We start from the raw sequence: 110,204 nt of genomic DNA on the forward strand, positions 1-110,204 counted from the left end.
ATCGGCATCTCGGCACTCCCTTGGGTTGTTGTTCCGCTTACGTACGACGGAGCACGGGGTATGTCACCCCGGCCTATGACCTGGGAACCGCCGCGCCGAAGAAAAGATCGCCGGCGGAGATCGCCCGCAGCGAGCCGTCGGCGGTGAGGATCTCGGCCCGGCACTGCGCGTCGAGGCCGCGCAGGGTGCCGGCGACGTCGTCGGCCGGATCGTCGGTGATGCGGGCAACGATGGGACCGCCGATCCCGGCCAGATGTTCCATGACCGACGACCGGATCGCCGGCAGGCCGCCGGCCAGATAGGCCGCAAGCCGGCGCTCGAAATGCCGTGCCAGATCGTGCACCGCCCGGTCCCGGTCGATATCCGTCGCACCCTTGGCGGCGAGGTCGGCGGCGGCGTAGAGCTGGCCGGTGGGCGGGGAGGAGACCAGGTTCACCCCGATGCCGCAGATCACCCAAGGCCGGCCGTCCCGCTCGCCGCTCTCCAGCAGGATGCCGGCCAGCTTGCCGCCGTCCACCAGCACGTCGTTCGGCCATTTCAGCGCGACCGGTACATCGGCCGGCAGGGCGGCGCGGGCGAGGTCGAGCACGGCCAGTCCGCAGACCATGGACAGCCCCCATACCGGCGGCCAGTCGGGCGTGGGAAAGGCGATGCGGCTCCAGTACAGGTTGCCGGGCGGGCTGGTCCAGCTCCGCCCGCGCCGCGCCCGTCCGCCGGTCTGCTCGCGCGCGGTGACGATGGTACCCTCGGTGAGGCGTCCGTCGGCGATCCGTCGCCGGGCTTCCAGGTTGGTGCTGTCGACGGTGTCGAGATCGATGATCGGGGCGCTCATGGAGGCCGGATCGCACGGACCGGTGGTCCGATCAAGCCGGATCGCCCTCGCTTGAGGCGGCCCGGCCCCGCCTGTATAGTCCGCGCGGAAAATTTCGCGCTGCAGCATAAGCGGTGGAAGAACCCGGGAGAGGGACGGCATGAGCGATGCGAATGGCGGGGATGTCGGCCAAAAGGAAGTTGGCCAGTACTTCCTCGAGGACCTCACGGTCGGCATGACGTCCGACTACGACCGTGTGGTGACCGAGGACATGATCGAGCAGTTCGCCGAGGTCTCCGGCGACCACAACCCGCTGCATCTCGACGAGGAGTATGCCAAGACCACCATGTTCAAGGGCCGCATCGCCCACGGCATGCTGGGGGCGGCGTTCATCTCCAAGGTCTTCGGGACCCAGATGCCGGGCAAGGGCTCGGTCTATATCTCCCAGACCCTGCGGTTCCTGGCGCCGGTGCGGATCGGCGATACGGTGACGACCACCGTGGAGGTCGTGGACATCAACCCCGAGAAGAAGCGGGTCGCTTTCCGCTCGCGCTGCCGGGTCGGGCGCACCGTCGTGATCGACGGCGACGCCACCATCCTGGTGCCGTCGCGCGCGGCGAGCCAGGCGGCCTGACCGGCGGAAAGGCAGTCCTGTGGAAATCCTGCGTTCGCTAGAGGCCGTGGAGCCCCGCCATCGGGGCTCGGTGGCGGCCATCGGCAATTTCGACGGCGTGCATCTTGGGCATCGGGCGGTTATCGGCGAGGCGGCCCGGATCGCCGGCGACCTGCACGCGCCGCTGTCGGTGGTGACCTTCGAGCCGCACCCGCGCCAGTTCTTCCAGGCCAACCTGGACCCGTTCCGGCTGAGTACGTCCAAGGGCCGGGCGACCCGGCTGGAGGATCTCGGCGTCGACACCCTGTTCGAGCTGCCGTTCAACCAGGAATTCGCCCAGCTCAGCGCCGAGGCGTTCATCGACGACGTGCTGCTCGGCCGGCTCGGCCTGCGCCATGTGGTGATCGGCTACGACTTCAATTTCGGCCACCGCCGGCGCGGCACCCCGGACATGCTGGTGGAGCGGGCGTCCCAGAAGGGCTTCGCCGCCACCAAGGTCGCCGCCGTGCACGAGAGCGACGGCGCGGTCTATTCCTCGTCGCGCATCCGCCAGTGCCTGATGGAGGGCGATCCGCGCGGGGCCGCCTCGCTGCTCGGCGCACCCTGGGAGATCACCGCCACCGTCGAGGAGGGCGACAGGCGCGGCCGCACCATCGGCTTCCCCACCGCCAACCTGCGCCTGGGTGACCTGCTCTGCCCGCGGCTCGGCGTCTATGCGGTGCGCGCCATGCTGACCGGCGGCGAGGGATCGGGCACCTGGATGCCCGGCGTGGCCAATCTCGGCCTCCGGCCGACGGTCAACGACCGGGGTGTGCTGCTGGAGGTCCACCTGTTCGACCGGGAAATCGACCTCTACGGCCGCGATCTCCGTGTGAGATTGGTTGACTTTATCCGGCCGGAGCGGAAGTTTGGCGGCCTGGACGAGCTGACGGCGCAGATCGGTGCCGATGCGGCTCAGGCGCGGGAGCTTCTGGGGCATTGATCATCCCTGTGGTCCCGGCTCCCCAACGACACGGACGTTCGAGATGACGACGGACTACAAGAGCACGGTGTTCCTGCCGAAGACGGATTTTCCCATGCGCGCCGGCCTGCCGAAGCGCGAGCCGGAGATTCTCGCCTGGTGGAAGGAGATCGATCTCGACCGGCGCATCCGCGAGGTCCGCAAGGGCGCGGAGCCGTTCATCCTGCATGACGGCCCGCCCTATGCGAACGGCCACCTGCATATGGGCCACGCGCTGAACAAGATCCTGAAGGATCTGGTCAACCGCACCCAGCACATGGCCGGCAAGCGCACCCATTATGTTCCGGGCTGGGACTGCCACGGCCTGCCGATCGAGTGGAAGATCGAGGAGGACTACCGGTCCAAGGGCAAGGACAAGGACGCCGTGCCGGTGGTCGAGTTCCGCCGCCAGTGCCGCGAGTTCGCCGACCAGTGGATCGACACCCAGCGCGAGGAGTTCAAGCGCCTGGGCGTGACCGGCGACTGGGACCACTACTACACCACGATGACCTTCAAGGCCGAGGCGCAGATCGCCCGCGAGATCGGCAAGTTCCTGATGGACGGCAGCCTGTACAAGGGGGCGCGGCCGGTCATGTGGTCGGTGGTGGAGAAGACCGCGCTGGCCGATGCCGAGATCGAGTACCACGACCACACCTCGACCACGATCCATGTGCGCTTCCCGGTGATCAAGCCGGGCAACCCGGCGCTGGACGGCGCGGCGATCGTCATCTGGACGACCACCCCCTGGACCATGCCGGGCAACCGCGCCGTCGCCTATGGCGATGACATCGACTACGTGGTGGTCGAACCGACCGAGGTGGCCGAGAACAGCCTGGCCGTGGTCGGCGAGAAGCTGGTGGTCGCCCGCACCCTGCTGGACGACTTCAAGGCGCAGACCAAGGTTACCGCGCTGAAGGAAGTGGCGAGCCTCAAGGGCGCCGACATCGCCGGTACGGTCTGCGCCCATCCGCTGCGCGGCCAGGGCTACGACTACGACGTGCCGGCGCTGGCGGCCGATTTCGCCACCGACGACGCCGGCACCGGCTTCGTGCACATCGCGCCGGGCCATGGCGCCGACGACTTCGTGCTGGGCAAGGCGAACGATCTGGAGGTGCCGCAGACCGTCGGGGACGACGGCGTGTTCTACGACCATGTGCCGATCTTCGCCGGCATGCACGTGCTCGAGGACAACATGAAGATCGCGGCCATTATCCGCGACCATGGCGGCCTCGTCGCGCGCGGCAAGGTCAAGCACTCCTATCCCCATTCCTGGCGCTCTAAGGCGCCGCTCATCTTCCGCAACACCTCCCAGTGGTTCATCTCCATGGAGACCACCGGGCTGCGGGACAAGGCGCTGAAGGCGATCGACGAGACCCGCTTCGTGCCCGCCGCCGGCCAGAACCGGCTGCGCGGGATGATCGAGACCCGGCCGGACTGGTGCATCAGCCGCCAGCGCGCCTGGGGCGTGCCGATCCCGGTCTTTACGTCCAAGGAGACCGGCGAGCCGCTGCGCGACCAGGCGGTGATCGACCGGGTGGCCGAGGCGTTCGAGAAGGAAGGGGCGGACGCCTGGTTCTCCAGCGACCCGTCGCGCTTTCTGGGCCCCGATCACGACCCGAAGGATTACGAGCAGGTCTCCGACATCGCCGATGTCTGGTTCGACAGCGGCTCGACCCATGCCTTCGTGCTGGAATCCGAGGACGAGGCATGGGCCGATCTGCCCTGGCCGGCCCAGCTCTATCTGGAAGGCTCCGACCAGCATCGCGGCTGGTTCCACTCCTCCCTGCTGGTCGGCTGCGGCACCCGCGGCCGGGCGCCCTACGAGGCGGTGCTGACCCACGGCTTCATCAACGCCGAAGACGGCCGCAAGATGTCGAAGTCCCTGGGCAACGGCGTCGACCCGCTGGAGGTGATCGAGCAGAGCGGCGCCGACATCCTGCGGATCTGGGTGGTCAGCTCCGACTTCACCGAGGATCTGCGTGTCGGGCCGGGCATCCTGAAGCACGCGGTCGACCATTACCGGCGGCTGCGCAACACCCTGCGCTACGTGCTGGGCGCGCTGGACGGCTACTCCGCGTCGGAGGCGCTGCCGGCCGAGCGCATGCCCGAGCTGGAGCGCTGGGTCCTGCACCGGATCTCGGAGATCGACGCGGTGGTGCGCCAATGCACCCACGATTTCGACTACCACACCATGTTCCTGACGCTGCACCAGTTCTGCGCCAGCGACCTGTCGGCCTTCTATTTCGACATCCGCAAGGACTCGCTGTACTGCGACGCGCCGCAGAGCGACCGGCGTCGGGCCGTGCGCACGGTGATGAATACCCTGTTCGAGTGCCTGACCACCTGGCTGGCGCCGATCTGCTGCTTCACCGCCGAGGAAGCCTGGCGGGCGCGCAACACCGGCGAATTCGACTCCGTGCACCTGCAGGCCTATCCGACCATCCCGGCCGAGTGGTGCGACGAGGCGCTGGCGGAGAAATGGGCGAAGATCCGCGCGGTGCGCCGCGTGGTCACCGGCGCGCTGGAGCTGGAGCGGGCGGAGAAGCGTATCGGCTCCTCGCTGCAGGCGGCCCCGACCGTCTATATGTCGGCGGCCGAGAAGGCGGCGTTCGAGGGCCTGGACGCGGCGGAGATCTTCATCACCTCCGGCGCCACCCTGAGCGAAGGCACGGGACCGGACGCGGCCTATCGCCTGTCGGACGTCGCCGGCGTCGCCTGCGATCCGACCCCGGCTGCGGGCGACAAATGCGAGCGCTGCTGGCGCGTCCTGCCCGAGGTGGCGGTCGGCGATCCGATCTGCGATCGCTGCGAGGATGCGGTCTCCGGCCTGGTCGACGCGGCCGAGTGAGCATCGCGGGATGAGGTCTGCGCTCACCCGTGGTCTGGGGCTCGGCGTCCTGGTCGTCATCGCCGACCAGGCCACCAAGCTGTGGGCGCTGTCGGCCCTGTTCGATCCGCCGCGCCGCGTGCCGATCCTGCCGTTTCTCGATTTCGTACCAGTCTGGAACCGTGGCGTCAGCTTCGGCCTGCTGGCCAACGACAGTCCGTGGGGGCCCTGGCTGCTCAGCGGCTTCGCCCTGCTGGTCTGCCTCTTCATGGGCGCCTGGCTGATGCGGGCCACGAGCTGGCCGCTGATCTTCGGCCTCGGCGCCGTGATCGGCGGGGCAGTCGGCAACGTGATCGATCGCGTGCTATATGGCGCCGTCGTCGACTTCATCGACGTGCACTATGGCGGTTGGCACTGGCCGGCCTTCAACATTGCTGATTCTGCGATTACCTTAGGCGTCGGCCTCTTGCTGCTCGATGCCTTCGGCATCGGCACCCGCAAAGGGGAGACCGAGGGAGGACATGAAAACGATGGGTGAGACCGCCGACCGGGCGCGCACCGTGGGGCGCGCTGCCCGCATCGTCCCGGCCGCCGTGCTGGCGGTCATCATGGCCGTCGGCCTGGGCGGCTGCGGCCAGCTGCGCGACGCGCTGGGCCAGACCAAGGATCCGCCGGACGAGTTCCAGGTGGTGGCCCGCGCTCCGCTGGCGCTGCCGCCGAACTACGACCTGCGCCCGCCGCGCCCCGGCACGCCGCGTCCGCAGGAGCGCTCGACCACCGATGCCGCCGCCGAGCGGATTCTCGGCCGGGCGGCGCGCGCCACGACCGCCAACCCGAACGCCGTTCCGGCGGCTCCGGTCGTTGTGAACTCGATCGGCGAGGCGAAGTTCCGCCAGCAGCTCGGCGTCGACCAGGCCGAGCCCGGGATCCGCGAGACCGTGGACAAGGAGACGGCGGACTACGTCTACGAGACCCGCTATCCGATCGATCATCTGCTGTTCTGGAAGGACGACCCGGAGCGGGGCGTGCTGCTGGACGCCAGCAAGGAGCAGCAGCGTCTGCAGGAGAACGCAGCCCTGGGGCGCAAGCCGAACGAGGGCGAGCTGCCGACGATCACGCGGAACCGCGAAGGCCTGCTGCAGCGGATCTTCTGATCCGATCTCGCTTCGACCGGCACGGACCCGGAAAAAAGGCCGTGCCGGTCGCGAAACCGCCATATTCCCCGCGTCGTATCGCCCGGTTTCCGGCATCCCCCACCCGACCAGAGGGTGCGGGATCTCCGGTTTCCGTCAGGGCGGTTTGACGAATGGATCGTGGGCCGCCATGTCTGACGCGTGCCTGCTGTCCGGACGGAGAAATTCGGCAATGCGATTTCCCTTAGCGACCCGTCGTCTTCTCGGCCTCCTGACCCTGCTTGTCGCCCTGGCCGTGCCGGCGCGCGCGGCGGTGTTCGACCCGACCACCTTCACCCTGGCGAACGGGCTTCAGGTGGTGGTGGTCGAGAACGACCGCGCCCCGGTGGTCAGCCACATGGTGTTCTACAAGGTTGGCGCCGCCGACGAGCCCAAGGGCAAGTCGGGCATCGCCCATTTCCTGGAGCACCTGATGTTCAAGGGCACCGATACGGTGGCCCCGGGCGAGTTCTCGGCGATCATCAAACGCATCGGCGGCCAGGAGAACGCCTTCACCTCCTACGACTACACCGGCTACTACCAGAACGTCGCCAAGCAGCATCTCGGCCGGATGATGGAGCTGGAATCCGACCGGATGGCCAATCTGAAGCTGCCGGCCGACCAGATCGCGCCGGAGCTCGAGGTGGTCCGCGAGGAACGCCGGTCGCGCATCGACAACGACCCGTCCTCGCTGCACGGCGAACAGGTCATGGCCGCCACCTATCTGGCCTATCCCTACCGCATCCCGATCATCGGCTGGGAGGACGAGGTCGCCGCCCTGACCCAGGAGGATGCCGAGGCGTTCTACCGGACCTGGTACGCGCCGAACAACGCCGTGCTGGTGGTCGCCGGCGACGTGACCCCGGACGAGGTGCGCCGGCTGGCGGAGCTGACCTACGGCCAGATCCCCGCCCGCGAGGTCCCCGATCGGGTCGCCCTGCGCGGCGGCGAGCCGGCGCAGCTCGCCGCGCGGCGGATCGAGGGCGCCCATCCCCGCGTCGATCAGCCGACCTGGTCGCGCCGCTGGATCGCCCCCGGCCAGGTCTGGGGCGACACCGACCTGGCGCCGGCCCTGGAGGTGGCGGCCGAGATCCTCGGTGGCGGGTCCACCAGCCGGCTGTACCGCGCCCTGGTGGTCGAGCAGGCCAAGGCGGTCTATGCCGGCGCCGGATACGGACCCTCCGGGCTCGGACCGCAGACCTTCGCCGTCTATGCCAGCCCCCGCGCCGACGTGAGCGTGGAAGAGCTCGAAGAAGCGATGGAGGCGGAGATCGCCCGCATGCTGCGCGACGGCGTCACCGCCGAGGAGGTCGAGTCGGCGGTCACGCGCATGAAGCGCAGTGCGGTCTTCGCCCGCGACGATTCCCTCGCCCCCGCCCGGCTGTTCGGGGCGGAGCTCGCCTCCGGCGGCACCATCGCCGATGTGGAGGAGTGGCCCGAGCGGATCGGGGCCGTGACCCCCGACGCCGTCGTGACGGCCCTGCGCGCGGTCATCGTCGACCCGCACTCCGTCACCAGCATTCTGCGCCCCGAGCCCCGGAGCTGAGCGCCATGAAAAGCCTTCTTCGACTTGTCGCCTGCGTCCTCGTCCTAGCTCCCGGCGGCGCCCTGGCCCTGGAGATCCAGCCGGTCACCAGCCCGGGCGGCATCAAGGCCTGGCTGGTGGAGGACCACCGCAACCCGATCCTGTCCCTGAACTTCTCCTTCCGCGGCGGCGAATCCGCCGACCCGAAGGGCAAGGAGGGCCGGGCCCGCCTGGTCTCCGGCCTGCTGGACGAAGGGGCGGGCGATCTGGATTCCCAGGCCTTCCAGAAGGCCCTGGCGGACAACTCGATCACCATCCGTTTCGACAGCCGCTCGGACCGGTTCTCGGGCCGCATGGTTACCCTGACCGAAACCCGCCAGAAGGCGGTCGATCTGCTCCGCCTCGCCCTCACCGAGCCGCGATTCGACCCGGAGCCGGTGGAGCGGATCCGCGCCCAGGTGGTCGCCTCCCTGCGCCGCGACCTGCAGAGCCCGCGCACGATCGCCGGCCGTACCTGGTGGGCCACAAGCTTCCCCGACCATCCCTATGGCCGGTCCGGCGACGGCACCCTGGAGAGCGTGGCGGCGGTGACGGCCGAAGACCTGCGGGCGTTCACCGATGCCGTGCTGGCGCGCGAAGATCTGGTGGTCGGTGCGGTCGGCGACATCAATGCCGAGGAGCTGGGCAAGCTGCTCGACACGGTGTTCGGCGGCCTGCCGGAAGCCTCCAAGGCGCCGGCGATCGAGGACACGGTGCCGGTGCACACCGGCGAGACCATCGTGGTCGACCTGAAGATCCCCCAGTCCGTGGTCGTGTTCGGCCAGGCCGGCATCGAGCACGAGGACCCGGACTGGTACACCGCCAACCTGCTCAACCGGGTGATGGCTGGCGGTTTCGGCTCGCGGCTGATGGAGGAGATCCGGGAGAAGCGCGGCCTGGTCTACGGCGTGTGGGCCTACCTGCTGCCGCTGGACCATTCGCCGATGATCATGGGCGGCCTCGCCTCGCAGAACGCCCGGGTGGCCGAGGCGGTCGCGCTGGTCCGGCAGGAATGGGAACGCATGGCCGAGACGGGGCCGACCCAGGAGGAACTGGACGACGCCCGCACCTATCTGCTCGGCTCCTTCCCGCTCAGCCTGACCGATTCGGACGGCATCGCCTCCATTCTGGTGTCGCTGCAGGAGAATGACCGGCCGATCGACTATCTCGACCGGCTGGAGGAGATCTATGGCGGCATCACTCTGGCCGACGCCCGCCGGGTGGCAGCGAAACTCTATCGCGCGAAGGAATTGACCGTGGTCGTTGCCGGTCAACCCGAGGGGATCGAGCCCGCCGGGTCGGCGTCCGCGCCCGCGTCCGGCGGCTGACGTACCGGAGCACGGATGACGGCAGGGGCGGCGATCGACTACCTTAAGGGGAGAGGAGAGCCGGATGCTACATGACCTGCCGATCGCCAACGACATAGACGCCTGCTTCGCGCATAAGGCCGCCGCCGGGCTGCCGCGCGACACGTTCGAGGCCATGGGCGAGGCCGGCAGGACGGCGCTGGCGTTCATCCGCGCGCGCCTCGACGACGGCAGCCTGCCGGTGCTCACCCTGCCGCGCCGGCGCGACGACATCGTCGCCTGGAAGCCGATCGTCGATCGCTACCGCTCGCTCTATGACGACGTGGTGGTGCTCGGCATCGGCGGATCGTCCCTGGGCGGGGCGACCCTCTGCGCCCTGGTCGACGGCGGCGGGGTGACCGGACCGCGGGTGCACTTCCTCGACAACATCGACCCGATCGGCTTCGATTCGCGGCTGGCGCGGCTGGACATGGGCCGCACCGGCTTTCTGGCGATCTCAAAGTCCGGCGGCACGGCGGAGACCCTGACCCAGCTGCTGATCGTCATCGACCGGCTGACCGAACGGCTGGGTAAGGAGAATCTGGGCACCCACATCACCTGTATCGCCGAGGCGACCGACAACCCGCTGCGCCGCATCGCCTCGGAACACGGGCTGTTCTGCCTGGAGCACGATCCCAAGGTGGGCGGCCGGTTCTCCGCGCTCTCCGTCACCGGCCTGCTGCCGGCGGCCATCGCCGGGGTCGACGTGGAAGGCGTGCGCCGGGGGGCTGCCGCCATGCTGGACGCCGCCCTGTCGGCGGAGAACCCGTTGGACGATCCCGCCATCGCCGGGGCCGCGATTAACGTGGCGCTGGCCCGCGACCACGGGATCAGCCAGACCGTCCTGCTGCCCTATGTGGACCGGCTCGACCGGTTGTCCTTCTGGTTCCGCCAGCTCTGGGCCGAGAGCCTGGGCAAGGAGGGTCACGGCACCACCCCGGTCAACGCGCTCGGCGTCGTCGACCAGCACAGCCAGATGCAGCTCTACCTGGCCGGGCCGCGCGACAAGCTGTTCACCGTGATCTGCAGCGATCCGCGCGGTCGCGGCGGACAGGTGCGCGCCGAAGTGGCCGGCAGCGCCGCGGAGTCCCTGGACTATCTGGTCGGCCGCACCATGGGCGATCTGATGGCGGCGGAGCAGCGGGCGACCATCGACACCCTGATCAGGAACGGCTGTCCGACCCGGGTGATCCGCTTCAACACCCTGAACGAGGAGGTGATGGGCGGGCTGATGATGCAGTTCATTCTGGAGACCATCGCCGCCGCCCAGATGCTCGGCATCGACGCCTTCGACCAGCCGGCGGTCGAGGAGAGCAAGGTGCTCGCCCGGCAGTTCCTGCGCGAGGCGACCTGATGCCCGAAGGGGCCGGCAACGCTGCAGAGACCTCTGCCGCGTCCCCGATGCCGACGCTGCGGCGTCTGCCGGAGACGCTGGTCAACCAGATCGCCGCCGGCGAGGTGGTGGAGCGGCCGGCCAGCGCCCTGAAGGAACTGGTGGAGAACGCGCTGGACGCCGGCGCCCGTCGCATCGACATCGTGCTGCGCGAGGGCGGGCGCAGCCTGATCCAGGTGTCCGACGACGGCTGCGGCATGGAGGCCGACGGCCTGTCCCTGGCGGTGGAGCGCCATGCCACCTCCAAGCTGCCGGACGACGACCTGACGCATATCTCGACCCTCGGCTTCCGGGGCGAGGCGCTGCCGTCGATCGGCGCGGTCAGCCGGCTGTCGATCACCTCGCGGGCTCGCGGCGGCGACACCGCCTGGCGGATCCGCGTGGAAGGCGGTCGCCTCAGCCCGCCGGAACCGGCGGCGCTGACCGCCGGCACGCGGGTGGAGGTGCGCGACCTGTTCTTCGCCACCCCGGCCCGTCTGAAGTTCCTGAAGGCCCCGCGCACCGAGCAGGGCCATGCGGTGGAGATCATCCAGCGCCTCGCCATGGCGCATCCGGAGGTCGCCTTCTCGCTGGGCGACGGCAGCCGCACCCTGCTCGACCTGGCCGCCGCGCCGGATCTCGCCACCGGCGACGACCCGTACCGGGCTCGGCTCGCCCGACTGGGCGCCATCCTGGGCCGCGAGTTCGAGGACAACGCGCTGCCGGTCAATGCCGAGCGCGCCGGCTACCGGCTGACCGGCCATGCCGGCCTGCCGACCCTGCACAAGCGGACCAGCGCCCAGCAGTTCCTGTTCGTGAACGGCCGCCCGGTGCGCGACAAGCTGCTGCTCGGGGCGGTGCGCGGCGCCTATATGGATTTCATCTCCGCCGACCGCCATCCGATGGTGGCGCTGTTCCTGGAGCTGCCGGCCGAGGAGGTGGACGTGAACGTCCATCCGGCCAAGACCGAGGTGCGGTTCCGCGATGCCGGACTGGTGCGCGGCCTGATCGTCGGTGCGCTGAAGCACGCCCTGGCCGAGGCCGGGCACCGGGCCTCGACCACCGTCGGCACCGCCACCCTGGGCGCGTTCCGGCCGCAAGAGGGACCCTATCAGGGCAGCTACCCGCGCCCGCATTCCGGGGCGAGCGCGTCCTGGGCCACCTATCATCCGTCGCATCCCTCCCAGGGTCTCGCCGAGGCCCAGGCCGCCTGGCAGGCACCGGACAGGGGAGGATCGGGCGGCGGCTTCGCCTTCGACAGCGCCCCGGCGGCCCGGGTCGAGACCGGCGCCCCGATGCCGGTGGAGCACGACCCCAACCACCCGCTGGGGGCCGCCAAGGCGCAGGTGCACGCCAACTACATCATCGCCCAGACGGGGGACGGTCTCGTTATCGTCGACCAGCACGCCGCCCATGAGCGGCTGGTCTACGAGCGGATGAAGGAGGCGCTGGCGGCCGGTGGCGTGGCGCGTCAGGCCTTGCTGCTGCCCGAGGTGGTCGAGCTGGAGGAAGCGGCCGTCGACCGGCTGGTCTCCCGCGCGCCGGAGCTTGAGGCGCTGGGCCTGGTGCTGGAGGGGTTCGGGCCGGGCGCGGTGGTGGTGCGCGAGGTGCCGGCTCTGCTCGGCCAGACCGACGCCGCCGGGCTGGTCCGCGACCTGGCCGAGGATCTGGCGGAGGCCGATGCGGCCCTGTCCCTGGAGGACCGGCTGGCCGATGTCTGCGGCACCATGGCCTGCCACGGCTCCGTGCGCTCGGGCCGGCGGCTCAATGCCGACGAGATGAACGCCCTGCTGCGCCAGATGGAGGCGACCCCGCATTCCGGCCAGTGCAACCACGGCCGCCCGACCTATGTGGAGCTGAAGCTCAGCGACATCGAACGGCTGTTCGGGCGGCGGTAATTTGCCGGCGGTAAATTAAAGCCCGTCATCCTGAGTCGTTTCGGGATGACGGCTCAGGGAGGTCGAAGGGTCACCCCTCCATCGAGTCCAGCGCCTTCTTGAAGCGTCCCGCGTGGCTGGTTTCCGCCTTGGCGAGGGTCTCGAACCAGTCGGCGATCTCCTCGAAGCCTTCGGCGCGTGCCATGCGGGCCATCTCCGGATACATCTCGGTGGCGTCGTGGGTCTCGCCGAGGATCGCCGCCTTCAGGTTCGCGCCGGTATCGCCGATCGGCGCGCCGGTCATCGGGTCGCCGACCTCCTCAAGGAACTCCAGATGACCGTGGGCATGGCCGGTCTCGCCCTCGGCGGTGGAGCGGAACACGGCGGCGATGTCGTTATAGCCCTCGATATCCGCCGTCAGCGCGAAATAGAGATAGCGCCGATTCGCCTGGGCCTCGCTGGCGAAAGCCTTCTTCAGGTTCGCCTCGGTCTTGGACCCCTTGAGGTCGGTCATGGGCATGCTCCGGTCGGAGGCGGGCCGGAAGAGACGTCAGCCGGCGGCTTTCCTGACGCGCACGATCAGGTCGACCCGCTCGATCTCCGCGCCGGGAGGGGCCGAGGGCAGGCTGCCGATGGAGACCTGGTCGGCCGGAATGTCGATCAGACGCCCGGTCTCCGCCTCGAAGAAATGGTGGTGACCCTGGGTGTTCGTGTCGAAATAGGACCGGCCCGCCTCGACCACGACCTCGCGCAACAGGCCGGCATCGGTGAACTGATGCAGGGTGTTGTAGACCGTCGCCAAGGAGACCCGCACGCCGTCGCGCTCCGCCTGGGAGTGCAGCTGCTCCGCCGTCACGTGCCGGTCGGCGCCGTCGAAAAGCAGACGGGCGAGGGAAAGGCGCTGGCGCGTCGGACGCAGTCCGGCTCCGCGCAATGTGTCCACGGCAGCGGCGAACGGTCGTGACGTCATAACGCGCATCCTGTGTGTTCTCGCTCGCGGAACCGACCGATAGGGCTTCCAAAAGCGTTGAAACAAAACGATTATCATGAAGGCTGACAATTGGCAATCCATGCCCTTTGCAAGCTCGGGTGCGATGTGGTTTGCTTGGTCCGATTGAGCCCGACGGGAGGTCGTGGCTCAGAGCGCCGGGAATGCGGGGAGCGTATTCCCGGTGGATTGACGGACCCACGGACGGCGAGGCCGGCATTGGATTTCAAGAAGCGGAGCAGCTTCTCCTACAAGGATCTGCTCGAATGCGCCCACGGGCGCCTGTTCGGTCCCGGTAACGCGCAGCTGCCGCTGCCGCCGATGCTCATGTTCGACCGCATCACCCATATCGCCGAGACCGGCGGTGCCAACGGCAAGGGTGAGGTCGAGGCCGAGTTCGATATCAAGCCGGATCTCTGGTTCTTCGCCTGCCATTTCGAGGGCGACCCGGTCATGCCGGGCTGCCTGGGCATGGACGCGCTGTGGCAGCTGCTGGGCTTCACGCTCGGCTGGCTCGGCGGTCCGGGCTCCGGGCGCGCCCTGTCGGTCGGCGAGGTCAAGTTCAGCGGCCAGATTCTGCCGACCGCGAAAAAGGTCCGCTATCATCTCGACCTGAAACGGGTTATCAGCCGCAAGCTGTTCCTCGGCATCGCCGATGGATGGGTGGACTGTGACGGTGAACGGGTGTTCGAAGCCAAGGACATTCGAGTGGGCCTGTTCGCCAATCCGGCGGCGGCCCTGGCCTGACGGAGAATAAAATGCGACGCGTCGTCGTCACCGGTGTCGGTGTCGTTTCCCCGATTGGCAACGACAAGGCCGAGGTGACCGAATCACTCAAGATCGGCCGCTCGGGCATCACCTTTGCTCCCGAGTACAAGGAGATGGGGTTCCGCAGCCATGTGCACGGCTCGCTGAAGCTCAATCTCGAGGACCGGATCGACCGCAAGCTGCTGCGCTTCATGGGCGACGGGGCGGGGTATAACTATCTCGCCATGGAAGAGGCGATCGCCGACAGCGGTCTTGAGACCTCGGACATCTCCAATCCGCGCACCGGGCTGGTCATGGGCTCCGGCGGTCCGTCGACCCGGAACATGATGCAGGCCTTCGACACCGCGCGGGAGAAAAGCCCGAAGCGGGTCGGCCCGTACATGGTGCCGCGGGTGATGTCGTCGACCAACTCGGCCAACCTGTCGACCATCTACAAGATCAAGGGCCTGAGCTATTCGATCAGCTCGGCCTGTTCGACCAGCTCCCACTGCATCGGCAACGGCACCGAGCTGATCCAGTACGGCAAGCAGGACATCGTCTTCGCCGGCGGCGGCGAAGAGCTGCACTGGACCCTGTCCGTGCTGTTCGACGCCATGGGGGCGCTGTCCTCCAAGTACAACGAGACGCCGGAGAAGGCCTCGCGCCCCTACGACGTCAGCCGCGACGGCTTCGTCATCGCCGGGGGCGGGGGCGTGGTGGTGCTCGAGGAGCTCGAGCACGCCAAGGCGCGCGGCGCCAAGATCTACGGCGAAGTGGTCGGCTACGGCGCCACGTCGGACGGCGCCGACATGGTCGCGCCGTCGGGCGAGGGCGGGCTGCGGGCCATGCAGCTGGCGCTGACCGACGTCCACGATCCGGTCGACTACATCAACACCCACGGCACCTCGACGCCGGTCGGCGACATGGTCGAGCTGAGCTCGATCTCCGAGGTGTTCCGCGGTCAGAACAAGATCCCCTACATCAGTTCGACCAAGTCGATGACCGGTCACAGCCAGGGCGCGACCGGCGTGCACGAGGCGATCTACACGCTGCTGATGATGAACGGCGGCTTCATCGCGCCCTCGATCAACATCGACTCGATGGAACCGGAGGCGGAGTCCATGCCGATCGTGCGGGCGCCGATGCTGGACCAGGAAGTCAACGTCGCGCTGTCGAACAGTTTCGGTTTCGGCGGAACCAACGCCGTCCTCGCCTTCCGACGGGCGGACGTCTGAGCAACCGGGCGGCGCCGTTCGGTTCGCCGCCCACGCAAACTCCGCGATCCCGGCGCACCGCCGGGGCATTTCAGGAACAGGAGCCCGATGTCAGATTCGCCCTCCCCCCAGCCGATCATGGCCGGCAAGCGCGGGCTCATCATCGGCGTGGCCAATGACCGCTCGATCGCCTGGGGGATCGCAGCCGCCCTCGCGGAACACGGCGCGGAGCTCGCCTTCACCTATCAGAACGAGAGCATCGAGCGGCGGGTGAGACCGCTCGCGGAGTCGGTCGGCGCGGATATCGTGCTGCCGTGCGACGTGACCGACCATGAGTCGCTCGATGCCGTCGTGGCCCAGATCAAGGACCGCTGGGGCGGTCTCGACTTCGCCCTGCATGCCGTCGCCTATTCCGACAAGGCGGAGCTGAAGGGCAAGTACTACGACACGTCCCGGACCAACTTCATCAACACGATGGACGTGTCCTGCTACTCGTTCACGGCCCTGGCCCAGCGTCTCGCACCGCTGATGAGCGAGGGCGGCAGCCTACTGACGCTGTCGTATCTCGGGGCCGAGCGCAGCACGCCGAACTATAACGTCATGGGCGTGGCCAAGGCGGCGCTGGAGGCGAGCGTGCGCTATCTGGCGGCCGATCTCGGACCGGACGGGATCCGCGTCAACGCCCTGTCGGCCGGCCCGATGCGTACCCTGGCGGGCTCGGCGATCGCCGATGCGCGCTACACCTTCCGATTCTCCGAGAACGCCGCCCCGCTCGGCCGCAACGCCGCGCTGGAGGAGGTCGGTCGTACCGGCATGTATCTGCTGTCGCGCCTGTCCTCCGGCGTCACCGGCGAGGTCGTGCATGTGGATGGCGGGTTCCACTCGGTCGCCATCCCGCATCCCAGCCGTCGCGAGGGCAACAAGGGCGAAGGCTGAGGGCTTTCGTCCGCCTCCTTCCCGTCTCCCCGGCTCCGGACGCCCCCGTGCCGAAGGGTCTGGATCAAGCGCTCCATCGGTCCCGCCCTGGCTCCCGGCTCGAGGCCGGGAAGACGCTGGGCGAGAGAGGGGAGCGGTGCTTGCAATCACTCACGACATCCCGCACTCCCCGGCCTTGTGCCGGGGCAACGAGTCCGACGTCCGGATGTGTGCCCCGGCGGATCCATCGCTTGTCCGGTCACAGGGACAGAAACGGCGCGTTTGAGTGGGAGGCGTCATGAGCCCTGCTCCGCCGCGGCTTCCTTCTGCCGGGTATGCACGTCCTCGGGCCAGCGCGACTTGATGAAGGCGATGATCGCCCAGATGTCGGCATCGGCCAGGTCGGCTTCGAAGGCCGGCATCTCGTTGCGGTAGCTCGGCGGCGAGAAGGGCTGGCCGCCGAACTTGATGACGTCGAACAGGTCGCGGTCGCTGAGCCGCCAGATCGGCGCCGTGCCCTCCAGGGGCAGCGGTGGGCGCCCGCCATCCGGATAATCTCCGTCCCAGCCCGGCTTCCCGACCAGATCGGCGCCGTGGCAGAAGGCGCAGTGCTGATCGTACAGGCTGTGGCCGAGGCCGACCTGGGCCGCGTTGGCGTGGTCGGCCGAGATCGCCGTCTGATTGGTGTAGCGCTCCCAGAACAGGTCGCCGGCCGTGATCAGGGCGCCGATGACCACCGCGGCGGCCAGGAACCGGCCCTTGGGGCCAAGCCGGTTCACCACGCCGCCGACGAGGCCGCCGCGTCCCGGAGTGGGGGCGTCGTCCTCGTCATCGGCAAACCGGCCCTGACCGCGGGCCGGATCGATCGCCCGTCCGGGCGGCTTGGGGATGCGGCCGCGCAGCCGCTGCTCGAAGCGGGACCGTCGGTCCCGACGGGCGGTTTTCGGATCGCGCATGGGCTGCCTCCGCCTCCTATCGCGTGGCGCGCGTCAGTCGACCTCGCGCACCTTCGGCGTCCCGAAAACATTGTCCAGCCAGTCCGGCCGGGCAAGTCCGGCGCGCACCTTGGCCTCCATCGCCGCCTCGCCGGCGCGCACCTGGTCGAGCCGGTCGGCGACATCGTCGATCCGGTCGTGGGGGACGATGACGACGCCGTCGCGGTCGGCCACCACCAGATCGCCGGAGGACACCGCGACGCCGCCGCACAGGATGTCGAGCCCGACCGTGCCGGGACCGACCCGGGCGGGCGAGTTCGGGGTGACGCCGCCGTGCCACACCGGCAGGCCCATACCCTCGACTCCGTCCTGGTCGCGGATCGCCCCGTCGGTGACGACACCGATGGCGCCGGCATTGCGCAGCATCCCGCACAGCAGATCGCCGGTCAGCGCGGTCTGGCGGTAGCCGTCGGCGGCGCAGACGATCACGTCGCCCTTCTGCAGCACGTCCAGACAGGCGGCGAGCGCCAGGTTGTCTGCCGGATGGGCGAAGGCGGTCAGAACCGGGGCGGCGATGGACACCGCCGGCGGGATCTGCGGCTTGATGTCCGGGGTCATGCCGCCCCGCCCTTCCATGGCGTCCACCACCTGGGCGGTGTAGACGCCGCGGAAGCGGCGGAGCTGGGCCTCGCTCGGTCGAGGGAACTTCCGGCGGACGGTGAGGATGGGAGGATCTTCGAGCATGCGGTCAGGTCTCCGCGCGGGTGAACAGGGCAGCCATCGCCTCGGCACAGGCGGCGGGCTCCTCCTCGGCGAGGAAATGCCCGCAATCCAGGGCGACGGCCTCCACATCGTCGGCCCAGCGGCGCCAGACGTCCAGATGCCGCTCGTCCTTTTCCTTCAGGTAGCGCGACCCCCAGACCAGCAGGGTCGGGCAGGCGATACGCCTGCCGGCTTCCAACGAGGCCTCGTCCAGGGCGAAATCCACCGTCGCCCCGGCCTGATAGTCGGCGAACATGGCGTCGACCACGGCCGGATCGCGGTAGGCGTCGCAATAGGCCTGGACCGCCGCATCGTCGAGCCGGTCGCGGTGGCCGGCCCAGCGGTCGATCAGGTGACGGACATAGCCCGGGCCGTCCGCCCCCACCATCCGGCGCAGGAACGGGTCGTCCTGGGCGAGCAGCAGCCAGTGATAGCCGCCCAGGGCCGAGCGCCAGTCCATGCGACGCCAGTTCTCCAGGGTCGGCAAGATGTCGAGGGCGGCGAAGCTGCGCACCCGCTCCGGCAGGTCCAGGGCCATGCGGTAGGCGATCCGGCCGCCGCGGTCGTGCCCGGCCAGGTGGAAGCTGTCATGGCCGAGCGCGGTCATCAGCCCGGCGCAGAGCTTGGCCAGATTGCGCTTGGAGAAGGTCTCGGGGCTCGGCTCGGGGCCGCGCGAGGCGCCATAGCCGGGCGTGTCCGGGATCACCAGCGTGAAGCGGTCGGCGAGCAGCGGGGTGAGCTGGTGGAAGGCCATATGGGTCTGGGGAAAGCCATGCAGCAGCAGGACCGGCGGTCCCGACCCGCCGATCCGGACGTGAAGCTCCGCCTCGTCGACGGTGATCCGGTCGGTGCTGAAGCCTTCGAACATGCCACTCTCCCTCAATCCCGGTAATAACCATGCTACGTCTGGGCACGGGGTTCCAGTACGGGAATGGACGCGAACAGGGAGGAGCGAATGGCGGAAGACCGGCGCGGCGGCCGGAAAGCGGCCCTGGCGCGGGCGACGGACTATCCCTACGCGGCGCATCCGGAACCGTTCCTGTTCCGCGGGGGCCGGGCCGAGCCGCTGCCGGCCGACCTGCGGACTGATCATCTGATTCCGGTCATCGCCGTGGGCTCCAACCGCGCGCCGCTTCAGCTCGCGCGCAAGTTCGAGCACATGGAGACGGCGATCCCGGTCACCCGGCTGGTGGCCCGGGACCTGGACGTGGTCCACGCCGCCCATATGGCGGGCTATGGCGCGGTGCCGGCGACCCTCGCCCCCGCCCCCGGCACCGAGGCGGAGCTCTGGGTCACCTGGCTCGACGCGGCGGCGATGCGGCGCATGGACGCCACCGAGGCGGTGGGCGTGAACTACGCCCGCGAGGAACAGGCGCTGGAGATCGTGACCGCCGACGGGCCGGCGCCGGCACGGGCCCTGGTCTACAACGCCCTGCGAGGATGCCTGAGCTTCGACGGCGCGATGGTGCCGCTCGCCGCCGTGCCCGCGACCGGCAGGCGGGTTCCGGCCCTCACCCAGCGCGAGGTCCTGGAGCGCCTGCATCGCGAGGCCGGCAGCACGGCGTCCTTCGAGCGCTGGCTGCATGGCCATATCGGCCCCACCGGGCTGCTGCGCCGCAAGCGGCTGACGGCCAAGCTGGCGGCAGGGGCGTTTCGTCCCGGTCGCGCCGGAGGTGATCCGATCAGTTGACGGTCGGCCGGATCTCGTCGTCGCCGTCCCGGTCGAACCGTTCCGCCACCAGCCGGCTTTCGGCCATCAGGCAGGATTGGGCACTGACCGTTTCATTGGAGGCCCGCAGCCGGCACAAAAGCACCTTGAGCAGGGCGACCAGTCCCGGTTCGGCATTGGCCAGGAGGCGGCTGAAGTTCTGTTCGTTGATCACCTGGACGACGGTCATCCCGACCGACCGGGCGGTGGCGCTGCGCGGGCACTTGTCGATCAGCCCCATCTCGCCAATCAGCTCGCCGGCGCCCACAGTGGCCAGAACGACCTCGTGGCGGTCGCCCGCACTGCGCAGGATCTCCACCTCGCCGCTCTCGATCAGGAAGGCGGCCCAGGCCTGATCGCCCTCGTGGAACAGAGTCTGTCTCGGCCGGTAGACCCGGCGATCCAGGATTTTGCCCTTGCGCATCCGCTCTCTCCCCGTCCGGTTGCTCCAACGGAAGATCGTCCGATGGAGGTGGTGACGGCCGGAGCCAGGGATAACGCACGTTCGGCGCCGCTGGTGTCACCGTCCCGTGAGCCGGGCGTGAGCCGCTCAGGCCGACTCGACCCGCCACACGATGGTGCGCCGCAGGTCGCTGTCCTCCAGATCGCGCGGGGTCGGGACCATGTACTCGGCGAGCTTGGTCAGGCCGCTCTCCGGCAGGTAGCTGCGGCCGGGATCGCCCATCAGCACGGTGGCGCCGGCCGCGGCGTGGCGGCGCAGCCAGCCGATGGTGCGGTTCGACATGGGCAGCTCGTAGCAGACGTCCCCGGCCAGCACGAGGTCGAACAGCGGCCCGCCATCGGCGGCCAGGGTCGGCTCGTCCAGCATGTCGCGGCGCACGGTCTCCAGCCCGCCGGCGACCCCGTTGGCCTCGGCGTTCAGGATGATCGCGGCGATGGCGAAGGCGTCGATGTCGTTGGCGACCACATGGGCGGCCGAGACCCACAGGGCGGCGACGCCGACCAGGCCGCTGCCCGAGGCGAAGTCCAGCACCCGCTTGCCGGCCGCCACTTCCGGATGGTCGATGATGTAGCGTGCCAGGGCCTGCCCCCCGGCCCAGGCGAAGGCCCAGTAGGGCGGCGGCAGGTCCTTCTCCGCCAGCTCCTCCTCGGTCAGCTCCCACAGCGGCACCGCCTTGTCGGCCAGGTGCAGCTTCAGCTCGGGCACGAGGCTGGGCGGTTTCAGCAGGGTGTTCGCTCGCACGAACGCGAACGGATCGCCCATCCGGTCTAGCCGAGCACGATGGCAAGGGCGATCAGGAGGCCGGCGTCGCGGTTCGATTTGAAGGTGCGCAGGCAGGCCTGCGGATCGTCCAGGTCGGTGACCCGGATCTGGCGGGCGAAATGCAGTCCGGCCAGGGCCAGTCCGGCATAGGCCAGGGGTCCGAGCTCGGCGGTCCACAGGCTGGCCGCCAGTAGGCCGATTGTCAGCGTGTAGAAGCCCACGAGCGCCGGCTTGGTCTTCGGCCCCAGCGCCAGGGCCGAGGAGCGCACGCCGACGATGGCGTCGTCCTCCTTGTCCTGATGGGCGTAGATCGTGTCGTAGCCCAGGGTCCAGAAGAACCCGGCGGCATAGGCCAGCAGGGATGCCGGGGAGATGGTCCCCGTCACCGCCGCGAAGCCGAGCAGGGCGCCCCAGTTGAAGGTCAGGCCGAGCACCGCCTGGGGCCAGTCGGTGACCCGCTTGGCCGCCGGATACAGGAAGACCAGCACCAGCACCGCCGCCCCGATGGCCCAGGACGGCTGGTTGAGCTGCAGCAGGATCGCCAGGCCGATGGACAGCTGGACGGCGAGGAAGACCAGGGCGGCGCGCGGCGAGATCGCACCGCTGGCGATCGGCCGGTCGGCGGTCCGCGCCACCTGCTGGTCGAGCTTGCGGTCCCACAGGTCGTTGACCGTGCAGCCCGCGCCCCGCATCACCAGGGCGCCGACCGTGAACAGCACGACCAGTCGCAGCATCTCCAGCAGCGGCGCCGTCGCCGCGGGCGCGCCGATCGCCTGCCAGCCCAGCGCCAGGCCCCACAGGCAGGGCAGGTACAGCAGCCAGGTGCCGATCGGCCGGTCGAGCCGGGCCAGCCGGGCATAGGGCCGCCAGGACGCGGGCAGCCACCGGTCCACCCAGTTGCCCTGGGGGATGTCGCTGGCGCCGGTGAGATCCCGGTTCAGATTGCTGCCGCTCATGCGGGCAGTCATACGCGAGTTGGTGGCGCCGCGAAACCGCCCGTGCGCGGGGTATCGCGGGTCGGGCGTCTTGCCTCACGGCACGCCCGCCCCGTACGCACTCCCGAGACCCCTTCGCTCACCTCCTCCGCTCACTCCCCGGACACCATTCACTCCCCGGATTTATTCCGGGGCCCACCCATCCGCCGCCCCGAACCCGAAAGGTGAAGCGCATCCAGGAGTAGGCCCCGGAATAAATCCGGGGAGTGATCAATGTGAGAGGGTCAGGAACGGAGCCGCTGCCGCAGCCCGAGCGTCGAGCTCAGCTCGGTCGCACCGGATACGCGCTCGGAACCTTGTCGACCGCGTCGAGCAGGTCGGGGCGCACGGTTTCCACCCAGTCCTGGATCAGCCGCCGGGCGATGCTGTCGCGGCGCGGCAGGAACTTGCCGAGCGCCTCGAAATCGGCGAGCTGGTCGAGGGTGAAGAACTGGGCGTCGCCCAGCTCGTCGTCGTTGCGCACGATGTCGAACGACTTCGCCTCGGCATGGAAGCCCAGCATCAGCGAGGACGGGAACGGCCAGGGCTGCGAGGAGTGATAGCGCACGTCGCGGACATGGATGCCGCTCTCCTCCCAGACTTCGCGGGCCACCGCCTCCTCCAGGGTCTCGCCCGGCTCCACGAAGCCGGCCAGGGTCGAGTACATCCCCTCCGGCCAGACCTTCTGGCGGCCGAGCAGGCAGCGCTCGCCGTCATGCACCAGCATGATCACCGCCGGATCGGTGCGCGGGAAATGCGGTGCGCGGCAATCGGCGTTGGTGCAGGTGAGTTGGTGCCCGCCTTTTCGATTCTCCGTCGGGGATCCGCAGACGCCGCAGAACCGGTGGCGCTGTTGCCACCACATCAGCCCGCGGGCATAGGCCAGAAGCGAGCCCTCGAACCGGTTCAGCAGCGGGCCGATCTGGCGCAGGTCCTGAAACACGCCGTGGGCGGCCAGGATGTTGAGGATGTCGGTCTCCTCCAGCGGCGACAGGTCGATGGCGACATGGGCCACACCGTCGTACTCGCCGAGGAAGGCGGACATGTTGGCGAAGCGCATCAGTCCCCTGTGCTCGGCCACGGACAGCATGCCGGCGCGCGGCGCGTCGCCGGGGGCGACCAGCGAACGGCTGCGCCAGACCGGAACCAGCACGGTGTCCGGCCGCTCCAGCAGCTCGTCGAGCCAGCCTTCGCGCTCGCGGATATGGGCTGAACGGTCGAGACCACCGAAGCCGTAGACGTTCGGGCGTTTGGTGATCAGGTCGGTGACGGGCACGGAGGGATCGGTGCCGGGAGGATTCAGGCTCATGGTGGCGCGAGTGTACACGGCTGGAGTCAGGAGGCAACGGGCCCTTCCACATGCCGCCCTCTCGCCGGACGGCATGTGGGAAGGGCGGAGGGACCGGGTCAGCCGGCCCGCACGCGGGCGCAGAACTCGGTGATCTCGCGCTGCAGGGTGTCGGCGTTGACGGCGAGGTCCTGGCTGGCGCTGAGCACGTCGGAGGCGGCCTTGCTGCCGTCGCGCGCCTGGTCGGCCATCTCGGTCACGCCGCTGGCGGCCTGAGTGGCGCTTTGGGACATGGCCGCGACCTCGTCGCCGAGTTCGCGGGCGGTCGCCTCCTGTTCGCCGACGGCGTCGGCGATGGTGCGGGCGACCTCGTCGATCCGACCGACGGTCTCGCCGATACCGCGGATCGCCTCGACCGCGCCGCGGGATTCCGCCTGGATCGAGGAGATCTCGCCGGCGATGGTCTCCGTCGCCTTGGCCGTCTGGCCGGCCAGATTCTTCACTTCCGAGGCGACGACCGCAAAGCCCTTGCCGGCGTCGCCGGCGCGCGCGGCCTCGATCGTGGCGTTCAGCGCCAGCAGGTTGGTCTGCTCGGCGATGTCCTGGATCAGGGTCAGGACCTCGCCGATGCGGTCGGTCGCCTGGGCGAGGCCGGCCACGGTGCGGTCGGTGTCGGCGGCACGCTGTACCGCCTCGCCGGTGATCCGGCTCGACAGGCTCACCTGATCGGTGATCCGGGCGATCGACTGGGAGACCCGGTCGAGCGCATCGGCCGCCGCCTGGGCCCGGGCCTGGTTCTCGGTCGCGTCGCGGGCGACGGTGCCGGCGTGATCGCCGACCCGGCCGGTGGTCTCGGTCAGGCTGGTCGCGGTGCGGCTCAGTTCCTCCGAGGCGGCGGCGACGGTGTCGGCGATGCCGCCGACGGTCTGCTTCAGGCTGTCGGACAGGGTCACCAGGGCGGCGGTCTTCTCGGTGGCCGCCTGGCGGTCGCGCTCTCGGGTCTGCTCGGCCAGCCGGGCCTGTTCGGCCTGAGCCAGTTCGACCTCCTTCAAGGCGCGCGTCGAGGCGTCGAAGGCACGCTGGATGCTGTGGGTGACCCAGAGCAGCGCGCCGGCCTCGATGACCACGATGACGGCGTGAAGGATGACCCGGCCCAGCGAGGCGTCGTCCGGGAACACGGCCGCCGGCAGCAGGAAGCTGAGCGTCAGGTGATGCACGGCCACGACCACCGCCGCCACCAGGATCGACACGGTGCACACCATCGGCGCCAGGATCGCCAGGGCCGCGAAGTAGTACATGTGCATGTCGATCTGCCAGGAATTGCCCCAGAACAGGGCGACCATCATCGACACGATCCCCATCATCACCGCGGCGATCAGATATCGCGTGGCCGGCGCATCGGGCTGCAGCCGGGCGAAAGCGACCACGATGGCCGCGGCGACCGCGGTCGCCAGGGTCGGCCAGATCGCGTCCCGGCCCAACAGGAAGGCGGTCGCGCCGACCACCGGCACATGGGCGAGAATGAACATCGAAAGCGCGAAGGTGGCGCGGCGGCGAATGCTCAGAATGTCTGACATGGCAGTGTCCCGATTTGGCGGCGGATCAACCGCGGGCGGTTGCGGCGGAAAGCCCGAGGCAACCGGCGGCGGCCGTCGGATCGATGGTCAGGAGAGCCCCGGCCCTGCGCAGGCGCTGGGGAAGTCCGGGCGTGGGGCTGGCAAGCAGCAGGACCGTGGGGGCGATGCCCTCGCGCAGGATGACGGTGTCGCTTCCGGCCAGGCTGACCATGACGTCGCGTGCGCTCCACCACGGCGGGAAGACCGCGGCGACCCGGGCGTCGGTGTCGGCCGATGGCGCGAGCAGGCCGAACACCGCGACGGCGAGCATCGCGATCCCGGCGAGGGCTGCGGGGAGGAGGTTCAGCAAGGTCGGATCCGATCGGGGTGTCGAGGACGGCTGCGTCGGCATGGCGCCTTATCTCTACCCGTTAACTATTTAACGGGCAGTTAAGGTAAAATCGCAGACGTCTTACGATTCCGACTGGGCATCGGATCCGAAAAAGTGCTCGGCAAAGACGACCGGCGGCCCGGACTCTTGGGCCGCCGGAGGTCGACCAGGAAGCCGTGCCGCCGGGGCTGATCGGGCGGCCGTGCCGCCGGGATTGATCAGGCGGCCGTGCCGCCGGGATTGATCAGGCGGCTGTGCCGCCGGGGCTGATCAGGCGGCTGTGCCGCCGACGGCGATGGTCATCTTCAGGGTCGGCTGACCGACGCCCACGGGCACGCCCTGGCCGTCCTTGCCGCACGTGCCGATCCCGTCGTCCAACTTCATGTCGTTACCGATCATGGTGATCTTGCCCATGGCGTCGGGGCCGTTGCCGATCAGGGTGGCGCCCTTGACCGCCGGGCCGATCTTGCCGTTCTCCACCAGATAGGCCTCGTTCATGGAGAACACGAACTTGCCCGACGTGATGTCGACCGAGCCGCCGGCGAAATTCACGGCGTAGAGCCCGCGCTTCACCGACTTCAGGATCTCCTCCGGATCGGCGTCGCCGGCGGCCATGTAGGTGTTGGTCATGCGCGGCATCGGGTGATGGGCATGGGACTGGCGGCGGCCGTTGCCGGTGGCGGGCACGCCCATCAGCCGGGCGTTCTGGCGGTCCTGCATGTAGCCGACCAGGATGCCGTCCTCGATCAGCACGTTGCGCGCCGACGGGGTGCCCTCGTCGTCCACGGTGATCGAGCCGCGGCGGTCGGGCAGGGTGCCGTCATCGATGACGGTCACGCCCTTGGCGGCGACCCGCTGGCCGATCATGCCGGAATAGGTCGAGGTGAGCTTGCGGTTGAAGTCGCCCTCCAGACCGTGGCCGACCGCCTCGTGCAGCATGACGCCGGGCCAGCCCGGGCCGAGCACCACCTCCATCTCGCCGGCCGGGGCCTCCACCGCGCCGAGATTGACCAGGGCCACGCGCAACGCCTCGTCGGTGGCGTGCTGCCAGGTCTCCGGGTCGACGTAGTTGTCGAAGCTCATCCGGGCGCCGCAGCCGTAATAGCCGGCCTCCATCTTGTCGCCGTCGCCGACCACGACCTGCACGTTGAGCCGGACCAGCGGGCGCACGTCGGCGACGCGCTGGCCGCCGGCGCGCAGGATCTGCACCGCCTGCCAGGAGCCCATCAGTGTGGCCGTGACCTGGCGCACCCGCGGGTCCTTCGCGCGGGCATAGGCGTCGATCTCCTTCAGCACGCCGATCTTCGCCTCGGTGGTGAAGCCCTGCAGCGGGTTCTCGGCGGTGTAGAGCGCCCGGTTGGTGCCCTTCGGCCCCAGGTCCATCTTGCCGTTGTGGCCGCCATGGACCGCGCGCACCGTGTCGGCGGCGCGCTTGATCGCGTCCTCCGACAAATCGGCGGCATGGGCGAAGCCGCGGGCCTCGCCGGCGATGGCGCGCAGACCGAAGCCCTGGGTGGTGTCGAAGCTGGCGGTCTTCAGTCGGCCGTCGTCGAAGGCGAGGCTTTCGCTCTGGCTGTATTCCAGAAACAGTTCGCCGTCGTCGGCGCCGTTCAGCGCACCGTCGACGATGTCCTGGGTGCGGCCCTTGTCCAGGCCGGCGCGGTCGAAGAACAGCTCGTCAGTGAGGGCCAGATTGGACACGGGGCGGCTCCATCGGGATAGAATGGGTCTAATTCGGTCGATCAGCTTCACATAGGCGTCCGTCCCATGGAAGTCGAGGCCGGTGGGCCGAGGAGAAGGGCCGAGGCGCCGGGACCGATCGCGGCCTGCAGTCGGCGGTTACGCGACCGAATGCCGCGTCGCGCGCGCTTGTGGGTCACCGGACCGGCATTTAGCCTTGTTCGGTGTGCTGAAGGGTCGCGTTGCACGGCTGGGCGGATGGTGCCATAAGGGCGTCGCTGCACTCCGGGGGACTGCGGCTCAAGGACCAACGACGACGGGAATGACCGAGTGATGGAGCGGATCCTCAAGCGGGTTGCCGGTGCCACGATGCGCGGCGGAGCCGCACTTCTGGCGGCGGTGGCGATCCTCGCGGTGGCGGCGTTTGACGCGTCGGCCGCCCAGCCTCAGCCCTGGCAATTGGGCATGCAGGAACAAGTGACGCCGGTCGGCTACGACATCGACGAGTTGCACAACATTCTGCTCGTGATCATCACGGTGATCAGCCTCTTCGTGCTGGCGCTGCTGGCCTATGTGTGCGTCCGCTTCAAGCGGAGCAACAATCCGACCCCGTCGAGGACGACGCATAACTCCATGCTGGAGTTCGCGTGGACCGTTATTCCGGCGCTGATCCTGGTCGTGATCGCCTTCTATTCCTTCCCGCTTCTGTACAAGCAGGACAAGGCGGTCGACCCGGACATGACCATCAAGGTCCAGTCGCACCAGTGGTACTGGAACTACACCTATCCGGACGAGGAACTCGCGTTCGACAGCTACCTGATCCCGGATGCCGACATCCAGGACGGTCAGACCCGCCTGCTCGACGTCGATAACCGTCTGGTGGTCCCGGTCGGCAAGAAGGTGCAGGTTCTGGTCAGTACCTTCGACGTGATGCATTCCTTCTTCGTTCCGGCCCTGGCGGTGCAGGTCTACGGCACGCCGGGCCGCATCAACGAGACCTGGTTCCAGGTCGACAAGCCCGGCGTCTATTACGGCCAGTGCAACCAGATCTGCGGCATCGACCATTCCCGGATGCCGATCGTGGTGCACGCCATGGAGCAGGGCGAGTACGACGCCTGGCTCGTGAAGGCTAAGGAACAGTTCGCGATGAACCCGACCGCGACCAAGGTCGCGTCGGTCGCCGACTAACCGGTGGAGACAAGCAAGATGACAAGCGCTGATCACGCTCACGACCACGGTCACGACGACCACGGCGCGCCGAGCAGCTTCGTGAAGCGGTGGCTGTACTCCACCAACCACAAGGATATCGGCACCCTCTATCTGGTATTCGCGGTGATCGCCGGCCTGTTCGGCGGCGCGATCTCGATCTACATGCGCATGGAGCTCCAGGATCCGGGCGTCCAGTACATGGCCGACGGCAATGCCTGGAACGTCTACGTGACGGCCCACGGCCTGATCATGGTGTTCTTCGTGGTCATGCCGGCGCTGATCGGCGGCTTCGGCAACTGGTTCGTGCCGCTGATGATCGGCGCGCCGGACATGGCCTTCCCGCGGATGAACAACATCAGCTTCTGGCTGATCGTCCCGGCCTTCCTGCTGCTGGTCATCTCGATGTTCGTGCCGGGCACGGGCGGCGCGGACGGCGTCGGTACCGGCTGGACGATCTATCCGCCGCTGTCGGGCAAGCTCGGCACGCCGGGGATGTCCATGGACCTGGCGATCTTCTCGCTGCACCTCGCCGGTGCCAGCTCGATCCTGGGTGCCGCGAACTTCATCACCACCATCTTCAACATGCGCGCCCCGGGCATGACGCTGCACAAGATGCCGCTGTTCGTGTGGGCCATGCTGGTCACGGCGTTCCTGCTGCTGCTGGCGGTTCCCGTCCTGGCCGGCGCCATCACCATGCTGCTGACCGACCGCAACTTCGGCACCTCGTTCTTCGAGCCGGCCGGCGGCGGCGACCCGGTGCTGTTCCTGCACCTGTTCTGGTTCTTCGGTCACCCCGAAGTGTACATCATGATCCTGCCGGCCTTCGGCATCGTCAGCCAGGTGGTCTCGACCTTCTCGCGCAAGCCGGTGTTCGGCTATCTCGGCATGGCCTACGCCATGGTCGCGATCGGCGTCGTCGGCTTCGTCGTCTGGGCGCACCACATGTACACGGTGGGACTGGACGTCGACACGCGGGCCTATTTCACCGCGGCGACGATGGTCATCGCGGTGCCGACGGGCATCAAGATCTTCTCCTGGATCGCCACCATGTGGGGCGGGTCGATCGAGTTCCGCCTGCCCATGATCTGGGCCGTCGGCTTCATCTTCCTGTTCACCGTCGGCGGCGTGACGGGCGTGGTCCTGGCCAATGCCGGTGTCGATATCGCCCTGCACAACACCTACTACGTGATCGCGCACTTCCACTACGTGCTGTCGCTGGGTGCGGTGTTCGGCATCTTCTGCGGGTTCTACTACTGGTTCCCGAAGATGACCGGCTACACCTACAACTCCATGCTGGCCCGTGCCCATTTCTGGGTGACCTTCATCGGCGTCAACCTGACGTTCTTCCCGATGCACTTCCTGGGTCTGGCCGGCATGCCGCGGCGCTACATCGACTATCCGGACGCGCTTGCCGGCTGGAACTACGTGGCCTCGATCGGCTCGTATATCGGCGGCATCGGCACCCTGATCTTCGTCGTGGTGGTGATCGAGGCGTTCAGCGCCAAGCGCAAGGCCGAGGCCAACCCGTGGGGCGAAGGTGCGACGACGCTCGAGTGGACGGTCAGCTCCCCGCCGCCGTTCCACACCTTCAACGAGCTGCCGCAGATCGCTCCCTCCAAGGGTCATTGATCGGAGCGAGTGGTGACTGACCTGACGGCTCAGACGCTTTCGGCCGAGGCCGTTCCCAGCACGGGGACGGCCTCGGTCCGCGACTACATCGCGCTACTCAAGCCGCGGGTGATGTCGCTTGTCGTCTTCACCGGCTTTGTCGGCCTGGCCATCGCGCCGGGCGACATCCATCCGGTGCTGGCGACGATCGCGGTGCTGTGCATCGCCGTCGGGGCCGGCGCCTCGGGCGCCATCAACATGTGGTATGACCGCGACATCGACGCGGTCATGGGCCGCACCGACAAGCGGCCGATCCCGGCAGGCAAGGTCGATGCCGACGAGGCGCTGAGCTTCGGCGTCATCCTCGCCGGCTTCTCGGTTCTGGTCATGGCCCTGGCGGTGAACGTGCTCTCGGCCGCCCTGCTGGCCGCGACCATCGGATTCTACGTCTTCGTCTACACCATGTGGCTGAAGCGCCGCACGCCGCAGAACATCGTGATCGGCGGTGCCGCCGGTGCCGTGCCGCCGGTGATCGGCTGGGCGGCGGCGACCGGCGACGTCTCGTGGCTGTCGCTGGTGATGTTCGCCATCATCTTCGTGTGGACCCCGCCGCATTTCTGGGCGCTGGCGCTCTGGAAGCGCGGCGAGTACGCCGCCGCCGGCGTGCCGATGCTGCCCGTCGTCTCGGGCGAGCGGTCCACCAAGCGCCAGATCCTGGCCTATTCCGTGCTGCTGGCCGTCCTCGGCCTCGCTCCCTGGGCGATGGCCGCGACCACCGCGGTCTATGGCGTGGCGTCCATCGTGCTCGGTGGGCTGTTCGTGCTCGGCGCGGTGCAGGTGCTGCGGGCCGGCGCGGACGACATGAAGCCGGCCAAGCTGCTGTTCGGCTACTCCATCCTGTACCTCTTCGCCCTGTTCGGCGCCCTGCTGGCCGACCACTGGATCGCGGGATGACGGCGATGAGCGACCCCCATACCGACGACAGCAACCCGACGCCGCGCAAGGCCGAGGACATCTGGGCGCAGCGCCGCGGCAAGAATCTGGCGATCCTGGCGACCATCATGGGCCTTGCCGTGCTGTTCTTCGTGGTCACCATCCTGCGGATGAGCTGAACGATGACCGGACCGACAGAGACCTCGCAGACCTCACCGACGTCCGAGGGGCGCGCCGACCGGGCCCGCCGTTCGAACCTCCGCGTCGCCGCGGTGCTGGGCGGGATCGTGGTGGGCATGGTCGGCGTTTCCTTCGCCGCCGTGCCGCTCTACACCCTGTTCTGTCAGGTCACCGGCTTCGGCGGCACCACCCGCCAGGCCGAGGCCGCCCCGGGCGCGTCGGCCGAGCACCGCAAATTCACCGTGCGCTTCGATTCCAATGTGGGCGAGGGTCTGCAGTGGGAGTTCGTCCCGGCGGTGAACACCACGAAGGTCGAGGTCGGCGTCGAGAAGCTGGCGTTCTATCGGGCGACCAACACCGGCGACACGCCGGTGGTCGGCACCGCCGCCTTCAACGTCACGCCGCACAAGGCCGGCCCGTATTTCATGAAGATCGACTGCTTCTGCTTCACCGAACAGGTGCTCAAGCCGGGGCAGACGATGGACATGCCGGTGCAGTTTTTTCTCGATCCGGAGCTGATGAAGGATCCGAAGATGGACGGGGTGACCACGGTCACGCTGTCCTACACCTTCTATCCGGCTGAGGATCAATCGAAGGCCCAGCAGCTCGCGCTGGCGCCGTCCGTAGAGTAACATACCGCCAGTTCCGGCGGAGGGTCTGAAGACGAGGGGACCGATGGCACACGAACAGCAACATCCCTACCACCTGGTGGAACCGAGCCCCTGGCCGTTCATGGGAGCCGCCGCCGGCTTCGTGCTCGCGGTCGGTGGCGTCATGTACATGCACGGACTGCCGATGGCGGTTCTGGTCATGCTCGTCGGCCTGGCGCTGATCATCGCCACCATGTTCTTCTGGTGGCGCGACATCATCCGCGAGGCGCAGTGGCAGGGCCATCACTCTCCGGTCGTGCAGATCGGCATGCGCTACGGCATGGCGCTGTTCATCACCTCGGAAGTGTTCTTCTTCCTCGCCTTCTTCTGGGCGTTCTTCGACATGGCGCTGTATCCGCGCACCGGGGTGTGGCCGCCGGAGGGGATCCAGACCTTCGATCCGTTCGACCTGCCGCTGATAAACACCCTGATCCTGCTGCTGTCGGGCACCACGGTGACCTGGGCGCATGCCGCGCTGCTGCAGAACAACCGCAAGGACCTGCTCTGGGGTCTCGGCCTCACGGTGATCCTCGGCTTCCTGTTCACCTGCCTGCAGGCGTACGAGTACAGCCACGCGGCCTTCGGCTTCACCGACACGGTCTATGCCTCGACCTTCTACATGGCGACCGGCTTCCACGGCTTCCACGTGATCGTCGGCACCATCTTCCTGGCGGTCTGCTGGGTACGCGCCTACAAGGGTCACTTCACCCCGGAGCAGCATTTCGGCTTCGAGGCGGCGGCCTGGTACTGGCACTTCGTGGACGTGGTCTGGCTGTTCCTGTTCATCTGCGTCTACTGGTGGGGCGGCTGACGCCGTCCCCCTGAGGGCGCCCCGGCACCATGGCCTACGGCCCGTCTCCGATCGCGACCGGGCTGGCCTGCAAGTGCCCGGCCTGCGGAAAGGGCCGACTGTTCGACGGGTACCTGACCGTCGTCGAAAACTGCGAGGTCTGCGGCGAGGCGCTGCGGACCCGCAGCTCCGGAGACGGCCCGGCCGTCTTCGTGATCTTCGCCCTCGGGGCGATCCTGTCGGTTCTGGCCTGGATCGTGGAGACGCTGTTCTCGCCGCCGATCTGGGTGCACGCCACTTTGTGGACCGTTGCCGTGATCGTCGGGACCTTGTTACTTCTGAGACCGTTCAAGGGTGTCGTCGTCGCGCTGGAATACCGGCACGGCACGCCCGACCAATAGCCGCCGCGGCCGACGCCGCGGCCTGAGGACATCATGGTTTTTCGCCCGCGCCTCTGGCCGACGCTGTTCACCGTTCCCGCCGTCATCCTGATGCTCGCCCTGGGTGTCTGGCAGCTTCAGCGGCTGGCCTGGAAGACCGAGCTGATCGACGCGTTCGAAGCCCGGGTGTCGGCAGAGCCCACGGACCCGCCGCCCTCCCTGACCCATGCCGACATGGGCGACTGGCGCTACCGCCATGTGGTCGCGACCGGACGGTTTCTGCACGACAAGGAGCTGCAGATCACCGGCAAGCCCTTCAAGGGGACGGCCGGCTTCCATGTGATCACGCCCTTCGTCACAGAGTCCGGCCTGACGGTCTTCGTCAACCGCGGCTGGGTGCCGGAAGAGCAGCGTCGCCCGGCCGACCGACCCTCGACCCTGGTGCCGCCGCCGGCGAGCATCGACGGCGTGGTGATGGAATCCGGGATCAAGGGCACCTTCGTGCCGGAGAACGAACCGGCGAACGACGTCTGGTTCACGGTCCGACCGCAGGCCATGGCCGAGCATCTCGGCCTCGAAGGGCCGGTCGCCACCGGCTACTACATCGACCAGCTCGCCGAACAACCCAAGCCCACCACCCTTCCGTTCGGGGCCGAGCGCACCATCACCGTGCGCAACGAGCATCTGCAGTACGCCATCACCTGGTTCCTGCTCGCCGCCACCCTGATCGGCGTCTACATCGTCTGGCATCGCCAGGCCGACCAGGCCGAGCGTGACAAGCAGGTCGAGCGCGACGGGGACGGCGCATGAGCGCCACGCCCGCGACGGATGCGCTCGAGGCCCGGTTCCGCCGGCTCTCCGCCCTGTCCGGGGCGTCGGGGATGCTTGGCTGGGACCAGCATGTGCTGATGCCGTCGGGCGGGGCCGAGGCGCGGGCCGAGCAGCTTGCGACGCTGTCGGTGCTGCGACACGAGCTGCTGACCGCGCCCGAGGTGGCCGACGCGTTGGAAGCGGCCTGGGCCGAGAGCCTGACCGGCTGGCGGGCGGCCAATCTGGCGGAGATGCGCCGGGCCCATGCCCATGCGACGGCGCTGTCCTCCGCGCTGGTGGATGCCCTGTCGCGCGCCGGCTCGCGCTGCGAGGCCCTGTGGCGCGAGGCCCGGGCCAAGGCCGACTTCTCGATCGTCCGCGACGCCATGGCCGAGCAGATCCGCCTGATCCGCGAGGAGGCCGATGCCAAGGCCGCCGCCCTCGGCACCACGCCCTATGAGGCGCTGCTCGACGGCTACGAGCCGGGCGGGTCGGTCGCCAAGATCGAGGCGCTGTTCGCCGAGCTGGAGGCCGAGCTCCCGCCGTTGCTGGACGCGGTCCTGGAGCGCCAGGCGCGCCACGGCGAGCCGGTGCCGCCGGAAGGGCCCTTCCCCGTCGCCACCCAGCGCATCCTGTCGCGCCGGGTGATGGAGACCCTGGGCTTCGACTTCAATCACGGCCGGCTGGACGAGACCCTGCACCCGTTCTGCGGCGGCGTGCCCGACGATGTGCGCGTCACCACCCGCTACGATGAGACCGGCTTCATCAACGGCATCATGGGCGTGATCCACGAGACCGGCCACGCGCTGTACGAGCGCGGCCTGCCCGCCGACTGGCGCAACCAGCCGGTGGGCGAGTCCCGGGGCATGGTGATGCATGAGAGCCAATCCCTGCTCATGGAGATGCAGGCCTGCCGCTCCCCGGCCTTCCTCGGCCTGCTGTCCGGCTGGGCGCGGACCGCCTTCGGTGCCGAGGGTCCGGCCTGGGAGCCGGAGAACCTGCGCCGCATCTACACCCGCGTGGCGCGCAGCTTCATCCGGGTCGAAGCGGACGAGGTGACCTACCCGCTGCACGTGATCCTGCGCACCCGGCTGGAGCGCGCCATGCTGTCGGGCGACCTGGAGGTCTCGGGGTTGCCGGACGCCTGGAACGACGGCATGCGCGACCTTCTCGGCGTCACGCCGCCGGACGATGCCCGGGGCTGCCTGCAGGATATCCACTGGTATGACGGGGCGGTCGGATACTTCCCGACCTACACGCTGGGGGCGATGGCGGCGGCGCAGCTGTTCCAGGCGGCGGTCCGGGCGGAGCCGGGCATTCCGGAGGCGATCGGCCGGGGCGACTTCGCGCCGCTGGTGGGCTGGCTCCGGGAGAACGTCCACGGGGTGGCCAGCTCGACGGGCACCGAAGCGATCCTGAAGGCCGCAACCGGCGCCGAGCTGAGCGCGGCGCCGTTCCTGGCGCATCTGAAAACGCGGTATCTGGAGGCATAGCCACGCGCCGCGTTTTCCCGTCTTCCCGGCCCTGTGCCCGAAACCAGGATGAGTTCCGCCAAGACGTCAGGGAGATATGCGTCGACGCTCCCGAAGCCACTTTCCTGGATCCCGGCTTGAGGCCGGGAAGACGGGGTGGTGAACGAGGGTTGGGCTCTCTTTCGACACGTCTCGGCCTTGAGCCGGAGCCGGTCAAGGTGAGCTCGGTTTGGGGGGAAGCCGGTACCGGCGCTGAAGTTGGGGCAGGGTCGACGTCAGGGCAGGCTCTACATCGACACCAGGGGACGGTCGTAAGCAAGAGTGGCGACCGAGAAAACCTTGCGCGGCGCCGTCTCTGTTTCCACTGACGTCACCCTGAGCCGCCCAGCAGGGGTGTGCCGAAGGGGCCTTCTCCACCCCTATCGGTTTTTCCGGCCTTGCGCCGGGAGACGGGGCGGGCACCGGCAGGGAGTCACCCCTCGCCCTGCGGCAGTCCGGCCTCCAGCGCGCCGGCGATGATCTCCGACACCTCGTCGGCGGTGAAGCCGATGGTGCGGTTCTCCGGCGTCTCCTTGCCGAGCTGGGTTCCAGCCACCAGGCGGTAGGTCTCCGCCGCCCCCATGAAGATCTGCGGGTCGAGGCCGACATCGTTGAAGGTGCGGGCGATCTCCTCCATCTCGCCGACCCAGCGATAGGCCTTCGGCGCCATGTCCGGCAGGGAGCGGTCGAAGCGCTCGCGCAGCATCCGCAGGCTGGCCACCATCTCCGCGTCCAGCTCCTTGCCCACCCCATAGGCCTTGGCCGAAGCCAGCGACTGAATCGCCAGCGCCGTCAGTCCCTTGGTCACCGCCGCATAGCTCATCTTCAGGGCCGAGGCCGCGCCCACGCCGCCCGGTACCGCGCGCATGTCGAGCCCGAAATTGCGCAGCTCCAGTACCCGCGTCACGTCGTCCTCGTGGCCGGAGACGTAGAGCCGCGGGCCCATGCCGCTGGCGCTCTTCGGCGGGCCGCCGATGATGCCGCCGTCGACGAAGGGCACGCCGATGCCCTCAATCACCTCGCCCACCTCCACCGCCGAAGCCGGCGCGATGGCGTTCAGGTCCACATAGATCGGCTTCGAGCGGGCCAGCGCCAGGGACGAGGCCAGCCGCTGGGCCAGCTCCAGCGCCAGGGAGGGCGGCAGAATGGAGAACAGCACGTCGGCGCCGTCCACCGCCGCCACGTCGTCTTCCGTGTCGGTGATCCCGGCCGCCCTGGCCAGATCCCGGGTGCGGTCCGACCGGTCGGCGAGATTGGTCGTCACCGTCAGGCCCTTGGCGACCAGGACGCGGGCAAGGGCATGACCCATGTCGCCCGGCGCGAAGATGGCAACTCTCTCGATTGTCATGCCGATCCGTTCCTAACCATCGGTGGAGGCCAAAATGGTGCTGCGAGGCGCCGCATGATCGCAAGGTTGCACACAGCCGGCACCAAGCATAGGTTACCGCGTCAACGCTCGGGGATATACAGGTCCGTGCAATACGTTAGCACCCGCGGGCAGGCGCCCGCTCTCGCCTTCGACGATGTTCTGCTCACCGGACTGGCGCGTGATGGCGGTTTGTACGTCCCGGCGGTCTGGCCGCTGTTCTCGAAGGACGACATCCGAAGCCTGCGCGGCCTCTCCTATGCGGAGGTGGCGACGCGGGTCATGGCGCCGTTTGTCGGCGGCACCATTCCCGAGAACACCCTGCGCAAGATCGCCGAGGACGCCTATGGCGGTTTCGGCCACACCGCCGTCGCTCCGCTGAAGCAGCTCGACGGCAGTCTGTGGATGATGGAGCTGTTCCACGGCCCGACGCTGGCGTTCAAGGACTACGCCATGCAGATCCTGGGGCGGCTGTTCGACCATGTGCTGGCCCAGCGCGGCGACCGGGTGACGATCGTCGGCGCCACCTCCGGCGATACCGGATCGGCCGCCATCGAGGCCTGCCGCGACCGCGACAATATCGACTGCTTCATCCTGTTCCCGCACGGACGGGTGTCGCCGGTGCAGCGCCGGCAGATGACCACGGTCGACGCGCCCAACGTCCACGCCATCGCGGTGGAAGGCACGTTCGACGACTGTCAGGACTTGGTGAAGGCGGCGTTCGGCGATACCGAGTTCCGCGACGAGATGACCCTGTCGGCGGTCAACTCGATCAACTGGGCGCGGATCATGCCGCAGATCGCCTATTACTTCTGGGCCGCGGTGGCGCTCGGCGCGCCGGAGCGCACGGTGTCCTTCTCCGTCCCCAGCGGCAATTTCGGCAACGTCTATTCCGCCTATGCGGCCCGCAACATGGGCCTGCCGATCGAGACCCTGGTGGTCGGCACCAACTCCAACGACATCCTGTACCGCTACCTGGAGAGCGGCACGATGGAGATCACCGGCGTGGCACCGACCCTGTCGCCGTCCATGGACATCCAGGTCTCGAGCAATTTCGAGCGGTTGCTGTTCGACCTGCTCGACCGGGACGGCGATGCGGTCCTGCGCACCATGAACGGCTTCCGCCAGTCCGGCTCCTACACGGTCGAACCCGAGCGCCATGCCCGGGCCACCGCCCTGTTCCGCGGCGCGCGGGCGGATGACGACGAGATCGTCGCCACCATCCGCGCCATTGCCGAGCAGACCGGCGAGGTGATCGACCCGCATACCGCCGTCGGCATCGCCGCCGCGCGCCGGACCCAGGCCGGTCGCGACGGCTCGATCCCGATGGTGTCGCTGGCCTGCGCCCACCCGGCCAAGTTCGCCGAGGCGGTGGAGCGGGCCGTGGGGACCGCGGCGCCGCTGCCGGAGCGGATGGCCGACCTGATGGACCGGCCGGAGCGCCAGACCGTGATGCCGAACGATCTCTCGTCCCTGAAGGCCCTGGTACGCGACCGCGCGGCGCGGCGGGGAGCGGCAGCTTGACCGCACCTGCCTTTCCCGGGATGCGCCTGACCACCCTGGACAACGGGCTGACCGTCGCCACCGATGCCATGCCGTCCGTGGAATCCGCCTCCGTCGGCCTGTGGGTCGGGGTCGGCACCCGCCACGAGAAGCCGTCCGAGAACGGGCTCGCCCATCTGATCGAGCACATGGTGTTCAAGGGCACCGCCAAGCGCGACGCCGCCGCCATCGCCCGCGAGATCGAGGATGTGGGCGGGCTCATGAACGCCTATACCTCGCGCGAGCAGACCGCCTATTACGCCAAGGTGCTGGCCGACGACGTGCCGGTGGCGATCGACCTGATCTCCGACATCGTGCAGAACTCGGTCTTCGATCCGTCCGAGCTCGAGCGCGAGCGGTCGGTGATCGTGCAGGAGATCGCCCAGGTCAACGACACGCCGGACGACGTGATCTTCGACCATTTCCAGACCGCCGCCTTCCCCGACCAGGGGCTGGGCCGGCCGGTGCTGGGGACGTCGGAGGTGGTGCGGTCGGTGCCGCGCCAGTCGCTGGTCGACTATGTGGCGCAGAGCTACGGCGGGGATGCCTGCATCCTGTCGGTCGCCGGAAAGGTGGACCATGACCGGGTGGTCGAGATGGCGGCCGAGCGCTTCGCCGCGATGCCGGCCAAGACCACCAGGACCACCGAGGCCGGGCGTTACAGCGGCGGCGAGATCCGGGTCGAGCGGGAGCTGGAGCAGTTGCACGTGATCCTCGGCTTCCGGGGCACCTCGTTCGACGACCCGGATTTCTACACCCTGCAGGTCCTGTCGATGATCTACGGCGGCGGCATGTCGTCCCGCCTGTTCCAGGAAGTGCGCGAGAAGCGGGGTCTGGCCTATTCGATCTACTCCTTCACCTCGGCCTATCTGGATGACGGGCTGCTCGGCGTCTATGCCGGCACCGGGGCCGACGAGGTGGGCGAGGTGATGCCGGTGATCTGCGATCAGCTCCGGGCGATCCCGGACGAGCTGGACGAGAGCGAGCTGGCCCGGGCCAAGATCCAACTCAAGTCCTCCCTGCTGATGAGCCGGGAGAGCACCAGCGCGCGCTGCGAGCAGCTCGCCAACCACTTTCTGGTGCACGGCCGCCTGCCCGATCTGGCGGACATCATCGAGAACGTGGAGAAGGTCGATCAGGCGGCCATCCGCGCGGTGGTGGAGCGCCTGCTGAGCGCCCCGCCGACCCTGACCGCCGTGGGCCCGACGCGGACCCTGGAGAGCTACGACGCCATCCGCGCGCGGTTGAGCTGATCTTACCCCGTTAGACACTTCCCGGCCTTGTGCCAGGACCCACGGGTCAGGCGGCACGAACGCCGCAACCAGGGTGCTGAGCCTCCGGGCGCGATCCGACGTGGACCCCGGAACAGGTCCGGGGAGTGAGTGTGCTTGGAGAGAAGCTACAGGTCCCGCAGCAGGAGCCGCACGCCACCCTCATGGGGCAGGCGAGGGAGCGGGGGGATGTCGACCGCGTCCACCTCGCGGAACCCGCATTTGCGATACAAACCCAGCGCCGGCGCGTTGTCGGCGAAGACCCGCAGCGTCAGCTCCGAGAAGCCCGCCGCTCGGGCCTTGTCGGCCACCGTCTCGATCAGGGCGCGGCCGACGCCGTGGCCGCTGCCACCGGCGCCGACGGCGAGCATGTTGATGAACCACGAGCCCGGCCGCCCCATCGCCTGGATCGGCGCCACGTGGGCAGCGCGGTCCTCGGGGACGCTGGTCTCCAGGCCGGAGGGCGGCTGGTCGTCATAGGGTTGACTGGTGATCGCGCCGACCGGCTCGCCGTCCAGCTCGGCGATCAGGGCGCGGCTCCAGGACAGCGCGGTGTCGGCCGCAAGCACCGCGTGCAGCATGAGCTGTGCAGCGCCGGGCTCACCCGGTCGGTCGTCATAGATGAATTCGTAGACCCCGCCGCCGGCGAGAATGTCGAGCGCGGCGAGGACCGGCGCGTCGGTGGGACGCGCCGGTCGGATGGTCAGATCAGGCACAACCCGAAGCGCGCCGGCTCACGCCGCCTTCTTCAGGTGCTTGGCGACCAGTTCCTCGGCGATCTGCACCGCGTTCAGGGCGGCACCCTTGCGCAGGTTGTCGCTGACGCACCAGAACACCAGCCCGTTCTTTACGGTCGGATCGACCCGGATGCGGCTGACATAGACCGCGTCCTCACCGGCGCTCTCCACCGGGGTGACGTAGCCCTCGTCGGCCCGGTGGTCGAGCACGATCAGGCCGGGGAAGCCGTGCATCGCCTTGCGGGCGGTCTCGGCGTCGATCGGCTTCTTGGTCTCGATGAACACCGCCTCGGAATGGCCGATGAACACCGGCACGCGGACGCACTGGGCGACCACGTCGATGTCCGGGTCGAGGATCTTCTTGGTCTCGACCGTCATCTTCCACTCTTCCTTGGTGAACCCGTCATCCATGAACTTGTCGATGTGCGGGATCACGTTGAAGGCGATCTGCTTGGTGAAGGTCTCGCGCTCGATCGGGTCGTTCACATAGACCGCGCGGGTCTGGTTGAACAGCTCGTCCATGCCTTCCTTGCCGGCGCCGGAGACCGACTGGTAGGTCGAGACCACGGCGCGCTTGATGCCGAAGGCGTCGTGCAGCGGCTTCATCGCCACCACCAGCTGGGCGGTGGAGCAGTTCGGATTGGCGATGATGTTCTTCTTGCCGTAGCGGGCCAGCGCGCCCGGATTGACCTCCGGCACCACCAGCGGCACGTCCGGATCCATGCGGAAGGCGGAGCTGTTGTCGATGACGACGCAGCCGGCCTGGCCGGCCTTCGGGGCGTATTCCAGCGACACGTCGCCGCCGGCGGAGAACAGGGCGATATCGGCCTTGGAGAAATCGAAGGTCGCCAGGTCCTGAACGGTCAGGGTGCCCTTCTCGCCGAAGGAAACCTCGTTTCCGGCCGAGCGGCCTGAGGCCAGCGCGATGATCTCGTCGGCCGGGAAGTTGCGCTCGGCCAGCGTGGTCAGCATCTCGCGTCCCACCGCACCCGTGGCACCGACGACGGCAACTCTATAGCCCATTTCTTTCTCCTCTCGCGAAACACGCGACGTTCGGCCGGGGTTTACGCCCCCCGGTCCTGCATCGCAAGCACGCAAACGGAAGGGCGGAAGCCGCTAGCCGGTGGTCTTGGTGGTGGTTTTCGGGGTGACGAACGCGCAGACGCCGGCGCCGGCCGCTTTCGGAGCGGAGCGCAGGAGAAGGTCAGCCAGGGTAGCCATCGCATTCATAGCCCGACGTATAGGCGATTTCGCCGGTGTGGGGAAGGGGGCTTGTGGTGGGGGGTGGTTACCCACCCCTCCCAACACCACCGTCATCCTGGCTTGCGTCAGGACGACGGGGAAGGATGGGAGGATAGGGACCGCCGGATCAGACCAGCTTGTCCAGCTCCTTGAGGATGCTGTCGGTCATGGTCGCGGTGGAGACCTTGGCCTTGCCCGTGGCCATGATGTCGGCGGTGCGCATGCCGCCGGCCAGCACGTTGTCGATCGCCTTCTCCAGCAGATCGGCGTCCTCGCCCATGTCGAAGCTGTAGCGCAGCAGCATGGCGAAGCTCAGCATCTCGGCGATCGGGTTGGCCATGCCCTTGCCGGCGATGTCCGGGGCGGAGCCGTGGACCGGCTCGTACAGGGCGTGGCGCTTGCCGGTGGTCGGATCCTCCGCCCCCAGCGAGGCCGACGGCAGCATGCCGAGCGAGCCGGTCAGCATCGCGGCACAGTCGGACAGGATGTCGCCGAACAGGTTGTCGGTGACGATCACGTCGAACTGCTTCGGCGTGCGGACGAGCTGCATGGCGCAGTTGTCGGCGAACATGTTCTCGTATTCCAGGCCCTCGCCCTCGGAGGCGTGCAGGGCGGTCATGACCTGGCGCCAGAGAACGCCGGACATCATGACATTGGCCTTCTCCACCGAGGTCACCTTGCCGCGGCGCTTGCGGGCGAGGTCGAAGGCGACCCGGCCGATGCGCTCGATCTCCGGCGTGGTGTAGGCCTGGGTGTCGAAACCGCGCTTGCTGCCGTCGGGCAGATCTTCGATGCCGCGCGGCTCGCAGAAATACACGCCGCCGGTCAGCTCGCGCAGGATCATGATGTCGAGACCTGACACCAGCTCCGGCTTCAGCGAGGAGTTCTCGACCATGGACGGGAAGACCATCGCCGGACGCAGGTTGGCGAACAGGTCCATTTCCTTGCGCAGGCGCAGCAGGCCGCGCTCCGGCTTCAGCTCGAACGGCAGGTCGTCGTATTTCGGACCGCCGACCGCGCCGAACAGGACGGCGTCGGCATGGGTGGCGTCGGTCATGGTCTCGTCGGTCAGCGCCGTGCCGTGGGCGTCGTAGGCCGCACCGCCGACCAGGCCTTCCTCGATGTCGAAGGACACACTGCGCTTCTTCGCCATCCAGTCGACGATCCGCAGGGTCTCGCCCACGACCTCGGGGCCGATGCCGTCACCCGGCAGCACCAGCAGTTTCTTGTTCGACGCCATAACCCGCTTCCCTCCAGAAAACCCTCTTCACCCCGCGCAAGTCCTTAAACAAAGGGGCGAGGCGAAGCAAACCGGTTGTTTTTCTCGGCCGGCGGGAGGGTGTCCCGCCGGCGCCGTTGTCTATGCGCAGCCCGTTCCGCCCGGGATCAGGCCCAGAATCGGGCCAGAATCAGGCCCAGGGCGTGGCCGCCTTGCGCTGCTCCTCGAAGCTGTCGATCTTCGAGGCCTGCTGCAGGGTCTGGCCGATATCGTCGAGACCGTTGATCAGGCAGTGCTTGCGGTGGGGGTCGATCTCGAACGACACGCTCTCGCCGTTCGGACGGCCGATCGTCTGGTTCTCGAGGTCGATCTCCAGCACCGCGTTGGAGCCCTTGCCGGCATCGTCCATCAGCTCGCGCAGCTGCTCGTGGGTCACCTGGATGGGCAGGATCCCGTTCTTGAAGCAGTTGTTGTAGAAAATGTCGGCGAAGCTGGTGGAGATCACGCACTTGATGCCGAAATCGAGCAGCGCCCAGGGGGCGTGCTCGCGGCTCGACCCGCAGCCGAAATTGTCCTCGGCGACGATGACCTGGGCGTTGCGGTACTGCGGCTTGTTCAGCACGAAGTCCGGCTTCTCGCTGCCGTCCTCGTTGTAGCGCATCTCGGCGAAGGCGTGCTTGCCCAGGCCGGTCCGCTTGATGGTCTTCAGGTACTGCTTGGGAATGATCATGTCGGTGTCGATATTGATCATGTCCATCGGAGCGGCGGTGCCGCGCAGCTGGGTGAACTTTTCCATTTTTCTTCCTCCCCTTGCGCTCAGTTGGCCAGCGCGCGCACGTCGGACAGGTGGCCCGTGACGGCGGCGGCGGCGGCCATGGAGGGGCTCACCAGATGGGTGCGCCCGCCCGGGCCCTGCCGGCCCTGGAAGTTGCGGTTGGAGGTGGACGCGCAGCGCTCGCCCGGCTCCAGCTTGTCGGCGTTCATCGCCAGGCACATGGAGCAGCCCGGCTCGCGCCAGTCGAAGCCGGCCTCCTTCAGGATGACGTCGAGGCCTTCCTGCTCGGCCTGCTCCTTCACCAGGCCGGAGCCCGGAACGACCATGGCGTAGACGCTGTCCGCGACCTTGCGGCCCTTGGCGATCGCCGCGGCTGCGCGGATGTCTTCGATGCGGCCGTTGGTGCAGGAGCCGATGAAGACCTTGTCGATCTTCACCTCGGTCATCGGCGTGTTCGGCGCCAGGCCCATATAGGCGAGCGAGCGCTCGATGGAGGCCTTCTTGCCGGGATCGGACTCGGCGGCCGGATCAGGCGTGTGGCCGGTGACCGGGACCACGTCCTGCGGGCTGGTGCCCCAGGTGACCTGCGGAATGATGTCCTCGGCCTTCAGCACCACTTCCTTGTCGTACCGCGCCCCCTCGTCGGACGGCAGGGTCTTCCAGTATTCCACCGCCAGTTCCCATTCGCCGCCCTTCGGCGCCATGGGGCGGCCCTTCAGATACGCGAAGGTGGTCTCGTCCGGCGCGATCATGCCGGCGCGGGCTCCGCCCTCGATGGTCATGTTGCAGACCGTCATGCGGGATTCCATCGACATCTCGCGGATCGCCTCGCCGGCGAACTCCACCACATGGCCGGTACCGCCGGCGGTGCCGATCTTGCCGATGATGGCCAGGATCACGTCCTTGGAGGTCACGCCCTCCGGCACCTTGCCCTCGACGGTGATGCGCATGTTCTTGGCCGGCGCCTGCGGCAGGGTCTGGGTGGCGAGCACATGCTCGACCTCCGACGTGCCGATGCCGAAGGCCAGCGACCCGAAGGCGCCGTGGGTGGCGGTGTGGCTGTCGCCGCACACGATGGTCATGCCCGGCAGGGTGAAGCCCTGCTCCGGGCCGATGATGTGGACGATGCCCTGGCGGACATCCAACACGGGGAAATACGGGACGCCGAAATCCTTGACGTTCTTCTCCAGGGTCTCGACCTGGATGCGGCTTTCCTCGTCCGCGATCCCCTTGGAGCGGTCGGAGGTCGGCACGTTGTGGTCGGCGACCGCGAGGGTCAGGTCGGGCCGGCGCACCTTGCGGCCGGCGAGCTTCAGGCCCTCGAAGGCCTGCGGGCTGGTGACCTCATGGACCAGGTGGCGGTCGATATAGATGAGACAGCTTCCGTCCTCCTGGACGTCCACCAGATGGCTTTGCCAGATCTTGTCGAACAGCGTGCGGGGCGTCGCCATGGCTGCCGGTTCCTCCTAAAGCATGGGGGCCGCCCGGGTCCGGAGCATCGGGGGCTCCGGCGGTGGCCGGTCTCTCTCTTGCGTCGTCTCGCGTTCCGTTGGCCGGAACGGCTTGTTTCGAGCGCCGGACTGTACAAGGACGCGGGTTGCAGGCAAACCGTGAAACGCGCAAGAACGCTTTGCACGGGGGCGGTTTCGCGTCTGATTCGTTCTTCACCTGCCTTCGCATCCTTCCCGACGACCATTCGAGCCGCCCACATGACGGAAATGCTGTCCGATCTCGATCCGCCGCTGCTGGTCCTCACCATCTGCGCCGCCTTCCTGGCCGGCGCGGTCCGCGGCTTCGCCGGGTTCGGGTCGGCCCTGGTGCTGGCGCCCGTGCTGGCCCTGGTCTACGGGCCGACGGTGGCGGTGCCGGTCATGTCGGTACTGCAGGTCCCGATCCTCTACCAGGTCACCAAGATCGCCATGCGCGAGACCAACTGGAAGCGCACCGCGCCGATGGCGGCGACGGCGCTGGTGTCGATCCCGCTGGGCGCGGCTGTGCTGAAGAGCCTGGACCCGGAGATGTTGCGCATCGGCATCTCGGTGATCGTGCTGACCCTGGCGGCGGTGATGGCGGTGGGCGGCCTGCCCCGGGTCGCCCGCACCCGCACCCGCGACATCGTGGCGGCGTCGACCGCGGGGGCGATGGGCGGGGCGACCGGCATCGGCGGGCCGCCGCTGGTGCTGTATTTCCTGGCGACGGCCGAGCCGGCGCGCCAGGTGCGCGGCGACCTCTCGGGCTATTTCCTGGTCACCGGCATCGTCGGCCTGGCGACCTATTTCCTCTACGGCCTGATCACGCTGAAGGCGCTGACGATCGGCGGCATCCTGGCGGTGCCGCATTTCGCCGGCATGTCCTTCGGCGGCTTCCTGTTCCCGCGGGCGAGCGAGAAGACCTTCCGCTGGATCGCGCTGACGATCCTCGCCTGTGTCGGGGTGGGGACGCTGCTGAAGTAGGGGCATCTCCCTCGTTCCCCACGCCCTCGCGCACTCCCCGGATTCATTCCGGGGCCTACGCCCAGGTGCGCTTGGACGTTCCTTTGCTCACTCGAGCGCCCGTTCGGGCTGACCCGTGGGCCCCGGAATGAATCCGGGGAGTGTGAGAAGAGGAAAACGGAGAGCCTCCAAACGAAAAACGCCGCGACCCTCGTGGGATCGCGGCGCTTTCGTATGGGTAACCCGAGTGAACGGGAGGCTTACGCCTCGGCGTTGCTCTCGGCGGCCTTCGCCTCGCGGGCGGCGGCCTGAGCGGCCTTGTTGGCGGCCTTCGCCTCGGCGGCGGTGGCGCGCTCGGCGGCGGCCAGCTTGCCGGCGTAGCCGGTGGTCTTCTCGGCGATACGGGCCGACTTACCGGTGCGGCCACGCAGGTAGTACAGCTTCGCGCGACGGACCTTGCCGCGGCGCATCACCTCGATGCCGGCGATCCGCGGGGAATACAGCGGGAACACACGCTCCACACCCTCGCCGTAGGAGATCTTGCGGACGGTGAAGGAGGAGTTCAGGCCGTCGTTGCTGCGGCCGATGCAGACGCCCTCGAAGGCCTGGATACGCTCACGCGTGCCTTCGACCACCTTCACGTCGACGCGCACGGTGTCGCCCGGGGCGAACTCGGGGATGGTGCGGTCCGCGCTCAGCTTCTCGACCTGCTCTTTGTTGAGCTGCTCGATGATGTTCATGGCTTCGTCTCCGTCTCGAGGCCGGCTCGAACTCGGTCCGGCGGTTGGTCCCGTTGTCATCGGCCGCCTGGTCTATCGACCTTCGGCCTGGTCCTTGTTCCTGCAGTAGCGCGCCCAGAGGTCCGGTCGCCGCTCCCGCGTGATGGTCTCCGCTTCCCGGCGCCGCCATGCCTTCACGTTGGCATGGTGCCCGCTGGTCAGCACCTCGGGGACGGTCCTGCCGTTCCAGTCCCGAGGCTGGGTGTAGAGGGGATACTCCAGCAGCCCCTCTTCGAAACTCTCCTCGGCCAACCCGTCGGCCGCGCCCATGACGCCGGGCAGCAGACGGATCACCGCATCCATCATCGCCAGTGCCGCCGGCTCGCCGCCGGACAACACGAAATCCCCGAGGCTGACCTCCTCAAGGTCGCGGGCGGCGATCACCCGCTCGTCCAGTCCCTCGTAGCGCCCGCAGACGATCACCGCTCCCGGTTCCGCCGCCAACGCCTTCGCCCGCGCCTGGTCAAAGCGCCGTCCACGCGGGCTGAGGTAGAGCCGCGGACCCGGTCTGTCCTCCACCGCCGCCAATGCCGCATCTACGACATCCGGGCGCATAACCATACCGGTACCCCCGCCGAACGGGGTATCGTCCACGGAGCGGTGCTTATCTCGCGCGAAGTCCCGGATGTCCAGCGTTTTCAGACTCCATACGCCGGAATTCAGGGCCTTTCCCGCGAGCGACAGGCCGAGCGGTCCCGGAAACATCTCCGGGAACAGCGTCAGTACCGTGGCCTGCCACCCGCCGGTCGCGCCGTCGGATGAAAGGGCCTCGGACTGCCGCTCCACCTGCGGCCCGCTCCGCTCGTCCACACCGCACTCCTATTCTTCTTCCGCCGGGTTTTCCGGCGCGTCCTTTTCCGGCGCGTCCTTTTCTGGCGCGTCGTCCAGAGCGCCTTCCGGCGGATCGACCACCATCCGGCGCGCCTCCAGATCGACCGTGGGGACGATCTGCTCGGTGAAGGGCAGCATCCGCGCCTTGCCGTCCTCGCCGCGGAACTCCAGGAGGTCGCCCGCGCCGAAATCGTAGAGCGCGGAGACCCGACCCAGAGGGGTGCCGTCGGTGGCGACAACGTCCATGCCGATCAGGTCGGCATGATAGAAGCTGCCGTCTTCCGGCTCGGGCAGCGCGTCGCGCGCCACATACAGCCGCTCGCCCTTCAGGGCTTCGGCGGCGTTGCGGTCGCCGACCCCGTCCAGGGCGACGATCACCTGACCCTTGGCCTCCCCGGTAACCCGCAGGGTGAACCGCCGCTGCCCGGTCTCGTCCTCGACGGGTCCGTAGGCGGCGATGTCCGCCGGCACCTCGGTGAAGGGCTTCACCTTCACCAGGCCCCGGACCCCGTGCGGGCCGGTGATGGCCCCGAGACAGACGCGTGCGCTCATGGCGGCGGTCTCTGCGAGCATGGCAGGCCTCAGGCCTCGGCCTTCTCTTCCTCGGCCGGAGCTTCTTCAGCCGGGGCCTCTTCGGCGGCCGGCTCAGCGGCGGCGGCGGCAGCAGCCTCGGCGGCTTCGGCGGCCTTCGCGGCTTCCTCAGCCTCGCGCTCGGCGCGCTTCTTGCCCGGCGCGGCCTTCTTGGTCTGTTCGGCCCAGACGAACGGATCCATCACGCCGGCCTTGCCCAGCAGCTTGTGGACGCGGTCGGTGGCCAGCGCGCCGACGGAGAGCCAATGCTTGATCCGGTCTTCCTTGACGATCAGGCGGTGCTCATGGTCCTGCGGCAGCATCGGGTTGTAGGTGCCGAGCTTCTCGACGAAGCGGCCGTCGCGCGGCGAGGTCGCCTCGGCGACGACGATCCGGTAGAACGGGCGCTTCTTGGCGCCGCCGCGGGACAGGCGGATACGAAGTGACATTGTCGTTCCTTTCTCAGTACATTCTTTAGTTTGTTCAATGCGTTAATCGTGATCCGGCAGGCTATTTGCGCTTGCCGGGAAATCCTGGGGGCAGGCCGGGGAGCCGCGGGCCGCCGAGACCGGGCATGCCGCCCATCCCACCGCCGGGGGAGCCACCCATGCCGCCGCCCATGCCGCCGGACGGCAGTTTCGGCATCTCGCCCGGGGCCGGCATGCCACCGCCGCCGCCCATCAGGCCCTTCATCATGCCCTTGCCGCCCATCTTGCCGACCTTCTTCATCATCTTCGCCATTTCCATATGGCTCTTCAGAAGGCGGTTGATGTCCTGCACCTCGGTGCCCGATCCGGCGGCGACACGGCGCTTGCGCGAGGCGTTCATCACCCGCGGATTGACCCGCTCGGCCTTGGTCATCGAGGAGATGATGGCTTCCTGCCGCTTGAGCTGGCCGTCGTCGATATTGGCGCCGGCGAGCTGTTTCTGCAGCTTGCCCACCCCCGGCAGCATGCCGAGCACGCCGCCCAGCCCGCCGAGATTGCGGAGCTGCTTGAGCTGGGACGCCATGTCGTCGAGCGTGAAGGTGCCCTTCATCATCCGCTCGGCCATCTTCTCGGCCTCGTCGGCCTCGATGGTCTGGGCGGCCTTCTCGACCAGGGAGACGACGTCGCCCATGCCGAGGATGCGCCCGGCGATCCGCTCGGGGTGGAAGTCCTCCAGGTCGCCGACCTTCTCGCCGACGCCCAGCGCCTTGATCGGCTTGCCGGTGACGCCGCGCATGGACAGTGCCGCACCGCCGCGGCTGTCGCCGTCGACGCGGGTCAGGATGATGCCGGTGATACCGACGCGCTCGTCGAAATTGGTGGCGGTGGTGACCGCATCCTGGCCGGTCAGCGCATCGGCGACCAGCAGGACCTCGTGCGGGTTGACGGCGTCGCGCACGGCGCGGGCCTCGGCCATCAGCCCCTCGTCGATCGAGGTGCGGCCGGCGGTGTCGAGCATGACCACGTCGTAGCCCTGCAGGCGGCCGGCGGTCATCGCCCGCTTGGCGATGGTCAGCGCGGTCTCGCCCTGGACGATCGGCAGGGTGTCGACGCCGACCTGTTCGCCCAGGGTGCGCAGCTGCTCGCGCGCCGCCGGGCGGGTGACGTCGAGCGACGCCATCAGCACCTTCTTGCGGTCGCGCTCGGTCAGGCGCTTGGCCAGCTTGGCGGTGGTGGTGGTCTTACCGCCGCCCTGCAGGCCGACCATCAGGATCGGCACCGGGGCCACGGCGTTCAGGTTCACCGCCTGGCTGTCGGAACCCAGCGTGGCGACCAGCTCGTCATGGACGATCTTGACGACCATCTGGCCCGGGGTGACCGACTTGATCACCTCCTGGCCGATGGCGCGCTCGCGCACCCTGTCGATGAAGGACTTCACCACCGGCAGGGCGACGTCGGCCTCGAGCAGCGCCACGCGCACTTCGCGCATGGCGGTCGACACGTCGCTTTCGCTCAGTGCGCCGCGTTTCTTCAGGCGGTCGAAGACCGACCCAAGACGCTCGCTCAATCCCTCGAACACGTCGTCACCCGTGGTGCGTTACGGTCGAAACCTAATGGTGTTGTCCCAAACGGAAACGCGCCCGTGCTCGAACCCTCGAGGACGGACGGAACCCGTTAAGGTCTCGGCGGCCGAAGCTGTGCCAAGAAGCGCACTGTGTACGGGCAACCGCCCGCGGAGTCAAGGATGCGGCGGAAGGGGGAGGCTAAAGCCGCCGTCAGCGGCTCAGCATGGCGATCAGTTCCTGATTCTTGTCCCGCGCGATGCCGGGGATGAGGAACAGGTCGAGGAACCACCAGATCGCCGGGATCAGCAGCAGGAAGCCGAACACGCCGAAGGTGATGCTGGAGAGGGCGCCGAAGATCACCCACATGCCGAGCATGACCAGCGCGCTCTTCACCGCACCCAGATAGAACCGGTGAACCGCGAAGGTGCCGAGGAAGAACCAGAGCAGATAGGCGATCAGCACGGACTTCTTGTTGGCGTCATACTGCATGATCCGCTCGGCCTCGCCGGAGGGACCGTAATAGCCGTTCGTGCGATCCGGCGACGTGTCGGTCATCGTGCGCTTCCTCTATCTCTCTTGCGTTGTCCAACTATTCATATGGGGATGCGGATCAAATCCGCAAAACAGCATGGCCGCTCCGCGTCCGGCGCATGGGTTCCCCTCTTTCAAGACCGGGCATAGCAGAGGATATTCCACGCCGCGATCTGGGGAGCCCGGCGACTGTGTCCGGCGATAACCGGGGCGCGCCGCGCCGCACGCGCGACCGGGCCGGGAGGCCCTTCCCCAAATGACGTTCCAAATCATCCGCACCGCCGTCTTTGCGGCGCTCGCGCTTGCGTTCGTCTCCACCGCCGCCTCCGCCGCCGGCAATACCAATCGCGGCCTCGCGCCGGCGACCGACGCCAAGACCTGCGGCCAGCTCATCAAAGACACCCGCGAGATGCTGAACGAGACCGAGGTCACCGAAGAGACCGACAAGGCGGTCGAGGCGATGATCAAGGAGGCCGATGCCCAGTGCAAGGCGAGCGACTTCGGCACGGCCACCGACACCGTCGTCCAGGCGCGCGCCCTGCTGACCAAGGAATAATCGTATCGGCCGTCGGCCGGTCTGACTTGCTTGCCCCAGCCCCCGGTCAGGCCGCCGCTTCCGGCACGATGGGCGGCCGCGCGTTGAGAGCGTCCTTGTCGAACCCGGCAAGGCGCTTGTAGGCCGCGGCCGTCCCCTCCCTTTCCTCCGCGCTCAGCACGTCGTCGATCCGGTCGAACCCGTCCGGCGCGCGCTCCTCCACCATCTGCATCACCTGCTCCGGCCCGTTGCCCCGATTGGCGGTGACGATCTTCGCCGTCGCCGGCAGCCGCTCCGCCTCATAGGCCCGGAGCGCCGCCGGGCTGAGACCCTGCGCCAGCAGCTCGCGGGTCAGCACGCGGGCATCCAGGATCGCCTGGCTCGCCCCGTTCGAGCCGATCGGGTACATCGGATGCGCCGCGTCGCCCAGCAGGGTCAGCCGCCCGTGGCTCCAGGCGTCCAGCGGATCGCGGTCGACCATCGGGTATTCGTAGACCGTCTCCGCCGCCCGGATCAGCCCCGGCACGTCCAGCCAGTCGAAGGCCCAGGCCTTGAACGGCGGCAGGTAGTCCTCCACCCGCCCGGCCCGGTTCCAGTCCTCGCGCCGCCAGGGCTGATCGGGGCTGAACTTGCGCTCGGCGATGAAGTTGATGAGCTGGCGGCCGTCCGGGAGATCGCGCAGCGGGTAGCACACGAATTTCTGATACTCGTGGCCGGCCATGATCATGGTCCGGCCGCCCAGGAACGGCGCGGCCACCGCCGTGCCGCGCCACAGGATGGCGCCGTTCCAGATCGGCGGACCCTCGTCCGGGTGCAGGGCGGCGCGGGCGGCGGAATGGATTCCGTCGGCGGCGATCAGGATATCGCCCGCAACCTCGGCGATCTGGGCGCCGCCGCGATCGGCGAAGCGGGCGGCGATGCGGTCGCCACGATCCTCCCAGGACGTCAGGGCATGGCCGGGGGCGATGGCGTCCGGTCCGAGCCTGTCGAGCACGGTGTGGGTCAGCAGCATCTGCAGCTCGCCGCGATGGATCGAGATCTGGGGCCAGGCATAGCCGGCGTCCCGTCCGCGCGGCTCCGACCAGATCTCCTGGCCGCGGCGCGAGTAATAGGCGAGGCGGGCCGTCGGGATGCCGAGGGCGAGCAGTTCGTCCTGCAGGCCGAGCTCGGTCAGTTCGCGGACCGCGTGGGGCAGGACGTTGATGCCCACGCCCAGCGGCGCCAGCCGCTCCACCGCCTCGAAGATCCGGCAGGGGATGCCGACCTGATGCAGGCTGAGTGCCAGGGTCAGCCCGCCGATTCCGCCGCCGGCGATCAGCACCGTCATGACCGTCCCCTCCTTTTCCGTCCTTTCCCGCGATGATAGGGAGAGCGGGCCGGATCACACAAGCGAGGCGTCGGAACAGGCATGGCGGCAAGACAGAGCGAGATCGTGCAGACCGGCTTCGGCCAGGTGGAGGTGCACCGCTGGGGGCCGGGCGGCCGCCCTCTGGTCCTGCTGCACGCCGCCGCGACCGGCCCGAAGGCCTACGCGCCGCTGGCGGAGCGGCTGGCCGAGGCCGGGTGGCAGTGCCTGGTGCCGGCGCTGCACGGCTATGGCAACAGCCGGGTCCCGGGGGCGGCCACGGCCGTCGAGGCGCATGCGGCGATCGCCATCTGGCTGGCGGAGGTCAGCGGCGCCAGGGCCCTGGTCGGCCATTCCATGGGCGGGCTGGCGGGCCTGCTGGCGGCACCCTCGGTGGCGCTCGACCGGCTGGTTCTGTTCGAGCCGATCCTGTTCGACGCCCTGGACCCGGAGGCGGATGCCGACCTGATCGCCGCCGAGGCGGAGATGGCGGCCGCGATGCAGCGGCATCTGGCCGACGGCCGGGACGAGGACGCCGTACGGGTCTTCGTGGAGGTCTGGAACGACACGCCCTGGGCCGACCTGCCGGAGGCGGCCCGCGCCCGGCTGACCGCCCAGGCCGCCGGCGTGGTGGCAGACACCCAGGCCACGGGCGGCGTGACCATCGCCCCGGAGATCTGGACGGCCGCGCCGCCGACAACGCTGATCCATGGCGACCGCTCGCCGGAGATCGCCCGGCGCATGGTGGCCGGGGCGATGCGGCATCTGCCGCGGGCAGCCGTCACACCGCTCTCCGGCGTCGGGCATATGGGTCCGCTGATGCGGACCGGGCCGGTGGCCGAGGCGATCCTCGCGGCGCTGCCCTGAGCCCTCACATGAAGGCACGGTCCTCCGCCGGACCGTGCAGCAGGGTCTCGGCGACGATATGCAGGCCGGCGATGGCGTCGTCGTCGCTGCGCGGGCGGCCCAGCGCGAGGCGGATGCGGTTGCGGCCGGCGCCGGTCACCGTCGCGAACACTTCCCCCGCCGTGGTCACCACGCCCCGCTCCAACAAGGCCGCCGCCGCGTCGCTTCCCTCCCAGGCGTCGGGCACCTGCAGCCAGGCATGGGGGCTGGCCTCGCAGCGGATCGAGATCAGCGGGCCGAGCACCTGACGGGCGGCATTGGCCCGGCGGATCTGCGCGCCCCGCTTGCCGTCGCGCAGCCGGTCCGCCGTCCCGTCGGCGAGCCAGCGGGTCACCACCTCGACGGTGAGCGGGGCCGCCATCCACACCGAATCCCGGATCGCCGCCCGGCCGCGTGTGCGCATCCGTGGCGGCATGTGCAGGGCGCCGACCCGCAGGCCCGGGGACAGGTGCTTGGAGGCACTGGTCAGGTAGATCACATGCTCCGGCGCGAAGGCCGCGATCGGCGCCGGCACGTCGGCATCGGCATAGGCCCGGTACAGGTCGTCCTCCACCACCGGCAGGCCGTAGCGCTCGATTACCCGCGCCAGCTCCCGCCGCCGTGGCTCGGCAAAGGTCAGCGAGGTCGGGTTGTGCACCGTGGGGATGAGGAACAGCGCCTTGGGCCGGTGGTGGCGGATCGCCGCGTCGAGCGCGTCGGGCGACATGCCGTCGCCGTCCCAGTCCACCCCCACCGTGCGCAGGCGCAGGGTCGAGGCGACGCCGATGAACCCCGGATGGGTCAGCGGATCGCACAGGACCACGTCGCCCGGTTCGGTCAGCGCCTGCAGGGCCGAGGAGATCGCGTGCTGGGCGCCGGCGGTGATCAGCGTGGTTTCCGCCGTCGCGTCCACGCCGAAGCCGGCGATCCAGTGGGCGAGCGCCGCGCGATGCTCGCGTCGGCCGCCATTGGTGTCGTAGTCGGCCAGCCGCAGGTCGCGGGGATCGGCGACGATCTGCGCCAGCGTGGCGCGCAGCGCGGCCTCGGACTCCGCCATCTCGGTCGGGAAATTCAGGCCCATGTCGACCGGCGCCGGCTCGCTGTCGGAATTTCGGCCCCAGCCATGGGTGCGCGGGTCACGCACGAAGGTGCCGCGGCCGATTTCCCCGTCCACCAGGCCGCGGGCGGTGACCTCCTTATAGGCGCGGGTGACCGTGCCCACGGTGACGCCCAGGCGCCAGGCGAGGTCGCGATGGGTCGGCAGCCGCGTGCCCACGCCGAGGCGGCCCGCCTGGATGTCGTCGGCGATGGCCTCGGCGATGGCCCGGTAGCGGGGACCGGTGCGCCGGCCGATATCGGGAAGCCAATGTGTCATGGTGACAATGTTCCGCTTGAACCGAATGAAGGGAGACAATATGCCGGACAATCAGAAAGACAATCGTAACATTGTCCCCATGACAGGCCCCACGACAGACAGCTCGCGGACAATGCAGACACAAGGACCGGACCGATGAGCCAGAGCGATGCGCTAGACCGCCTGAACTCCGCCGCCGAGATCGTCTATTCGGTCATGGCGCCGACGCCGCAATACGCTTGGCCGCTGCTGGGCGAGCGGGTCGGGGCCGAGGTCTGGGTCAAGCACGAGAACCACACGCCGGCCGGCGCCTTCAAGATCCGCGGCGGCTCGGTCTATGTCGACCACCTGCGCCGCACCCGGCCCGACGTGACCGGCGTGATCGCCGCAACCCGGGGCAATCACGGCCAGTCCGTGGCGATCGCCGCCCGCCGGGCCGGCCTGTCCGCCACGGTCGTCGTGCCGGAAGGCAATTCGGTGGAGAAGAACGCCGCCATGCAGGCCTGGGGCGGCGAGCTGCTGGTCCATGGCCGCGATTTCCAGGAGAGCTTCGAATATGCCCAGGGCCTGGCCGAGGAGCGCGGGCTGCACATGTTCGCCAGCTTCCACGACCGGCTGGTCGACGGGGTGGCGACCTACGGCATGGAGCTGTTCAAGGCGGCGCCGGACCTGGAGGCGGTGTTCGTGCCGATCGGGCTGGGCTCGGGGATCTGCGCGGTGATGGCGGCGCGGGACGCGGTCGGCTCCAAGGCGGAGGTGTGGGGCGTGGTGTCGGAAACCGCACCGGCCTATGCGCTCAGCTTCGAGGCGGGCCATCCGGTCTCCACCAACGCCGCCAGCGCGCCGACCATCGCCGACGGGGTCGACTGCCGGGTGCCCAACGCCGCCGCCTTCGAGCGGATCAAGGCGGGTGCGGCCGGGATCATCAAGGTCTCCGACGACGAGATCAAGGACGCCATGCGCGCCTATTACACCGACACCCACAACATCGCCGAGGGCGCCGGCGCGGTGCCGCTGGCCGGGCTGATGCAGGTGCGCGAGCGCTGGCAGGGACGCAAGGTTGGTGTGATCCTGTCCGGTGGTAATGTGGACATGGACGTTTACCGGGAAGTCCTGGCCGGGGCGTCCTGAATCGAACCCCGGACGAACGCACGCGAAAGGTGGATCATGACCGAGGAGCTGTTCCGCGAGGACTCCTACCTCAAATCCTGCGAGGCCAAGGTGGTGGCGGTGAGCGAGGAGGGCATCGTCCTCGACCGCACCGTCTTCTACCCGACCGGCGGCGGCCAGCCCGGTGACGTCGGCACGCTGACGACCGAAGACGGGCGCACCGTCCCGGTGGCGGATACCCGCAAGGGCAAGACCGTCGCGGGCATCGTCCACGTCCCAGCCGACGGCGCGCCCGCGCTGGCCGACGGCGACAGCGTGACGGCGACCCTCGACTGGGAGCGCCGCCACCGGCTGATGCGCATGCACACGGCGATGCACATCCTGTGCTCGCTGGTGGATGGCGGGGTGACCGGCGGCCAGGTCGGCGACGCCAAGAGCCGGCTGGACTTCAACCTGGAGCCGGAGAACGTGCCGGACAAGGACGCTCTGACCGAGAAGCTCAATGCGGTGATCGCCGGCGACCACGCGGTCACGATCGGGTCGATCACTGATGCCGAACTGGAGAGCAATCCGGATCTGGTGCGCACCATGTCGGTGAAGCCGCCGACCGGGGCCGGCACGGTGCGGATGATCCGCATCGGCGACGACGTGGACTACCAGCCCTGCGGCGGCACCCACGTGAAGGCGACCGCCGAGATCGGCCGGCTGGAAGTGACCAAGATCGAGAACAAGGGAAAACAGAACCGCCGGATCAATATCGCCCTGGTCGATTGAGGGCATCCCATCGGCGGGAGGCATGACGCGCTGGGGGGCCGGCGCGACCGGGTGAGGTGCGCCCTTCGACACGTGTGAGGACCGAGGAATGACCCTGAGTTTCGAGACCGTGGACGTCTTCACCGACACCCGCTTCGGCGGCAATCCGCTGGCCGTGGTGTTCGGTGCCGAGGGGTTGCCGACCGAGCGCTTGCAGCAGATCGCGCGGGAGTTCAACTACTCGGAGACCACCTTCGTGTTGCCGCCGGAGGACCCGGCGAACACCGCGCGGGTGCGGATCTTCTCCACCAAGCGCGAGATGCCCTTCGCCGGCCACCCGAATGTCGGCACCGCCGCGGTGGTCGGCTGGCGCGGGGAGCTGTTCGGCAGGCCGCTCGGCGACACGGTCCTGTTCGAGGAGATCGCCGGCGTGGTGCCCGTGACCCTGGAGCGCGCGGGCGGTGCGGTTATCGCGACCACGCTCACCGCCCCCGCCGCCTTCTCGCGTCACGCGGAGATCCCGGTGGCGCAGGTCGCAGCCTGTCTGGGGTTGGAGGAGACGGCGGTGACCGTCGCCCGCCACGCGCCGGTGATCGGCTCGGTCGGCCTGCCCTTCATCCTGGCCGAGCTGAGCGACGCCGAGGCGATCCGCCGGGCCCAGCCGGTGGCGGCCCGCTTCGCCGACCAGCCGGCCGTGGCCGCCAACGGCGCGATCCTCTGCTACGCCCGGGTGGCGGAGCCGGAGATCGACATCCGGGCGCGCATGTTCGCGCCGATCCGCAACGTCGCCGAGGACCCCGCCACCGGAAGCGCCTGCGGCGCGCTGATGGGCCTGCTCGGCACGCTGGAGGCGGGACAGGGAACCCTGCGAAAGCGGATCGCCCAGGGGGTGGAAATGGGCCGCCCGTCGCTGCTCCAGGGGGCGGTCGACCACGACGACGGTATCAGCACCGCCGTGCGCATCGGCGGCCGGTCCGTCCGCGTTCTGCGCGGGACCATCGAGGACTGAGGAGATCGATATGACCCTGACCTACGAGACCGTGGACGTGTTCACCGAGACGCCGTTCGGCGGCAATCCGCTGGCGGTGGTGTTCGGTGGCGAGCACCTGACGACCGAGCGCATGCAGGCCATCGCCGTCGAATTCGCGTATTCGGAGACCACCTTCGTGCTGCCGCCCAAGGACCCGGCGAACACAGCCCAGGTGCGGATCTTCACCCCGACGCGCGAGGTGCCCTTCGCCGGGCATCCCAATGTGGGCACCGCCACCGTCGTCGCCCGGCGCGGGACCCTGTTCGGCAGACCGGTGGCGGATGCGGTCCGCTTCGAGGAGGGCGCCGGGCTGGTGCCGATCTCGATCCTGAGCGAGGGCGGCACGCCGGTCGGCGCCCAGCTCACGGTGCCGCAGCCTTTCCAGCGGGGCGCCGAGGTGCCGGCGGCCGATATCGCCGCCTGCCTGGGCCTGTCCGAAAGCGCCATCCGCATCGACCGCCACCCGCCGATCGGCGGCACGGTCGGGCTGGAGTTCATCCTGGTCGAACTCGCGGATCGGGCGGCGCTGGAGGCGGCGCGGCCGATCCGGGCGGAGTTCGAGAGCCGTCTCGCCACCCGGCCGGTCTACGACATCCACTGCTACCTGCGCACCGGCGACGAGGACGAGGTCGACGTGCGGACCCGGATGTTCGCGCCGCTCGACGATATCGACGAGGACCCGGCCACCGGCAGCGCCAACGGCGCCCTGCTCGGCCTGCTGGCGGAACTCGACGGACCGGCGGATGGCATGATGGCCCTGCGCATCGCCCAGGGGGTGGAGATGGGCCGCCCGTCCCTGCTCCTGGGCGAGGTCGACCGGGCCGGCGGTGCCACAACCGCGATCCGGGTCGGCGGTCGCTGCGTGGCGATGATGCGCGGCGAGCTGGTGATGCCGTGACCGAGGCCGTCACTGTCTCGGTGGCGGCCAGCACGTCCGACCGCGCCGATTTCGCCGCCCTGGTTCGCGAATACGTGGACTGGCTGGCGGTCGATCTCGGCTATCAGGGGCTGGAGGCGGAGCTGTCGGCGCTGGGGCGGGTCTATGGTCCTCCCGGCGGCATCCTGCTGGCCCGGGCGGCCGACGGGGCGGCGCTGGGCGGCGTCGCGGTGAAGCCGCTGCCGGCCCTGGGCTCCGGCATCTGCGAGATGAAGCGGCTCTATGTGCGGCCGGCGGGCCGCGGCCTCGGGCTGGGCCGGCGCCTGGGCGAGGCGGCAATGGTCCATGCCCGGGCGGTCGGGTTCACCGCCATGGTGCTGGACACCATGCCGAGCCGCATGGGCGATGCGGTGGCCATGTATGCCAAACTCGGCTTCAGCCGCCGGACCGCCTATTACGACACGCCGATCGCCGAGACGATCTTTCTCGAACGCATCCTGTAGCCGGGGCAGCGGCGCACCTGACGGTCAGGCTTCCGTCGGCGGAGTGTCGTCGGCCGGCGGCAGGGCGCGCCAGGGCGGCAGGATGACGGTGACCCGGGTCCCCTCGCCGAACGTGCTCTCGATAAGGATCTGGCCGCCATGGGCCTGGGCGATGGCCCGGCACAGGGGCAGCCCGAGCCCGGCGCCGCGGTGTTCCCGGTGCAGGCGGGTATCGAGCTGGGTGAAGGGCTCCAGCACCTTGTCGATCTGGTCCTCGGGAATGCCGATGCCGGTATCGGCCACGAAGAGCGACACCGACCGGCGGTCGTCGACCGCCGCGCCGGGACGTCCGCGTCGACCGCCACCCGGACCGTCAGGCCCGAGGCGTCGATCTCCGTCCGGCTCATGTCGATGGCCCGGCGGATCTGGGCGTCGACGGCGAGGGTCGAATCCGCCGGGATCAGGCCGCCGGCCTCGGCCCGAGACAGGTCCAGCAGGTCGTTGATCAGGTCCAGCAGGTGGGTGCCGCTGGTGCGCACGATCTCGGCGTAGCTGCTGTAGCGCTCGTCGCCCAGCGGGCCGAACTTCTGGTTCTTCAGCACCTCGGCGAAGCCGATGATCGCGTTCAGCGGGGTGCGCAGCTCGTGGCTCATATTGGCCAGGAAGGCGCTCTTGGCGCGGTTGGCGGCGCGGGCCTCGTCGCGGGCGCGCTTGAGCTCGACGGTGCGCTCCTCGACCCGCTGCTCCAGATCGATGCGGGCCTCGTCGAGAGCGTTCTCATAGGCGGTATGGCGGCGCTGCATGCGGTTGAAGGCCTCGATCACCCGGGCGACCTCGTCCGCGCCGCTCCACTGCACCTCCTCGCGCGGTGCGCCGAGGCGGGTGCTGTCGATCGCCTTCTGCAGCTCCTTCAGCGGCCGGCCGATCACCAGGTCGAATGCCGCCTGGGCGGCGAAGACGATGGCGACGCTCAGCAGGATGGCGAAGGCGATCAGCACCAGGGTGCGCGAGCGGGCCGAGGCGCGGATGCCGGCATCCGTCATCACCAGCTCGAGCCGGCCGGCCTCCTGGAGGTCGGCGCCGGCGTCGAACCGGATCGGCGCCTCGCCGGTTATGGATTTGCCCAGGGGTGTCTCGCGCGCGCCGAAATCGGCCAGGGTACGGCCGGCGCGGTCGGTGATGAAGATGCCGATCAGGTCGGGGTCGATCAAGGCCGGGACCGCCTGGCTGGCGATCAGGGCCTCGTTGCGCTCCCACACCGCCCGGGCCAGCATGACCGAATTGCTGGCCAGCGTCCGGTCGAGCTTCATCTCGAGCCGCTCGACCGCGTCGTTATAGGTCTCGACCTCCAGCAGGACGAAGAACCCGCCGACCACCGTGATCACCAGGGGCAGGATGACGGCCAGGAACGCCATCCTGACCGACCTGAACCGGTACACCCGGCTCAGGCCCCGCCGGACTAGGGAGTCCGGTTTCGCCGCCGCGGCCTTGACCGTCGGATCCTCGTTTTCCCTGGGACCCCGCACCCCATGTCGTCCTCAGGCAGGGGATCAGTAGTCGAGGAAGCTGCGCAGCTTTCGCGACCGCGACGGGTGCTTCAGTTTGCGGAGCGCCTTCGCCTCGATCTGGCGGATACGCTCGCGGGTCACGCTGAACTGCTGGCCGACCTCTTCAAGGGTGTGGTCGGTGTTCATGCCGATGCCGAAGCGCATGCGCAGCACCCGCTCCTCGCGCGGCGTCAGGCTGGCCAGCACCCGCGTCGTGGTCTCGCGCAGGTTCGCCTGGATCGCGGCGTCGAGCGGCTGGACCGCGTTCTTGTCCTCGATGAAGTCGCCGAGATGGCTGTCCTCCTCGTCGCCGATCGGCGTCTCGAGGCTGATCGGCTCCTTGGCGATCTTCAGGACCTTGCGGACCTTCTCTAGCGGCATCACCAGCTTCTCGGCCAGCTCCTCCGGGGTCGGCTCGCGGCCGATCTCGTGCAGCATCTGGCGCGAGGTGCGCACCAGCTTGTTGATCGTCTCGATCATGTGCACGGGAATGCGGATGGTGCGGGCCTGGTCGGCGATCGAGCGGGTGATCGCCTGGCGGATCCACCAGGTGGCGTAGGTCGAGAACTTGTAGCCGCGACGGTATTCGAACTTATCGACCGCCTTCATCAGGCCGATATTGCCCTCCTGGATCAGATCCAGGAACTGCAGGCCGCGGTTGGTGTATTTCTTGGCGATGGAGATCACCAGGCGCAGGTTCGCCTCGACCATCTCCTTCTTCGCGCGGCCGGCCTCGCGCTCGCCCTTCTGCACGGTCTGGACGATGCGGCGGAACTCGCTGATCGGCAGGCCGGCATCGGCGGAGATCACGGCCAGGTCGGCCCGGTGGTTCTCGATCTGGTCGCCGTAGCTCTCGAAGAACCGGGCCCAGCGTGCGTCCTTCTTCGACACGCGCTCGCCCCAGCCGGGCTCCAGCTCGTTGCCGAAATGCTCGGCCATGAAGGATTGGCGCGGCACCTTCACGCTGTCGGCCATGCGCCAGAGCTGCATGTCCACCTGGGTCATGCGGCGGTTCAGCGAGTAGAGCTGTTCGACCAGGGCCTCGATGCGGCCGTTGTTCAGGCGCACGCTCTCCATCGCCTCGATCAGCTCGCCCTTGAGCTTCTCGTACTTGCGCTCGGTGGTGCGGGCCAGCTCCTCGCCGCGGGTCAGCTTCTCGATGCGGCGCTTCTGCATGCGCGCCAGCTTGCCGTAGGTGTCGGCGATCTTGTCGAAGTTCTCCAGCACCTGCGGGATGAGCTGCTGCTCCATCGCCGACAGGGACAGGTTGTTGTCCTCGCCGTCCTCGGAATCCTCGTCGTCGTCCTCGGTCTCGCCCTCGGCCTTCTCGGTGGCGGTGCCGTCGCCGCCGACGCCCTCGGCGGCGGGAGCGGCCGGCGGGTTCTCGGCGCCGTAGGTGGCTTCCAGGTCGATGACGTCGCGCAGCAGGATGGCGCCGTCCTTGAGCTGGTCGCGCCAGTGTACCAGGGCGCGTATGGTCAGCGGGCTCTCGCAGATGCCGCCGATCATCATCTCGCGGCCGGCCTCGATGCGCTTGGCGATGGCGATCTCGCCCTCGCGGGACAGCAGCTCGACCGAACCCATCTCGCGCAGATACATGCGCACGGGGTCGTCGGTGCGGCCGACATCCTCGTCGGAGACGTTGCCGGCGACCGCGCCGTCGGCCTCGCCCTTGTCCTCGTCCTTGTCGCCGTCGTCCTCGTTCTCGACGACGTTGACGCCCATCTCGCTGAGGGCGCTCATGATGTCCTCGATCTGCTCGGAGGACATCTCCTCCTGGGGCAGGGCCGAATTCACCTCGTCATAGGTCAGGTAGCCCCGCTCCTTGCCCTTCTTGATGAGGTTCTTGACCGCCTGGTTGATATTGTCCAGCAGCGGCCCGTCCGGCGCGGCACCCTCTTCGCGGGTGTCCTCGTCGTCGTTCTGAGCCGCCGTCGCTGTCTTAGTCGCCATGAGCCTTCGACCTCATCGTTGTCGCCGGTGTCGACCCCGGCTCCGTTCTCAGTTCGCGTCTTCCAGCGCCGACGCGGAGGTAATCGCCTGAAGCGTGCTTTGCAGGCTCAGCATGCGCTGCCAGCTAGCCTCGCTGAATGTCTGTCCGTATTCCCGCTGCGCATCGAACAGTTGCTCTCGTAGCAGAGGGCCGGCGAATCGTCCAAGCAGTTCCGCCAATCCCTGTCGCGCATCGGAATGGCTGGCGCTCTTCCGAGCGAAGCCCGCATGGTGCAGCGCCTCGTCGGCCAGCAAGCCATCCACAGTGTCCGAATAACCTAACGCCATGAAGTGGTCGCGAAGACCGTCCGCGTCAAGCCCAGGGTCCTCCGCGTTGATCTCTAGAATTTGACGGCGAAGCTTGTCAAGGAATGGGTCGTCGAGGGAGAGCGTGGCGAGCACCTCGCCCAGCTCGTCCAGCAGTCCCGGATGGTGCATGAACGTGGCCAGAATGACCTGCTGCTGGCGCCGGGGCAGGACCGCATCGACCCGGGCGCGGGCGGTGCGGCTGCCGACCGGTTCGGGCGGCGGCGGCGGGGTCCAGCGTCCGCCGCGCTGGCGGTCGTTGCCCCGGCTCCGCTGGAAACCGCCCCGGCCCTGATCGCGCCCGGCGCCTCCGCCGAAGCCGCGCCCCCCGTTGCGACCCTGGGGTCTGCGCATCTCCTCGATCCGGGCCTCCATGTGGTCCCGGTAGGCGATCTGCACGCCCTGATCGGCGACCTCGCGCACCAGGTCGCGCATGCGCTTGAAGAAGGCGGCCCGCCGTTCCGGGGTGTCCGTGGGATTGGACACCAGCTCGCTGGCCCACAGAAAGTCGGCGAGCCCCCGGGCGGTGCCGAGAATGTCGCGCAGCGCCTTCTTGCCGTCGCGCTTGATCAGGTCGTCCGGGTCCTGGCCTTCGGGCAGGGTGACGAAGCGCAGCGAATGGCCGGGCTTCAGCAGCGGCAGGGCGCGGTCGCAGGCGCGGCGCGCGGCGCGCTGGCCGGCGGTGTCGCCGTCGAAGCACAGGATCGGCTCCGGCGTCAGGCGCCACAGCTCGACGATCTGGTCCTCGGTCAGCGCGGTGCCGAGCGGGGCGACCGCCGGGAAGCCCGCCTGGGCGAGCGCGATCACGTCCATGTAGCCTTCGGCGACCAGCAGCTCGCCGGACTTGTGGGCGGCTTCGCGCGCCTGGGCCAGGCCGTAGAGCACCCGGCCCTTGTGGAACAGCGGGGTGTCCGGCGAGTTCAGGTATTTCGGTTGGCCGTCGCCCAGCACCCGGCCGCCGAAGGCGATGACCTTGCCGCGCCGGTCGGTGATCGGAAACAGCACCCGGCCGCGCATGTAGTCGACCGTCTCGCCAGCGCGCTCGCCCTCGTCATAGCGTTTGACGAGACCGGCCTCCACCAGCACCTCGGTGTCCACGCCCTCGGCCTTCAGGGCGCGCTGCAGCGCCTTGCGGTCGTCCGGCGCCCAGCCCAGGCGGAAGGCCTTGACCGTCTCGTCGGTCAGGCCGCGTTCCTTCAGGTAGCGCAGTCCGGCCTCGCCGGCCGAGGTGTGGAGCTGGCGCTCGTACCAGCGGCAGGCGAGGTCCACCACCTCCTGCAGCGAGCGGCGGCGTTCGGCGCGCTGCTGCTCCTCGGGGCTCTCCTTCGGCACTTCCAGTCCGGCCAGCGACGCGACCTGCTCGACCGCCTCCATGAACTTGAGGCCGTCGTTCTCCATCAGGAACTTGAAGACGTCCCCATGCGCCCCGCAGGCGAAGCAGTGATAGAAGCCCTTGTCGTCGACGATCGAGAGCGACGGTTTGCTGTCGTTATGGAACGGGCAGAGCGACAGGAACTCGCGGCCCTTGCGCTCCAGCTTGTACTTCCGGCCGATCACGCTGGAGACCGTCACGCGGTCGCGCAGCTCGTCGAGGAAGTGCGGAGGAAGCGACATGGGCGGGGGCACTCGGCATATCGGGATGCGGGGCCGCGATCATACGCCTGTCGGGCGGCAGAGTCATGGCGATGACCTCACTCCCCCCATCCCTTTCACACACTCCCCGGATTTATTCCGGGGCAAGCGCTGGGCGCGAAACCTGGCGTCGGAGAAAATCCACCCACCCCCGCCCGGTTGACCCGATTGCCCCGGAATAAATCCGGAGAGTGTGGGGGGGTGGAATCATAACGAGCGCGCTTTCTACACCCCCCGCAGAAACGCCAGCAGCTGCTCCACCACGGCCTCCGGCTGCTCCTGCTGCACCCAGTGGCCGGCGCCCTCGATCAGGTGGGTGCCGCGCCAGTCCGGGCAGACGGCATCGCTGGCCATCGCCTCCAGCGCGCCGGGGAACTGGTGGATGCCCCAGTCCTGGGCGCCGGCGATGAAGGTCGCCGGCACGTCGATGGTGCGTCCTGAGAACACCTCCTGCTCGGACAGGAAGGCGCCCGTGGTGTTGCAGCGGTACCATTGCAGCCCGCCCTGGAAGCCGGTGCGGCCGTACTCGCCGGCATAGACCGCCAGCTCGCGCTCCGGCAGCCAGCTATTGGCGGCGATCTCGGCGTCGGACGGCATCTCCTTGGCCACGGTCTGCGCCATCGTCTCGTTCAGGTCCATGATGTAGTAGGTCGGCATCTGTGCCAGCGCCTCCGCCGTCCAGCCGTCCAGCCGGAACGGCCTGTTGCCGGGCCAGTCGGCGCTCTTGTGGTGGTAATAGGCGCGCAGGAAGGCCTGCAGGCCCTGGGGGCAGTCGGTCATGTCCGCGTTGGCCGGGCGGGTGGCGTAGTACCACTGGTAATGCTTGCGCGGCCGGGCCAGGGCGGCGAGGTCGGCATGGACGTCCGCCTTCGCCGCCGGCGCCTCGAACGGCGTCTTCGGCGGGCCGGGGAAGGGCGAGCTCATCATCGCCAGGGCGCGGAACACGTCGGGGCGGACCAGGGCGCAGGTCGCGGCGATGGGCGAGCCGAAATCGTGGCCGATCACCGCCTCCACATGCCGGCGGCCCAGCGCGGCCAGCAGGCCTAGGATGTCGCGCAGCAGGTTAAGCGGGCGGAACGGCGTCAGCGGGCCGTCGTACTCGGCGTCCCAGCCGGTGGTACGGCCGTAGCCGCGCTGGTCGGGGGCGACCACGTGATAGCCCGCTTCGGCCAGGGCCGGCATCACCTTGCGCCAGCTATAGGCCAGCTCCGGGAAGCCGTGCAGCAGCAGCAGGCAGGGCTTGTCCGCCGCCTTCTCCCATCCGGCCTCCAGAAGATGCATGCGCAGCCCGTTGATGTCCTCGACGAAGCGCGAGCGCACGCCGTCGGGAAGAAGCGACGGGTCCAGCGGGTCCTGGGGGGTGAGCGAGGGATGGGTCATGGCGGGGCGTCTCCGGCTGTCCCGGGCTGTTCATTTGCCCGGTGTGTCGTTGAACCCCTATCCTAGGCCGGCCGTTCCTTTCTGCGATAGCGCCCGGGATCCCATGATCGCTTCCGTCTCCGCCCTGCTGACCAGTCTCGCCCTGCTGCTTGCCGGCAACGGGCTGCTGACCCTGTTGCTGCCGACCCGGGCGGCCCTGGGGGGCATGGCGACGGGGGCCATCGGCCTCGCCATGTCCGGGTATTTTGTCGGCTACGTGATCGGCTGCCTGCTGACCCCGCGGATCGTGCAGCGGGTCGGCCATATCCGCAGCTTCGCAGCCTTGGCCGCCCTGGCGGCGGCGACGGCGCTGGCCTATGCGCTGGCGGGGGATCCGGTCGCCTGGTTCCTGCTGCGCGCCCTGTCCGGCATCGCCATGTCGGGGCTCACGATGATCGTGGAGAGCTGGCTGAACGACCGGGCGACCGACGAGACCCGCGGGCGGATCATCTCGGTCTACCGCATCGTCGACCTGAGCGCGGTGTCGGTCGGCCAGCTCCTGCTCAGCGTCGCCTCGCCGGCCGGGTTCGAGCTGTTCAGCCTGTCGGCGATCCTGATCGTTCTGGCCCTGGTGCCCACGGCGGTCTCGACCGCCCAGGCGCCGGCGCCGATCCAGAACGTGAAGATCCGGCTGTTCTATCTCTGGCGGATCTCCCCCCTCGGGCTCGCCACCGCCCTGGCGGTGGGCGTGGGCAATGGGGCGTTCTGGTCGCTCGGCGCGGTGTTCGGACAGAAGACCGGGCTCGATGCCGTCGGCATCTCCCTGTTCATGACGGCGGTGGTGATCGGCGGTGCTGTGATGCAGGTGCCGATCGCCGCCCTCGACCGGCATTTCGACCGCCGCCTGCTGCTTATCGCCGCCGCCTTCGCCACCTCCATCGTCAGCGCGGCGGCGGCGTTTCTGGCGTCGATCTCGGTAACCTGGGCCATAATCTCCGGATTCGCGCTGGGCGGCCTGTTCCTGCCGATCTACGGGCTGGCGCTCGCCCATGCCAATGACCGGCTGGAGGCCGGCGACTTCGTGGTGATGAGCGGCGGCCTGTTGCTGACCTACGGCCTGGGCGCCATCGTCGGTCCGCTGATCGCCTCGCTGTTGATGGAGGCGATGGGGCCGCGCGCTCTGTTCCTGCATGTTTCCGCGGTGTGGTTCCTGCTGGTGCTGTTCGGTCTGTGGCGTCTGAGGGCGCGCCCGCCGGTGGCGCTGGAGGAGCAGGCGGAACTGGTGCCGACCCCGCGTGGCGGCACCATGATGTTCGAGCTCGATCCGCGCACCGAGGATCCGCAGCCGGACGCGGAAGAGGCCGAACCGCCGAAGCCGGTCGGGGATGGCGGCCAATAGATTCTGGTCGGCAGGCCGGATCAGCGGCGCCAGGCGAGCAGGGCGCGTTCTGCCCGGCCGATCAGCCAGTTCACCACCAGGCCGATGGCCGAGAGGATGGCGACGCCGGCGATCAGCTCGTCGGTCGCCATCAGGCTGCCGGCCAGCAGGATATAGGCGCCGATGCCGTATTCGGCGCCGATCATCTCGGCGGCGACCAGCAGCACGATGGCGATGGCGGCGGAGATCCGGAAGCCCGGCAGAATCGCCGGCAGCGCGCCGGGCAGGATGATCTTGCGCACGATGGAGAACCAGGACAGCCCGAAGGACTGGCCCATGCGGATCAGGGTGCGGTCCACATTGTCGACTCCGCCATAGGTGGCGACCACGGTGGGGAAGAAGGTGCCGAACAGGATGGTGGCGACCTTGGAGCCCTCGCCGATGCCGAACCAGATGACGAAGAGCGGCAGCAGGGCGATCTTCGGCACCGGGAAGATGGCGGCGACGATGGGGGCGAGCCCGGCCCGGGCCAGGGAGAACAGCCCGATGCTCAAGCCCACGGCGACACCCAGCACCGTCCCCAGGCTCCAGCCGACGACGAGACGCTGCAGCGAGGCGCCCAGATGGTCCCAGATCAGTCCGGTTTCCACCAGCCGGGCCAGGGCGGCATAGACCTCCGAGGGGGCGGGCAGCACCAGCGGCGGGATCACTCCGGTGCGGCACCCGATCTCCCACAGGGCGACGATCGCCACGAACACCAGCGGGCCGACCAGCCCCAGCTTGCGCGCGGTGAAGCCGCCGCCGCGGAACGGGACCGGCTGAACCTGTTTCTCAGCCACCGACCAGCTCCTTCTCCGCCGCTTCCGCCTCGTCGCGGATCAGTGCCCAGAGCCGGGACTGATGCGCCTCCAGCTCGGCCATACGGCCGGTCCGCTCGCCCAGGGGCATGTCGATATCGACGATCTCGCGGATCCGGCCCGGACGGCGCGACAGCACGATGACCCGGTGGCCGAGCCGTACGGCTTCCGCCAGGTTGTGGGTGACGTAGACGGCGGAGAACCGCTCGCGCTCCCACAGGGCGACCAGATCGGCCATCAGCAGCTCGCGGGTCTGGGCGTCCAGGGCCGAGAGCGGCTCGTCCATCAGCATGACGGCGGGCGACACCGCCAGCGCCCGGGCGATCGCCACGCGCTGGCGCATGCCGCCGGAGAGCTGGCGCGGCCAGGCCTTGCGAAACTCAGTGAGGTTGGTGCGGGCGAGCACACCGGCGACGATCCGCTCCGTCTCCGCCGCGCCCAGGCGATGGTCCTCCAGCACGAGGCGGATGTTGCCCTCCACGCTGCGCCAGGGCAGGAGGGCGAAATCCTGGAAGATGAAGGTCAGCGGGTTGAGGCTGGCCGCGGGCGGGGCGCCGACCTGCAGGATCTCGCCGCTATCCGGCCGCTCCAGCCCGCCGATCATCCGCAGCAGGGTGGATTTCCCGCAGCCGGACGGGCCGACGATGCACACGATGCGGCCGGCCGGGACCTCGAAACCGATCCCGTCCAGCACGGTGAGCGGGCCGTAGGCGTGGCCGACGTCCCGGATCTTCAGGTCCACGGCCCGCTCCCGTCGGGGTCAGTAGGTCTCGACGTAGCTCGGGTCGACCAGACCGTCGATCCCGATATCGCTCTTCACCAGGCCCTCCGCCTTGAACCAGGCGAGCTGGTCGGCGACGTTGGTGACGTTGAGCTTCGCCCCTTCGTTCAGCCGGATCGCGCCGTTGCGGATCGACACCGAGGCCTTCTCGTAGGGCTGGGTGGTGTAGACGTATTTGTGGATCAGCTTGGTCACCGCCTCGGCCTCGTCCTCGCCGGCGGTCCTGTCGACCAGGGCGGCGTTGAAGTCGGCGGCCCCCTTGGCGAAGGCGGTCAGGAACCGCTCGGTCTGGTCGCGCTTGCCGGCGGCGATGTCGGCCGAGGTGAAGACGGTGGTCACCTGATAGTCCGGCGCGTAGTCGTTGACCCAGCCGATGATGTGCACCGCACCGCCGCCGGCCAGCGCCTTGGCGATGTGCGGGACGATGGCCCAGGCGTCGACCTGGCCGGACTTCAGCGCGGCGATGACGTTCGGCACCTTCTGCAGCGGGGTCAGTTTCATGTCGGCGACGGTGAAGCCTTCCTTCTCGGCGATGCGCGCGGCCATGTAGTGGAAGGAGGAACCGGCCTGGGTGATGGCGAAGCTGCGGCCCTTGAGCTTGGCGGGGGAGGTCACACCCTCCTTGAAGGCGGCGTCTGAGACCACGATGGCGGAGCCGTCGATGCCCTTCTCCTCGTGCATCACGCCGCCGATCACCTTGATCGCGCCCTTGTCGGCCAGGTTGATCAGGCCGCCGGTGATCGCGGTGATGCCGTAGTCGATATCGCCCGAGGCGATGGCCACCGCCATCGGCTGGGCCGCCTGGAAGAACTCGAACTCGACGTCGAGCCCGGCCTCCTTGAAGTAACCGCGCTCGAAGGCGATGAAGCTGGCGGCGTGGGAGGCGAAGCGCAGGGCCCCGACCTTGATTGTGTCGGTGGCCGAGGCGAGGCTGGCGCCGCCGGTCACGGCCGGTACGGCGACCAGGGCCGCGAGAAGGGCGCGGCGCGCGACGGCGCCGAAAGCTGAACGGGTTGCCCGCATGTTTCGTTTCCTCCGGGTGGTGTCTCCGCCGCCCCTCGGCGGGAGCTTGGCGCGATAATACCGGGATGAGCCGCTGCGACCAGATCTTGCCGCCGGACTTCGCCGCAGCGACGGTTCAGGCCTCGGTGCCGGGCGCCGGCGACGGGTCGAAGTCGATCGACGGAATGATCCCCAGATCGACGATGCCGACGAGGCTGTCGTCCGGGTCCGGCAGCACCTGGAACATCAGCGCATCCAGGATCCGGTGCAGGGAGTCCCGCTCGCCATTAACTAGGCCGTTGACCCCGGTATTGGCGAAATAGGTGCCGGGCATCAGCGTACAGGTGAACTCGAAAGCCACCGAGATCCGGTCGCCCGAGGTGAAGCTCGGCAGGTCGTCGGCCAGACGCTGGGTCGCGCGGCCGCCGACCTCCACGCCGGTCTTGGTCTTGAACAGGGTGGCGAAGCGGACCTTGCGGCAGTCGCCCTCGAAGGACACGTCGTAGCGCAGGACGTAGGAGCGGCCGCGCACCAGCAGGTTGACCCGCTGGCCGTTCACCGTCTCGATCCGCGGGTCCTGGATGGTCGCCCCGTTGCCGCCATGCTCCACCCGGCTTTCGCTGACGAAGGTGGCGTCCATGCCGGATTCCACATCCTTCGCGCCGCCGCCGGCCGCCGAGGCGGCCTCCACCGCATGGCCGCGGTCCAGGATCTCGGTGCGGATGCGCTCGCGGTCGGCGCCGGGCGCGTGGGTCAGGCGGTAATAGTTCGAGGCGACCTCCTTGGGCTCGCCGTCGATCAGCACCTCGCCGCGGTCCATCAGCACCGCCCGGTCGCAGAGCTGGGTGACCATGCCCATGGCGTGGCTGACGAACAGGATCGTCGCGCCGGCGTCGCGCATCGCCTCGATCCGGGCCAGGCATTTGCGCTGGAAGCCCTCGTCGCCGACGGCCAGCGCCTCGTCGACGATCAGGATGTCGGGATCGACGCTGACCGCGATCGAGAAGGCGAGGCGGACATACATGCCGCTGGAATAGGTGTTCACCGCCCGGTCGATGAAATCGGCGAGGCCGGAGAATTCGACGATGCTGTCGAAGCGGGCGTCGATCTCCTCCTGGGTCAGGCCGAGGATGGCGGCGTTCAGGTAGATGTTCTCGCGGCCGGTGAACTCGGGGTTGAAGCCGGCGCCCAGCTCCAGCAGGGCGGCGGGGCGGCCGTGCACGGTGACCGAGCCGCCGTTGGGCTGCAGCAGCCCGGCGATGACCTGCAGCAGGGTCGACTTGCCGGAGCCGTTGGAGCCGACGATGCCGACGGTCTCGCCCCGATTGACGGTCAGGGAGACGTTCGTCAGGGCCATGAAGACGTCGTAGTAGCGCCCCCGGCCCATGGACAGCATCTGCAGCAGGCGGTCGGCCGGACGCTTGAAGATCGAGAAGGCCTTGGAGACGTTCTCGATGACGATGGCGGGCTCTGCGGCCCGCCGTGCCGTGCCGGACGGAGTCGCGTCAGACGACATCGGCGAAGCCCTTCTTGGTGCGCTGGAACCAGAACGCGCCGAACCACAGGAAAACCGCCGCCACGCCGGTATAGATCGCCAGATGCTCAAGGTCCGGCATCACCCCCCAGAGGGCCAGGTCGCGGGTGGCGTGGACCGGCACCGACAGCGGGTTGAACCAGATCAGCGTCTTCAGGAACTCCGGCAGGGTGTCGGGCGGGAACAGGATCGGGCTGCCGAACAGCAGCACCGTCGACAGGATGCCGACCACATGGCCGATATCGCGCAGGAACACGCCGAGCGAGGCGAAGATCCAGGAAATTCCCAGCACCACGGCGAAGAACGGGATCCAGACCAGCGGCACCAGCAGGATGGTCGGCGGCACCGTGCCGTTGAAGAACAGGACGGCGGCGACCAGGATCACGAAGTTGAAGCCCAGGGTCACCGCCGCCGAGCCGGTCGCCACCAGGGACAGCATCTCCAGCGGGAAGACCACCTTCTTCACGAAGTTCACGTTCTCCAGCACCAGCACCGGCGAGCGCGTGAGGACTTCGGTGATGAAGAAGTGCAGCATCAGGCCGGAGAACAGGATGATGCCGTAGTTGTAGTCGACATCCGGCACCCGGGACGGGAACCGCACCTTCAGAATCGTGCTGAACACATAGGCGTAGATCACGAAGGTCAGCAGCGGCGTCAGCAGGGCCCAGACCATGCCCAGCGCCGACTTGCGGTAGCGGGACAGAATGTCCCGACGGACGAGCTGGCGCAGGATCAGGCGGTGGGTGACCAGCGAGCGGCAGATATCCGCGGGCGTGGTGAGGAAACGGGGCGCTGGCGTCATTGCACTCGGGTCTACGGGCTCCGGCCGGGCCGTCGGCGACTGCCAAGGCGGGCCGTCGACACTCCGCGCGGTGTACCTGATCGGCCGGGGGATGGCAATTGCGGCCCATCGCCCCGATACGCGGGCCTACCGGGTCGGGACCGGCCGTTCGGAGTGGTAGTCGTAGAAGCCGCGCTTGGTCTTGCGGCCGAGCCAGCCGGCCTCGACGTATTTCACCAGCAGCGGGCAGGGCTGGTACTTGGCGTCGGCCAGGCCGGAATGCAGCGAATGCATGATCGCCAGGCAGGTGTCGAGACCGATGAAATCGGCCAGCTCCAGCGGTCCCATCGGGTGGTTGGCGCCGAGCTTCATCGCGGTGTCGATGCTCTCCACCGAACCGACCCCGGCATACAGCGTGTAGATCGCCTCGTTGATCATCGGCATCAGGATGCGGTTGACGATGAAGGCGGGGAAATCCTCGGCCACGCTCACCGTCTTGCCGAGGGACTCCGCCAGCCTGCGCACCGTGTCGAAGGTCGGCTGCTCGGTCTGGATCGCGCGGATCAGCTCGACCAGCTGCATCACCGGGACCGGGTTCATGAAATGCATGCCGACGAACTTGCCGGGCCGGTCGGTCGCGGCGGCGAGCCGGGTGATGGAGATCGACGAGGTGTTGGTGGCGATGATCGCGTCTGGCGACAGGTGCGGGACCAGGGACTTCAGGACGTCGCGCTTGACCTCCTCGTCCTCGCTGGCGGCCTCGATCACCAGATCGCAGTCGCCGAACAGGGCGTAGTCCTTGCCGGTGACGATGCGCTGCTGGGCGATCTCCGCCGCATCGACGGACAGGCGGCCGCGGGCGACCTGCCGGGAGATGTTGGTCTCGATGGTCGCCAGGGACGCGGCGATGACCTCGTCCTTGACGTCGATCATGCGCACGTCATAGCCGGCCACCGCGCAGATCTGCGCGATCCCGGTACCCATCTGACCGGCCCCTATGATGCCGATCCGTTCCATGATCCCTCCGGGCACCCCATCGGGCGTGTCCGGCCCCCGCGCCTTGCCGTGGCGGCTGCGCGCGGGGGCCGGGTGATGGTCAGGCCTTGTCCAGAGCCTCGCTGAGCTCCGGCACCGCCTTGAAGAGGTCCGCCACCAGGCCGTAATCGGCGACCTGGAAGATCGGGGCCTCCTCGTCCTTGTTGATGGCCACGATGACCTTGCTGTCCTTCATGCCGGCCAGGTGCTGGATGGCGCCCGAGATGCCGACCGCGATGTACAGGTCGGGGGCGACCACCTTGCCGGTCTGACCGACCTGATAGTCGTTCGGCACGAAGCCGGCGTCCACCGCCGCGCGCGAGGCGCCGACGGCGGCCCCGAGCTTGTCGGCGATCTCTTCCAGCATCTTGAAGTTCTCGCCGTTCTGCATGCCGCGGCCGCCGGAGATCACCACCTTGGCGGAGGTCAGTTCCGGACGGTCGGATTTCGACAGTTCCTGGCCGACGAAGCTGGACAGGCCCGTGTCGCCCTCGCCGCTGCCATCCTCGACGCTGGCCGAACCGCCTTCGGCGGCGGCCGGGTCGAAGTTGGTGCCGCGCACGGTCACCACCTTGGTGGCGTCCGACGACTTCACCGTCGCCAGCGCGTTGCCGGCATAGATCGGCCGCACGAAGGTGTCGGCATCGACAACCTCGATGATGTCGGACACCTGGGCGACGTCGAGCAGGGCGGCCACGCGCGGCATGATGTTCTTGCCGACGGTGGTCGCGGTCGCCAGCACGTGGCTGTGACCCTCGGCCAGCTTGGCGATCAGCGGCGCCAGGTTCTCGGCCAGAGTGTGGCCGTACTCGGCGCTGTCGACCTTGATGACCTTGGTGACGCCGGCGACCTTGGCGGCCGCCTGGGCAGCACCGTCGCAGCCGGAACCGGCGACCAGGGCGACCACGTCGCCGCCGATCTGCGTGGCGGCGGTGACCGCGTGCAGGCTGGCGGGCGAAATGGCGTCGTTGGTGTGTTCGAAGAAGATCAGCGTGCTCATGATCAGATCACCTTCGCTTCGTTCTTCAGCTTCGAGACCAGCTCGGCGACGTCGGCGACCTTGGTGCCGCCTTCGCGCTTCGGCGGTTCCACGACCTTCACCGTCTGCAGGCGCGGCGCCGGGTCGACGCCGAGATCCGCCGGGCTCATCTGCTCGATCGGCTTCTTCTTCGCCTTCATGATGTTCGGCAGCGACGCGTAGCGCGGCTCGTTCAGGCGCAGGTCGGTGGTGACGATGGCCGGGGCCTTGACCTTGATGGTCTCCAGGCCGCCATCGACCTCGCGCGTGACCGTCAGGTCGCCGTCGCCGATCTCGATCTTCGAGGCGAAGGTCGCCTGGCTCCAGCCGAGCAGGGCGGAGAGCATCTGGCCGGTCTGGTTGCAGTCGTCGTCGATCGCCTGCTTGCCGAGGATGCAGAGATCCGGGCTTTCCTTCTCCACGATGCCCTTGAGCATCTTGGCGACCGCCAGCGGCTCGACATCGCCGTCATGGACCACGTGGATGCCGCGATCGGCGCCCATGGCCAGGGCGGTGCGGATCGTTTCCTGAGCCTGGGTCGGGCCGATGGACACGGCGATGACCTCGGTGGCCTTGCCGGCTTCCTTCAGACGGATCGCCTCTTCAACGGCGATCTCGTCGAAAGGGTTCATCGACATCTTCACATTGGCGAGCTCGACACCGCTTTGGTCGGCCTTGACGCGGACCTTAACGTTGTAGTCGATCACCCGCTTGACGGGGACGAGTACCTTCATGGCTCCCTCGAACGATTTCGGATCTGACGGCCTTACTGGACCGAGCGCCGTGATTTCGGGCGACCCCGCTCTTTAGAAAGCGCTCGGTCCCAAGTCAACCCGGCCCCCGTCCGGGACCGGTGGAATTCGGTGGATTCGCGGCTGTGAGCCCGATTTGCCCTCTGATTTCTCGTTATCGGTTTGCGCCGGGCACCCACAGCACGTCCGTCGCACCCCGGTCATTGACCCAGCGCGCCAGCACGAAAAGGTGGTCCGACAGTCGGTTCATGTACTTCACCACCTCGGCGCCGATCGGCTCCTGGGTGGCGGCCAGGGTGATCTCGCGCTCCGCCCGCCGGGCGATGGTCCGCGCCAGATGCAGATGGGCCGCCGTCGGCTTGCCGCCCGGCAGAATGAAGGAGTTCAGGGGCGCCAGCTCGGCATTCATCGCATCGATCTCCGCCTCCAGGCGGGCGACCTGCTCGGCGGTGATCCGCAGCGGCGGATATTTCGGGTTGTCCTCCTCCGGCGTGCAGAGGTCGGCGCCCAGGTCGAACAGGTCGTTCTGGATACGGGCCAGCATCGCGTCGGTCTCATCGCCGCCATCGGCCACGGCGGTCAGCCGGGCGACGCCGATCGCCGCATTGGCCTCGTCGACGGTGCCGTAGGCGGTCGGACGGGCCGAATGCTTGGCCACGCGGGTGCCGTCGCCCAGCGAGGTCTGCCCCGCATCGCCGCCGCGGGTATAGATCTTGGTCAGCTTCACCATGGGCCGTTGCGCTCCCTCACCCTTTGCCGATCGCCGTGAGCAGCGCCATGAAGACGCAGATCGCGATGAACTGGAACAGGATGCGGTAGCGCATCATCTTGTTGGACCATTTGGCGTTGAATTCGCCGCCGCGGGCCATGGCGATGACGCCCCAGACCAGCGCGCCGACCGTGGCCGCCATGGCGAGAAGCATCATGATGAAGAGAAACGTGTTCATGATCAGGAGATATAGCGGGTCCGCGGCCGGCTTCGATACCGAAACCGACATTTCCGTGTGACGGATCGACGCGAGGGGCGTCCGTGTCATCTTTGCGAAAAGGTCGGATGCTTTGCGGTGTAGTTAATTCGATCTTAAGACGGTGCACACATTTTACCGCCACCTCGCCCGGCGGCATTGGTCCGGGCGGCCATTCTGGAGGTGGATCATGGCCCGGCTTTCCGTCACTCAACGCATCGCGACGATCAGTCTGGTCGCCGTTACCGGATTCCTCCTGGTGCTCGGCGTCGTTTACTGGGCCCATGTCGAGCAGGTCGAGGTGACCGAGCGGCAGCAGCGCGCCACCCAGAAGCTCGCCCTGGTGGAGCGGGTCGCGGAGGGCTTCCTGAACGCGCGGCGTCGGGAGAAGGACTTCCTGCTCCGCCTGGACGACAAGTATATCGGGCAGCATGCCGGCGTGATTGACGAGCTGCAGGCGAACTTCGCGGCCCTGGCCGGCCTGGCCGACGGCAACGAGGCGGCGCTGCTGAGCCAGCTGCGCGACCGGATCTCGGCCTACCAGACGGAATTCGTCGATCTCTCGAACGCGACCATCGCGCTCGGCCTGGACGAGACGCTGGGGCTGCAGGGCAGTCTGCGCTCGGCCGTGCACGAGGCGGAAACGCTGATCGAGCAGCACGCGACCGACGACCTGATGGTCAAGCTGCTGATGATGCGCCGCCACGAGAAGGACTTCATCCTCCGCCAGGATCCGAAATATATCGGCCGGCTCGACGATCGGATCGCCGAGTTCACCGCCCTGCTGGACGGCAAGCCGGTCGAGGAGAACGTGAAGGCGGACATGGTCGCCGCCCTTGGGGTCTACCGGGCCGATTTCGGCACCTACGCCGCCGCCGTGCTGGCGAATGTCGAGAAGACGGCGGCCCTGTCGGCGACCTTCGCCTCGGCCGAACCGCTCATGGAGGAGCTGCGGGCCGGGATCGAGCGGGATTACGAGACCGCCGTGGAGGAGTTCGACCGGATCAGCCAGGAGGCGTTCCTCATCACCCTGGTGCTGATCGCCGTGATCGCGGCGGCCTGCCTGGCCCTCGGCCTTGTCGTCGGCCGCTCGGTGTCGCGACCGGTCGCCAGCCTGACCGAGCGCATGCGGGCGCTGGCCGGCGGCGACAAGACCGTCGAGGTGCCGAATACCGAGGCGGGCGACGAGATCGGCGACATGGCCAGGGCGGTGCTCGTGTTCAAGGAGAACATGATCCGCAACGACGAAATGGCCGCCGAGCAGGAGGTCCAGCGGGCCGCCCGCGAGCGCCGCGCCCAGGCGATCGAGCGGATCACCGGCACGTTCGACAACCAGGTGCGCGAGATGCTGCAGGTGGTGGCCAATGCCACCCATGAGCTCGACGCCTCGGCCCAGTCGATGCTGCATATCTCCGAGCAGACCACCAGTCAGGCCTCGATCGTCGCCTCGGCCTCCCACGAGGCCTCGGCCAATGTGCAGACCGTCGCCACGGCGACCGAGGAACTGGGCGCCTCCATCAGCGAGATCGGTACCCGGGTCAGCGACAGCTCCCGCATGGCCGGCGAGGCCGAGGAGCAGGCCCGGGCCAGCAGCGAGGCGGTGACCAGCCTGGAGAGTTCGGCCCAGGAGATCGGTCAGATCGTCACGCTGATCCAGGAGATTTCCGAGCAGACCAACCTGCTCGCCCTGAACGCCACCATCGAGGCGGCCCGGGCGGGCGACGCGGGCAAGGGCTTCGCCGTCGTGGCCAGCGAGGTGAAGAGCCTGGCGACCCAGACCGGCAAGGCGACGGAGCAGATCGCCAACCAGATCACCCGCATCCAGCAGGAGACCGGCCGTTCGGCGAATGCGATCCGGACCATCGCCCAGACCGTGTCGCAGCTTCGGGAGACCGCTGCCGGTATCGCCGCGGCGGTGGAGGAGCAGTCCTCGGCCACCCAGGAGATCAGCCGCAGCGTCCAGGAGGCGGCCGTCGGCACCGAAAGCGTGTCCGAGAACATCGGCCGGGTCGATGCCGGCGCGCGGGAGACCGGCGCCTCGGCCCAGGAGGTCCAGGCGACCAGCGGCGAACTCGCCCGTCAGAGCGAGTCCTTGAGCAAGATGATCGCCAGCTTCCTCGACGAGGTCCGCGCCGCCTAACCTTCCCGTTTAGTCGGAGAACGCGAAGCCCATTGTGCGGGCGTAGTAGTGCAGCCCGCCGTCCTGGACGATCAGGAAGCGGGCGAGCCCGGCGCCGCCATTGTGGTGGCTGTGCACCTCTGCCGGCGGGGTGACCATGGTGGAGAACGGCGACCAGTCGATCCGTTCCCCGTCGATCATCGAGAAACAGCCCGGCCCGTCGACGCAGAGCGTGATCGCGGCGGCGTTGTGCCTGTGCGGTCGCTGGTGCTGGCCGGGGGCGAGGGTGTTCATCGCCAGGGTCATCGACGGCATGGCGTTGCGGCTGTCGGCCGTGCGCTCGGACGCGAAGATCAGCGCCACCCCGGCCTGATCCTCGTTCGCCGGCATGTTGGTCAGCACCTCGATCTGCCGGGCGATCTCGTCGGCGGTGTAGTGCACCGGGTCGATCCGCGCGCTGTCCGGTGTCGGCGCGCGCAGCCCCTCGAAGGCCAGCACCGGCTCGTTGGTGACGACCCACAGGACGGCGGCGGCCTCGCCGTCGGCGGTGTGGCTCACCTCGTGGCCGCCCGGCAGCACCAGGACATCCCCCGGCCCCCAGGCGATGGACTCGCCCGCGATGGTCGTCGTGCCGCTGCCGACGATGACGTAGATCACCTCGCCGCTGGCGACGAAGCGGGTGGTGAGCGTGTCGCCGGGGGTGAGGCGCAGGTAGCGGGCGAGCACCAGGGGCGTTGTGGCGGGGAACGGCGCGCCGATCGCGTCCGACTGGTCCATCGGGTGCAGACCGCTCGGCGAATCCTCGGCGAAGGCGGCGTCGCGCTCGGCGTCGAACCGGGCGCGCGGCACGGCGGGGAGTTTCAGGTTGAAGGCGTTGCCCGAGTTGAAGAACCGCGCCCGGCGCTGGGCGTCGGTGTCCGCCTGCATCGGCGGATCCCCGTCGAGAACGGCGGCGTCGGCGGGTTTCATCGCGGTCGACATGGGGCGTCTCCTGGGCTGGTCCCGGTTCCCCATGCTGACGGATGACCCGCCATGGCGCTAGAGGCGGACTGTGGCGTCAGCCGATCCCGGCAATGCCGAAGCGCTCGCGCAGGGCCTGCTGGCCCTTCGGCGTGACGTGCAGGGCCCGGCTGCCGGCGACCCGGGTGACCCAATGCTGCTCGATGAAATGGCTGCACACCGCCGCCCCCAGGCGCCCGGCCAGATGCGGGCGGCGCTCGCTCCAGTCCAGGCAGGGCCGGCAGAGCGGTCGCGTGACGCGCGTCGTCGGGGCGTCGACGGCGATGCCGAGCGCGGCCAGCCGCTCCATTCCGTTCGGCGTCACGATGCCCGCCCCGTCGTCGAAGGCGATGACGCCGCGGGCGACCAGCGCGTCGGTGACCGCCACGCCGAGCCCGCCGGCCAGGTGATCGTAGCAGGTGCGGGCCAGCCGCATCTGGGCGTCGCGCGGTCCGGTGACCGGCATGCGGGTCGGGTCGGGCAGGGTGACCGCGGCGATCCGCATCACGCTCTCGATCAGCTCCGCCACCTCGGGGGACGCGAGACGGTGATAGCGGTGGCGGCCCTGGCGCTCGACCGCCAGCAGATTGGCCTCGGCCAGCCGGGCGAGGTGGCCGCTCGCCGTCTGCGGCGCCACCCCGGCCACCCCGGCAAGCTCTCCCGCCGTCAGCGCCCGCCCGTCCATCAGCGCACCCAGCATCGCCGCGCGGGCCGGCTCGCCGATCAGCAGGCCGATCTCCGCCATGCGGTTGGTGTTGACCATGCGGGCCTCCGGGCCTGGGGACAGTGCCTCCCAGGGTAGCTCTGCCGGGAGAGCGACGCTACGGCGCGGGCCGAAGCATCGGATCGACCGGCTCGGGCATCCCTGCGGCATCGCAACCGAGGAGAGCGCCATGATCACCTGCGTCATCGAATACGAGATCGATCCCTACAAACGCGCCGCGTTCGAGGCCTATTCCCGCGTCTGGGGCCAGGCGATCCCGCGCTGCGGGGCGGATCTGATCGGCTATTTCGCCCCGCATGAGGGCTCGGCGACCCGGGCCTACGGGATCTATTCGCTCGACAGCCTGGCCGCCTACGAGGCCTATCGCGCCCGCCTGGCGGCCGATCCGCTGGGCCGAGAGAACTACGAATTCGCCAAGTCGGAGCGGTTCATCCTGAAGGAGAACCGGACGTTCCTGACGCTCTCCTCGGGTCCGCATGCGCCGTTGGTGACGCCGTGATCGCCGTGCTGTTCGAGCTGGAGCCGCTCGGGGGCCAGCGCGACGCCTATCTGGCGCTCGCGGCGGAGCTGAAGCCGGTACTGGAGGAGATAGACGGCTTCGTGTCGATCGAGCGGTTCCAGAGCCTGAGTAATCCGGACAAGCTGCTGTCGCTCTCGGTGTTCCGCGACGAGGCGGCAGTGGCGGCCTGGCGCAACACGATGCTGCACCGCCGGGCGCAGGCGGCAGGCCGGGTGGCGATCTTCCGCGACTACCGCCTGCGCGTGGCGAGCGTGCTGCGGGACTACGGCATGACCGAACGGGCCGAGGCGCCGGCGGATTCACGGGCGGCGCATGGGCCGGGCCGCCCAGCCGCCAATGCGGGATGACACTGTTCGCAGTTGCGAGATTGTCGCCGGCGTGGCGCGGGTCTATAGCGATGGGGTGCAAATTCAGCGGATTCCTTCATGAGCTCGAGCGCGCCCCCGGCGCCATTCGTAGCCACGCGACCGGGCTCGATCGCGTTGCTGACCTTCATGGTGGCGCTCGGGCAGATGTCGCTCGGCCTCTACCTGCCCTCGCTGCCCTCCCTGGCCCATGCCATCGGCGCGACCCGGGCCGAGGCGCAGCTCACCCTGACGGTCTTCCTCGGCGGCTTCGCCGTCAGCCAGCTGTTCTGGGGGCCGCTCGCGGACCGGTTCGGCCGCCGGATCACCCTGCTGATCGGGCTGGTGGTCTATGCCGCCGCCGGGCTGGCCTGCGCTCAGGCCGACACGATCCACGAGCTCATCGTCTTCCGCTTCTTCCAGGCGCTCGGCGCCTGTTCCGGCCAGGTGGTGGCCCGGGCGATGGTGCGCGACAGCACAGAAGGGGCGGCGACGGCGGTGGTGATGAGCTACATCGCCATGTCCATGTCCCTGGCCCCGGCGATCACCCCGGCGCTCGGCGGATTCCTGGAGACGCATTTCGGCTGGCGGGCGAATTTCATCGCCCTGGGCGCGATCGGCGCCACCCTGTTCGTGCTGACCCTGGCGCGGGTTCCGGAGACATTGAGCAACCGGGTGGTCGATGCCCTGTCGCCGATCCGTGTGGTGCGGAACTACGGCATCCTGCTCAGCGACCGCACCTATGTCTGTTACATCGTGACCGTCGGCGGGATCTTCGGCGCCTATATGGCCTACACCACGGCCACCCCGTTCGTGCTGATGGAGATGCTCGGCTGGTCGCCCCAGGCCTTCGGCTTCCTGATCCTGTTCAACGTCGTCGCCTTCCTGTCGAGCAGCATTCTGGCGGGCCGGCTGGCGCCGATCTACGGTCCGCGACGGATGGCGCGGATCGGCACCGCCATCGGTCTGGTGGCCGGGCTGGCGATGATCGCAGCACCGCTGACGGGCCACCTGTCGACCCCGGCGGTGATCGGGCCGGCCATGCTGCTGCTGGTCGGCATGGCCTTCGCGATCCCCAACGCCATGGCCGGCGCCATGCAGAACTTCCCCTATATCGCCGGGTCGGCCTCGGCCTTTCTCGGCTTCAGCCAGATGGCCCAGGCGATGATCGCCTCCTTCGCGGTCGGCGCGATCGGCGGCAACATCCATCTGACCATGGCCGGCGCCACCCTCGCCTGCACGGTCGCCAGCCTGACCGCCGCCCTGCTGCTGCCCAGGCCGTCTCCTTCCCCCGCCACGAATCAGGTAAGCTCGCCGCCGTCATGACCCGCACCGCGCCGCTCGAACAGGACATCCTCGTCCTCACCGATACCGACGGGACCGAGATCCCGGTCCCGGTGCGGCGCAGTGCGCGGGCCCGCCGCATGCTGCTGCGGGTCGATCCGGTGCGCGGCGGCCCGGAACTGGTGCTGCCGGCGGGTGCTAGGATCGACGCGGCGCGGACCTTCGCCACCAGGAATCTCGGCTGGCTGCGCGCCCGGCTGGCGCATCTGCCGGCCCGGACATCGTTCGTTCATGGGGCCGTCGTCCCGATCCTGGGCCGCGAGCATGTCATCCGTCACCGCCCGGACCAGCGTGGCGGGGTCTGGCGGGTCGAGGATCCGGGCGGCTCGGTCGAACTGCACGTCTCGGGTGCCGGGGACCATCTGGCGCGCCGGGTGACGGACTTTCTCAAAGGAGAGGCCCGCAGGACCATCGCTCCCCGCGCGAAGTTGCATGCCGCGACCCTGAACCGCCGGGTCGGGCGGGTCACCGTCCGGGATACCGCGACCCGCTGGGGCAGCTGCTCGTCGCGCGGCGACCTCTCCTTCTCCTGGCGTCTGGTCCTGGCGCCGGAGGAGGTGCTGGACTACGTCGTCGCCCACGAGGCGGCGCATCTGGTGGAGATGAACCATTCCGACCGGTTCTGGGCCCTGGTCGAGCGGCTGATGCCCGACTACAGCCGCCCGCGCGCCTGGCTGAAGCGGCACGGCTCCAAGCTGCATGCATACGGCTGACGCCGGAATGCGCGCTGCGCTTGCCGCATTCGGCCGGCGGGCGTAAGTCGGGTCTGTCTTTATCTCTCGCCAAGGTCCGCTCCATGCAACGCCCCAGGCCCGACAGCTTCGCGGTCGCAGCGCTCCTGACATCGCTGGTCGCGTTCGGCCCGATCTCCACGGACATGTACCTGCCCTCGCTGCCGGCCCTGGTAACGGACTTCCAGACCGACGTGCCGACGGTGCAGCTCACCCTCAGCGCCTTCATGGTGGCCTTCGCGCTCGCCATGCTGGTCTACGGACCGCTGTCGGACCGGTTCGGCCGGCGCCCGGTGCTGCTGGGGGCGGTGGTGCTCTACGTGATCTCCTCCATCGCCTGTGTCTTCGCGCCGACCATCGAGGCGCTGGTGGTCGCGCGGGTGTTCCAGGCCATGGGCTGCTGCGCCGGGCCGGTGCTCGGACGCGCGGTGGTGCGCGACGTCTACGGCCGCGACCGGGCGGCCCAGGTGCTGTCCTATATGGGCACGGCGATGGCCCTGGCGCCGGCGATCGGACCGATCGCCGGCGGCTGGCTGCAGGTCGCCTTCGGATGGCACTCGGTCTTCGTGGTGCTCAGCCTGTTCTCGCTGATCGCCCTGATCGGCACCTATTTCATGCTGGACGAGACCAACCCGCACAAGAACCCCTACGCCATCTCGCCGCGGGGCATCGTCTCGAACTACGCCCTGCTGCTGTCGCATCGGGTCTATGTCGGATACCTGGCGACCATCGCCGCCTGCTACTGCGTGATCTTCAGCTTCATCTCGGGTTCGTCCTTCGTGCTGATCGAGGTGGTCGGGCTGTCGCCGGATCTCTACGGCTACTGCTTCGCCACCATCGTGATCGGCTACATGACCGGCACCTTCATCTCCGGCCGGTTCGGCCGTCGGGTCGGTGGCGAGCGGCTGATCTTGATCGGCGCCACCCTGGCCGCCATCGGGGGCGGAATCATGGCCGCCTTCGCCTGGAGCGGCCATGTCACCGTGCTCAGCATCGTGCTGCCGCAGATGCTCGCCATGGTCGGGGTCGGTTTCGTCTTTCCGAACAGCCAGGCCGGCGCCATCGGTCCGTTTCCCCAGATGGCGGGGGCCGCCTCGGCTCTGGTCGGGTTCTTCCAGATGGGGGTGGCCTCGGTGGTCGGCCTCGCCATCGGCCACGCCTTCGACGGCACCGCCAGGCCGTTGGCGACCGGGGTGGCGGTGTCCGGCTTCCTGATGCTGGTCTTCTTCCTGACCCTGGTTTGGCCGGTGCGGAACCGGGCGTAGGCGTGCCGTGGCGATGAGGCTCTGGATCCGACCGCCGAAGGTCTCGGAAGCGCGCCCCGTGTCCCGGGTGGTGCGGCGGTCCATCGTCGAGCTCTGCGAGGAGGATCACGGCGGCGACGTCCATCGCATCGCCGAGTGGCTGGCCAACAAGTCGCCGCAGCAGGTGGCCAGGTGGATCGCCGACAGCGAGCAGCTCTGGAGCGTCGCCGGCCGCGAGGTGATCGAGGGTGCGGGGGCGGTGCGCCGGGACGGTCGCGTGCTGCTGCTCTATGTCGATCCGGCCGCCCGGTTCAGCGGCGTGAGCCGGGCCCTGCTCGAGCAGCTCGAGCTGGACGCCTTCCAGGCCGGGGCGACCAGGATCTCGCTGCAGAGCACCCGCACGGCACGTCGGTTCTATCTGGAGGCGGGGTATGTCCCGGTCGCCGCCGACAGCGACGAGCTGGTCAAATCGATGGGGCGGATGACCGAGCTGACCCGGAAAACCAAGAAGCCGACGGTCGGCTGAGACTGTCGGCTTCCTTACTGCGGCGTTTCCTGGGGGTGTCAGCGGCGTTTGGAGCAAAACGCGATCAGATAGTCTGACCGTGCTCTAACGCGGCGCGACCACCATGATCATCTGCCGGCCTTCGAGCTTGGGATGCGCCTCCACCTTGGCGATCTCGGCGACCTCCTCCTGCACGCGCTTCAGCACGTTCAGGCCGATCTCCTGGTGCGCCATCTCACGACCGCGGAAGCGCATGGTCAGCTTCACCTTGTCCCCGTCGCCGAGGAAGCGATTCACGCTGCGCATCTTCGTCTGGTAGTCGTGCTCGTCGATGTTCGGGCGCATCTTGATCTCTTTGACCTCGATGACCTTCTGTTTCTTCTTGGCTTCGTTCTTCTTCTTTTGAGCCTCGTACTTGAACTTGCCGTAGTCCAGGATCTTGCAGACCGGCGGATCTGCATTCGGTGACACCTCGACCAGGTCGAGGCCGAAGCCTTCGGCCTGCGCAATGGCTTCATCGACGTTCATCACGCCCAGCATGTCGCCATCGGGACCGACGCAGCGCACCTTCGGCACGCGGATGTCACGGTTGACCCGAGGGCCGTCCTTTTGCGGCGGGGTCGTATTAAAAGGTGGTCTGGCGATAGGTTACCTCCTGTGTTTCATTCAGCGGAGCGGCTGGCGGAACGATCCGGGGCCGCCGCTTCATCCTGTAGTCTATGAACGGCGTCGTCGAGAGCAAGGATTTCCTGCGCCTTGCCGCCGAGACGGCGGACCGCGACTTGCTTTCCTTCGGCTTCGCGGGCGCCGACGACAAGCAGCGCCGGCACCTTTGCCTCGGAATGTTCGCGGACCTTGTAGTTAATCTTTTCGTTGCGTAAGTCCAGGGCGACACGGAGTCCGGCGGCCTTGCAGGCGGCGGCGACCTCGCGGGCATAGTCCTCGGCGGCATCGGTGATCGTCGCGACCACGACCTGGACCGGCGCCAGCCACATGGGGAACCGGCCGGAGAACTGCTCGATCAGGATGCCGATCCAGCGCTCCATGGAGCCGAAGATCGCCCGGTGCAGCATGACCGGCCGCTTGCGCTCGCCGCTCTCGGCCACATAGGTGGCGTCCAGCCGCTCCGGCAGCACGAAATCGACCTGCAGGGTTCCGCACTGCCAGTCGCGGCCGATGGCGTCGCGCAGCACGAATTCCAGCTTCGGGCCGTAGAACGCGCCCTCGCCCGGGTTCAGGGTCGTCTCCAGCCCGGCGGCGTCGCAGGCCTCGCGCAGCGCGCCCTCGGCCCGGTCCCACACCGCGTCCTCGCCGGCCCGGACCTCGGGGCGGTCGGAGAACTTGATGCGGATGTCCCGGAAGCCGAAATCGGCATAGATCGATTTCAGCAGGTCGCAGAACTTGATGCTCTCGTCGGTGATCTGGTCTTCCGTGCAGAAGATATGGGCGTCGTCCTGGGTGAAGGCGCGCACCCGCATGATGCCGTGCAGCGCGCCCGACGGCTCGTTGCGGTGGCACGAGCCGAACTCGGCCAGGCGCAGCGGCAGGTCGCGGTAGGACTTCAGGCCCTGCTTGTAGACCTGCACATGGCCCGGGCAGTTCATCGGCTTCAGCGCCAGCACCCGGTCGTCCTCGGCATTGGCGGTGAACATGTTCTCGCGGAACTTGTCCCAGTGGCCCGAGGCCTCCCACAGCGCCCGGTCGATGAGCTGCGGCGTCTTGATCTCCTGATACCCGGCCGCGTCGAGCCGGCGCCGGATATACATCTCGATCTCGCGGTACAGCGTCCAGCCCTTGGGGTGCCAGAACACCGAACCGACGGCCTCTTCCTGGATGTGGAACAGGTCGAGCTCGCGGCCGAGGCGGCGGTGGTCGCGCTTCTCGGCCTCCTCGATCATCGTCAGATGGGCCTGCAGCGCCTTGTCGTCGGCGAAGGCCGTGCCGTAGATGCGCTGGAGCTGCTCGCGGTTGCTGTCGCCGCGCCAATAGGCGCCGGCCACCCGCATCAGCTTGAAGGCATGGCCCACGCCCTTGGTCGACGGGCCGTGCGGACCGCGGCACAGATCGAGGAACTCGCCCTGGCGGTAGAAGCTGATCGTCTCGCCCTGGGGGATCGCCTCGGTCAGCTCGACCTTGAACGGCTCGTTCGTGGCCTTGTAGTGCTCGACCGCCTGGTCGCGCGTCCACTCCTCGCGCACGATCTTCTCGTCGCGGTCCACGATCTCGTGCATGCGCTGTTCGATCTTCTCCAGATCGTCCGGCGTGAAGGGCTGGTCGCGGTAGAAGTCGTAGTAGAAGCCGTTGTCGATCGACGGGCCGATCGTGACCTGGGTGCCGGGATACAGCTCCAGCACCGCCTCGGCCAGGATATGGGCGCAGTCGTGACGGATATGCGCCAGCGCCTTGTCGTCCTTGCGGGTGACCAGGGCGAGCCTGGCGTCCTCGGAGATCACATGGTCGAGATCGACCGGCTTGCCGTCGACCTCGGCGATGAAGGCGGCCTTGGCGAGGCCCGGGCCGATATCGGCGGCGACGGCGGCCGGCGTGACCGGCGCGTCGTAGGAACGGACGGAACCGTCGGGAAGCGTGATGGCGGGCATTGGAGTTCTCTTTGTCGAAACCGGGGCAGAGCGGGCGGAAGCGGTCCGGCCCCTCAGGGCCACCGCTCAGGCGTCATGCCGTCTCGAACGCGCGCAGGGATGCGCCGGCCGTCCGAGACGGCCAGATAGTCTGCGTCCGAGTGATGATGCGCAGCAGGCGCATGGGTTCGTCCGGTTTCGTTGCGTTCGGCTGGGTTTTACGCGCCTCGGCGGTGCGAGGCAAGGGGCGGGCTGAACCGGGTCGCGGCGGTCGGTCTTGCACTGCCCGGTTCGAACAGGTTCACTCGCCCGACCTCTGGAAAATCCGGGACCGGCCATGACGACCCAGATGAGACAGCTTCCCACCCTTGCCGTGGGCGACATCATGCCGAAACTGCCGCTCAAGCGGCGCAACGGCGAGACGTTCGACCTCTATTCCGACGAGGAATCCGGCAACATCCACTTGCTCGCCTTCGTCGCCGACCCGGCCTCCGGCACGGCCGTGGTCGATGCGCTGGCGGCAAAGCGGGACGATTTCGACGCGCTCGGCATGCGGGTTCGCATCGTGCTGTCGGGCGAGGCCAAGGGCGAGTTTCCCTTCCCGGTGCTGGGCGATCCCGACGGCACCGCGTCCAGGCTGGCCGGGCTGACGGTCGCCCTGGGCAGGGTCACCGGCGGCGGGCCGGTCCTGCTGCTGGTCGGCCCGAACCAGCACCTGGCCGCGCGGATCGGTCCCGAGGACGGCGACCCGGCCGAGGCCGCCCTGGCGGTGGCCCGGCCGATGGTGGAGCGCCGCCGCGCCGAACTGGTGCCGGCGATGCACCCGCCGGTCCTGATGGTGCCCGACGTGTTCAACGACGCGGACTGCAAGCGGCTGATCAACATCTTCGCCATGCAGGGCAACGAGTTCGTCGAGCCCGGTCACAACCAGCTCCAGGGCCGAACCACCGACTGCAAGATGCGGATCCCGGACTACGGCCGCGACGACCGGATCGACCACTGGGTCTGCTCGCCGGAGACCAACACCATCATCGACGAGCGCATCGGCCCGCGGCTTATCCCGGAGATCCAGCGCGCTTTCAACTATCGGGTCACCCGGCACGAGCGCTATCGGATCGCCCGCTACGAAGGGGCGCAGAAGGGCTCCAAGCACGGTCACCGCGACAATACCCAGCCGGGGGTCGCCCATCGACGCTTCGCGGTGACGATCAACCTGAACAGCGACGAGTACGAAGGCGCGGAGATCCGCTTCCCGGAGTTCTCGCAGGCCGTCTACAAGCCGCCGGCCGGCGCGGCCATCGTGTTCTCCTGCTCGCTGCTGCACGAGGTCATGCCGATGCGCTCGGGTCGCCGCTTCGCCCTGCTGGCTTTCCTGTTCGGCGAGACCTGAGGGCCTGTCCGGGGAGACCCGAGGGTCAGCCCCGCGCCTCCTGGGCGGCGGCCTCGAACTGGTCGCGGGTCCAGGCGTTGCGGGCGGGGGACGGCCCGATCCGGCGGCATTCTTCGGCGCAGACCTGATAGTCGCGGACCGCGAGCCCCTTGGTGCGAAAGGTCGGGAAGCCGCTGTAGAGACCCTGCGGGCCGAGATTGTAGGCCATGTCCAAGGTGGCGAGCTGGACCCGCGCGGGCCAGGCCGCGAAGCCGCCGCCGACAGTCTTGAACCGCCTTTGCGTCTCGGCGAAGATTTCGGCGAACTTGCTGCGGAACAGGTCGGCCGATTGCTCCGGCGTGATCCGCAGGTCCGACAGGTCCTGAAAGGCTTTGGCCCCGCGCAGGGCGCGGTCGGTCGCCGCGGCGACGGCGGCATAGGCGGTCTGCTTGTCCGCATCGCTCGCCGCCTGTCCGTTCCGACCCAACGGGATGGCCCCGACCGCGGCGGCGTTCGGGAGCATGTGGCCGATGCCGATCGTCACCTTGTCGACCGTGTCGAGATAGAGCCAGGGAATGTCGCCTTCGAAGCGCCGGGCGATCGGCAGGTAGTCGTCGGCAGTGATCAGCATGCTCACACTCCCTGGCTGAAGGCGTTATCTCCGCGCGGCGACCGCCTCGATCTCGACCGTCCAGTCCGGATTGGCGAGGGCGGTGATCACAAGCAGGGTGCTGGGCACCTTGCGGCTGCCGAGAAAATCATTCCGCGTCGTCCGCATCGTCGGGATGTCGGCCGGGTCGGTCAGGTAGAAGCGCAGGAACACCAGGTCGTCGAGACCGAGCCCGGCATCGGCCAGCAGGTTCGCGATGTTGGCGAAGGCCTGTCGGATCTGGCTTTCGGTGTCGCGGCCGGCCAGCGTGCCGTCCGCCTTCAGGCCGATCTGGCCCGACAGGACGAACCAGTCCTTCACCCCCTCGACCATCAGGCCCTGGGTGAAGGTCGGAATGCCGAGATTGGGGACGGTGTCCGGATCGTGGGTGGTGGTGGTCATGGGCATCTCTCCCGATTGGATTGTTATATAGGATTTTTACGATTGATGCAAGTTAAAACTGTATTCATATTCAGAAAGTTGCATCCGGTCAGTACGCCAGCCGGCCGAACATATGGTCGAACGGCAGCATGACGTGCTCGCGATAGGCCGGGCGGTCCTGCAGGCGGCGGTACCAGGCTTCCACATGGGGCACGGACGGCCGCTCGATCGGGATGCCGAAATATCGGAACAGGTTGGTGCCGGCCGGAATGTCGGCCAGGCCGAAGCTGTCGCCACCGAGCCAGGGGCGGGTGGCCAGCTCGCGGTCGAGAAGCTGCATATGGGCGGCACAGCGCGCCAGCTTCTGGGCCACGGCGGCGGTGTCCCGCTTGTCCTCCGGCGTGCGGTAGAAGCCCCAGAACACGCCGGTCAGGAAGTCGGGCTGCAGGGTCGTGCCCGACCAGTCCATCCAGCGCTCCGCCTGCGAGCGCGCGCCCGGGTCGTCCGACCAGTAGGTGCCCTTGCCGTAGCGGGCGGCGAGGTAGCGCAGGATCGTATGGGATTCCCAGACCACCGTACCGCCGTCGTCGATCACCGGCACCCGCCCATGCGGGTTCATCGCCCGGAACTCGGGGTCGTCGAGCCCGCCATGGTCGCCGCCGGCCGGGACGTGCCGGTGCTCCAGCCCCAGCTCGCCGATGAACCAGAGAACCTTCTGCACGTTGAACGCGTCGCGGCGTCCCCAGACCGTCAGCATGGGCATTCTCCTTATTTTGCGTCGGGCTCAGCGCGCGGCGACGATCTCCAGCTCCACCCGCCATTCCGGCAGGACAAGGCCGGAGACCAGGATCAGGGTGCTCGGGATCACCTTGTCCTCGCCGAAGAACTCGGTGCGGGCCTGGCGCAGGGCGAGGATGTCGCCCCGGTCGATCAGGTAGATCCGCAGATGGGCGACGTCGTCCCTGGTCATGCCCGCACCCGCCAGCAGCATGCCGATATTGGCGAAGGCCTGGCGGCACTGGGCGAGCGTGCCGGACGCGGTGGTGCCGTCGGGCAGCACGCCGACCTGACCGGCGATGTGCAGCCACTTGCTCACCCCTTCGGTGACCATGGCGTGGGTGTAGTTCGGGGTGCCCATGACCGCCATGCCGGCGGGGTCGAGGGGAGTGTGCGTCATCGGTCGTTCTCCGGGTCCGGGGAAAGGGGTGGCACGCATGCCGCGGGAGGCATTGAAGCCCAGATCGGGGTCCGGCGGTACCGGCCGTCTTTCTTCGCTGCCGACGATTCACTTCCGCCGGCCGGGCCTGTAGAGTGGCGCCGTGACGAGACCCGGGGGCGGGGTATCGGGAGACGGCGATGCTACGGATCTGGCGCACGTTTGTGATCGGACTGGCCCTGACGCTGGGCGTGGCGCTGGCCGCGCGCGAGGCGGCGGCCCATCCCCATGTCTGGATCGACCTGCGGACCACTGTGGTGATGGACGACCAGGGGCGGGTGACGGCGATCGGCCAGGAATGGCTGTTCGACCCGATCTATTCCGCCTATGTGACCGGCGGCCTCGACCCGGCATCGGACAAGGCCCGCAAGGCGCTGGACGACCTCCTGGGCGAGAGCATGAGCAACTTGCGGGAGTACGATTATTTCATGCGGGTGCGGGCCGATGGCGGGCGCCTGGCCCTCGAAGACGCGCGAGACACCTCGGCGGCGATGCGCGGCGACCGGATGCTGTACCGCTTCACCGTGCCCCTGTCCGATCCGGTGGACCCGCGCAGCCGGGACCTCGATATCGCGGTGTTCGACCCGACCTACTACATCGAGATGCTGCATCTGGAGGGGGACGTCATCGCCTTTCAGGGAGCGAACCAGACCGGTTGCGGGGCGCGGATCATCGAGCCCGCCCCGGACATGAACGCCATTGCCCTGGCCCAGTCCCTCGACAGGAACGCCGCTGCCGACGACACCCTCGGCGCCCAGTTCGCCGAGACCGTCATCATCGCCTGCAAGTGAGACCGCGATGTCCTCGACCGAACTCCGGATGAACCCCCGGCTCCTCCTGCCGGCCGGCGGACTGGTTCTGCTGGTCGGTGCGGCGATCCTGCTGGCCTTCGCGCCGCAGTTCGACCTGTCGATCCCGTACTGGTCGCGGATCGCCCTGGAGATCCAGGTCATCCAGCGCGAGCTGCATCGGGGCCTCGCCGCCGCGATCACCGCGGTGCGCGAAGAGGGGATGGTCGCGGCCTGGACGCTGGTGGGGCTCAGCTTCCTCTACGGCATCTTCCACGCGGCCGGCCCGGGCCACGGCAAGGTGGTGATCTCCACCTACCTGCTGACCCAGGAGAGCGAGCTGAAGCGGGGGCTGATCCTGTCCCTTGCGGCGGCCCTGGTGCAGGGTCTGGTGGCGATCCTGGTGGTCGAGGCGACGGTTCGGGTCCTCGGCCTCACCATGCGCCAGGCGGAGGGCGTTGTGCCGAGCCTGGAGGCGGCGAGCTACGGGCTGATCGCCCTGGTGGGCGCGGGGCTGGTCTTCGCCCGCGGGCGCCGGCTGCTCCGCGCGCTGGCCGGATCGCCTGCCGCGCACGACCCTCACCACGACGCTCACGATCATCATCATGATCACCCTCACGACCACGCACACGATCACGCCCATTGCGGCCATTCCCACGGTCCCAGCCGCGAGGATCTGGCCGCGCCGCTGAGCCTGCGCGGCGCTGCCGCCCTGGTCCTGTCGATCGGCATCCGGCCCTGCAGCGGCGCGGTGCTGGTCCTGGTGGTCGCCTATTCAATGGGCCTGCGGCTGACCGGCATTGCCTCGGTGCTGGCGATGTCCCTGGGCACGGCGATCACCGTCGGGGTCCTGGCCGCCCTGTCGGTCTTCGCCCGCGACATGGCCCGGCGGCTGGCGGCGCGGATGCCGGCGCATGCGGGGGGCCTGTCGCTGGCGGCGGAGGGCGTCGCCGTGCTGGGCGGGCTGGCGATCCTGGTGCTGGGCCTGCTGCTGCTGCAGGCGGTGCTGAGCGCGCCGGCGCATCCGCTCAGGTAGCGCCGTCTCCCAACCGCGGGTCGCGGGCGATCCAGTCGCCGGTCTCCGCCAGAACCGCCTCGACATCCAGGTCCGCCAGATCGTCGCGCTGCAATGCGCGGGTATGCGGGCCGCGCGGGCCGGTACGGCCGGGATCGCTGTCGGCGGAGAACAGGGCCAGGGTCGGCGCCCCGGCCAGGGCGGCCAGATGGGTGGGCCCGGTGTCGTTGCCGATCACCAGCCGGGCCGCCCGGGCGAAAGCCGCGAGCTCCGGCAGGGATGTCGCCCCGGTCAGGTCGAGCGCCTCGGGGGCCGCCGCCTGGATCGCGTCGGCGAGGTCGCCTTCCCCGGCGGTGCCGGCGACGGCGGTGCCGAGGCCCTGCGCGTCCAGCCGCGCGGCGAGGTCGCCGAACCGGTCCGCCGGCCAGCGTTTGGCCGGACGCCCCGGCGAAGCGCCGGGGATCAGCAGGACGAAGGGCCGGGCCGGCAGGCGGTCGGCGATCGGTGCGTCGAGGAAGCCCAGATCCGACAGCGGCACGTCGTCGATCCCGGCGATGGCGAGTTGTTCGCGCTGGCGCTCGACCGTGTGCAGGGGTGAGGGCGCGTCATAGACGTGGCGGTGGCTGCATCCCGGCACTTTGCCGCACCATTCCGGCCCGCCGGCGCCGCCGAGCAGGCGGAAATAGCCGGCCGACCGGTCGGAGGTCTGCAGGTCGTAGACCCGCCGGAACCGCCCGCCGCGCAGCTTTCGGCGCAGGGCGAGCCAGGCGAGGGGATTGAGCTTCGGCGCGGAATCGATCCAGATCTCGTCGAACAGGCCGCTCGCCTGCGCCAGGTCGAGGTACGGCGCGCGGGTCAGCAGGGTCAGGCGGGCCGAAGGATGGTCCCGCCGGATCGCCTGCATCGGGCCGAGCGCGAGCAGAAAGTCCCCCAGCGCGCCGAGCTTGATCACCAGCACGCGGTCGATGGCGGAAGCGGCGGTCATAGGCGTTCGCAGCCCCGCGCGGCCAGGACCTCGGTATAGACGGACAGGGTGCGGGCGCACATCTGATAGCGCGAGAAGTTCCGGCGCACATGGGCGATGGCCTTGGCCGACAGGGCCGCGCGGGCGTCCTCGTCGACGGACAGCGCGGTGCGCAGCCCCGCGGCCAGCGCGCCGGCATCGCCGGGCTGCACCAGCCAGCCGGTCTCGCCCGGCAGCACGGTTTCCCGCGCGCCGCCGTGATCGGCTGCGACGATCGGCCGGCCCATGGCCTGGGCCTCGATCATCACCCGGCCGAACGGCTCCGGATCCAGGCTGGCGGAGACCACCACATTGGCCAGCTTGTAGGCGGCGGGCATATCGTCGGTCCGGCCGACGAAATGCACATAGCCGCCCACGCCGGAGGCATGGGCATGGGCTTCCAGCGCCTTCTTGGCGTCCGGTCGCGCGGTGTCGTCACCGACCATGAGGCAGCGAAAGGATCCGCGCTCCAGCTGCGCCAGCGCGTCGATCAGCAGCTTGTGGCCCTTCCAGGCGGTGATCCGTCCCGGCATCATGATCACCGGGACCCCGTCGGGCAGGCGCCACTTGTTGACCAGCCGGATCATCCGTTCCGCCGGCACCTTGTCCGGGTCGAACAGCTCCAGATCCACCCCGCGCGGGATCACCCGCAGTCGGGCGGCGTCCAGGCCGTAATCGGCGAGCAGCCGCTCGGCGATGTAGTGGGAGATGGCGATCACCCGCTCGCCGCGCACCATCACCGAATTGTAGGCGCGCTTCAGGGCGTTGGAGGCGGCCGGGCGCTGGTGAAAGGTGGTGACGAAGGGCACCCGGTTGCGCGCCGCCGCCTTGATTCCGAGCCAGGCGGGAATGCGCGAGCGCGCATGCACCAGGTCGACCCGCTCGCGATGGATCAGGTCGACCAGCGAATCGAAGGTCGCGCGCCAGTGCAGCGGGTTCTTGGAATGGACCGGCAGTTCGATATGGGTGGCGCCGATCCGTTCCAGCTCGCGCACCATCGGGCCGCCGCGCGAGACCACCAGCGACCGCCAACCGGCCTGGACGATGGCCCGGGACATGTCGACCGTGCCGCGTTCCACCCCGCCGGAGACCAGCGCGGGCAGCATTTGCAGGACGGTCGGCCCCATGCCGCCATGGCCGGGCCGGAACGCCTCGAAATCTTCGTCGGAAATGTTAGGATCGGGCGCGGCGGTCGCGCCGGCCTCCAACGGCTCTGTCACCGGCAAATCCAGCAATCGGTACGGTCCAATTCGAAAAGAGACCCTAGCACAATGACGCCCACGTCACAGCATGGCGAAACGCCCTCTCCGGCACCCAAGACCTTGACCACGCAGGATGGCGAGACCCTGGCCTATCATCACGTGCCGGGGCGGCAGCCCGGGATCCTGTTCTGCGGCGGATTCATGTCCGACATGACCGGCACCAAGGCCCTGGCCCTGGAGGCCCTGGCCCGGGCGCGCGGGCAGGCCTTCACCCGGTTCGACTATCGCGGCCACGGCCAGTCCTCCGGCGCGTTCCGGGACGGCACGATCGGCCTGTGGAGATCCGACGCCCTGGCCGTTTTCGACGCGGTCACCGACGGCCCGGTGATCGTGGTCGGATCGTCCATGGGCGGCTGGATCGCCCTGCTCCTCGCCCTGGCCCGGCCCGAACGGGTGGCGGGGCTGGTCGGCATCGCCGCGGCGCCGGACTTCACCGAGGACCTGATGTGGGCGGAGTTCGACGAGACGGTCCGGCGGGCCCTGACCACCGAGCGGGTCTATCTGGAGCCGTCGGAGTATTCCGAGGAGCCCTACACGATCACCATGGATCTGATCGAGGAGGGGCGGAACCATCTGATCATGCGCGGACCGATTCCGATCGCCGCGCCGGTGCGCCTGCTGCACGGCATGCGCGACACCAGCGTGCCGCACCGCCTTTCCGTTCTGTTGGCGGAGCGGCTGGAGACCGACGACGTCCAGGTGCATCTGGTGAAGGACGGCGACCACCGGCTGTCGACCGAGCGGGACCTGGCCCTGCTGGCCGGGGCGGTGGCGGAACTGTCGGGAGGCTAAGGCCTGCCGGTGCCGAGCGGCAGGCGGATGATGGCGCAGGTGCCGCCCGACGTGCCGGCGCGGAATTCCAGCGTGCCGCCCAACTCGGCCACCGTGCGCCGGGCGATCATCAGGCCGAGGCCGGACCCGGTATCGCCATGGGGGCCGACGGTGCTGGGTGCGCGGTCGCTCGGGTCGACCGAGTTCATCTGATCGGCCAGGATCGTCGGATCCATGCCGATGCCGTTGTCGGCGACCACGAACACCGCCACGTTCTCCAGCGGCTCGCGCCGGGCGATCAGCGAGACCCGGCCGCCCCGGGGTGTGAACTTGATGGCGTTGGTCAGCAGGTTGTTCAGAACCGTGCCGAGCAGGGCGATGTTGACCGAGAGCTCGGGCAGGTCGGGCTGGACATCGACCTCCAGGGACAGGCCCCGGGCCTCGGCCATCGGCCGGTACATGGCGGCGAGGTCCGCGAGCAGGGTCGAGACCGGAACGGAGGACGGCTCGGGCCGGGTCAGCGGGGCCTGGACCAGCTTGTCGCACAGGCCGATCATTTTTGAGGTCGCGTCATGCGCAAGGGCCGCGTATTCCTTGTAACGCGCGCTGCCAAGCGGGCCGAAGCGCTCGTCCTTCATGATCTCCATGATCGCCGACAGCGCGTTCAGCGGATTGCGGAGTTCGTGGGCGATCTCGCGCAGCTGGGCGGCGGCATCAGGTGAGAGCCTTGAAGTGCCGATCGAGGATTCGCCGACTTTGTCTGGACGTTCTTCTGACATCATGATGCAAGTCTCCACCAGATCCTCTTACCAACCGGTAAAGAAGACGGCCCTGATCCTGGCGATTGTGGGGCTGGTTTTCGGCCAGGTCGGGGCGGCATCGGCCCAGACGGCCGGCGGCGAGCAGCAAGCGGCGATGTACGACGCCTGCCTGACCCAGGCGGACTCCGAGCCCAAGGCGGCCTATGAGGCCGCGCTGGACTGGTACAAGGCGGGCGGTGGGCTGCCGGCGCGGCACTGCGCGGCGGTCGCCCTGCTCGGCCTGGACGCCTATGAGGAGGCGGCCGCCCGGCTGGAGAAGCTGGCAGGCGAGGTCCCCGACGCCCGGATCGATCTGCGCCTGGGCCTGATCGCCCAGGCCGCCCAGGGCTGGATGATGTCCGGCCGGGCGGAGCGGGCGGCCCAGCTGCTGTCCCTGGTGATCAACGTCCGCCCAGACGACCCCCAGCTCCGGGCGGACCGGGCGGTGGCCTGGATGTCGCTCGGCGATCACTGGGCGGCGATCGACGATCTGGACCTCGCCCTGCAGCGCGCGCCCGAGGATGTGGAGCTGCTGCTCTACCGGGCCGCCGCCTACCGCTATCTCGGCGTGCCGGACCTGGCGCGCGACGACGTGACCCGGGCCCTGGCCGTCGATCCGAACCATCCCGGCGCCTGGCTGGAGCGGGGCATTCTCGACGAACTCGCCGGCGACAAGGCGGCCGCGCGCCGTGACTGGATCAAGGTGCTGGAACTGGCGCCGGACGGAGCGGTTGCAGATGCCGCCCGGGCGCGGCTTGAGGCATTGGACGTGGCCCGGTAGCGGCCGGCCCCCGAACGGCCAGGCAGCCAGCGGTCAGGCAGCCAGCGGTCGGACAGCGAATGGTCAGACGGCGAGCGGCCGCTCATCCGCATCGTCGTCCGCGCCGTCAACGGTGTCGCCCGCTTCCGCCGCCAGGATCAGTCCGGCGAATTCCGACAGGAAGACCGAGCCCTTCACGGTGCGCTGGACCAGCACGCTGCGCCGGTCCTCATCGTCCACCTTGCGGCGCAGGAATCCCAGCGTGCACAGCCGGTCGAGCGCCCGGGTGACCGCGGGCTTGGAGATGTTCAGGGCGATGGCCAGCCCGCGCACGGTATGCGGCGGCGTGGTCAGATAGACGGTCAGCAGGAGCCCCATCTGCCGGGCGGTAAGGTCGGGCCCGTCACGGCGCACGCTCTGCACGGTGGCGGCCCGCCACAGGTTCAGGACTCGGTGCTGCTGATCGGATCGGTGCATCGACGGGCCTTTCCCGGTCGTTCCGGAAGCGGATCGAAGATACATGTCCTTGGCGGCAAAGGGAAGAGCGATCGTTTCGATCCCAGTCGATCGTTCAGCCGCCGAACCGCGCCTTGATCGTCTGGAAGGTCGCGCGGATGCCCTGGGCTTCGCCGCCTTCCGGCCGGCCGGGGCGATCGCGCAGGTTCCAGGCGATCAGATCCACATGCATCCAGGGTGTTGTTTTGGAAACGAAATGCTCCAGGAACAGGGCCGCGGTGATGGCGCCGCCATACGGGCCCGACCCGGTATTGGACAGGTCGGCGATCTTGGTCTTCAGCATCGCCTTGTAGGGCTGGTGCAGCGGCAGGCGCCACAGCGGATCCTCCTCCGCTAGGCCGCTGGCGAGGATGTCGCCGGCGAGCGAATCGTCGTTGCAGAACATCGCCGGCAGGTCTGGGCCGAGCGCCACGCGGGCGGCGCCGGTCAGGGTGGCGAAGTCGATCAGCAGGTCGGGCTGCTCGCTGTCGGCCTCGGTCAGGGCGTCGCAGAGCACCAGCCGGCCCTCGGCGTCGGTGTTGCCGACCTCCACCGTCGTGCCCTTGCGGGTGCGGCAGATGTCCATCGGCAGGAAGGCGTTGCCGGAGACCATGTTCATCACCGCCGGCACCAGCACCCGCAGACGCACCGGCAGGTTCGCCGCCATGATCATGCGGGCCAGCGCCAGCACCTGGGCGGAGCCGCCCATGTCCTTCTTCATGGTCAGCATGCCGTTGGACGGCTTCAGGTCGTAGCCGCCGGTGTCGAAGCACACGCCCTTGCCGACCAGGGTGACCTTCGGATGCTTGGCGTCGCCCCAGACCATGTCGATCAGGCGCGGCGCATCCTCCGCCCCGCGGCCGACCATGTGGATCGTCGGGTAGTTCTTCTTCAGCAGCTGGTCGCCGACGGTGACGGCGATCTTCGCCTTGAACTCCTTGGCCAGCGCCTTGGCCGTCTCGGCCAGCTCGCTCGGCCGCAGGTCGGAGCCGGGGGTGTTGATCAGGTCGCGGGCGAGGGCGGTCGACGCGGCGATATTCTCCACATGGTCGCGGTCCGCCCCTTTCGGCCAGACCAGTTCCGCCTCGATCTCGGGCATCTCGGTGTAGCGGGTGAAGCGGTAGGTCGCCAGTGCCCAGCCGGTCGCGGCCCGGGTCGCGTCCGCGCCCGACAGGTCGGCGTCGATGGCATAGCGTCCGGCGGGCAGGGATCCCGGCAGGCCGGCGAAGTCCCACACGCCGATCCGGTCGGCCTCCTCGACCCCGACCAGCACCCGGGCGATGTCCCCCGCCTTGCCGGGGACCACGCAGGTCTCGCAGGGCTTGGCCTTGTAGCCGGTGGCGGCGATCCAGGTCTTGGTGGCGGCGTCGGCCTCCACGGCCCATTCCTTCAGTCCGTCGGCGGTGACCGGGGTGACCGGAATGGTTCCTGCGGTGGCGCGGGCGACGAGGTTGAAGGCCACGGCGGTTGCTCCTGGCTGTTGGACAAAGGACGAATGAGCGGTGACAGTTCCGTACATCCGGTATACTCGCTGCTGCTTAACAGGCACAAGCGAGCACCCCACATAGGGGTCTGCGCAACTGAATGGCGAGATGTTATGGCAGACACGGCCGACAGTCCCCTGACCTTGATCATCGGGAACAAGAACTACTCGAGCTGGTCTCTTCGGGCCTGGCTGATCCTGCGTCAGGCCGGTCTCAAGGCCGATGAGGTTCTCATCGCACTCAGCGAGTCCGGATCCAAGAGCGCGCTGCTGAAACACTCGCCTTCCGGGCGGGTCCCCTGCCTGGTCCATGGCGACCTGACGGTCTGGGACAGCCTGGCGATCGGCGAGTATGCCGCCGAGCTGGCGCCGGATGCCGGTCTGTGGCCGGCGGACCGCGCGGCCCGCGCCCTGGCCCGGTCCGTGTCGGCCGAGATGCATAGCGGCTTCACCGCCCTGCGCACGCATATGCCGATGAATATCCGCTCCTCCTTCCCCAAGGAGGGCCGCAAGCCGGGCGTGCAGGAGGACATCGACCGGGTGAAGGCGATCTGGCGCCAATGCCTGTCGCGCCATGGCGGCGACGGGCCGTTCCTGTTCGGCCGTTTCACCATCGCCGACGCCATGTACGCGCCGGTGGTCAGCCGCTTCCGGACCTTCGCCGTGGATCTGGGCGAGCAGGAGCAGGCCTATGCCGACGCGGTCTGGTCGATGGAGGCCATGAAGGTCTGGGTCGAGGCGGCCGAGGACGAACCGATGGTGATCGACGACGCCGAGTTCTGACCCGCCGCCGCGCAGGTCCGGTTCCGAAGGGCCGGTTCCGCGGGGCCGATCAGGTCAGTCGATCTCGTTCACGCAGTGCACAGGCCGGTCGAAATAGGTCGAATCCGAGCAGCGCTTACCCATCACCTTGTTCAGGTGGTAGAAGCCGTTGCGCCCCGTCGCCAGATTGGGGCCGAGCGCCAGCGCGCCGCCTCCCCAGACATAGGGATTGCATCCTCCCAGCAGGCCAAGCAGCAGGGCGGCGACGGACAGTCGGGCAAGGGTGGTCTGGAACATCGTATCCTCCGAACTTCTTTCGGGGGGCCGGTCGGCCGGGTGCCGCCCTTTTGGCGACCGGCCGATAATGCATAAAATACCAGATATTTCCAGGGTAAATCTCTTGCTGCAAGTGAGTCGCAAAACCACCTTGCACCGATGGGTCTTTGCCTCAAGGGTATGGAACCCTATCTTCGCGGCATACTCAATCGGAGCACGTTCACATGTCTGTCGCTGAAACCGTCGCGACCGCCGCTTCCCCCGACACGCTCGACCTGCTGCTGACCCGCCGCTCGGTCGTCGCCAAGAATCTGAGCGAGCCGGGGCCCGACGCCGTCACCCTGCAGAAGATCATCGCCGCCGGCCTGCGCGTCCCCGACCACGGCAAGATCGGCCCCTGGCGGGTCCAGGTCCTGCTCAAGGAGGGCCAGCTCGCCCTGGGCGACGTGCTGGCCTCGGTCTATCTGGCCGACAATCCGGATGCCGAGAAGCGGCTGGTGGACATGGAGCGGCTTCGCCCGTCGCGCAGCCCGGTGCTGCTGGCGGTGACCTCCAAGATCGACCCGCACCATCCCAAGATCCCGGAGCTGGAGCAGCGGCTGTCCGGCGGTGCGCTCTGCCAGAACATCCTGGTGGCGGCCCATGCCAGCGGCTTCGCCGCCCAGTGGCTGACCGAATGGCCGGCCTTCCACCCCACGGTGAAGGAAGCGCTGGGCCACGACGCCGACACCGACATCATCGGCTTCATCTATATCGGCACCCCGACCGAGGCGCCGACCGAACGCGGCCGTCCGGCCTATGAGGACGTGGTCAGCGAGTGGACGGGGCCGGAGCCCAAGGTCTAAGCCCCGCGGTCTCTAGACCTCGCGCTCGATGAACCGGCGCCGGGTCTCGGCGAAGGCCCGCATCCGCGCCTCGACCCGGGCATTGACCGTGCCGTCCGGATACGATCCGTCGGCCCCGCGCGGGCCGGCGGGCACGCCGGTCAGGATCTCGATCCCCTCGGCGATGGTCGACACCGCCCAGACCTTGAACTTCCCGGCCTTCACCGCGTCGCGCACCTCTTCCTTGAGCATCAGGTGGCGGGTGTTGGCGGCCGGGATCATCACCCCCTGATCGCCGGTCAGGCCGCGGGCGGCGCAGATGTCGAAGAAACCTTCGATCTTCTCGTTCACCCCGCCGATCGCCTGGACGTCGCCCATCTGGTTGACCGAGCCGGTGACGGCGATGCCCTGGCGGATCGGCACCTCCGACAGGGCCGAGAGCAGGGCGTAGAGTTCGGTGGATGACGCGCTGTCGCCGTCCACCCCGCCATAGGACTGCTCGAACACCACGCTGGCCTGCAGCGAGGCGGGCACGTCGGTGGCGTAGGTCGCCGCCAGATATCCCTGCAGGATCAGCATCCCCTTTGAGTGCAGCGGGCCGCCCAGCTCGACCTCGCGCTCGATATCGACGACCTTGCCGTTGCCGGGACGCACGCGCGCGGTGATCCGGGTCGGCCGACCGAAGCTGTGGGTCCCGATCTGCAGCACGCTGAGCCCGTTGACCTGGCCGACCTCCGCTCCGTCGGTGTCGATCAGCATGGTCTCGGCCAGGATCTGTTCGCGCATGCGCCGTTCGATCCGGTCGGAGCGCCGGCGATAGGCCTCCAGGGCGGCCTCGACATCCGCCTCCACCACGGTCTTGTGGTTGTGCTCGCGGGCCTGGTAGTCGGCCTCCCGCATCAGGTCGGCGATCAGCCCGACCCGGGTGGTCACCCGATCCCGGTCGGCGACCAGCCGCGAGCAGTGTTCGATCACCCGCTCCACCGCCTTGCGGTTGAAGGGACGCAGGGTCTCGTTCTTCTGGATGGTGGCGATCAGCCGCGCATAGAGCGCGTCGTGCTCGTCGTCGCGCTCCATGATGTCGTCGAAATCGGCGGCCACCTTGAACAGGTCGGCGAAGTCCGGATCGGCCGCCGCCAGGGTGTGATAGAGCCGCTGGTCGCCGAACAGCACCACCTTGACCGACAGCGGGATGTCGGCCGGCTGGATCGACACCGCGAGGGTGGTGGTCGCCGCGTCCTGCGGGCTCTCGATCGTCACCCGGCCGCTGTACAGCGCACGTTTCAGGGCGTCCCAGGCGAACGGCTGCTGGAGCAGTTTCAGTGCGTCGATCAGCAGATAGCCGCCATTGGCGCAGTGCAGGGCGCCGGGGCGGATCAGGGTGAAGTCGGTCAGCATCGAGCCCATCTGGGCTCGGTACTCGATGCGGCCGACCAGCCGGCCGAGGGTCGGGTGGTCCTCGATCACCACCGGCGCGCCGACCTCGGCCTCGTGGCTGACGAAGACGTTGACCCGGAACCGGCGCTGGGGGTCGGGAGCGGCGGCCGGATCGGTCGGCCCCGACCCCTGCCCAGATCCCGACCCCTGCCCCTGCCGAGCCTCAGCCGGCTGGGCGAAGACGTGGATCTTCTCGATCAGATCCTCCTCCAGCGCGGCCAGCCAGGCCGCCAGCTCCTCGGTCGGGGTCATGCCCTCGCGGACCTCGGTCATCTCCTCGTCCACCAGAGACCGCGCGACGCTGTCGTTCAGCGCCCGGATCGCCTTCTGGCGGTCGCGCTCCAGCAGCGGCGCCTTGTGCAGGGCATCGCGCAGCAGCGCCTGGACCTCCTGAATGGCGGCCTGCAGCCGCTCGCGCCGGATCTGCGGCAGGGCGTTGAACTTCTCCTGCGCCATCGGCTTGCCGCCATCCTCCGGCACCACGGCGAAGCCCTGCTCCGTGCGCACCAGCAGCAGGTCGCGCTCCTTGGCGGCGGCGGCCACGCCTTCCAGCGACTGCTCGCCCTGCTTGGCGAATTCCTGGTCGATCGCCTCGCGGCGGCCGCGGTACTCCTCGCCCTCGAGCACGGCGGCGACCGAGGCGGTCAGATCGGCGATCAGCTTCTCGATCCGCCGGTGCAGGTTAGGTCCCTCGCCCGGCGGCAGGCGCAGGGCGAGGGGCCGGTGCGGATCCTTGAAGTCGTTGACATAGACCCAGTCGTCGCCGGCGGGGAACCGGGCGGCCCGGTCCCGGAGATAGCCGCGCACGGCGGCGTGCTTGCCGGAGCCCTTGGGTCCGATGACGAACAGGTTGTAGCCGCGGGACCGCATGCGGGCGGCGAAGCGCACCGCCTCCAGCGCGCGGTCCTGGCCGATCAGCGTGTCGACCGGCTCCAGCTCCTTGGTGGTCTTGAAGCCGAGTTTGGAGAGGTCGGTGTGGCGGTACAGGTCGTCGACGGTCAGCGCTGGAATGGGCATGTGGGTCCTCTGGGCGGAAGCCGGGGCATTCGACACCTCGAGGCCGGCGATGTCGAGGCTCGAAGGCCCCGCGGATGCCGAAGCTTCACATGTCGAGGGTCGACGCCGGGGCGGCGGGGCGGTGTAATGATCGGACCGATCCGGAACGATAATCCATCCATCGTCTGCCCATCACTCGGACTCAACGAAGAACCAAGCGGGGAAACGCCATGCCGCACGCCAAGATCAACGGCATCGATCTGTATTACGAGATTTCCGGCCGGGAGGACGGCCCGCCGATCCTGTTCTCCAATTCGCTGGCCTCCACGCTGCACATGTGGGACCCGCAGATGCCGGCGTTCCGCAAGCACTACAAGGTGATCCGCTACGACAGCCGCGGCCACGGCAAGTCGTCGGCACCCGACGGCGCCTACAGCATCGAGACCCTGGTCGACGACGCGATCGGCCTGCTCGACCATCTGGGCATCGACAAGACGGATTTCTGCGGCCTGTCCAAGGGCGGCATGGTCGGTCAGCGGCTCGCCACGCTGCATCCCGACCGGGTCGAGCGGCTCGTGCTCTGCGACACCGCCTGTTACATGGGCCCGCCCGAGCTGTGGGAGGGGCGGATCGACACCGCCGCGGTGGACGGGATGGACGGCGTCGTCGACGCCACGATCATGCGCTGGTTCACCGGGCCGTTTCAGAAGCGCGACCCGGACGCGGTGGACAAGGTCCGCGAGATGATCCTGAACACGCCGGTGGCCGGCTTCGTGGGCTGCTGCCGGGCAATCCAGGCGATGGACCAGCGCGAGACCATCCAGGCGATCGCCGCCCCGACCCTGGTGGTGGTCGGCGCCGACGATCCCGGCACCACTCCCGACGCCGCCCGCGAAATCCAGAAGCGCATCGAGGGCGCCAGGCTGGAGATCCTGCCCGAGGCGGCGCATCTGGCGAATATCGAGCAGCCGAAACTGTTCGACGAGGCGGTGCTCGGGTTCCTGGGGAAGGGCTAGGGTTCTACCCCCACGGCCCCCGCTGCGGCGCGTCCTGTCCGGCCAGCGCCATCAGCCGGGCGATCCGCTCGCGCATCGGCGGGTGGGTGGCGAACAGGCCGTCGAGCGCATGGGCGTGCAGCGGATTGACGATGAACATATGCGCTGTCGCCGGGTTGTTCTCGGCGGCGTGGTTGTCGATCTGGCGCGCGCCGTTCTCCAGCTTCTGCAGGGCCGAGGCGAGCCAGAGAGGCCGGCCGCAGATCTCCGCGCCGATCCGGTCGGCGTCGTATTCCCGCACCCGGCTGATCGCCATCTGCACCAGAGTGGCGGCCAGCGGCGCCAGGATCGTCATGGCCAGCACGCCGACGATGCCCATCGGATTGTTGCGGTTGCCACCCAGGAACGAGCTCCACATCGCCATGTTGGCCAGCATCGAGATCGCCCCGGCGATGGTGGCGGTGATGGTCATGATCAGGGTGTCGCGGTTCTTCACATGCGCCAGCTCGTGGGCCATCACCCCGGCGATTTCCTCGTGGGAGAGGTGGCGCAGCAGGCCGGTGGTCGCGGCGACGGCGGCGTTCTCCGGGTTGCGGCCGGTGGCGAAGGCGTTGGGCTGATCCTGGTCGATCACATAGACCTTGGGCATCGGCAGATCCGCGCGCTGCGCGAGCTGGCCGATCATGTCGTGGAACCAGGGCAGCTCGGTCCGGCCGATCTGCCGGGCTCCGTGCATCCGCAGGACCATCTTGTCGGAGTTCCAGTAGGCGAACAGGTTCATGCCGCCGGCCAGCAGCAGGGCGATCACCATGCCGCCGCTGCCGCCCAGCAGGTAGCCCACGCCCATGAACAGCGCCGTCAGGGCGGCGATCATCAGACTGACCCGGAACATGCCGGCGCTCTCCTGTGCAGATGTGCGTGAAACCCGATTGCATGTGTGGGGGCGGGGGCGCCCCTTCAAGATCTGGCGGATCGCCGCCAAACGCCCTATATCCGCACATCATGAGCGAGTCGAAGCAGCCCCAGTTCCGTCAGGTGTCCGTCCCGCAGACCAAGGAGGCACCGAAAGCGTCCGACCGCGCGAAGCGTATCCCCGCGCCGGGCGAGGAGGTTGCCGTTCCGGCCCAGCTCGATCCCCGCGCGGCGGCCAAGGACCTGCCGCCCGAGCGCGGCGGCTACAACGGCCCGGAACCGACCCGCTTTGGCGACTGGGAACACAAGGGCCGGACGACGGATTTCTGAGGCGGGTTTTTCCCCTTTTCTTCCCTCACTTTTCCTTTCCATCACTCCCCGCATTTATTCCGGGGCCTACGCCTCGATGCGGCACTGAGTTCACCGCGGGATCTCCGTCGCCCGTGCGGTCGAACGGTGGGCCCCGGACTAAATCCGGGGAGTGAAGGAGGGTAGGCAGCGGGGAGCGCAACCTCCCAAACCCGGCTTGCGTTTCTGCACCTTTGATCGCCGCCCGCCTCGGCGTACCCTCCCGGCAACAAGGATACACGGGAGGATGAACGGAAATGGCCACCCTCAAGAGCAAGTTCCAGAAGGGCAAGCTTCTCACCGCGCCGGGCGTGTTCGACGGCGTGTCGGTGCGGCTGGCCGACGCCATGGGCTTCGACGCGCTGTACATGACCGGCTACGGCACGGTCGCCTCGCATCTGGGCCTGCCCGATGCCGGCCTCGCCTCCTACCGCGACATGGTGGAGCGGGTGCGCACCCTGTCCGAGCTGTCGAAGGCGCCGCTGATCTGCGACGGCGACACCGGCTATGGCGGGCTGCTGAACGTCGACCATACGGTCCGGGGCTACGAGCGCGCCGGGGCGGCGGCGATCCAGCTTGAGGACCAGGAATTCCCCAAAAAATGCGGCCACACCCCGAACCGCAAGGTCATCCCGATCGACCAGGCGGCGGCCAAGATCAAGGTCGCGGCCGAGGCGCGGGACAGTGCCGACTTCCTGATCATCGCCCGCACCGACGCCCGCACCGCCCTCGGCCTCGACGAGGCGCTGCGCCGGGCCGAGGCCTTCGCCAAGGCCGGGGCGGACATCCTGTTCGTGGAGGCGCCGGAATCGGTCGAGGAGATGGAGATCATCGGCAAGCGCTTCGACCTGCCGCTGCTGGTCAATGTGGTGGAGGGCGGCAAGACGCCGGTGCTCACCGCCGAGCAGTATGCCGAGATCGGCTACCAGCTCGCGATCTACCCGGCTGCCGGTTTCCTCGCCGTGGGCCACGCCCTCAACTCGGTCTATTCCACCCTGAAGCGGACCGGCGCCTCGACCGAACTAGAGGTTCCGATCTCCGATTTCATGACCTTCTCCAAGGCCATGGGCTTCGAGGACGTGTGGACGTTCGAGCGCGACCACGCCGATCTGGAAACCAAGAGCCAGGCGGCCGAGTAGGGGGACGAAGCCATGCGCGCGACCGTCCTGCACGGGATCGAGGACCTGCGGGTCGAGCCACGGGACGAACGCCCGCTCGGCGACGGCGAAGTCCGGGTGCGGGTGGAGGCCGGCGGCATCTGCGGCTCCGACCTGCACTACTTCCACCATGCCCGCATGGGCGACTTCCCGGTGCGCGAGCCCTTCGTGCTCGGCCATGAGGCGGCGGGGCGGATCGCCGAGGTCGGTCCCGGTGTGGAGGGGCTGGCGGTCGGCGATGCGGTGGCGATCAATCCGAGCCACCCCTGCGGCACCTGTGACCACTGCAGGTCCGGTCGCGAGAATCTCTGCGGCGACATGCTGTTCCTGGGGTCCTCGCGCCGGTTCCCCCATGCCCAGGGCCTGTTCGCGGAGACCTTCGCCACCCGGGCACGGCAATGCGTGCCGGTGCCGGCGGGAACCGATCCGGGCGTGGCGGCCCTGGCCGAGCCGCTGTCTGTCTGCCTGCACGCCGCCGGCCATGCCGGGCCGATGCTCGGCCGCCGGGTGCTGGTGACCGGGGCCGGGCCGATCGGCGCCCTGTGTCTGGTGGTGGCCCGGCTCGGCGGGGCGGTGGAGACGGTGATCACCGACGTTATGGACGAACCGCTGAAGGCGGCCGAGGCGCTGGGCGCGACCCGGGTGGTCAATGTGGCGAAGACTCCGGACGGGCTCACCGACCCGGCGCATCCGCGCGGGCGGTTCGACGTGGCGTTCGAGTGTTCCGGCAATCCGCACGCCCAGCGCGCCTGCCTGGAGGCGCTGGCCCCCGGCGGGGTGCTGGTGCAGGTCGGGACCTATGCCGACCCGAAGGTTACGATCGCGGCGGATTACGTGATGGTGAAGGAACTGACCCTGAAGAGCTCGTTCCGCTTCGCCCGGGAGTTTCCCACGGCGGTGGCGCTGCTGGGCTCGGGGCGGATCGATACCGGGCCGCTGCTGAGCCACAGCTTTCCCATCGAGGACGCCATGCAGGCCTTCCGCACCGCCGCCGACCGCAGGCAGGCGATGAAGGTTCAGATCCGGTTCTGAGGGGGCGGGCCTCTCACCTCTCCTCAACCGTCTTCCCGGCCCTGCGCCCGGACCCAGGAACGGGGCTGCTGGAACCTTCGTCGCGTTCTGAAGGGCTCCGGTGAGCGGCACCCTCGGTCCCGGCGTGAAGCCGGGAAGACGAGTAGGGGAGAGTTTACGCGCCCACTTCCGCCTCATCCGATGTCCGGCCCAGCATCAGGATCCGCGCGCGGCCGTGGTTGCGTTCGTCCAGCACCTCGAAGCCGTCCGGAATCCCGGTGCGTTCGCGCTTGTCGGTCTCGATCACCACCACCGTGTCGTCGCCGATCCAGCCGCCCTTCAGCGCCGCCGCCAGGGCCGGGACCCACGCCTCGCTGCCATAGGGCGGGTCCATGAACACCACGCCGCAGGCGACCTGGGCCCGATCATGCCAGCGGGTGGCGTCGCCGGAGCGGACCTGGGTCCGCGCCTCGGCCCGCAGCTTCTCAACATTGGCCCGCAGCGCGTCCAGGGCGGTCGGATGGTTGTCGACCAGCACGACCCGCTCGGCCCCCCGGGACAGCGCCTCCAGGCCCATCGCCCCGGTGCCGGCGAACAGGTCGAGAACCACCCGGTCGCGCAGGACCGTGCCGAAGCGCCCGCTCTCCAGCATGCTGAACACCGCCTCGCGCACCCGCTGGGGGGTGGGGCGGGTGTCCAGGCCTTCCGGCGAGAGCAGGTTAGTTCCGCGGTGTTTTCCGGCGATGATCCGCACGGTTTCCGTCCTTCTTGCGTGGCGCGTCAGACTTGGCGGGACCCGGTTTCCCCGGCGCCGGCTTGGCGGCCGCTCCCTTGGCGGGTCCCGGCTTTGAGGGTGCGGCCTTGGGCCCGGCGGATTTCGCGCCCGGCGGCTTGGTACCGGTGCGTTTCGGCTTGGCCTTGGCCCGGCCGGTCTCGTCGCCGGTATCGAGGCCGAGCTGGCCCTTCAGCACCCGGGTCTTCACCTCTTCCACGCCGTTGGTCGGGATGTCGCCGAGCTGGAACGGGCCGTAGGAGATCCGCAGCAACCGGCTGACGCTCAGTCCGAGATACTCCATCACCCGCCGGATCTCGCGGTTCTTGCCTTCCTTGATGCCGACCGTGAGCCAGGAATTGGTGCGCGACGCCTTGTCGATGGTCACGTCGATGGCGCCGTAGGCGACCCCGTCGATCGTCACGCCGCGTTTCAGCCCGGCCAGCGCCTTCTCGTCCAGCGGTCCGAAGACCCGCACCCGGTAGCGCCGGGTCCAGCCGGTCGAGGGCAGCTCCAGATAGCGCGCCAGCCCCCCGTCATTGGTCAGCAGCAGCAGCCCCTCGCTGTCCAGGTCGAGGCGGCCGACCGTGACGACCCGCGGCATATCCGGCGGCAGGGCGTCGAACACGGTCTTGCGGCCCTCGGGATCGCGGGCGGTGGTCACGGTGCCCCGGTCCTTGTGGAAGCGCCACAGGCGCGGCGGCTCGATCTTCGGCAGGGGCTTGCCGTCGACCACGATCTCGCTGTCGTCGGTGACGGTGACGGCCGGGCTGTCCAGCAGCGTGCCGTCGACCGCGACCCGACCGTCGGCGATCCAGCGCTCGGCGTCGCGGCGCGAGCACAGGCCGGCGCGGGCCAGGCGCTTGGCGATCCGTTCCGAGCCGCGCTGTTCCTCGAACAGGGCCTCCAGCTCGGCGACCGGGCGTGGTGCCGGTCGGCCTGGTCGGCCGGCTGGCTTGTCGGCGGATCTGTCCGTGGATCTGTCGGCGGGTTTGCGGGGTGCGTTCATCCTCCTGCGTGTACCGCGCGCGCGGACGGATCGCAATGTTGCTGCAGCGTGCCGCGGCGATGGACAGTCGGTGTCTCTACCCCTATCCAGATCGCATGAGGACACCGACGACCCCGATGGCGATCGCTCTGGAGCAGGCCCGCCGCGCCGCCGAGGCGGGCGAGGTGCCGGTCGGGGCCGTGGTGCTGGACGCCGCCGGACAGGTCGTCGCCCAGGCGCATAACCGGGTGGAGGCGCCGCCGGATCCGTCGGGCCATGCCGAGATCCTGGCCCTGCGGGCGGCGGCGCAGGTCCTGGGCACGCCCCGGCTCGTGAACTGCGATCTGGTGGTGACGCTGGAGCCCTGCGCGATGTGCGCCCAGGCCATCGCCCATGCCCGCATCCGCCGTCTGATCTTCGGGGCCTACGATCCCAAGGGCGGCGGCGTCGAGCACGGTCCGCGCATCTTCACCCAGCCGACCTGTCACCACCGCCCGGAGGTGATCGGCGGGGTGGAGGAGACGGCGGCCTCGGCGCTGCTCAAGAACTTCTTCGCCGCCCGGCGCCAATAGCCCAGCCTTAGAAACCCAACGTGCGCCGGGCGATCTCCTCCGTGGCCGGCGAAGGCTCGGCCAGCGCGGCGAGCACCGCCTCCAGCGCCCGGTCGCGCAGACCCATGGCATGGACATGCGCCACGGTCTGGCGCAGGTATTCGGCGTTCGGACCCGAGAGGCCATGGGCACCGGCGACGATGGCTGCCTGCTGGTCGACGCTCAAGGCCCCGGCGTAGTCGGCCTCGCGCCGGTCGACGGTATAGGTCACCGCCCGCTGCCGCCTGCCGTCGCCCAGATCGACCGTCACCATGCTGCGCCGGTAGACCGGGTAGTGGGCGATCTCGCGCTCGTCCAGATAGGCCAGGGTCTCGGGCACCGCGGCTTCCGGCACCCGGTAGGCCACGCCGCGGCAGGCGCCGCCGCGGTCGAGTCCCATG

At 68.8% G+C, this 110,204-nt stretch carries 113 protein-coding genes and 1 pseudogene (2 of these 114 only partly in view); 52 read left to right on the forward strand and 62 right to left on the reverse strand.

Annotation, left to right across the window (positions count from 1 at the left end):
- Together BLS34_RS11200 and BLS34_RS11205 are read right to left on the reverse strand one after the other, a co-directional pair.
- On the reverse strand, positions 1–8 hold the 5' portion of the coding sequence (locus tag BLS34_RS11200; RefSeq protein WP_028796245.1) for a 2-keto-4-pentenoate hydratase. Its footprint begins 793 nt before the window's first position; 8 of the gene's 801 nt are visible here — the first part of the coding sequence; it begins with the start codon at positions 6–8; its stop codon lies off the left edge, out of view.
- Between the two features lie 65 nt (positions 9–73).
- Positions 74–832: a biotin--[acetyl-CoA-carboxylase] ligase gene (locus BLS34_RS11205; RefSeq protein ID WP_175474189.1), complete on the reverse strand. Its 759-nt coding sequence runs from the start codon at positions 830–832 to the stop codon at positions 74–76.
- Between the two features lie 139 nt (positions 833–971).
- On the opposite strand from BLS34_RS11205, the gene BLS34_RS11210 reads away from it, so the two are divergent.
- The 9 genes from BLS34_RS11210 to mutL all read left to right on the forward strand — a co-directional run bounded on the left by BLS34_RS11210 (position 972) and on the right by mutL (position 12,603).
- Entirely contained in the window at positions 972–1,445 is a 474-nt protein-coding gene (locus tag BLS34_RS11210) for a MaoC family dehydratase (RefSeq protein WP_093150523.1), read from the forward strand.
- 19 nt (positions 1,446–1,464) lie between these two features.
- Positions 1,465–2,406, forward strand: coding sequence for a bifunctional riboflavin kinase/FAD synthetase (locus BLS34_RS11215; RefSeq protein ID WP_051245197.1), 942 nt, complete (start codon positions 1,465–1,467; stop codon positions 2,404–2,406).
- 43 nt (positions 2,407–2,449) lie between these two features.
- Positions 2,450–5,272 (forward strand): isoleucine--tRNA ligase, encoded by a 2,823-nt coding sequence (gene ileS / locus BLS34_RS11220; RefSeq protein ID WP_093150312.1) that lies wholly within the window; start codon positions 2,450–2,452, stop codon positions 5,270–5,272.
- A gap of 10 nt (positions 5,273–5,282) precedes the next feature.
- Positions 5,283–5,789, forward strand: a complete 507-nt coding sequence (gene lspA, locus BLS34_RS11225) for a signal peptidase II (RefSeq protein WP_175474190.1) — start codon at positions 5,283–5,285, stop codon at positions 5,787–5,789.
- Positions 5,773–6,405 carry a DUF3035 domain-containing protein gene (locus tag BLS34_RS11230; RefSeq protein WP_175474191.1) on the forward strand — a complete coding sequence of 211 codons (633 nt, stop codon included), beginning with the start codon at positions 5,773–5,775 and terminating at the stop codon, positions 6,403–6,405. The genes lspA and BLS34_RS11230 overlap by 17 nt, the downstream gene beginning before the upstream one ends.
- A gap of 211 nt (positions 6,406–6,616) precedes the next feature.
- A complete protein-coding gene (locus tag BLS34_RS11235) occupies positions 6,617–7,969 on the forward strand; it encodes a M16 family metallopeptidase (protein WP_093150318.1) in 1,353 nt (450 codons plus the stop codon).
- Between the two features lie 5 nt (positions 7,970–7,974).
- Positions 7,975–9,315 carry a M16 family metallopeptidase gene (locus tag BLS34_RS11240; RefSeq protein ID WP_093150320.1) on the forward strand — a complete coding sequence of 447 codons (1,341 nt, stop codon included), beginning with the start codon at positions 7,975–7,977 and terminating at the stop codon, positions 9,313–9,315.
- Positions 9,316–9,379: 64 nt separating this feature from the next.
- A complete protein-coding gene (locus BLS34_RS11245) occupies positions 9,380–10,687 on the forward strand; it encodes a glucose-6-phosphate isomerase (RefSeq protein ID WP_093150322.1) in 1,308 nt (435 codons plus the stop codon).
- Between the two features lie 47 nt (positions 10,688–10,734).
- Positions 10,735–12,603 (forward strand): DNA mismatch repair endonuclease MutL, encoded by a 1,869-nt coding sequence (gene mutL / locus BLS34_RS11250; RefSeq protein WP_093150524.1) that lies wholly within the window; start codon positions 10,735–10,737, stop codon positions 12,601–12,603.
- Between the two features lie 70 nt (positions 12,604–12,673).
- Here mutL and BLS34_RS11255 read toward each other — a convergent pair whose 3' ends face one another.
- Both BLS34_RS11255 and irrA read right to left on the reverse strand, forming a co-directional pair.
- On the reverse strand, positions 12,674–13,096 hold the full coding sequence (locus BLS34_RS11255) for a rubrerythrin family protein (protein ID WP_028796255.1): 423 nt from the start codon (positions 13,094–13,096) through the stop codon (positions 12,674–12,676).
- Positions 13,097–13,132: 36 nt separating this feature from the next.
- Positions 13,133–13,561 carry an iron response transcriptional regulator IrrA gene (gene irrA, locus BLS34_RS11260; RefSeq protein WP_028796256.1) on the reverse strand — a complete coding sequence of 143 codons (429 nt, stop codon included), beginning with the start codon at positions 13,559–13,561 and terminating at the stop codon, positions 13,133–13,135.
- 228 nt (positions 13,562–13,789) lie between these two features.
- On the opposite strand from irrA, the gene fabA reads away from it, so the two are divergent.
- The 3 genes from fabA to BLS34_RS11275 all read left to right on the forward strand — a co-directional run bounded on the left by fabA (position 13,790) and on the right by BLS34_RS11275 (position 16,467).
- Positions 13,790–14,317: a bifunctional 3-hydroxydecanoyl-ACP dehydratase/trans-2-decenoyl-ACP isomerase gene (fabA, locus tag BLS34_RS11265; protein ID WP_028796257.1), complete on the forward strand. Its 528-nt coding sequence runs from the start codon at positions 13,790–13,792 to the stop codon at positions 14,315–14,317.
- Positions 14,318–14,328: 11 nt separating this feature from the next.
- Positions 14,329–15,552 carry a beta-ketoacyl-ACP synthase I gene (gene fabB / locus BLS34_RS11270; protein WP_028796258.1) on the forward strand — a complete coding sequence of 408 codons (1,224 nt, stop codon included), beginning with the start codon at positions 14,329–14,331 and terminating at the stop codon, positions 15,550–15,552.
- A gap of 87 nt (positions 15,553–15,639) precedes the next feature.
- Positions 15,640–16,467, forward strand: a complete 828-nt coding sequence (locus BLS34_RS11275) for an enoyl-ACP reductase FabI (RefSeq protein ID WP_245565678.1) — start codon at positions 15,640–15,642, stop codon at positions 16,465–16,467.
- Positions 16,468–16,742: 275 nt separating this feature from the next.
- Here BLS34_RS11275 and BLS34_RS11280 read toward each other — a convergent pair whose 3' ends face one another.
- Genes BLS34_RS11280 through BLS34_RS11290 form a run of 3 tightly spaced genes read right to left on the reverse strand, consistent with a single transcriptional unit; the run spans position 16,743 to position 19,011 of the window.
- A complete protein-coding gene (locus tag BLS34_RS11280; RefSeq protein ID WP_093150324.1) occupies positions 16,743–17,402 on the reverse strand; it encodes a c-type cytochrome in 660 nt (219 codons plus the stop codon).
- Positions 17,403–17,435: 33 nt separating this feature from the next.
- Complete coding sequence (locus BLS34_RS11285; protein WP_175474192.1) at positions 17,436–18,125, reverse strand: RraA family protein; 690 nt, start codon at positions 18,123–18,125, stop codon at positions 17,436–17,438.
- A 4-nt stretch (positions 18,126–18,129) separates the two neighbouring features.
- Positions 18,130–19,011 (reverse strand): alpha/beta fold hydrolase, encoded by an 882-nt coding sequence (locus tag BLS34_RS11290; protein WP_093150328.1) that lies wholly within the window; start codon positions 19,009–19,011, stop codon positions 18,130–18,132.
- A gap of 87 nt (positions 19,012–19,098) precedes the next feature.
- Between BLS34_RS11290 and BLS34_RS11295 the strand changes: the two genes are divergently transcribed.
- On the forward strand, positions 19,099–19,833 hold the full coding sequence (locus BLS34_RS11295; protein ID WP_093150329.1) for a hypothetical protein: 735 nt from the start codon (positions 19,099–19,101) through the stop codon (positions 19,831–19,833).
- On the opposite strand, the gene BLS34_RS11300 is transcribed toward BLS34_RS11295, so the two are convergent.
- The 7 genes from BLS34_RS11300 to tldD all read right to left on the reverse strand — a co-directional run bounded on the left by BLS34_RS11300 (position 19,826) and on the right by tldD (position 26,986).
- Positions 19,826–20,275: a cyclic nucleotide-binding domain-containing protein gene (locus BLS34_RS11300; RefSeq protein ID WP_093150332.1), complete on the reverse strand. Its 450-nt coding sequence runs from the start codon at positions 20,273–20,275 to the stop codon at positions 19,826–19,828. The two genes, BLS34_RS11295 and BLS34_RS11300, sit on opposite strands and share 8 nt — an antisense overlap.
- A 126-nt stretch (positions 20,276–20,401) precedes the next feature.
- Positions 20,402–21,076 (reverse strand): class I SAM-dependent methyltransferase, encoded by a 675-nt coding sequence (locus BLS34_RS11305; RefSeq protein WP_028796261.1) that lies wholly within the window; start codon positions 21,074–21,076, stop codon positions 20,402–20,404.
- A gap of 5 nt (positions 21,077–21,081) precedes the next feature.
- On the reverse strand, positions 21,082–22,032 hold the full coding sequence (gene ubiA / locus BLS34_RS11310; RefSeq protein WP_093150334.1) for a 4-hydroxybenzoate octaprenyltransferase: 951 nt from the start codon (positions 22,030–22,032) through the stop codon (positions 21,082–21,084).
- A gap of 301 nt (positions 22,033–22,333) precedes the next feature.
- The gene (gene nudC, locus BLS34_RS11315) at positions 22,334–23,359 is read right to left on the reverse strand and encodes an NAD(+) diphosphatase (protein WP_093150526.1); all 1,026 of its coding nucleotides are present in this window, start codon (positions 23,357–23,359) and stop codon (positions 22,334–22,336) included.
- A gap of 98 nt (positions 23,360–23,457) precedes the next feature.
- Complete coding sequence (locus BLS34_RS11320) at positions 23,458–24,915, reverse strand: methyl-accepting chemotaxis protein (protein ID WP_093150337.1); 1,458 nt, start codon at positions 24,913–24,915, stop codon at positions 23,458–23,460.
- 25 nt (positions 24,916–24,940) lie between these two features.
- Entirely contained in the window at positions 24,941–25,264 is a 324-nt protein-coding gene (locus BLS34_RS11325) for a hypothetical protein (protein WP_051245204.1), read from the reverse strand.
- Positions 25,265–25,555: 291 nt separating this feature from the next.
- Entirely contained in the window at positions 25,556–26,986 is a 1,431-nt protein-coding gene (gene tldD / locus BLS34_RS11330; RefSeq protein ID WP_028796264.1) for a metalloprotease TldD, read from the reverse strand.
- A 312-nt stretch (positions 26,987–27,298) separates the two neighbouring features.
- On the opposite strand from tldD, the gene coxB reads away from it, so the two are divergent.
- From coxB to BLS34_RS11370, 9 genes are read left to right on the forward strand one after another with little or no spacing between them, the layout of a single operon-like run.
- Positions 27,299–28,153: a cytochrome c oxidase subunit II gene (gene coxB / locus BLS34_RS11335; protein ID WP_028796265.1), complete on the forward strand. Its 855-nt coding sequence runs from the start codon at positions 27,299–27,301 to the stop codon at positions 28,151–28,153.
- An 18-nt stretch (positions 28,154–28,171) separates the two neighbouring features.
- Positions 28,172–29,803, forward strand: coding sequence for a cytochrome c oxidase subunit I (ctaD, locus tag BLS34_RS11340; RefSeq protein ID WP_028796266.1), 1,632 nt, complete (start codon positions 28,172–28,174; stop codon positions 29,801–29,803).
- Between the two features lie 12 nt (positions 29,804–29,815).
- Entirely contained in the window at positions 29,816–30,736 is a 921-nt protein-coding gene (locus BLS34_RS11345) for a heme o synthase (protein WP_093150338.1), read from the forward strand.
- A 5-nt stretch (positions 30,737–30,741) separates the two neighbouring features.
- On the forward strand, positions 30,742–30,894 hold the full coding sequence (locus BLS34_RS25860; RefSeq protein ID WP_156907440.1) for a hypothetical protein: 153 nt from the start codon (positions 30,742–30,744) through the stop codon (positions 30,892–30,894).
- Between the two features lie 3 nt (positions 30,895–30,897).
- Positions 30,898–31,527, forward strand: a complete 630-nt coding sequence (locus BLS34_RS11350) for a cytochrome c oxidase assembly protein (RefSeq protein ID WP_028796268.1) — start codon at positions 30,898–30,900, stop codon at positions 31,525–31,527.
- A gap of 43 nt (positions 31,528–31,570) precedes the next feature.
- Positions 31,571–32,356 carry a cytochrome c oxidase subunit 3 gene (locus BLS34_RS11355; protein ID WP_028796269.1) on the forward strand — a complete coding sequence of 262 codons (786 nt, stop codon included), beginning with the start codon at positions 31,571–31,573 and terminating at the stop codon, positions 32,354–32,356.
- A 29-nt stretch (positions 32,357–32,385) separates the two neighbouring features.
- Positions 32,386–32,736 (forward strand): DUF983 domain-containing protein, encoded by a 351-nt coding sequence (locus tag BLS34_RS11360; protein ID WP_028796270.1) that lies wholly within the window; start codon positions 32,386–32,388, stop codon positions 32,734–32,736.
- Positions 32,737–32,769: 33 nt separating this feature from the next.
- Positions 32,770–33,525 (forward strand): SURF1 family protein, encoded by a 756-nt coding sequence (locus BLS34_RS11365; protein WP_038015760.1) that lies wholly within the window; start codon positions 32,770–32,772, stop codon positions 33,523–33,525.
- The gene (locus BLS34_RS11370; protein ID WP_093150341.1) at positions 33,522–35,018 is read left to right on the forward strand and encodes a carboxypeptidase M32; all 1,497 of its coding nucleotides are present in this window, start codon (positions 33,522–33,524) and stop codon (positions 35,016–35,018) included. The genes BLS34_RS11365 and BLS34_RS11370 overlap by 4 nt, the downstream gene beginning before the upstream one ends.
- A gap of 451 nt (positions 35,019–35,469) precedes the next feature.
- Here the strand turns inward: BLS34_RS11370 and BLS34_RS11375 are convergent, their stop codons facing one another.
- Entirely contained in the window at positions 35,470–36,384 is a 915-nt protein-coding gene (locus BLS34_RS11375; protein WP_028796274.1) for an NAD(P)-dependent oxidoreductase, read from the reverse strand.
- A gap of 126 nt (positions 36,385–36,510) precedes the next feature.
- Here BLS34_RS11375 and thrC point away from each other — a divergent pair, with 126 nt between their 5' ends.
- Both thrC and BLS34_RS11385 read left to right on the forward strand, forming a co-directional pair.
- Complete coding sequence (gene thrC, locus BLS34_RS11380; protein WP_093150342.1) at positions 36,511–37,926, forward strand: threonine synthase; 1,416 nt, start codon at positions 36,511–36,513, stop codon at positions 37,924–37,926.
- Positions 37,923–39,197 (forward strand): insulinase family protein, encoded by a 1,275-nt coding sequence (locus BLS34_RS11385; RefSeq protein ID WP_028796276.1) that lies wholly within the window; start codon positions 37,923–37,925, stop codon positions 39,195–39,197. Before thrC ends, BLS34_RS11385 begins: the two co-directional genes overlap by 4 nt.
- A 146-nt stretch (positions 39,198–39,343) precedes the next feature.
- On the opposite strand, the gene BLS34_RS11390 is transcribed toward BLS34_RS11385, so the two are convergent.
- The 5 genes from BLS34_RS11390 to leuC form a co-directional block, all read right to left on the reverse strand.
- Positions 39,344–39,931, reverse strand: a complete 588-nt coding sequence (locus tag BLS34_RS11390; RefSeq protein ID WP_093150344.1) for a GNAT family N-acetyltransferase — start codon at positions 39,929–39,931, stop codon at positions 39,344–39,346.
- An 18-nt stretch (positions 39,932–39,949) separates the two neighbouring features.
- Entirely contained in the window at positions 39,950–40,975 is a 1,026-nt protein-coding gene (locus BLS34_RS11395) for an aspartate-semialdehyde dehydrogenase (protein WP_093150346.1), read from the reverse strand.
- 346 nt (positions 40,976–41,321) lie between these two features.
- Positions 41,322–42,434: a 3-isopropylmalate dehydrogenase gene (gene leuB / locus BLS34_RS11400; protein ID WP_093150348.1), complete on the reverse strand. Its 1,113-nt coding sequence runs from the start codon at positions 42,432–42,434 to the stop codon at positions 41,322–41,324.
- A 169-nt stretch (positions 42,435–42,603) separates the two neighbouring features.
- On the reverse strand, positions 42,604–43,209 hold the full coding sequence (leuD, locus tag BLS34_RS11405) for a 3-isopropylmalate dehydratase small subunit (RefSeq protein ID WP_028796280.1): 606 nt from the start codon (positions 43,207–43,209) through the stop codon (positions 42,604–42,606).
- Between the two features lie 20 nt (positions 43,210–43,229).
- Positions 43,230–44,639, reverse strand: coding sequence for a 3-isopropylmalate dehydratase large subunit (gene leuC, locus BLS34_RS11410; RefSeq protein ID WP_028796281.1), 1,410 nt, complete (start codon positions 44,637–44,639; stop codon positions 43,230–43,232).
- A gap of 258 nt (positions 44,640–44,897) precedes the next feature.
- Here leuC and BLS34_RS11415 point away from each other — a divergent pair, with 258 nt between their 5' ends.
- Positions 44,898–45,641 carry a sulfite exporter TauE/SafE family protein gene (locus tag BLS34_RS11415; RefSeq protein WP_028796282.1) on the forward strand — a complete coding sequence of 248 codons (744 nt, stop codon included), beginning with the start codon at positions 44,898–44,900 and terminating at the stop codon, positions 45,639–45,641.
- A 239-nt stretch (positions 45,642–45,880) separates the two neighbouring features.
- On the opposite strand, the gene rplS is transcribed toward BLS34_RS11415, so the two are convergent.
- The 6 genes from rplS to BLS34_RS11445 all read right to left on the reverse strand — a co-directional run bounded on the left by rplS (position 45,881) and on the right by BLS34_RS11445 (position 50,348).
- Positions 45,881–46,360, reverse strand: coding sequence for a 50S ribosomal protein L19 (gene rplS, locus BLS34_RS11420; protein WP_028796283.1), 480 nt, complete (start codon positions 46,358–46,360; stop codon positions 45,881–45,883).
- 72 nt (positions 46,361–46,432) lie between these two features.
- Positions 46,433–47,185 carry a tRNA (guanosine(37)-N1)-methyltransferase TrmD gene (gene trmD / locus BLS34_RS11425; RefSeq protein ID WP_281169200.1) on the reverse strand — a complete coding sequence of 251 codons (753 nt, stop codon included), beginning with the start codon at positions 47,183–47,185 and terminating at the stop codon, positions 46,433–46,435.
- A 33-nt stretch (positions 47,186–47,218) separates the two neighbouring features.
- Positions 47,219–47,782 (reverse strand): ribosome maturation factor RimM, encoded by a 564-nt coding sequence (rimM, locus tag BLS34_RS11430; RefSeq protein WP_028796285.1) that lies wholly within the window; start codon positions 47,780–47,782, stop codon positions 47,219–47,221.
- A gap of 29 nt (positions 47,783–47,811) precedes the next feature.
- Entirely contained in the window at positions 47,812–48,249 is a 438-nt protein-coding gene (gene rpsP, locus BLS34_RS11435; protein ID WP_028796286.1) for a 30S ribosomal protein S16, read from the reverse strand.
- Positions 48,250–48,310: 61 nt separating this feature from the next.
- Positions 48,311–49,807, reverse strand: a complete 1,497-nt coding sequence (gene ffh, locus BLS34_RS11440) for a signal recognition particle protein (protein WP_093150351.1) — start codon at positions 49,805–49,807, stop codon at positions 48,311–48,313.
- 196 nt (positions 49,808–50,003) lie between these two features.
- Positions 50,004–50,348 carry a TM2 domain-containing protein gene (locus BLS34_RS11445; RefSeq protein WP_215906093.1) on the reverse strand — a complete coding sequence of 115 codons (345 nt, stop codon included), beginning with the start codon at positions 50,346–50,348 and terminating at the stop codon, positions 50,004–50,006.
- 232 nt (positions 50,349–50,580) lie between these two features.
- On the opposite strand from BLS34_RS11445, the gene BLS34_RS11450 reads away from it, so the two are divergent.
- Positions 50,581–50,880 carry a hypothetical protein gene (locus tag BLS34_RS11450; RefSeq protein ID WP_028796289.1) on the forward strand — a complete coding sequence of 100 codons (300 nt, stop codon included), beginning with the start codon at positions 50,581–50,583 and terminating at the stop codon, positions 50,878–50,880.
- Between the two features lie 46 nt (positions 50,881–50,926).
- On the opposite strand, the gene BLS34_RS11455 is transcribed toward BLS34_RS11450, so the two are convergent.
- Entirely contained in the window at positions 50,927–52,186 is a 1,260-nt protein-coding gene (locus BLS34_RS11455) for a flavin-dependent oxidoreductase (protein ID WP_093150353.1), read from the reverse strand.
- Positions 52,187–52,267: 81 nt separating this feature from the next.
- Here BLS34_RS11455 and BLS34_RS11460 point away from each other — a divergent pair, with 81 nt between their 5' ends.
- Positions 52,268–53,071 (forward strand): alpha/beta fold hydrolase, encoded by an 804-nt coding sequence (locus BLS34_RS11460; RefSeq protein ID WP_093150356.1) that lies wholly within the window; start codon positions 52,268–52,270, stop codon positions 53,069–53,071.
- Between the two features lie 4 nt (positions 53,072–53,075).
- On the opposite strand, the gene BLS34_RS11465 is transcribed toward BLS34_RS11460, so the two are convergent.
- Positions 53,076–54,464, reverse strand: coding sequence for an aminotransferase-like domain-containing protein (locus tag BLS34_RS11465; protein WP_093150358.1), 1,389 nt, complete (start codon positions 54,462–54,464; stop codon positions 53,076–53,078).
- A gap of 135 nt (positions 54,465–54,599) precedes the next feature.
- Between BLS34_RS11465 and BLS34_RS11470 the strand changes: the two genes are divergently transcribed.
- From BLS34_RS11470 to BLS34_RS11490, 5 genes are all read left to right on the forward strand, one after another.
- Positions 54,600–55,574 carry a threonine dehydratase gene (locus tag BLS34_RS11470; protein ID WP_093150360.1) on the forward strand — a complete coding sequence of 325 codons (975 nt, stop codon included), beginning with the start codon at positions 54,600–54,602 and terminating at the stop codon, positions 55,572–55,574.
- A gap of 36 nt (positions 55,575–55,610) precedes the next feature.
- Positions 55,611–56,327: an alanyl-tRNA editing protein gene (locus tag BLS34_RS11475; RefSeq protein WP_093150363.1), complete on the forward strand. Its 717-nt coding sequence runs from the start codon at positions 55,611–55,613 to the stop codon at positions 56,325–56,327.
- Between the two features lie 88 nt (positions 56,328–56,415).
- Positions 56,416–57,315 (forward strand): PhzF family phenazine biosynthesis protein, encoded by a 900-nt coding sequence (locus BLS34_RS11480; RefSeq protein WP_093150364.1) that lies wholly within the window; start codon positions 56,416–56,418, stop codon positions 57,313–57,315.
- Positions 57,316–57,325: 10 nt separating this feature from the next.
- Positions 57,326–58,234, forward strand: coding sequence for a PhzF family phenazine biosynthesis protein (locus BLS34_RS11485; RefSeq protein WP_093150366.1), 909 nt, complete (start codon positions 57,326–57,328; stop codon positions 58,232–58,234).
- Complete coding sequence (locus BLS34_RS11490) at positions 58,231–58,716, forward strand: GNAT family N-acetyltransferase (protein ID WP_093150368.1); 486 nt, start codon at positions 58,231–58,233, stop codon at positions 58,714–58,716. The genes BLS34_RS11485 and BLS34_RS11490 overlap by 4 nt, the downstream gene beginning before the upstream one ends.
- 24 nt (positions 58,717–58,740) lie before the next feature.
- On the opposite strand, the gene BLS34_RS26735 is transcribed toward BLS34_RS11490, so the two are convergent.
- The 5 genes and pseudogenes from BLS34_RS26735 to BLS34_RS11515 form a co-directional block, all read right to left on the reverse strand.
- The gene (locus BLS34_RS26735) at positions 58,741–59,010 is read right to left on the reverse strand and encodes an ATP-binding protein (RefSeq protein ID WP_093150535.1); all 270 of its coding nucleotides are present in this window, start codon (positions 59,008–59,010) and stop codon (positions 58,741–58,743) included.
- A 164-nt stretch (positions 59,011–59,174) separates the two neighbouring features.
- A pseudogene (locus tag BLS34_RS26740) lies at positions 59,175–60,110 on the reverse strand (histidine kinase dimerization/phospho-acceptor domain-containing protein); the annotation flags it as partial.
- A 135-nt stretch (positions 60,111–60,245) separates the two neighbouring features.
- The gene (gene rpoD / locus BLS34_RS11505; protein WP_028796298.1) at positions 60,246–62,195 is read right to left on the reverse strand and encodes an RNA polymerase sigma factor RpoD; all 1,950 of its coding nucleotides are present in this window, start codon (positions 62,193–62,195) and stop codon (positions 60,246–60,248) included.
- A 48-nt stretch (positions 62,196–62,243) separates the two neighbouring features.
- Positions 62,244–64,154 carry a DNA primase gene (gene dnaG / locus BLS34_RS11510; RefSeq protein WP_093150369.1) on the reverse strand — a complete coding sequence of 637 codons (1,911 nt, stop codon included), beginning with the start codon at positions 64,152–64,154 and terminating at the stop codon, positions 62,244–62,246.
- Between the two features lie 243 nt (positions 64,155–64,397).
- Positions 64,398–65,552, reverse strand: a complete 1,155-nt coding sequence (locus tag BLS34_RS11515) for an alpha/beta fold hydrolase (protein WP_093150371.1) — start codon at positions 65,550–65,552, stop codon at positions 64,398–64,400.
- 103 nt (positions 65,553–65,655) lie between these two features.
- On the opposite strand from BLS34_RS11515, the gene BLS34_RS11520 reads away from it, so the two are divergent.
- Positions 65,656–66,930, forward strand: coding sequence for an MFS transporter (locus tag BLS34_RS11520; RefSeq protein WP_051245209.1), 1,275 nt, complete (start codon positions 65,656–65,658; stop codon positions 66,928–66,930).
- A 20-nt stretch (positions 66,931–66,950) separates the two neighbouring features.
- Here BLS34_RS11520 and BLS34_RS11525 read toward each other — a convergent pair whose 3' ends face one another.
- The 10 genes from BLS34_RS11525 to BLS34_RS11570 all read right to left on the reverse strand — a co-directional run bounded on the left by BLS34_RS11525 (position 66,951) and on the right by BLS34_RS11570 (position 75,616).
- Positions 66,951–67,748: an ABC transporter permease gene (locus tag BLS34_RS11525; protein ID WP_093150376.1), complete on the reverse strand. Its 798-nt coding sequence runs from the start codon at positions 67,746–67,748 to the stop codon at positions 66,951–66,953.
- Positions 67,741–68,508 carry an ABC transporter ATP-binding protein gene (locus tag BLS34_RS11530; protein ID WP_093150378.1) on the reverse strand — a complete coding sequence of 256 codons (768 nt, stop codon included), beginning with the start codon at positions 68,506–68,508 and terminating at the stop codon, positions 67,741–67,743. The genes BLS34_RS11525 and BLS34_RS11530 overlap by 8 nt, the downstream gene beginning before the upstream one ends.
- An 18-nt stretch (positions 68,509–68,526) precedes the next feature.
- Positions 68,527–69,570, reverse strand: coding sequence for an ABC transporter substrate-binding protein (locus BLS34_RS11535; RefSeq protein ID WP_051245210.1), 1,044 nt, complete (start codon positions 69,568–69,570; stop codon positions 68,527–68,529).
- 115 nt (positions 69,571–69,685) lie between these two features.
- Entirely contained in the window at positions 69,686–71,065 is a 1,380-nt protein-coding gene (locus BLS34_RS11540; RefSeq protein WP_051245211.1) for an ABC transporter ATP-binding protein, read from the reverse strand.
- Entirely contained in the window at positions 71,055–71,885 is an 831-nt protein-coding gene (locus BLS34_RS11545) for an ABC transporter permease (RefSeq protein WP_028796305.1), read from the reverse strand. Before BLS34_RS11545 ends, BLS34_RS11540 begins: the two co-directional genes overlap by 11 nt.
- 126 nt (positions 71,886–72,011) lie before the next feature.
- Positions 72,012–72,881 (reverse strand): 3-hydroxybutyryl-CoA dehydrogenase, encoded by an 870-nt coding sequence (locus tag BLS34_RS11550; protein ID WP_028796306.1) that lies wholly within the window; start codon positions 72,879–72,881, stop codon positions 72,012–72,014.
- A gap of 79 nt (positions 72,882–72,960) precedes the next feature.
- Positions 72,961–73,899 (reverse strand): electron transfer flavoprotein subunit alpha/FixB family protein, encoded by a 939-nt coding sequence (locus BLS34_RS11555; RefSeq protein ID WP_093150384.1) that lies wholly within the window; start codon positions 73,897–73,899, stop codon positions 72,961–72,963.
- A 2-nt stretch (positions 73,900–73,901) separates the two neighbouring features.
- Positions 73,902–74,651, reverse strand: coding sequence for an electron transfer flavoprotein subunit beta/FixA family protein (locus BLS34_RS11560; protein WP_028796308.1), 750 nt, complete (start codon positions 74,649–74,651; stop codon positions 73,902–73,904).
- Between the two features lie 172 nt (positions 74,652–74,823).
- On the reverse strand, positions 74,824–75,399 hold the full coding sequence (locus BLS34_RS11565; protein ID WP_093150388.1) for a cob(I)yrinic acid a,c-diamide adenosyltransferase: 576 nt from the start codon (positions 75,397–75,399) through the stop codon (positions 74,824–74,826).
- Positions 75,400–75,415: 16 nt separating this feature from the next.
- Positions 75,416–75,616, reverse strand: coding sequence for a twin transmembrane helix small protein (locus BLS34_RS11570; RefSeq protein WP_093150537.1), 201 nt, complete (start codon positions 75,614–75,616; stop codon positions 75,416–75,418).
- A gap of 208 nt (positions 75,617–75,824) precedes the next feature.
- Between BLS34_RS11570 and BLS34_RS11575 the strand changes: the two genes are divergently transcribed.
- Positions 75,825–77,774, forward strand: a complete 1,950-nt coding sequence (locus BLS34_RS11575; RefSeq protein ID WP_093150392.1) for a methyl-accepting chemotaxis protein — start codon at positions 75,825–75,827, stop codon at positions 77,772–77,774.
- A 9-nt stretch (positions 77,775–77,783) separates the two neighbouring features.
- Here the strand turns inward: BLS34_RS11575 and BLS34_RS11580 are convergent, their stop codons facing one another.
- The gene (locus tag BLS34_RS11580) at positions 77,784–78,734 is read right to left on the reverse strand and encodes a cupin domain-containing protein (RefSeq protein ID WP_175474193.1); all 951 of its coding nucleotides are present in this window, start codon (positions 78,732–78,734) and stop codon (positions 77,784–77,786) included.
- A 76-nt stretch (positions 78,735–78,810) separates the two neighbouring features.
- The gene (locus BLS34_RS11585; RefSeq protein WP_093150397.1) at positions 78,811–79,515 is read right to left on the reverse strand and encodes an ArsR/SmtB family transcription factor; all 705 of its coding nucleotides are present in this window, start codon (positions 79,513–79,515) and stop codon (positions 78,811–78,813) included.
- A gap of 130 nt (positions 79,516–79,645) precedes the next feature.
- On the opposite strand from BLS34_RS11585, the gene BLS34_RS11590 reads away from it, so the two are divergent.
- The 6 genes from BLS34_RS11590 (at position 79,646) to BLS34_RS11615 (ending at position 84,185) form a co-directional block, all read left to right on the forward strand.
- On the forward strand, positions 79,646–79,975 hold the full coding sequence (locus tag BLS34_RS11590) for an NIPSNAP family protein (RefSeq protein ID WP_028796314.1): 330 nt from the start codon (positions 79,646–79,648) through the stop codon (positions 79,973–79,975).
- Entirely contained in the window at positions 79,972–80,343 is a 372-nt protein-coding gene (locus tag BLS34_RS11595; RefSeq protein WP_093150398.1) for an antibiotic biosynthesis monooxygenase family protein, read from the forward strand. The genes BLS34_RS11590 and BLS34_RS11595 overlap by 4 nt, the downstream gene beginning before the upstream one ends.
- Positions 80,344–80,421: 78 nt before the next feature.
- Positions 80,422–81,666: a multidrug effflux MFS transporter gene (locus tag BLS34_RS11600; RefSeq protein ID WP_093150400.1), complete on the forward strand. Its 1,245-nt coding sequence runs from the start codon at positions 80,422–80,424 to the stop codon at positions 81,664–81,666.
- Positions 81,663–82,397: a M48 family metallopeptidase gene (locus BLS34_RS11605; protein WP_093150402.1), complete on the forward strand. Its 735-nt coding sequence runs from the start codon at positions 81,663–81,665 to the stop codon at positions 82,395–82,397. The genes BLS34_RS11600 and BLS34_RS11605 overlap by 4 nt, the downstream gene beginning before the upstream one ends.
- A gap of 83 nt (positions 82,398–82,480) precedes the next feature.
- On the forward strand, positions 82,481–83,680 hold the full coding sequence (locus BLS34_RS11610) for a multidrug effflux MFS transporter (RefSeq protein WP_028796317.1): 1,200 nt from the start codon (positions 82,481–82,483) through the stop codon (positions 83,678–83,680).
- Positions 83,681–83,693: 13 nt separating this feature from the next.
- Complete coding sequence (locus BLS34_RS11615) at positions 83,694–84,185, forward strand: GNAT family N-acetyltransferase (protein WP_093150405.1); 492 nt, start codon at positions 83,694–83,696, stop codon at positions 84,183–84,185.
- Between the two features lie 84 nt (positions 84,186–84,269).
- On the opposite strand, the gene infC is transcribed toward BLS34_RS11615, so the two are convergent.
- Together infC and thrS are read right to left on the reverse strand one after the other, a co-directional pair.
- Positions 84,270–84,809 (reverse strand): translation initiation factor IF-3, encoded by a 540-nt coding sequence (gene infC, locus BLS34_RS11620; protein WP_028796318.1) that lies wholly within the window; start codon positions 84,807–84,809, stop codon positions 84,270–84,272.
- Positions 84,810–84,826: 17 nt separating this feature from the next.
- A complete protein-coding gene (gene thrS / locus BLS34_RS11625) occupies positions 84,827–86,764 on the reverse strand; it encodes a threonine--tRNA ligase (protein ID WP_028796319.1) in 1,938 nt (645 codons plus the stop codon).
- A 328-nt stretch (positions 86,765–87,092) separates the two neighbouring features.
- Between thrS and BLS34_RS11630 the strand changes: the two genes are divergently transcribed.
- The gene (locus BLS34_RS11630; protein WP_139189238.1) at positions 87,093–88,133 is read left to right on the forward strand and encodes a 2OG-Fe(II) oxygenase; all 1,041 of its coding nucleotides are present in this window, start codon (positions 87,093–87,095) and stop codon (positions 88,131–88,133) included.
- 25 nt (positions 88,134–88,158) lie between these two features.
- On the opposite strand, the gene BLS34_RS11635 is transcribed toward BLS34_RS11630, so the two are convergent.
- The 4 genes from BLS34_RS11635 to BLS34_RS11650 all read right to left on the reverse strand — a co-directional run bounded on the left by BLS34_RS11635 (position 88,159) and on the right by BLS34_RS11650 (position 90,319).
- Complete coding sequence (locus tag BLS34_RS11635; protein WP_093150411.1) at positions 88,159–88,743, reverse strand: hypothetical protein; 585 nt, start codon at positions 88,741–88,743, stop codon at positions 88,159–88,161.
- A gap of 24 nt (positions 88,744–88,767) precedes the next feature.
- On the reverse strand, positions 88,768–89,163 hold the full coding sequence (locus tag BLS34_RS11640) for a RidA family protein (RefSeq protein WP_211228999.1): 396 nt from the start codon (positions 89,161–89,163) through the stop codon (positions 88,768–88,770).
- Between the two features lie 88 nt (positions 89,164–89,251).
- On the reverse strand, positions 89,252–89,899 hold the full coding sequence (locus BLS34_RS11645) for a glutathione S-transferase family protein (RefSeq protein ID WP_093150414.1): 648 nt from the start codon (positions 89,897–89,899) through the stop codon (positions 89,252–89,254).
- A gap of 27 nt (positions 89,900–89,926) precedes the next feature.
- Entirely contained in the window at positions 89,927–90,319 is a 393-nt protein-coding gene (locus tag BLS34_RS11650) for a RidA family protein (protein ID WP_215906095.1), read from the reverse strand.
- A 179-nt stretch (positions 90,320–90,498) separates the two neighbouring features.
- Here BLS34_RS11650 and BLS34_RS11655 point away from each other — a divergent pair, with 179 nt between their 5' ends.
- Positions 90,499–91,149: a DUF1007 family protein gene (locus BLS34_RS11655; protein ID WP_093150418.1), complete on the forward strand. Its 651-nt coding sequence runs from the start codon at positions 90,499–90,501 to the stop codon at positions 91,147–91,149.
- 7 nt (positions 91,150–91,156) lie between these two features.
- A complete protein-coding gene (locus tag BLS34_RS11660) occupies positions 91,157–92,182 on the forward strand; it encodes a nickel/cobalt transporter (protein WP_215906096.1) in 1,026 nt (341 codons plus the stop codon).
- Here BLS34_RS11660 and BLS34_RS11665 read toward each other — a convergent pair.
- Both BLS34_RS11665 and BLS34_RS11670 read right to left on the reverse strand, forming a co-directional pair.
- Positions 92,175–93,146: a glycosyltransferase family 9 protein gene (locus BLS34_RS11665; RefSeq protein WP_093150420.1), complete on the reverse strand. Its 972-nt coding sequence runs from the start codon at positions 93,144–93,146 to the stop codon at positions 92,175–92,177. The two genes, BLS34_RS11660 and BLS34_RS11665, sit on opposite strands and share 8 nt — an antisense overlap.
- On the reverse strand, positions 93,143–94,384 hold the full coding sequence (locus BLS34_RS11670; protein WP_093150540.1) for a glycosyltransferase family 4 protein: 1,242 nt from the start codon (positions 94,382–94,384) through the stop codon (positions 93,143–93,145). Before BLS34_RS11670 ends, BLS34_RS11665 begins: the two co-directional genes overlap by 4 nt.
- A 51-nt stretch (positions 94,385–94,435) precedes the next feature.
- On the opposite strand from BLS34_RS11670, the gene BLS34_RS11675 reads away from it, so the two are divergent.
- Complete coding sequence (locus BLS34_RS11675; protein WP_093150422.1) at positions 94,436–95,218, forward strand: alpha/beta hydrolase; 783 nt, start codon at positions 94,436–94,438, stop codon at positions 95,216–95,218.
- Here the strand turns inward: BLS34_RS11675 and BLS34_RS11680 are convergent.
- On the reverse strand, positions 95,215–95,979 hold the full coding sequence (locus tag BLS34_RS11680) for a sensor histidine kinase (protein WP_028796327.1): 765 nt from the start codon (positions 95,977–95,979) through the stop codon (positions 95,215–95,217). The two genes, BLS34_RS11675 and BLS34_RS11680, sit on opposite strands and share 4 nt — an antisense overlap.
- 1 nt (position 95,980) lies before the next feature.
- Here BLS34_RS11680 and BLS34_RS11685 point away from each other — a divergent pair, with 1 nt between their 5' ends.
- Positions 95,981–96,778, forward strand: coding sequence for a tetratricopeptide repeat protein (locus BLS34_RS11685; RefSeq protein ID WP_139189240.1), 798 nt, complete (start codon positions 95,981–95,983; stop codon positions 96,776–96,778).
- Positions 96,779–96,841: 63 nt separating this feature from the next.
- Here BLS34_RS11685 and BLS34_RS11690 read toward each other — a convergent pair whose 3' ends face one another.
- Positions 96,842–97,234: a MarR family transcriptional regulator gene (locus tag BLS34_RS11690; RefSeq protein WP_028796329.1), complete on the reverse strand. Its 393-nt coding sequence runs from the start codon at positions 97,232–97,234 to the stop codon at positions 96,842–96,844.
- Positions 97,235–97,328: 94 nt separating this feature from the next.
- On the reverse strand, positions 97,329–98,714 hold the full coding sequence (locus tag BLS34_RS11695) for a leucyl aminopeptidase family protein (protein ID WP_245701961.1): 1,386 nt from the start codon (positions 98,712–98,714) through the stop codon (positions 97,329–97,331).
- 135 nt (positions 98,715–98,849) lie between these two features.
- Between BLS34_RS11695 and BLS34_RS11700 the strand changes: the two genes are divergently transcribed.
- Positions 98,850–99,518 carry a glutathione S-transferase family protein gene (locus tag BLS34_RS11700; protein WP_028796331.1) on the forward strand — a complete coding sequence of 223 codons (669 nt, stop codon included), beginning with the start codon at positions 98,850–98,852 and terminating at the stop codon, positions 99,516–99,518.
- Positions 99,519–99,572: 54 nt separating this feature from the next.
- Here the strand turns inward: BLS34_RS11700 and BLS34_RS11705 are convergent, their stop codons facing one another.
- Positions 99,573–99,794 (reverse strand): hypothetical protein, encoded by a 222-nt coding sequence (locus tag BLS34_RS11705; RefSeq protein ID WP_093150434.1) that lies wholly within the window; start codon positions 99,792–99,794, stop codon positions 99,573–99,575.
- Between the two features lie 203 nt (positions 99,795–99,997).
- On the opposite strand from BLS34_RS11705, the gene BLS34_RS11710 reads away from it, so the two are divergent.
- The gene (locus tag BLS34_RS11710; protein WP_093150437.1) at positions 99,998–100,618 is read left to right on the forward strand and encodes a nitroreductase family protein; all 621 of its coding nucleotides are present in this window, start codon (positions 99,998–100,000) and stop codon (positions 100,616–100,618) included.
- A 12-nt stretch (positions 100,619–100,630) separates the two neighbouring features.
- Here the strand turns inward: BLS34_RS11710 and BLS34_RS11715 are convergent, their stop codons facing one another.
- The gene (locus tag BLS34_RS11715; protein WP_093150440.1) at positions 100,631–103,051 is read right to left on the reverse strand and encodes a Lon protease family protein; all 2,421 of its coding nucleotides are present in this window, start codon (positions 103,049–103,051) and stop codon (positions 100,631–100,633) included.
- Positions 103,052–103,260: 209 nt separating this feature from the next.
- Here BLS34_RS11715 and pcaD point away from each other — a divergent pair, with 209 nt between their 5' ends.
- The gene (gene pcaD / locus BLS34_RS11720) at positions 103,261–104,046 is read left to right on the forward strand and encodes a 3-oxoadipate enol-lactonase (protein ID WP_093150441.1); all 786 of its coding nucleotides are present in this window, start codon (positions 103,261–103,263) and stop codon (positions 104,044–104,046) included.
- Positions 104,047–104,050: 4 nt separating this feature from the next.
- Here pcaD and htpX read toward each other — a convergent pair whose 3' ends face one another.
- Entirely contained in the window at positions 104,051–104,917 is an 867-nt protein-coding gene (gene htpX / locus BLS34_RS11725; protein ID WP_028796336.1) for a zinc metalloprotease HtpX, read from the reverse strand.
- A 110-nt stretch (positions 104,918–105,027) separates the two neighbouring features.
- On the opposite strand from htpX, the gene BLS34_RS11730 reads away from it, so the two are divergent.
- The 3 genes from BLS34_RS11730 (at position 105,028) to BLS34_RS11740 (ending at position 107,474) form a co-directional block, all read left to right on the forward strand.
- Positions 105,028–105,267, forward strand: coding sequence for a DUF1674 domain-containing protein (locus tag BLS34_RS11730; RefSeq protein WP_038015776.1), 240 nt, complete (start codon positions 105,028–105,030; stop codon positions 105,265–105,267).
- A gap of 275 nt (positions 105,268–105,542) precedes the next feature.
- A complete protein-coding gene (locus BLS34_RS11735; RefSeq protein ID WP_028796337.1) occupies positions 105,543–106,424 on the forward strand; it encodes an isocitrate lyase/PEP mutase family protein in 882 nt (293 codons plus the stop codon).
- Between the two features lie 12 nt (positions 106,425–106,436).
- A complete protein-coding gene (locus BLS34_RS11740) occupies positions 106,437–107,474 on the forward strand; it encodes an L-idonate 5-dehydrogenase (protein WP_093150443.1) in 1,038 nt (345 codons plus the stop codon).
- 154 nt (positions 107,475–107,628) lie between these two features.
- On the opposite strand, the gene rsmD is transcribed toward BLS34_RS11740, so the two are convergent.
- Both rsmD and BLS34_RS11750 read right to left on the reverse strand, forming a co-directional pair.
- Positions 107,629–108,207, reverse strand: coding sequence for a 16S rRNA (guanine(966)-N(2))-methyltransferase RsmD (rsmD, locus tag BLS34_RS11745; RefSeq protein ID WP_028796339.1), 579 nt, complete (start codon positions 108,205–108,207; stop codon positions 107,629–107,631).
- Positions 108,173–109,234 carry a pseudouridine synthase gene (locus BLS34_RS11750; protein WP_245701962.1) on the reverse strand — a complete coding sequence of 354 codons (1,062 nt, stop codon included), beginning with the start codon at positions 109,232–109,234 and terminating at the stop codon, positions 108,173–108,175. The genes rsmD and BLS34_RS11750 overlap by 35 nt, the downstream gene beginning before the upstream one ends.
- A 116-nt stretch (positions 109,235–109,350) precedes the next feature.
- On the opposite strand from BLS34_RS11750, the gene BLS34_RS11755 reads away from it, so the two are divergent.
- The gene (locus BLS34_RS11755; protein WP_093150445.1) at positions 109,351–109,785 is read left to right on the forward strand and encodes a nucleoside deaminase; all 435 of its coding nucleotides are present in this window, start codon (positions 109,351–109,353) and stop codon (positions 109,783–109,785) included.
- A gap of 7 nt (positions 109,786–109,792) precedes the next feature.
- Here BLS34_RS11755 and BLS34_RS11760 read toward each other — a convergent pair whose 3' ends face one another.
- A protein-coding gene (locus BLS34_RS11760; RefSeq protein ID WP_245701963.1) for a gamma-glutamylcyclotransferase crosses the window boundary here: on the reverse strand, positions 109,793–110,204 show its 3' portion. The gene runs 182 nt beyond the window's last position; 412 of the gene's 594 nt are visible here — the last part of the coding sequence; the start codon falls outside the window, past its right edge; its stop codon occupies positions 109,793–109,795.

It is taken from the genome of Thalassobaculum litoreum DSM 18839, from assembly GCF_900102465.1.
Lineage (GTDB): Bacteria > Pseudomonadota > Alphaproteobacteria > Thalassobaculales > Thalassobaculaceae > Thalassobaculum > Thalassobaculum litoreum.

Coding starts and splice junctions, on each gene's coding strand:
- BLS34_RS11700 (WP_028796331.1), top strand. CDS start 98,850: ATGGCAGACACGGCCGACAGTCCCCTGACCTTGATCATCGGGAACAAG.
- BLS34_RS11290 (WP_093150328.1), bottom strand. CDS start 19,011: ATGTTCGAAGGCTTCAGCACCGACCGGATCACCGTCGACGAGGCGGAG.
- BLS34_RS25860 (WP_156907440.1), top strand. CDS start 30,742: ATGAGCGACCCCCATACCGACGACAGCAACCCGACGCCGCGCAAGGCC.
- BLS34_RS11535 (WP_051245210.1), bottom strand. CDS start 69,570: ATGCGGGCAACCCGTTCAGCTTTCGGCGCCGTCGCGCGCCGCGCCCTT.
- BLS34_RS11450 (WP_028796289.1), top strand. CDS start 50,581: ATGACGTTCCAAATCATCCGCACCGCCGTCTTTGCGGCGCTCGCGCTT.
- nudC (WP_093150526.1), bottom strand. CDS start 23,359: ATGAGCCTGAATCCTCCCGGCACCGATCCCTCCGTGCCCGTCACCGAC.
- mutL (WP_093150524.1), top strand. CDS start 10,735: ATGCCGACGCTGCGGCGTCTGCCGGAGACGCTGGTCAACCAGATCGCC.
- BLS34_RS11285 (WP_175474192.1), bottom strand. CDS start 18,125: ATGCTCGAAGATCCTCCCATCCTCACCGTCCGCCGGAAGTTCCCTCGA.
- BLS34_RS11305 (WP_028796261.1), bottom strand. CDS start 21,076: ATGGGCGATCCGTTCGCGTTCGTGCGAGCGAACACCCTGCTGAAACCG.
- BLS34_RS11600 (WP_093150400.1), top strand. CDS start 80,422: ATGAGCTCGAGCGCGCCCCCGGCGCCATTCGTAGCCACGCGACCGGGC.
- dnaG (WP_093150369.1), bottom strand. CDS start 64,154: ATGTCGCTTCCTCCGCACTTCCTCGACGAGCTGCGCGACCGCGTGACG.
- BLS34_RS11615 (WP_093150405.1), top strand. CDS start 83,694: ATGAGGCTCTGGATCCGACCGCCGAAGGTCTCGGAAGCGCGCCCCGTG.
- ctaD (WP_028796266.1), top strand. CDS start 28,172: ATGACAAGCGCTGATCACGCTCACGACCACGGTCACGACGACCACGGC.
- BLS34_RS11360 (WP_028796270.1), top strand. CDS start 32,386: ATGGCCTACGGCCCGTCTCCGATCGCGACCGGGCTGGCCTGCAAGTGC.
- ileS (WP_093150312.1), top strand. CDS start 2,450: ATGACGACGGACTACAAGAGCACGGTGTTCCTGCCGAAGACGGATTTT.
- BLS34_RS11575 (WP_093150392.1), top strand. CDS start 75,825: ATGGCCCGGCTTTCCGTCACTCAACGCATCGCGACGATCAGTCTGGTC.
- BLS34_RS11680 (WP_028796327.1), bottom strand. CDS start 95,979: ATGATGTCAGAAGAACGTCCAGACAAAGTCGGCGAATCCTCGATCGGC.
- BLS34_RS11245 (WP_093150322.1), top strand. CDS start 9,380: ATGCTACATGACCTGCCGATCGCCAACGACATAGACGCCTGCTTCGCG.
- BLS34_RS11705 (WP_093150434.1), bottom strand. CDS start 99,794: ATGTTCCAGACCACCCTTGCCCGACTGTCCGTCGCCGCCCTGCTGCTT.
- BLS34_RS11710 (WP_093150437.1), top strand. CDS start 99,998: ATGTCTGTCGCTGAAACCGTCGCGACCGCCGCTTCCCCCGACACGCTC.
- BLS34_RS11585 (WP_093150397.1), bottom strand. CDS start 79,515: ATGGTCAACACCAACCGCATGGCGGAGATCGGCCTGCTGATCGGCGAG.
- BLS34_RS11210 (WP_093150523.1), top strand. CDS start 972: ATGAGCGATGCGAATGGCGGGGATGTCGGCCAAAAGGAAGTTGGCCAG.
- BLS34_RS11205 (WP_175474189.1), bottom strand. CDS start 832: ATGAGCGCCCCGATCATCGATCTCGACACCGTCGACAGCACCAACCTG.
- leuD (WP_028796280.1), bottom strand. CDS start 43,209: ATGGAAAAGTTCACCCAGCTGCGCGGCACCGCCGCTCCGATGGACATG.
- BLS34_RS11395 (WP_093150346.1), bottom strand. CDS start 40,975: ATGGGCTATAGAGTTGCCGTCGTCGGTGCCACGGGTGCGGTGGGACGC.
- BLS34_RS11645 (WP_093150414.1), bottom strand. CDS start 89,899: ATGCTGACGGTCTGGGGACGCCGCGACGCGTTCAACGTGCAGAAGGTT.
- BLS34_RS11485 (WP_093150366.1), top strand. CDS start 57,326: ATGACCCTGACCTACGAGACCGTGGACGTGTTCACCGAGACGCCGTTC.
- BLS34_RS11675 (WP_093150422.1), top strand. CDS start 94,436: ATGACGCCCACGTCACAGCATGGCGAAACGCCCTCTCCGGCACCCAAG.
- BLS34_RS11610 (WP_028796317.1), top strand. CDS start 82,481: ATGCAACGCCCCAGGCCCGACAGCTTCGCGGTCGCAGCGCTCCTGACA.
- BLS34_RS11630 (WP_139189238.1), top strand. CDS start 87,093: ATGAGACAGCTTCCCACCCTTGCCGTGGGCGACATCATGCCGAAACTG.
- BLS34_RS11555 (WP_093150384.1), bottom strand. CDS start 73,899: ATGAGCACGCTGATCTTCTTCGAACACACCAACGACGCCATTTCGCCC.
- thrS (WP_028796319.1), bottom strand. CDS start 86,764: ATGCCCGCCATCACGCTTCCCGACGGTTCCGTCCGTTCCTACGACGCG.
- BLS34_RS11650 (WP_215906095.1), bottom strand. CDS start 90,319: ATGACGCACACTCCCCTCGACCCCGCCGGCATGGCGGTCATGGGCACC.
- BLS34_RS11240 (WP_093150320.1), top strand. CDS start 7,975: ATGAAAAGCCTTCTTCGACTTGTCGCCTGCGTCCTCGTCCTAGCTCCC.
- BLS34_RS11300 (WP_093150332.1), bottom strand. CDS start 20,275: ATGCGCAAGGGCAAAATCCTGGATCGCCGGGTCTACCGGCCGAGACAG.
- BLS34_RS11580 (WP_175474193.1), bottom strand. CDS start 78,734: ATGTCGACCGCGATGAAACCCGCCGACGCCGCCGTTCTCGACGGGGAT.
- BLS34_RS11520 (WP_051245209.1), top strand. CDS start 65,656: ATGATCGCTTCCGTCTCCGCCCTGCTGACCAGTCTCGCCCTGCTGCTT.
- BLS34_RS11750 (WP_245701962.1), bottom strand. CDS start 109,234: ATGAACGCACCCCGCAAACCCGCCGACAGATCCACGGACAGATCCGCC.
- BLS34_RS11415 (WP_028796282.1), top strand. CDS start 44,898: ATGACGGAAATGCTGTCCGATCTCGATCCGCCGCTGCTGGTCCTCACC.
- fabB (WP_028796258.1), top strand. CDS start 14,329: ATGCGACGCGTCGTCGTCACCGGTGTCGGTGTCGTTTCCCCGATTGGC.
- rplS (WP_028796283.1), bottom strand. CDS start 46,360: ATGAACATCATCGAGCAGCTCAACAAAGAGCAGGTCGAGAAGCTGAGC.
- BLS34_RS11480 (WP_093150364.1), top strand. CDS start 56,416: ATGACCCTGAGTTTCGAGACCGTGGACGTCTTCACCGACACCCGCTTC.
- BLS34_RS11655 (WP_093150418.1), top strand. CDS start 90,499: ATGCTACGGATCTGGCGCACGTTTGTGATCGGACTGGCCCTGACGCTG.
- BLS34_RS11560 (WP_028796308.1), bottom strand. CDS start 74,651: ATGAAGGTACTCGTCCCCGTCAAGCGGGTGATCGACTACAACGTTAAG.
- rimM (WP_028796285.1), bottom strand. CDS start 47,782: ATGAGCGCACGCGTCTGTCTCGGGGCCATCACCGGCCCGCACGGGGTC.
- BLS34_RS11365 (WP_038015760.1), top strand. CDS start 32,770: ATGGTTTTTCGCCCGCGCCTCTGGCCGACGCTGTTCACCGTTCCCGCC.
- BLS34_RS11295 (WP_093150329.1), top strand. CDS start 19,099: ATGGCGGAAGACCGGCGCGGCGGCCGGAAAGCGGCCCTGGCGCGGGCG.
- BLS34_RS11445 (WP_215906093.1), bottom strand. CDS start 50,348: ATGACCGACACGTCGCCGGATCGCACGAACGGCTATTACGGTCCCTCC.
- BLS34_RS11640 (WP_211228999.1), bottom strand. CDS start 89,163: ATGACCACCACCACCCACGATCCGGACACCGTCCCCAATCTCGGCATT.
- coxB (WP_028796265.1), top strand. CDS start 27,299: ATGGAGCGGATCCTCAAGCGGGTTGCCGGTGCCACGATGCGCGGCGGA.
- htpX (WP_028796336.1), bottom strand. CDS start 104,917: ATGTTCCGGGTCAGTCTGATGATCGCCGCCCTGACGGCGCTGTTCATG.
- BLS34_RS11635 (WP_093150411.1), bottom strand. CDS start 88,743: ATGCTGATCACTGCCGACGACTACCTGCCGATCGCCCGGCGCTTCGAA.
- pcaD (WP_093150441.1), top strand. CDS start 103,261: ATGCCGCACGCCAAGATCAACGGCATCGATCTGTATTACGAGATTTCC.
- BLS34_RS11475 (WP_093150363.1), top strand. CDS start 55,611: ATGACCGAGGAGCTGTTCCGCGAGGACTCCTACCTCAAATCCTGCGAG.
- BLS34_RS11455 (WP_093150353.1), bottom strand. CDS start 52,186: ATGACGGTGCTGATCGCCGGCGGCGGAATCGGCGGGCTGACCCTGGCA.
- BLS34_RS11460 (WP_093150356.1), top strand. CDS start 52,268: ATGGCGGCAAGACAGAGCGAGATCGTGCAGACCGGCTTCGGCCAGGTG.
- BLS34_RS11320 (WP_093150337.1), bottom strand. CDS start 24,915: ATGTCAGACATTCTGAGCATTCGCCGCCGCGCCACCTTCGCGCTTTCG.
- BLS34_RS11550 (WP_028796306.1), bottom strand. CDS start 72,881: ATGGAACGGATCGGCATCATAGGGGCCGGTCAGATGGGTACCGGGATC.
- BLS34_RS11660 (WP_215906096.1), top strand. CDS start 91,157: ATGTCCTCGACCGAACTCCGGATGAACCCCCGGCTCCTCCTGCCGGCC.
- BLS34_RS11685 (WP_139189240.1), top strand. CDS start 95,981: ATGCAAGTCTCCACCAGATCCTCTTACCAACCGGTAAAGAAGACGGCC.
- BLS34_RS11230 (WP_175474191.1), top strand. CDS start 5,773: ATGAAAACGATGGGTGAGACCGCCGACCGGGCGCGCACCGTGGGGCGC.
- BLS34_RS11605 (WP_093150402.1), top strand. CDS start 81,663: ATGACCCGCACCGCGCCGCTCGAACAGGACATCCTCGTCCTCACCGAT.
- BLS34_RS11565 (WP_093150388.1), bottom strand. CDS start 75,399: ATGGTGAAGCTGACCAAGATCTATACCCGCGGCGGCGATGCGGGGCAG.
- leuC (WP_028796281.1), bottom strand. CDS start 44,639: ATGGCGACGCCCCGCACGCTGTTCGACAAGATCTGGCAAAGCCATCTG.
- BLS34_RS11355 (WP_028796269.1), top strand. CDS start 31,571: ATGGCACACGAACAGCAACATCCCTACCACCTGGTGGAACCGAGCCCC.
- rpoD (WP_028796298.1), bottom strand. CDS start 62,195: ATGGCGACTAAGACAGCGACGGCGGCTCAGAACGACGACGAGGACACC.
- BLS34_RS11570 (WP_093150537.1), bottom strand. CDS start 75,616: ATGAACACGTTTCTCTTCATCATGATGCTTCTCGCCATGGCGGCCACG.
- BLS34_RS11275 (WP_245565678.1), top strand. CDS start 15,640: ATGTCAGATTCGCCCTCCCCCCAGCCGATCATGGCCGGCAAGCGCGGG.
- BLS34_RS11465 (WP_093150358.1), bottom strand. CDS start 54,464: ATGACACATTGGCTTCCCGATATCGGCCGGCGCACCGGTCCCCGCTAC.
- ubiA (WP_093150334.1), bottom strand. CDS start 22,032: ATGAGCGGCAGCAATCTGAACCGGGATCTCACCGGCGCCAGCGACATC.
- BLS34_RS11690 (WP_028796329.1), bottom strand. CDS start 97,234: ATGCACCGATCCGATCAGCAGCACCGAGTCCTGAACCTGTGGCGGGCC.
- BLS34_RS11715 (WP_093150440.1), bottom strand. CDS start 103,051: ATGCCCATTCCAGCGCTGACCGTCGACGACCTGTACCGCCACACCGAC.
- BLS34_RS11470 (WP_093150360.1), top strand. CDS start 54,600: ATGAGCCAGAGCGATGCGCTAGACCGCCTGAACTCCGCCGCCGAGATC.
- lspA (WP_175474190.1), top strand. CDS start 5,283: ATGAGGTCTGCGCTCACCCGTGGTCTGGGGCTCGGCGTCCTGGTCGTC.
- irrA (WP_028796256.1), bottom strand. CDS start 13,561: ATGCGCGTTATGACGTCACGACCGTTCGCCGCTGCCGTGGACACATTG.
- BLS34_RS11740 (WP_093150443.1), top strand. CDS start 106,437: ATGCGCGCGACCGTCCTGCACGGGATCGAGGACCTGCGGGTCGAGCCA.
- BLS34_RS11540 (WP_051245211.1), bottom strand. CDS start 71,065: ATGTCGTCTGACGCGACTCCGTCCGGCACGGCACGGCGGGCCGCAGAG.
- BLS34_RS11545 (WP_028796305.1), bottom strand. CDS start 71,885: ATGACGCCAGCGCCCCGTTTCCTCACCACGCCCGCGGATATCTGCCGC.
- BLS34_RS11375 (WP_028796274.1), bottom strand. CDS start 36,384: ATGACAATCGAGAGAGTTGCCATCTTCGCGCCGGGCGACATGGGTCAT.
- BLS34_RS11590 (WP_028796314.1), top strand. CDS start 79,646: ATGATCACCTGCGTCATCGAATACGAGATCGATCCCTACAAACGCGCC.
- BLS34_RS11665 (WP_093150420.1), bottom strand. CDS start 93,146: ATGACCGCCGCTTCCGCCATCGACCGCGTGCTGGTGATCAAGCTCGGC.
- leuB (WP_093150348.1), bottom strand. CDS start 42,434: ATGGCGTCGAACAAGAAACTGCTGGTGCTGCCGGGTGACGGCATCGGC.
- BLS34_RS11255 (WP_028796255.1), bottom strand. CDS start 13,096: ATGACCGACCTCAAGGGGTCCAAGACCGAGGCGAACCTGAAGAAGGCT.
- BLS34_RS11515 (WP_093150371.1), bottom strand. CDS start 65,552: ATGACCCATCCCTCGCTCACCCCCCAGGACCCGCTGGACCCGTCGCTT.
- BLS34_RS11755 (WP_093150445.1), top strand. CDS start 109,351: ATGGCGATCGCTCTGGAGCAGGCCCGCCGCGCCGCCGAGGCGGGCGAG.
- rpsP (WP_028796286.1), bottom strand. CDS start 48,249: ATGTCACTTCGTATCCGCCTGTCCCGCGGCGGCGCCAAGAAGCGCCCG.
- BLS34_RS11370 (WP_093150341.1), top strand. CDS start 33,522: ATGAGCGCCACGCCCGCGACGGATGCGCTCGAGGCCCGGTTCCGCCGG.
- BLS34_RS11280 (WP_093150324.1), bottom strand. CDS start 17,402: ATGCGCGATCCGAAAACCGCCCGTCGGGACCGACGGTCCCGCTTCGAG.
- BLS34_RS11235 (WP_093150318.1), top strand. CDS start 6,617: ATGCGATTTCCCTTAGCGACCCGTCGTCTTCTCGGCCTCCTGACCCTG.
- BLS34_RS11350 (WP_028796268.1), top strand. CDS start 30,898: ATGACCGGACCGACAGAGACCTCGCAGACCTCACCGACGTCCGAGGGG.
- BLS34_RS11730 (WP_038015776.1), top strand. CDS start 105,028: ATGAGCGAGTCGAAGCAGCCCCAGTTCCGTCAGGTGTCCGTCCCGCAG.
- BLS34_RS11735 (WP_028796337.1), top strand. CDS start 105,543: ATGGCCACCCTCAAGAGCAAGTTCCAGAAGGGCAAGCTTCTCACCGCG.